The sequence below is a fragment of the Streptomyces sp. AA1529 genome (genome assembly GCF_000280905.1).
Classification (GTDB): Bacteria; Actinomycetota; Actinomycetes; order Streptomycetales; family Streptomycetaceae; genus Streptomyces.
Window position 1 is genome coordinate 114,527 of the sequence record NZ_ALAP01000032.1, and the last position, 103,657, is coordinate 218,183.

The 103,657-nt window shown below is 72.0% G+C and carries 82 protein-coding genes and 4 pseudogenes (1 of these 86 only partly in view); 66 read left to right on the top strand and 20 right to left on the bottom strand.

The features are described 5' to 3' along the window. From A949_RS0109835 to A949_RS0109885, 11 genes and pseudogenes are all read left to right on the top strand, one after another. Positions 1-85, top strand: partial view of a DUF2469 domain-containing protein gene (locus A949_RS0109835; protein WP_019355837.1) — the end only. It extends 239 nt beyond the left edge of the window; the window shows 85 of its 324 coding nt (coding positions 240-324); its start codon lies off the left edge, out of view; it ends in the stop codon at positions 83-85. A gap of 243 nt (positions 86-328) precedes the next feature. Continuing rightward, positions 329-595 (top strand): annotated as a pseudogene (locus A949_RS39735) (YraN family protein); the annotation flags it as partial. Between the two features lie 250 nt (positions 596-845). Then, positions 846-1,874, top strand: a complete 1,029-nt coding sequence (locus A949_RS0109845; RefSeq protein WP_019355839.1) for a tyrosine-type recombinase/integrase — start codon at positions 846-848, stop codon at positions 1,872-1,874. Then, the gene (locus tag A949_RS0109850) at positions 1,871-2,197 is read left to right on the top strand and encodes a helix-turn-helix domain-containing protein (RefSeq protein ID WP_019355840.1); all 327 of its coding nucleotides are present in this window, start codon (positions 1,871-1,873) and stop codon (positions 2,195-2,197) included. Before A949_RS0109845 ends, A949_RS0109850 begins: the two co-directional genes overlap by 4 nt. After that, complete coding sequence (locus tag A949_RS38735) at positions 2,194-4,482, top strand: XRE family transcriptional regulator (RefSeq protein WP_237735784.1); 2,289 nt, start codon at positions 2,194-2,196, stop codon at positions 4,480-4,482. Before A949_RS0109850 ends, A949_RS38735 begins: the two co-directional genes overlap by 4 nt. A 73-nt stretch (positions 4,483-4,555) precedes the next feature. Continuing rightward, positions 4,556-5,074: a hypothetical protein gene (locus tag A949_RS0109860; RefSeq protein ID WP_019355842.1), complete on the top strand. Its 519-nt coding sequence runs from the start codon at positions 4,556-4,558 to the stop codon at positions 5,072-5,074. A gap of 61 nt (positions 5,075-5,135) precedes the next feature. Further along, positions 5,136-5,375 (top strand): annotated as a pseudogene (locus tag A949_RS0109865) (YraN family protein); the annotation flags it as partial. Further along, entirely contained in the window at positions 5,375-6,988 is a 1,614-nt protein-coding gene (locus A949_RS0109870) for a YifB family Mg chelatase-like AAA ATPase (RefSeq protein ID WP_019355844.1), read from the top strand. The pseudogene A949_RS0109865 and the gene A949_RS0109870, both read left to right, overlap by 1 nt. Further along, positions 6,985-8,307, top strand: coding sequence for a DNA-processing protein DprA (dprA, locus tag A949_RS0109875; protein WP_019355845.1), 1,323 nt, complete (start codon positions 6,985-6,987; stop codon positions 8,305-8,307). Before A949_RS0109870 ends, dprA begins: the two co-directional genes overlap by 4 nt. Before the next feature lie 295 nt (positions 8,308-8,602). After that, positions 8,603-9,457 carry an RNA polymerase sigma factor WhiG gene (gene whiG / locus A949_RS0109880; protein ID WP_019355846.1) on the top strand — a complete coding sequence of 285 codons (855 nt, stop codon included), beginning with the start codon at positions 8,603-8,605 and terminating at the stop codon, positions 9,455-9,457. 100 nt (positions 9,458-9,557) lie between these two features. Beyond that, positions 9,558-10,097, top strand: a complete 540-nt coding sequence (locus A949_RS0109885) for a TetR/AcrR family transcriptional regulator (RefSeq protein ID WP_078534041.1) — start codon at positions 9,558-9,560, stop codon at positions 10,095-10,097. Positions 10,098-10,479: 382 nt separating this feature from the next. On the opposite strand, the pseudogene A949_RS39740 reads toward A949_RS0109885, so the two are convergent. Continuing rightward, a pseudogene (locus A949_RS39740) lies at positions 10,480-11,121 on the bottom strand (peptidoglycan DD-metalloendopeptidase family protein); the annotation flags it as partial. 514 nt (positions 11,122-11,635) lie between these two features. Here A949_RS39740 and rpsB point away from each other — a divergent pair. The 9 genes from rpsB to A949_RS0109930 all read left to right on the top strand — a co-directional run bounded on the left by rpsB (position 11,636) and on the right by A949_RS0109930 (position 21,992). Continuing rightward, positions 11,636-12,580, top strand: a complete 945-nt coding sequence (gene rpsB, locus A949_RS0109890; protein WP_019355848.1) for a 30S ribosomal protein S2 — start codon at positions 11,636-11,638, stop codon at positions 12,578-12,580. A 147-nt stretch (positions 12,581-12,727) separates the two neighbouring features. After that, the gene (gene tsf / locus A949_RS0109895) at positions 12,728-13,564 is read left to right on the top strand and encodes a translation elongation factor Ts (RefSeq protein ID WP_019355849.1); all 837 of its coding nucleotides are present in this window, start codon (positions 12,728-12,730) and stop codon (positions 13,562-13,564) included. A 197-nt stretch (positions 13,565-13,761) separates the two neighbouring features. Continuing rightward, entirely contained in the window at positions 13,762-14,517 is a 756-nt protein-coding gene (pyrH, locus tag A949_RS0109900; protein ID WP_026004505.1) for a UMP kinase, read from the top strand. Between the two features lie 271 nt (positions 14,518-14,788). Then, positions 14,789-15,346 (top strand): ribosome recycling factor, encoded by a 558-nt coding sequence (gene frr, locus A949_RS0109905; RefSeq protein WP_019355851.1) that lies wholly within the window; start codon positions 14,789-14,791, stop codon positions 15,344-15,346. A 39-nt stretch (positions 15,347-15,385) separates the two neighbouring features. After that, entirely contained in the window at positions 15,386-16,567 is a 1,182-nt protein-coding gene (locus A949_RS0109910; protein WP_026004506.1) for a phosphatidate cytidylyltransferase, read from the top strand. Between the two features lie 200 nt (positions 16,568-16,767). Further along, positions 16,768-17,874 (top strand): 23S rRNA (adenine(2503)-C(2))-methyltransferase RlmN, encoded by a 1,107-nt coding sequence (rlmN, locus tag A949_RS0109915; protein ID WP_019355853.1) that lies wholly within the window; start codon positions 16,768-16,770, stop codon positions 17,872-17,874. Between the two features lie 171 nt (positions 17,875-18,045). Further along, the gene (locus tag A949_RS0109920; RefSeq protein ID WP_019355854.1) at positions 18,046-19,122 is read left to right on the top strand and encodes a thiamine ABC transporter substrate-binding protein; all 1,077 of its coding nucleotides are present in this window, start codon (positions 18,046-18,048) and stop codon (positions 19,120-19,122) included. Between the two features lie 140 nt (positions 19,123-19,262). Further along, complete coding sequence (locus A949_RS0109925; protein ID WP_026004507.1) at positions 19,263-20,873, top strand: ABC transporter permease; 1,611 nt, start codon at positions 19,263-19,265, stop codon at positions 20,871-20,873. Continuing rightward, a complete protein-coding gene (locus A949_RS0109930) occupies positions 20,874-21,992 on the top strand; it encodes an ABC transporter ATP-binding protein (protein WP_019355856.1) in 1,119 nt (372 codons plus the stop codon). Positions 21,993-22,004: 12 nt separating this feature from the next. Here the strand turns inward: A949_RS0109930 and A949_RS0109935 are convergent, their stop codons facing one another. The 4 genes from A949_RS0109935 to A949_RS0109950 form a co-directional block, all read right to left on the bottom strand. Beyond that, entirely contained in the window at positions 22,005-23,246 is a 1,242-nt protein-coding gene (locus A949_RS0109935; RefSeq protein WP_019355857.1) for a hypothetical protein, read from the bottom strand. After that, the gene (locus A949_RS0109940) at positions 23,228-24,007 is read right to left on the bottom strand and encodes an ABC transporter ATP-binding protein (protein WP_019355858.1); all 780 of its coding nucleotides are present in this window, start codon (positions 24,005-24,007) and stop codon (positions 23,228-23,230) included. The genes A949_RS0109935 and A949_RS0109940 overlap by 19 nt, the downstream gene beginning before the upstream one ends. Before the next feature lie 139 nt (positions 24,008-24,146). Next, entirely contained in the window at positions 24,147-25,526 is a 1,380-nt protein-coding gene (locus A949_RS0109945; protein WP_078565381.1) for an aspartate aminotransferase family protein, read from the bottom strand. Beyond that, positions 25,511-25,999 (bottom strand): Lrp/AsnC family transcriptional regulator, encoded by a 489-nt coding sequence (locus A949_RS0109950; protein WP_086022648.1) that lies wholly within the window; start codon positions 25,997-25,999, stop codon positions 25,511-25,513. Before A949_RS0109950 ends, A949_RS0109945 begins: the two co-directional genes overlap by 16 nt. Positions 26,000-26,170: 171 nt before the next feature. Here A949_RS0109950 and A949_RS0109955 point away from each other — a divergent pair, with 171 nt between their 5' ends. After that, positions 26,171-27,604: a gamma-aminobutyraldehyde dehydrogenase gene (locus tag A949_RS0109955; protein ID WP_019355861.1), complete on the top strand. Its 1,434-nt coding sequence runs from the start codon at positions 26,171-26,173 to the stop codon at positions 27,602-27,604. 141 nt (positions 27,605-27,745) lie between these two features. Here the strand turns inward: A949_RS0109955 and A949_RS0109960 are convergent, their stop codons facing one another. The 3 genes from A949_RS0109960 to A949_RS0109970 all read right to left on the bottom strand — a co-directional run bounded on the left by A949_RS0109960 (position 27,746) and on the right by A949_RS0109970 (position 29,964). Next, a complete protein-coding gene (locus tag A949_RS0109960; RefSeq protein ID WP_019355862.1) occupies positions 27,746-28,102 on the bottom strand; it encodes a zinc-ribbon domain-containing protein in 357 nt (118 codons plus the stop codon). A 72-nt stretch (positions 28,103-28,174) separates the two neighbouring features. Further along, positions 28,175-28,930, bottom strand: coding sequence for a glycerophosphodiester phosphodiesterase (locus tag A949_RS0109965; RefSeq protein ID WP_019355863.1), 756 nt, complete (start codon positions 28,928-28,930; stop codon positions 28,175-28,177). Further along, entirely contained in the window at positions 28,927-29,964 is a 1,038-nt protein-coding gene (locus tag A949_RS0109970) for an adenosine deaminase (protein WP_019355864.1), read from the bottom strand. The genes A949_RS0109965 and A949_RS0109970 overlap by 4 nt, the downstream gene beginning before the upstream one ends. Positions 29,965-30,249: 285 nt before the next feature. Between A949_RS0109970 and A949_RS33020 the strand changes: the two genes are divergently transcribed. The 7 genes from A949_RS33020 to A949_RS0110005 all read left to right on the top strand — a co-directional run bounded on the left by A949_RS33020 (position 30,250) and on the right by A949_RS0110005 (position 38,579). Continuing rightward, entirely contained in the window at positions 30,250-30,747 is a 498-nt protein-coding gene (locus tag A949_RS33020) for a DUF4190 domain-containing protein (RefSeq protein ID WP_019355865.1), read from the top strand. A gap of 298 nt (positions 30,748-31,045) precedes the next feature. Beyond that, positions 31,046-32,569 (top strand): aminobutyraldehyde dehydrogenase, encoded by a 1,524-nt coding sequence (locus A949_RS0109980; RefSeq protein ID WP_019355866.1) that lies wholly within the window; start codon positions 31,046-31,048, stop codon positions 32,567-32,569. Between the two features lie 89 nt (positions 32,570-32,658). Then, complete coding sequence (locus A949_RS0109985; protein WP_019355867.1) at positions 32,659-33,900, top strand: polyamine ABC transporter substrate-binding protein; 1,242 nt, start codon at positions 32,659-32,661, stop codon at positions 33,898-33,900. A gap of 48 nt (positions 33,901-33,948) precedes the next feature. Continuing rightward, a complete protein-coding gene (locus A949_RS0109990) occupies positions 33,949-35,115 on the top strand; it encodes an ABC transporter ATP-binding protein (RefSeq protein WP_019355868.1) in 1,167 nt (388 codons plus the stop codon). Continuing rightward, positions 35,112-36,080, top strand: a complete 969-nt coding sequence (locus tag A949_RS0109995) for an ABC transporter permease (RefSeq protein ID WP_019355869.1) — start codon at positions 35,112-35,114, stop codon at positions 36,078-36,080. Before A949_RS0109990 ends, A949_RS0109995 begins: the two co-directional genes overlap by 4 nt. Further along, positions 36,080-36,946: an ABC transporter permease subunit gene (locus tag A949_RS0110000; protein WP_019355870.1), complete on the top strand. Its 867-nt coding sequence runs from the start codon at positions 36,080-36,082 to the stop codon at positions 36,944-36,946. The genes A949_RS0109995 and A949_RS0110000 overlap by 1 nt, the downstream gene beginning before the upstream one ends. Before the next feature lie 202 nt (positions 36,947-37,148). Then, on the top strand, positions 37,149-38,579 hold the full coding sequence (locus tag A949_RS0110005; RefSeq protein ID WP_019355871.1) for an NAD(P)/FAD-dependent oxidoreductase: 1,431 nt from the start codon (positions 37,149-37,151) through the stop codon (positions 38,577-38,579). A gap of 114 nt (positions 38,580-38,693) precedes the next feature. On the opposite strand, the gene A949_RS0110010 is transcribed toward A949_RS0110005, so the two are convergent. Next, positions 38,694-39,278 carry a phosphatase PAP2 family protein gene (locus tag A949_RS0110010; protein ID WP_019355872.1) on the bottom strand — a complete coding sequence of 195 codons (585 nt, stop codon included), beginning with the start codon at positions 39,276-39,278 and terminating at the stop codon, positions 38,694-38,696. A gap of 602 nt (positions 39,279-39,880) precedes the next feature. Beyond that, a complete protein-coding gene (gabT, locus tag A949_RS0110015; protein ID WP_019355873.1) occupies positions 39,881-41,239 on the bottom strand; it encodes a 4-aminobutyrate--2-oxoglutarate transaminase in 1,359 nt (452 codons plus the stop codon). Positions 41,240-41,576: 337 nt separating this feature from the next. On the opposite strand from gabT, the gene A949_RS0110020 reads away from it, so the two are divergent. The 15 genes and pseudogenes from A949_RS0110020 to A949_RS0110095 all read left to right on the top strand — a co-directional run bounded on the left by A949_RS0110020 (position 41,577) and on the right by A949_RS0110095 (position 61,512). Beyond that, entirely contained in the window at positions 41,577-43,826 is a 2,250-nt protein-coding gene (locus tag A949_RS0110020) for a hypothetical protein (RefSeq protein ID WP_026004511.1), read from the top strand. A 72-nt stretch (positions 43,827-43,898) separates the two neighbouring features. Next, positions 43,899-45,926 carry a PucR family transcriptional regulator gene (locus tag A949_RS0110025; protein ID WP_019355875.1) on the top strand — a complete coding sequence of 676 codons (2,028 nt, stop codon included), beginning with the start codon at positions 43,899-43,901 and terminating at the stop codon, positions 45,924-45,926. A gap of 346 nt (positions 45,927-46,272) precedes the next feature. After that, positions 46,273-47,727: an aldehyde dehydrogenase family protein gene (locus A949_RS0110030; RefSeq protein WP_019355876.1), complete on the top strand. Its 1,455-nt coding sequence runs from the start codon at positions 46,273-46,275 to the stop codon at positions 47,725-47,727. A 135-nt stretch (positions 47,728-47,862) separates the two neighbouring features. Further along, positions 47,863-48,468 (top strand): TetR/AcrR family transcriptional regulator, encoded by a 606-nt coding sequence (locus tag A949_RS0110035; RefSeq protein WP_019355877.1) that lies wholly within the window; start codon positions 47,863-47,865, stop codon positions 48,466-48,468. Then, positions 48,465-49,430, top strand: a complete 966-nt coding sequence (locus tag A949_RS0110040; protein WP_019355878.1) for a hypothetical protein — start codon at positions 48,465-48,467, stop codon at positions 49,428-49,430. Before A949_RS0110035 ends, A949_RS0110040 begins: the two co-directional genes overlap by 4 nt. A gap of 160 nt (positions 49,431-49,590) precedes the next feature. After that, complete coding sequence (locus A949_RS0110045) at positions 49,591-50,358, top strand: metallophosphoesterase (RefSeq protein ID WP_019355879.1); 768 nt, start codon at positions 49,591-49,593, stop codon at positions 50,356-50,358. Positions 50,359-50,510: 152 nt separating this feature from the next. Then, a complete protein-coding gene (locus A949_RS38040) occupies positions 50,511-50,657 on the top strand; it encodes a hypothetical protein (protein WP_019355880.1) in 147 nt (48 codons plus the stop codon). Between the two features lie 788 nt (positions 50,658-51,445). Next, positions 51,446-51,862: pseudogene (locus A949_RS33025) on the top strand (LuxR C-terminal-related transcriptional regulator); the annotation flags it as partial. A gap of 185 nt (positions 51,863-52,047) precedes the next feature. Next, positions 52,048-53,973: an acyl-CoA dehydrogenase family protein gene (locus A949_RS0110065; protein ID WP_019355883.1), complete on the top strand. Its 1,926-nt coding sequence runs from the start codon at positions 52,048-52,050 to the stop codon at positions 53,971-53,973. A gap of 155 nt (positions 53,974-54,128) precedes the next feature. Continuing rightward, positions 54,129-55,418, top strand: coding sequence for a 1-deoxy-D-xylulose-5-phosphate reductoisomerase (dxr, locus tag A949_RS0110070; protein WP_019355884.1), 1,290 nt, complete (start codon positions 54,129-54,131; stop codon positions 55,416-55,418). Next, on the top strand, positions 55,415-56,719 hold the full coding sequence (locus A949_RS0110075) for a M50 family metallopeptidase (protein ID WP_019355885.1): 1,305 nt from the start codon (positions 55,415-55,417) through the stop codon (positions 56,717-56,719). The genes dxr and A949_RS0110075 overlap by 4 nt, the downstream gene beginning before the upstream one ends. A gap of 167 nt (positions 56,720-56,886) precedes the next feature. Further along, on the top strand, positions 56,887-58,044 hold the full coding sequence (gene ispG / locus A949_RS0110080) for a flavodoxin-dependent (E)-4-hydroxy-3-methylbut-2-enyl-diphosphate synthase (RefSeq protein WP_026004512.1): 1,158 nt from the start codon (positions 56,887-56,889) through the stop codon (positions 58,042-58,044). A gap of 159 nt (positions 58,045-58,203) precedes the next feature. Beyond that, a complete protein-coding gene (locus A949_RS0110085; RefSeq protein ID WP_026004513.1) occupies positions 58,204-59,049 on the top strand; it encodes a GNAT family N-acetyltransferase in 846 nt (281 codons plus the stop codon). 72 nt (positions 59,050-59,121) lie between these two features. Then, positions 59,122-59,691 (top strand): GNAT family N-acetyltransferase, encoded by a 570-nt coding sequence (locus A949_RS0110090; protein WP_019355888.1) that lies wholly within the window; start codon positions 59,122-59,124, stop codon positions 59,689-59,691. A gap of 111 nt (positions 59,692-59,802) precedes the next feature. Further along, positions 59,803-61,512, top strand: a complete 1,710-nt coding sequence (locus A949_RS0110095) for a proline--tRNA ligase (protein ID WP_019355889.1) — start codon at positions 59,803-59,805, stop codon at positions 61,510-61,512. 64 nt (positions 61,513-61,576) lie between these two features. Here the strand turns inward: A949_RS0110095 and A949_RS0110100 are convergent, their stop codons facing one another. The 3 genes from A949_RS0110100 to A949_RS0110110 form a co-directional block, all read right to left on the bottom strand. Continuing rightward, entirely contained in the window at positions 61,577-62,530 is a 954-nt protein-coding gene (locus A949_RS0110100) for an aminoglycoside phosphotransferase family protein (protein ID WP_026004514.1), read from the bottom strand. A 73-nt stretch (positions 62,531-62,603) separates the two neighbouring features. Continuing rightward, positions 62,604-63,083 (bottom strand): ferritin-like domain-containing protein, encoded by a 480-nt coding sequence (locus tag A949_RS0110105; RefSeq protein WP_019355891.1) that lies wholly within the window; start codon positions 63,081-63,083, stop codon positions 62,604-62,606. After that, positions 63,080-63,808: a hypothetical protein gene (locus A949_RS0110110; protein ID WP_019355892.1), complete on the bottom strand. Its 729-nt coding sequence runs from the start codon at positions 63,806-63,808 to the stop codon at positions 63,080-63,082. Before A949_RS0110110 ends, A949_RS0110105 begins: the two co-directional genes overlap by 4 nt. A 313-nt stretch (positions 63,809-64,121) precedes the next feature. On the opposite strand from A949_RS0110110, the gene rimP reads away from it, so the two are divergent. The 8 genes from rimP to A949_RS0110150 all read left to right on the top strand — a co-directional run bounded on the left by rimP (position 64,122) and on the right by A949_RS0110150 (position 72,554). Next, positions 64,122-64,679, top strand: coding sequence for a ribosome maturation factor RimP (gene rimP / locus A949_RS0110115; protein WP_019355893.1), 558 nt, complete (start codon positions 64,122-64,124; stop codon positions 64,677-64,679). A 2-nt stretch (positions 64,680-64,681) separates the two neighbouring features. Then, positions 64,682-65,704, top strand: coding sequence for a transcription termination factor NusA (gene nusA, locus A949_RS0110120; protein WP_019355894.1), 1,023 nt, complete (start codon positions 64,682-64,684; stop codon positions 65,702-65,704). A gap of 117 nt (positions 65,705-65,821) precedes the next feature. Further along, positions 65,822-66,109 carry a YlxR family protein gene (locus A949_RS33030; RefSeq protein WP_037706078.1) on the top strand — a complete coding sequence of 96 codons (288 nt, stop codon included), beginning with the start codon at positions 65,822-65,824 and terminating at the stop codon, positions 66,107-66,109. A 152-nt stretch (positions 66,110-66,261) separates the two neighbouring features. Further along, complete coding sequence (infB, locus tag A949_RS36315; RefSeq protein WP_078565383.1) at positions 66,262-69,327, top strand: translation initiation factor IF-2; 3,066 nt, start codon at positions 66,262-66,264, stop codon at positions 69,325-69,327. Positions 69,328-69,525: 198 nt separating this feature from the next. After that, on the top strand, positions 69,526-69,819 hold the full coding sequence (locus tag A949_RS0110135; RefSeq protein WP_019355897.1) for a DUF503 domain-containing protein: 294 nt from the start codon (positions 69,526-69,528) through the stop codon (positions 69,817-69,819). 118 nt (positions 69,820-69,937) lie between these two features. Further along, a complete protein-coding gene (rbfA, locus tag A949_RS0110140) occupies positions 69,938-70,438 on the top strand; it encodes a 30S ribosome-binding factor RbfA (RefSeq protein WP_019355898.1) in 501 nt (166 codons plus the stop codon). Positions 70,439-70,441: 3 nt separating this feature from the next. Next, positions 70,442-71,365 (top strand): tRNA pseudouridine(55) synthase TruB, encoded by a 924-nt coding sequence (truB, locus tag A949_RS0110145; protein WP_019355899.1) that lies wholly within the window; start codon positions 70,442-70,444, stop codon positions 71,363-71,365. A 244-nt stretch (positions 71,366-71,609) separates the two neighbouring features. Next, the gene (locus A949_RS0110150; protein WP_019355900.1) at positions 71,610-72,554 is read left to right on the top strand and encodes a bifunctional riboflavin kinase/FAD synthetase; all 945 of its coding nucleotides are present in this window, start codon (positions 71,610-71,612) and stop codon (positions 72,552-72,554) included. Positions 72,555-72,709: 155 nt separating this feature from the next. Here A949_RS0110150 and A949_RS33035 read toward each other — a convergent pair whose 3' ends face one another. The 3 genes from A949_RS33035 to eccE all read right to left on the bottom strand — a co-directional run bounded on the left by A949_RS33035 (position 72,710) and on the right by eccE (position 78,275). Then, entirely contained in the window at positions 72,710-76,078 is a 3,369-nt protein-coding gene (locus tag A949_RS33035; protein ID WP_019355901.1) for an SCO5717 family growth-regulating ATPase, read from the bottom strand. A 113-nt stretch (positions 76,079-76,191) separates the two neighbouring features. After that, the gene (locus A949_RS0110160; RefSeq protein ID WP_019355902.1) at positions 76,192-76,896 is read right to left on the bottom strand and encodes a hypothetical protein; all 705 of its coding nucleotides are present in this window, start codon (positions 76,894-76,896) and stop codon (positions 76,192-76,194) included. Further along, the gene (gene eccE, locus A949_RS0110165; protein WP_078565384.1) at positions 76,896-78,275 is read right to left on the bottom strand and encodes a type VII secretion protein EccE; all 1,380 of its coding nucleotides are present in this window, start codon (positions 78,273-78,275) and stop codon (positions 76,896-76,898) included. Before eccE ends, A949_RS0110160 begins: the two co-directional genes overlap by 1 nt. 247 nt (positions 78,276-78,522) lie before the next feature. Between eccE and eccB the strand changes: the two genes are divergently transcribed. The 6 genes from eccB (at position 78,523) to A949_RS0110195 (ending at position 86,233) form a co-directional block, all read left to right on the top strand. Beyond that, positions 78,523-80,043, top strand: coding sequence for a type VII secretion protein EccB (gene eccB, locus A949_RS0110170; RefSeq protein WP_019355904.1), 1,521 nt, complete (start codon positions 78,523-78,525; stop codon positions 80,041-80,043). Between the two features lie 17 nt (positions 80,044-80,060). Then, positions 80,061-81,398, top strand: coding sequence for a type VII secretion-associated serine protease mycosin (gene mycP, locus A949_RS0110175; RefSeq protein ID WP_019355905.1), 1,338 nt, complete (start codon positions 80,061-80,063; stop codon positions 81,396-81,398). Positions 81,399-81,537: 139 nt separating this feature from the next. Continuing rightward, positions 81,538-82,161 (top strand): hypothetical protein, encoded by a 624-nt coding sequence (locus A949_RS35505; protein WP_158687568.1) that lies wholly within the window; start codon positions 81,538-81,540, stop codon positions 82,159-82,161. A gap of 1,924 nt (positions 82,162-84,085) precedes the next feature. Continuing rightward, complete coding sequence (locus A949_RS0110185) at positions 84,086-85,336, top strand: S8 family serine peptidase (RefSeq protein ID WP_237735785.1); 1,251 nt, start codon at positions 84,086-84,088, stop codon at positions 85,334-85,336. A gap of 72 nt (positions 85,337-85,408) precedes the next feature. After that, positions 85,409-85,801 (top strand): WXG100 family type VII secretion target, encoded by a 393-nt coding sequence (locus A949_RS0110190; protein WP_019355908.1) that lies wholly within the window; start codon positions 85,409-85,411, stop codon positions 85,799-85,801. Between the two features lie 111 nt (positions 85,802-85,912). Beyond that, complete coding sequence (locus A949_RS0110195; protein ID WP_019355909.1) at positions 85,913-86,233, top strand: WXG100 family type VII secretion target; 321 nt, start codon at positions 85,913-85,915, stop codon at positions 86,231-86,233. Between the two features lie 362 nt (positions 86,234-86,595). Here A949_RS0110195 and A949_RS0110200 read toward each other — a convergent pair whose 3' ends face one another. Both A949_RS0110200 and A949_RS0110205 read right to left on the bottom strand, forming a co-directional pair. Continuing rightward, positions 86,596-86,859 carry a DUF397 domain-containing protein gene (locus A949_RS0110200; protein ID WP_019355910.1) on the bottom strand — a complete coding sequence of 88 codons (264 nt, stop codon included), beginning with the start codon at positions 86,857-86,859 and terminating at the stop codon, positions 86,596-86,598. Between the two features lie 114 nt (positions 86,860-86,973). Further along, positions 86,974-90,948 (bottom strand): type VII secretion protein EccC, encoded by a 3,975-nt coding sequence (locus A949_RS0110205; protein ID WP_019355911.1) that lies wholly within the window; start codon positions 90,946-90,948, stop codon positions 86,974-86,976. 303 nt (positions 90,949-91,251) lie between these two features. Here A949_RS0110205 and eccD point away from each other — a divergent pair, with 303 nt between their 5' ends. The 6 genes from eccD (at position 91,252) to A949_RS0110235 (ending at position 98,415) form a co-directional block, all read left to right on the top strand. After that, positions 91,252-92,778: a type VII secretion integral membrane protein EccD gene (gene eccD, locus A949_RS0110210; protein ID WP_019355912.1), complete on the top strand. Its 1,527-nt coding sequence runs from the start codon at positions 91,252-91,254 to the stop codon at positions 92,776-92,778. Between the two features lie 94 nt (positions 92,779-92,872). Beyond that, complete coding sequence (gene rpsO / locus A949_RS0110215) at positions 92,873-93,163, top strand: 30S ribosomal protein S15 (protein WP_016470189.1); 291 nt, start codon at positions 92,873-92,875, stop codon at positions 93,161-93,163. Between the two features lie 331 nt (positions 93,164-93,494). Beyond that, positions 93,495-95,729, top strand: coding sequence for a polyribonucleotide nucleotidyltransferase (locus A949_RS0110220; protein WP_019355913.1), 2,235 nt, complete (start codon positions 93,495-93,497; stop codon positions 95,727-95,729). After that, the gene (locus A949_RS0110225) at positions 95,726-97,120 is read left to right on the top strand and encodes a M16 family metallopeptidase (protein ID WP_019355914.1); all 1,395 of its coding nucleotides are present in this window, start codon (positions 95,726-95,728) and stop codon (positions 97,118-97,120) included. The genes A949_RS0110220 and A949_RS0110225 overlap by 4 nt, the downstream gene beginning before the upstream one ends. A 70-nt stretch (positions 97,121-97,190) precedes the next feature. Then, a complete protein-coding gene (dapB, locus tag A949_RS0110230; protein WP_019355915.1) occupies positions 97,191-97,943 on the top strand; it encodes a 4-hydroxy-tetrahydrodipicolinate reductase in 753 nt (250 codons plus the stop codon). A gap of 22 nt (positions 97,944-97,965) precedes the next feature. Then, on the top strand, positions 97,966-98,415 hold the full coding sequence (locus A949_RS0110235; RefSeq protein ID WP_019355916.1) for a hypothetical protein: 450 nt from the start codon (positions 97,966-97,968) through the stop codon (positions 98,413-98,415). A gap of 51 nt (positions 98,416-98,466) precedes the next feature. Here the strand turns inward: A949_RS0110235 and A949_RS0110240 are convergent, their stop codons facing one another. Then, positions 98,467-99,039, bottom strand: coding sequence for a hypothetical protein (locus tag A949_RS0110240; protein WP_026004519.1), 573 nt, complete (start codon positions 99,037-99,039; stop codon positions 98,467-98,469). 135 nt (positions 99,040-99,174) lie between these two features. Next, on the bottom strand, positions 99,175-99,411 hold the full coding sequence (locus tag A949_RS0110245; RefSeq protein WP_019355918.1) for a hypothetical protein: 237 nt from the start codon (positions 99,409-99,411) through the stop codon (positions 99,175-99,177). 266 nt (positions 99,412-99,677) lie between these two features. Here A949_RS0110245 and thyX point away from each other — a divergent pair, with 266 nt between their 5' ends. From thyX to A949_RS0110265, 3 genes are all read left to right on the top strand, one after another. Then, positions 99,678-100,415: an FAD-dependent thymidylate synthase gene (gene thyX, locus A949_RS0110255; protein WP_019355920.1), complete on the top strand. Its 738-nt coding sequence runs from the start codon at positions 99,678-99,680 to the stop codon at positions 100,413-100,415. A gap of 279 nt (positions 100,416-100,694) precedes the next feature. Beyond that, on the top strand, positions 100,695-101,594 hold the full coding sequence (gene dapA, locus A949_RS0110260; protein ID WP_019355921.1) for a 4-hydroxy-tetrahydrodipicolinate synthase: 900 nt from the start codon (positions 100,695-100,697) through the stop codon (positions 101,592-101,594). A gap of 180 nt (positions 101,595-101,774) precedes the next feature. Beyond that, positions 101,775-103,460: a ribonuclease J gene (locus tag A949_RS0110265; RefSeq protein ID WP_026004520.1), complete on the top strand. Its 1,686-nt coding sequence runs from the start codon at positions 101,775-101,777 to the stop codon at positions 103,458-103,460. Positions 103,461-103,657: the final 197 nt, after the last annotated feature.

Sequence of the window (103,657 nt, forward strand, 5' to 3'; positions counted from 1 at the left end):
CGTCCTGACATTCAAGGACGTGAACATCGAGGAGCTCAACAAGAGCGAACTCGATCTCCCGGAGGACTCCGGCTTCAAGAGCTGAACCGCCGCGCGCCCCCGCGGCACGCGGCCCGGCGACGCGTCTGCGCGTTCCATGGCGTCCCCGTGGCACCGGGTCCGGTGCCACGGGGACGCTCTGCTGAGGGCTCGGCTGAAGACCCTGCGGAGGAGTCACTCGTGCAGGTGACGGAGATGTCCACAACCGCCGGGTTCTCCACAGAGACCGAGCAAGATCCCCGCACTGCCTCAACGGCCGTCACAGTCGGTGTCCGGAGGTGGTGCCGTGATGAACACCGGCGAGACACACAGCGGAGCTGACACCGCACATCCCCGTCCCCGGCAGACGGCCGGGGACCGCCCGGGCGGCCCGAGCGCGCGGGGAGGCCCGGAGCCCGGGCGGCGTGACACCCGGCGGAGGGCCGCCTGCGCGAGGGGCGCCCTGGGCCGGTACGGAGAGGACCTGGCAGCGCGCCGGCTGCGCGAAGCGGGCATGGCGGTCCTGGAACGCAACTGGCGCTGCGCCGAGGGCGAGATCGACATCGTCGCGCGGGATAAACAGGATTAATTGCATTAGATGCAACATTCCTCGGGGTGCCGGGATGGCTGTTCTCGCTGGTCGTGGGCCCGGGCCTGTGTCGGCGGCCGGGGGTGGCCCGGTCGCCGACCTGCACCCTAGCAGGCAGACTCAACGATGTTGCGTCTGATACAACAGGGTTGTGACCACCCCGGCCCCTGGATCAGCGCGTCTCGTCCTCGCGCGCAACGTCGTGCACCTCGACCCGGCCCCTGCCGTTTCCGGCGCGATGAAGGAGGGCTGGGCTCGGCAGCAGTCGGCCCGGTTCCTGAAGGCGTCGACGATCGATCCGAGGCTGCGGATGATCGAGCGGTTGGAGGAGTTCACGGGCCAGTACCCGTGGCAGTGGACGCCGGCCGAGGGCGAGGCGTTCATCGCTCACCTTCGGAGCGGGAAGAAGCCGATTCAGTTGTCGACGGCCCGCACCTACGAGGTGACCATTGAGCTGTTCCTGGAGTACCTGCTCGACGCCCGCTACGGCTGGGTCGACGCCTGCCAGGAGCGGTTCGGCGAGGTCCCGCAGCAGGTGTTCCATGAGGGCAACTCGGTCCTGCACACGGTTGATTACGAGGGTGATCCGCGGCGGCGTCCGCTGACCTACGACGAGGTCCAGGCCCTCTTCGACGCCGCCGATGCCCGGCCGAGCAAGATCCGTGGGCAGGGCCGCAAGGGCGCCCTGACCGCGCTGCGGGACGCTGCGATCCTCAAGACGATCTACGCCTACGGCACGCGGCGGACCGAGTCGTCGCGGGTCGACCTGACGGACCTGCGGCGGAGCCGGAAGGCTCCGCAGTTCCGTGGCTACGGCAGCATGATGGTCCGTTTCGGCAAAGCCCAGAAGGGCTCACCGCCCAAGCGCCGCACCGTGCTGATGGTCCCGGAGATGGACTGGGCTGTCGACATTCTGGACGAGTGGGTGACCGAGATCCGGCCGCACTTCTCGCCCGGTCGGCATCCCGCGCTCTGGGTGACCGAACGGATCGGACGGATATCCCCGCGGTCGATCAACGAGGCGTTTGTCACGGCCCGCGATGCCGCTGGCCTTCAGGAAGACCTCGACCTGCACTGCCTCCGGCACAGCTACATCACGCACCTGACGGAGTTCGGCTATCCCGCCCGGTTCGTCCAGGAACAGGTCGGTCACTCGCACGCGTCCACCACGGCGATCTATATGGGGGTCTCGAACGAGTACCGCAACACGCTGCTGGAAGCATCGATGAAGAACCGACTGGGCGACGACTGGGACGTGATCAAATGATCAAGAAGATGGGCTACCAGTGGCAGCTCCGCCAGCTTATGGCCGAGCGCCAGATGTTCCAAACCTCCGACCTGGTCCCGCTGCTGGCTGAACGCGGCATCACCCTGTCGAGGGAACAGGTCTACCGGCTGGTGACCCAGCCACCGCAGCGCATGAGCATGGACACCCTCGTCGCGCTCTGCGACATCCTGCAGTGCACTCCCGACGACCTGATCAAGCCCGAGGTCGTCAACGCCCAGGTCCGCAAGACCGCCGACGGGGATGCCGCCCCGCTGCCGGTCGAGCGCCGCCGCACCGTGATCCGTCGTCCAGGGCAGTCGTGAGGCAAGAGGCGATACGCCGGGAGCGCGAGCTTGCGCATGCTCGCGCCCGCCTGATCGCCTACCTCCAGCGGGTGGCCGGTCCTGCGCTGACAGCCGAGGACGCCCAGGCGGCCCTGAAGAAGGCCAAGGCATGGAAGAGCGGTCCAGCTCGGACCATGGACGACTACTTCGCCGAGCACCCCAACGCCCTCACCGAGCCCTCGCCCCACTCCCCGCTCCAGGTGGTCCGGCTCCTCCAGCACCTCGAAGCCACCGGACATGGCGACGCCGTCACCCAGCTGGCCTGTGCACGCTGCCACCGCACCGGGCTTCGCCTCACCCGGAACACCCCGGAGGGCCGCTGCTGCGACTGGTGCGTCGCCCGAACAGAACTTCGCCCCTGCGCGCGCTGCGGCCAGGACGGGCACATCGTCACCCGCCGCGAGGACGGACCGATCTGCCGCCGCTGCTACGGCAGCGACCCGCTGGTCCTTGAGGAGTGCGCCGATTGCGGACGCTCCCGGAAACCGCACCACCGCCGCGAGGACGGCGCCAGCCTGTGTCAGGCATGTGCTCCTCGGCCCGAGCACGAGTGCATCCACTGCGGGAAGCTGCGGCCGGCGCAGACCAACACCGGTGACGGCCCGGTCTGCCAGGTCTGTTACGACTCCCCGCCCCGACTCTGCGATCTCTGCCAGCAGATCAAACCGATCAGCGTCCGCAAGACCGAGGGCCAGCCCGCCATCTGCGGCGACTGCTACCGCGGCCCCAAGCGGACCTGCGTCATCTGCGGCCGGCTCCGGCACGGCTTCCGGCGCCGCGGCGGCGAATTCCACTGCGCATCCTGCCGCCCCCGCCGGTCCCTGCCCTGCACCGACTGCGGCAAGACTCTGCCAGTGCAGGCCAACTGGCCCGTCGGCCCCCTCTGCAACACGTGCTACGCCCGCCGCAGACACACCCCGGCTTCCTGCGCTCAGTGCGGCACCCTGCGCACGCTCGTCGGACGGACCAAGGACGGGAACATCTGCGGTCCGTGCTCCGGCACGGACATCGACTTCGCCTGCCGTCGCTGCGGCTTCCCCGGCGACATCTACGCCGACGGCGCCTGTTCCCGCTGCGTCGCCAAGGACCGGGTCCGCAACCTTCTCAGCGACGAGGACGGCACCGTCCACCCCCAGCTGCAGCCCCTCGCGGAACAGCTCGGCGCCGCCCAGGAACCCTGGTCCGTCATCACATGGACCCGCCGCAGCGACTCGGCGCGCATGCTGGCGGGCCTCGCCACACAGCACCAGGAGATCACTCACGAGATCCTCGACGAACTGCCCCAGGACTGGCAGACCCACTACGTCCGTGAGCTCCTCGTCGCCGCCGCCATCCTGCCCAAGCGGCAAGAAGTCTTCGCCCGCCTGCGTCTCTGGATCGACAAGGAAGTCGCGGACCTGCCCCCGCACCAAGCCTGCGTCATCCGCCCGTTCGCCGAGTGGGGCATCCTGCGCGACGCCCGCCGCCGGGCGGACAAAGGCCGCTACACCGTCGGCGCCGCCACGAATGACCGGGCGGACATCCGGACCGCGATCAGGCTCATGACATGGCTCGACAACAACTCGATCGCACTCGCCGACCTCAGCCAGGAAGTCCTCGACGTCTGGATGACCGGCAATCCCGCCAAGGTCCGCGGCCTAACGGCCTTCATCCGCTGGGCCGTTGCCCGCCGCCTGACCAGCAAGGTCACGGTTCCGACGAAGAAGTCCGGACTGCCCAGCCGATTCATACACAGCGACGAGCTCAACCAACAACTTCGCCGCTGTCTCAACGACGACAGCCTCCCGCTAGAGGCCCGCATCATCGGCGCCCTGACCAGCCTCTATGCCCTGCCCACCACCCGCATCATCGAGCTCACGACCGACCGCCTCCACCGCGACGGCGACGACGCCTACCTCACGCTCGACCAGCACCCAGTCCTCCTCCCGCCCAGGCTCGCCGTCCTCATCGAGAAGCAAATCGCCAGCCCCAACTGCCGCACCTCCGTGCTCCAGCAGCCGCACGACGGCACACCCGGCTACCTCTTCCCCGGCCGCCCGCCCAGCCGACCTCGAAGCGCCGAGGCCATCAACACCTACATGAGGAAGCACGGCCTGCCGGGCATCGGCGCCCGCAACACGGCCATGATGGAAGCGATCACCGACCTCCCGCCCATCGTTGTCAGCGACCTCTTCGGCATGCACCCCCACACCGCCTACACCTGGTCCCAGTACGCCCAGAACAGCTGGGCGGAATACCTCGAAGCTGTCCAGGCCACCGAATAGGCCCCGAGCCGGTCGTGTTGTCAGTGCGGTGCCTTACCATGACTTCTCCGTATCTGACGGTAAGGAGCTAGGCGTGCCGGTGTTTTTCGGTGATCTCCCGGACTTCTCGGACTTGGATTTCCGCAAGCTCGACCCCGACTACGACGCTCTCGCCGCTGCCCAAGATCGGATGCGCCGGGCGCGGGACCGAGACGTGTCGCCCACCATGGAAGAGGTTCAAGGGCTCATGAAGGCGTGCTGGCAGCGCATCAATGAGCTCCGGCTCCCCGAAGTGCCCGGCGGCGACCGGCTCTACGTTCTGGCCTTTGAAGGCCCCCACCCATACCTCAAGGTCGGTCGGTCGAAGGATCTTGAGCTCAAGAGTCGCATCGTGAAGCATGAACACGACGCGGCGATCCAGTTCTCCATACTCTTCGACGCATGGGTCTCCGAGTCTTGCCCTGACGCCTACCCGTGGGAACAGCGGGTCTTGGCCCGGCTTGACAAGGTTGTGGCTGCCTCCCCCTATGTCACCAAGATGTTCGAGGAGTACTACTACGGCCTGTCCTTCCACCAAGCCGTGTTGGCCGCAGAGATGGAACAGAACTTGTGAGGCAGCAGTCTCCAGGGGCTGAATAGCGCAGGGTTGGAACACCGACTCTTCCCCAGTCGCCGACGCCGTCGTGATCTGCGAGGTCAAGACCCGCAGGGCCGTCCCGTTCCAGACCCCCATGGGCAGCCTGCCACCGGCGCGCACGGCCCGGCTGCGGCGGCTGGCGGGACGCTGGCTCACCGAGCGCTGGATCGCGCGCTACGGGCGCCCGCCCACCGGCGGAGTGCGCCTCGACCTCATCGGCATCGTCCTGCCCGGCCGGGGCGCGCCCGTCGTGGAGCACGTCCGGGGGATCGGCTGATGGCCTTCGCCCGTACCTGCGCGGTCGCACTCGTGGGGGTCGAGGGGGTGCTGGTCGAGGTCCAGGCCGATCTGGAACCGGGCGTCGCGGCCTTCACCCTGGTGGGACTCCCCGACAAGAGCCTCACCGAGAGCCGGGACCGGGTCCGGGCCGCGGTGGTGAACTCCGGGGTGCCCTGGCCGCAGAAGAAGCTCACCGTCGGCCTCAGCCCCGCCTCGGTGCCCAAGGGCGGCAGCGGCTTCGACATCGCCGTCGCCTGCGCCGTCCTCGCCGCGGCCGAACGCCTCGACCCGCGCCAGACCGCCGAAGTCGTGATGATCGGGGAACTGGGCCTCGACGGCCGGGTGCTGCCGGTCCGCGGAGTCCTCCCCGCCGTGCTCGCCGCCGCCGACGCGGGGTACCGGCAGGTGGTCGTGGCCGAGCAGAACGCGGCGGAGGCCGCGCTGGTCCCCGACGTCTCCGTAGTCGGGGTGCGCAGCCTGCGCCGACTCATCGCCGTACTGGCCGACGAACCGGTCCCAGACGAACCGGAGGGCACCGACGGAGGACCGCTCGGCGCCGCTCGCGCCGGGCTCACCGGACTCCCCTCGGCGCCGGGTCTCACCGGCCTGCTCGGCGAAGAGCGGCCCGTGGACCTCGCCGACGTGGCGGGGCAGCACCGTGCCCGGCACGCACTGGAGATCTCCGCTGCGGGCCGGCACCACCTCTACTTCAAGGGCCCGCCGGGCGCCGGGAAGACGATGCTGGCAGAGCGGCTGCCCGGCCTGCTGCCTCCGCTCGGCAGAAAGGAGTCGCTGGAGGTCACCGCCGTGCACTCGGTCGCGGGCGCCCTGCCCGGTGGCCGGCCGCTGGTCGCCAGGCCGCCCTATTGCGCCCCGCACCACTCGGCCACCATGGCCGCGCTCATCGGCGGCGGCTCCGGCCTGCCCCGCCCCGGCGCGGTCTCCCTCGCTCACAATGGCGTACTTTTTCTGGACGAAGCAGCAGAATGCGGGTCACAGGTCCTGGACGCCTTGCGGCAGCCGCTGGAGTCGGGGCACGTCGTGGTGGCCCGGGCCGCCGGGATGATGCGGATGCCGGCCCGCTTCCTGCTGGCGCTGGCCGCCAACCCGTGTCCCTGCGGGCGGCACGGCAGCACCGGCGGCGGGTGCGAGTGCAGGCCCTCCGCGGTGCGCCGCTACCGGGCGCGGCTCTCCGGGCCGCTGCTGGACCGCGTCGACCTGCGGGTCGCCGTGGCGCCGCCGGCCCGCTCCGAGCTGGCCGCGGTGGACGGCCGTGCGGAGTCCACCCGCGTGGTGGCGGCCCGGGTCCAGGAAGCGCGGGAGCGCGCCGCGCTGCGGTACGCGGAGACGCCGTGGCAGACCAACAGCGAGGTCCCAGGGCACGAACTGCGCACCCGCCATCCAGCGGTCCCCGGAGCGCTCGCCGACGCCGAGGACGATCTGGAGCGCGGACTGCTCACCGCACGCGGCCTCGACCGGGTGCTGCGGGTCGCCTGGACCGTCGCCGACCTCGCGGGACACCCCCGGCCCACCCGTGACGACGTCCGCGCCGCCCTGGAGCTGAGGACCGGCATCCGCCGGGGCTCCCCGACCGCGGAGGTACCCGTATGACGGCAGAGCACCCGCGGCCGGGAGCAGAGCGTGCCACCCCCGGCGGCACCCCGCCTCCGCCCCCGCCACCGGCCGTCCCGGAGCACGGGGAGCCCGCCGGGCCGGACAGCCGCGCGGCGCCCCACACGGCCGCCGCGACCTCCCGGAGGGCCACCGGGCAGCCCGGAGCGGCCCGGCCGGGGCAAGCGCCCGAGGAGCCCGAGCGTCTCGCACGGGCGGCCCTCACCCGCATCGCGGAGCCGGGCGACGAACTCGTCGGAAGGTGGCTGGCCGCGCACGGAGCATGCGCGGTCGTGGCGGCCCTGAACGGAAGCGGGCCGGCCCTCGGCGGTACGGGGGAGCGGCGATGGGCGGGGCTGAGGCTGCGGGCCGCCCGCGCACGGCCGCACGCGGACCTGGCCGCCATCGTCGCGGGCGGCGGCCGGTTCGTCTGCCCGGGGGACTCCGAATGGCCCCGCCAGCTCGACGACTTGGGCCACAGCGCGCCGTTCGGGCTGTGGCTGAGAGGCGAGCCCTCCCTCCGGTTGTGGGCGCTGCGCTCGGTCGCCGTAGTCGGCGCCCGCGCCTGTACCGAGTACGGCGCGCACTGCGCCGCCGCGCTCGGTGCAGGACTCGCCGAACGCGGATGGACCGTGGTGTCGGGCGCCGCCTACGGCATCGACGCCGCTGCCCATCGCGGGGCTCTGGCCGTCCGGGGGCCTACCGCGGGGGTTCTGGCCTGCGGGGCCGACGTCGCCTACCCGCCGGGCAACCAGGAGTTGATCCGCGCGGTGGGTGAGCGCGGCCTGCTGATCGCGGAGCTGCCGCCCGGTGACCACCCCACCCGCAGCAGATTCGTGCTGCGGAACCGGGTGATCGCCGCGCTCACCCGCGGAACGGTCGTGGTGGAGGCGGCCCTGCGCAGCGGAGCGCTGGTCACGGCCCGACGCGCCCGGGTTCTGGGACGGCAACTGATGGGCGTGCCCGGCCCGGTCACCTCCGGGCTGTCCCAGGGTGTCCACGAACTCCTGCGCGGCGAGGCCACCGTGGTCACCGACGCCGACGAAGTGATCGAACAGGTCGGGATGGTCGGTGAGCTGGCTCCCGAGCGCCGGGCGCCGGCCGTGCCGAGGGATGCGTTGAGTCCCGGCGCGGCGCGCGTCCTGGAGGCGCTTCCCGGCCGGGGAACGGGCGAGCTCGCTCGGATCGCGTGTTCCGCGGGTGCCCCGCCGGGTGAAGTGCTCGCACGCCTCCACGAACTGCGGGCGCTGGGCTTCGTCGAACGAGACGGTGAGTGCTGGCAGTTGACCGCGCTGGGCAAGGGACACCCCATCGGGTGATGAGGCGGTCCTTGACCTGGGGCTATCGGGTGAAAGGGTGAGCTGTGCGCGCTCGCCGGGGCGGTGCGGGTCCCGCAGGGCAGGCCACCCCGGCCCCGTGCCCGGTCATCCGGGCCGCGTCCGTCTCCAGCACCGCCGGACAACCGCGGAAGGGAGCATGCCGACGCGGGGAGGAAAACAGGACGTCGCTTACCGCGACGCCGCGGTCACGCTACGCTCACATCATCTCGCAACCAGACCCACGCTTCCGGACCGACAGACCACCACTACCCAGCAGAACGGCTCAAGGCGACGTATGCCTCAGCACATCTCCGGGCCCGACCGCACCGCCGCAGCGGCCGCCGCAGCCGCACGCATCGTGGTCGACGACGATACGCCCAGGACTGCGCCCAGCTCGCTGGATGAACTCTGGCGGTCCTACAAGGCCACAGCGGACAGCGGGCTGCGCGAACAGCTCATCCTGCACTATTCGCCGCTGGTCAAGTACGTCGCGGGCAGGGTCAGCGTCGGCCTGCCGTCCAATGTCGAGCAGGCCGACTTCGTCTCCTCCGGGGTCTTCGGACTCATCGATGCCATCGAGAAGTTCGACCCCTCCCGCTCCATCAAGTTCGAGACCTACGCCATCACCCGCATCCGGGGCGCGATGATCGACGAACTGCGGGCGCTGGACTGGATCCCCCGGTCGGTGCGGCAGAAGGCCCGCGCCGTGGAGCGTGCCTACGCCACCCTCGAGGCACGGCTGCGGCGCAGCCCCTCCGAGTCGGAAGTCGCCGGGGAGATGGGCATCGAGACGGAGGAACTGCACGGCGTCTTCAGTCAGTTGTCCCTGGCCAACGTGGTGGCTCTGGAAGAGCTGCTGCACGTCGGGGGCGATGGCGGCGACCGGCTGAGTCTGGTGGACACGCTGGAGGACACCGCGGCCGACAACCCCGTCGAGGTAGCCGAGGACCGGGAGCTGCGCAGGCTGCTGGCGCGGGCCATCAACACCCTCCCCGAACGGGAGAAGACGGTCGTGACCCTCTACTACTACGAAGGTCTCACCCTCGCCGAGATCGGCCAGGTGCTCGGGGTCACGGAGAGCAGGGTCAGCCAGATCCACACCAAATCGGTTCTGCAACTCCGTGCCAAGCTCGCCGACGCGGGGCGCTGACCAAGCCGGTCGTGCGGGACCCGTGCAACTTTCGACCGTCCCTCCGTAAGCTGGGGACGTGCCCAGGATTCGAGCGGCCTCCGTGGCCGAGCACCGGACGATGCAGCGCGCGGCCCTGCTGGACGCCGCCAGGTCACTGCTGTCCGAGGGCGGTACGGAAGCCCTGACCTTCCCCGCCCTCGCGCAGCGCACCGGCTTGGCTCGCTCCTCCGTCTACGAGTACTTCCGCTCCCGCGCCGCGGTCGTCGAAGAGCTGTGCGCTGCCGACTTCCCGGTGTGGGCAGCCGAGGTCGAGTCGGCCATGCGAGCCGCACCGACGCCCGAAGGCAAGGTCGAGGCATACGTCCGCAGGCAGTTGGCCCTGGTGGGGGACCGCCGCCACCGCGCCGTCGTCGCGATCTCCGCGGGCGAACTGGACGCGGGGGCGCGCGAGCGGATCCGCGCCGCACACGGCGGGCTGATCTCGATGGTCGTCGAGGCGCTCGGCGAGCTGGGCCACGCCCAGCCCCGCCTCGTCGCCGTGCTGCTGCAGGGCGTCGTGGACGCGGGGGTGCGCCGTGTCGAACTCGGGGCGGCCGAGGATCCGGAGCAGATCGCCGAGGCCGCCGTCGCCATGGCGCTGAACGGCGTCCGGGGCTGACGGCGGACAGGCCCTCGGGGGCGGCCGGACGCTCCACTCTCCGGCGGGCCGATCGGCCGCCACCGCCCGCGGGGCGCGGCGCGGCCCGGGGGCTGCCGTTCACCCGCCGGTGCGCCCACAGCGCGCCCAGTGCGAGAGCCGAGGCGCCGAGTCCTGCCGCCGGGCCGTCTCCGCCGGCCGCGGCAGCCTGCGGCACCCGGTCCGCTCCGCTGTCCGCCGGTTCGCGCCGCTGCGGTGTGCTGTCCTCACCCGGTACCGGCACCCCGCGGACCGGCAGCAGCCGGGAGGGTCCGCCCAGGAGCGCGGAGGGCAGCAGGGAGAGCGGGTCCAGGTAGCGCTTGCCCCGCAGCAGTCCCCAGTGCAGGCAGGTGGGCGGACAGTGCGTGCCGCGCAGGAGCGTGCCGACGCGCTGGCCTGCCCGCACCCGCTCGCCCTTGCGCACGGAGGGCCGCACCGGCTGGTACGTCGTCCGCAGCGGGGGCTGTCCCGAGCCGCTGAGCCGGATGGACACCACCCACCGCCCCGCGACCCGGCCGGCGAACGACACCCGGCCCGCCGCGACCGCGCGCACCGGCCGCCCGGCGCCGGAGGCGAGGTCGACCCCGCGGTGGCCCGCCGCCCACGGTTCCGGCGGTGGATCCCAGCCGCGCAGCACCCGCGGCCGCCGGGCACCGCTTCTTCCCCGGACCGGCCAGACCCGCCCGGCCACCGGGAGATCCGTTTCCCGAACCGGGGGATCGCGGTCACCGGACGCGTGGCTCGGCCCGCTCCCCTCTCCTGCGGGCTCCCGGGGGTCCTCGGCCGCGGACTGTTCCAGCGGATGGGCTGCGGCGGATGCGGGCGCCGTGCCCACCTGGGGAAGGGGGCTCAGCCAGACCAGCAGTCCCAGCAGCACGACGACTCGCTCCGCCGCACACGTGGCGGAGCGAGCCGCTCTCCGCTGCCGCGGAGCGCGGGAACGGGAAGGCCGGGAGGCCGGGAGAGCGCGGCGCGAGCCGGCGCCCGGGGAGGGGTGCTGTTCCATGGGAGAACGGTGGCCCGGTTCGCCGTCGCGCGGGGATCATGGTCCGGAGTTGTGGACAACCGGCCGGCTGCGGACAGCTCCGTCACCCGGACGAGGGGATCCGGGCCGCACAGGAAACGGGGGGGACCCGGGCGGCACGGGAGCGGCCGCGAAGCCGTTCCACGCTCGTCACCGTGCCAGGGAGCTGGTCCGGACGGCATTCTGGCACCCGCACGGACTCCGCGCCCCGCACCCTCGCGGAGCTCCGGTGCCGGGAGCCCGCGGTGCGGCTCCCGGCTCCCGGCACCCGGCGGGCGCGGTGCCCCTCCGCGGTCCCGTACACTGCTGGTGCGGCCCGGGTGACCGGGCTGACTTCGCACGCCCCGCCACCCTCACCCGGTGGCCGCGCATCTCGGTCCCAGGAACGGTCCCGGTCTCCACGCCGGAACCCTCCGGGCGGCGCGTCGGGGGCGTCAGGCAAGCGGGGGCGTCCGGCCTCCGCTGACGACAACCGAGTACACCAAGGAGAACGGCCATGGCCGTCGTCACGATGCGGGAGCTGCTGGAGAGCGGCGTCCACTTCGGGCACCAGACCCGCCGCTGGAACCCGAAGATGAAGCGCTTCATCTTCACCGAGCGCAACGGCATCTACATCATCGACCTGCTCCAGTCGCTGTCGTACATCGACCGCGCCTACGAGTTCGTCAAGGAGACCGTCGCCCACGGCGGCTCCATCATGTTCGTCGGCACCAAGAAGCAGGCCCAGGAGGCCATCGCCGAGCAGGCCACCCGCGTGGGCATGCCCTACGTGAACCAGCGCTGGCTCGGCGGCATGCTCACCAACTTCTCGACGGTCTACAAGCGGCTGCAGCGCCTCAAGGAGCTGGAGCAGATCGACTTCGAGGACGTGGCCGCCTCCGGCCTCACCAAGAAGGAGCTGCTGGTCCTCTCCCGCGAGAAGGCCAAGCTGGAGAAGACCCTCGGTGGTATCCGCGAGATGCAGAAGGTGCCCAGCGCCGTCTGGATCGTGGACACCAAGAAGGAGCACATCGCCGTCGGCGAGGCGCGCAAGCTCAACATCCCGGTGGTGGCGATCCTCGACACCAACTGCGACCCCGACGAGGTCGACTACAAGATCCCGGGCAACGACGACGCGATCCGCTCCGTCACCCTGCTGACCCGCGTGATCGCCGACGCCGTGGCCGAGGGCCTCATCGCCCGTTCGTCCGGCGGCTCCGGCGAAGGCAAGGGCGAGAAGGCCGCCGGTGAGCCGCTGGCCGAGTGGGAGCGCGACCTCCTCGAGGGCGAGAAGGCCGCCGAGAAGCCGGCCGCCGAGGCCGAGAAGCCCGCCGAGACCGAGGCGCAGCCCGCCGCCGAGGCCGCCGGTACCGCTGACGAGGCTGCCGGTACCGCCGCCGAGGCCGCCGGCACCGCCGCCGAGGGCGAGCAGGCGGCGGCCCCCGCCGAGCAGCAGGGCTGACCCACGGCCCACGTGGATCACGTGGGCCCACAGGTCCGCGGTGGGACGGCGGGGGCTGGGTGCCCCCGCCGTCCAGCCGTGAGCTGAGCCGGTCCCGTGTGACTCCGAACCAACCTCACCGACTTTCCGAGAAGAGATTCACAGACCATGGCGAACTACACCGCCGCCGACGTCAAGAAGCTCCGGGAGCTGACCGGCGCCGGCATGATGGACTGCAAGAAGGCGCTGGACGAGGCCGAGGGCAACGTCGACAAGGCCGTCGAGGTTCTGCGCGTCAAGGGCCAGAAGGGCGTGGCCAAGCGCGAGAGCCGCACCGCCGAGAACGGCGCGGTCATCACCCGCATCGCCGCCGACAACGCCACCGGTGTGCTGGTCGAGCTCAAGTGCGAGACGGACTTCGTCGCCAAGGGTGAGAAGTTCATCGCCGCCGCCGAGGCCATCGCCGCGCACATCGAGGCCACCTCCCCGGCCGACATCGACGCGCTGCTCGCCTCCGAGATCGAGTCCGGCAAGACCGTCCAGGCGTACGTCGACGAGGCCAACGCCGGCCTCGGCGAGAAGATCGTGCTGGACCGCTTCGCGCAGTTCTCCGGCGCCTTCGTCGGCTCCTACCTGCACCGCACCAGCCCGGACCTGCCCCCGCAGGTCGGCGTGCTGGTCGAGCTGGACGCCGCGAACGAGGAGATCGCCAAGGACGTCGCGCAGCACATCGCCGCCTTCGCCCCGGCCTACCTGACCCGCGAGGACATCCCGGAGGAGACGGTCGCCAACGAGCGCCGCATCGCCGAGGAGACCGCCCGCGAGGAGGGCAAGCCCGAGGCCGCCCTGCCGAAGATCATCGAAGGCCGGGTCAACGGCTTCTTCAAGGAGAACACCCTCCTGGACCAGCCCTTCGCCAAGGACAACAAGAAGTCCGTGCAGAAGGTCCTGGAAGAGGCCGGTGTCTCGCTGAAGCGCTTCGCCCGCTTCCGCGTCGGCGCCTGAGGACCCGGTTCCCGACGCACGCCGCAGGCCGGTTCTGCTCGCTCGGGGGTGGGGCGCACCGGGTAGCGCGCACGGAACCGGCACGGGCCCGATAAGGTCGGGCACAGGGCAGTTGTGACGAGGAGGCCATTGCCGCAGAGGGAACCGCGAGGATCCATCGGCAATGGCCTCTTTCGTATGTGCACGAGGAGATCTCCATGAGCAGCAATGACACCGACAACGACAGCGACGGCCGACGGCGCTTCCTGCTGAAGCTCTCCGGCGAGGCGTTCGCCGGTGGCGGCGGACTCGGTGTCGATCCCGACGTCGTGCACAAGATGGCCCGGGAGATCGCCTCGGTGGTCCAGGACGGGGCCGAGATGGCCGTCGTCATCGGCGGCGGCAACTTCTTCCGGGGCGCCGAGCTCCAGCAGCGCGGCATGGACCGCGCGCGCTCGGACTACATGGGCATGCTCGGCACCGTGATGAACTGCCTGGCGCTCCAGGACTTCCTGGAGAAGGAGGGCATCGACTCGCGGGTGCAGACCGCCATCACGATGGGGCAGGTCGCCGAGCCCTACATCCCGCTCCGCGCCATCCGGCACCTGGAGAAGGGCCGCGTCGTCATCTTCGGCGCCGGGATGGGGATGCCCTACTTCTCCACCGACACCACGGCCGCCCAGCGTGCTCTGGAGATCAACGCCGAGGTGATGCTCATGGGCAAGAACGGCGTGGACGGCGTCTACGACTCCGACCCGGCGCGCAACCCCGCGGCGGTCAAGTTCGACGCGCTCGAGTACGGCGAGGTCATCACCCGGGATCTCAAGGTCGCCGACATGACCGCGATCACGCTCTGCCGGGACAACAAGCTGCCGATCCTCGTCTTCGAGCTGCTGGCCGAAGGCAATATCGGCCGCGCCGTCAAGGGTGAGAAGATCGGCACCCTGGTCAGCAACCAGGGCACCCGGCCCTGACCGGCCCCGACTCCGGCTCCGACCCCGGGCCCGGCACCGGCCCGGCCGGTGGAGCCGCGGATCCGGCCGGCCGTCCGGCCACCGGTCGGCCGGCGCCGACGGCAACACCGTCGCGCCGGAACGGCACGGTACGGGGATGGACAACAGCCTGCCGGTCGGACACCGTGCAGGCAGCAGGGCATCGCGGGGGCCGGGGCGGCCCGCGGGGCGGCCGTCAGCTCACAGCCCCGGATGAAGCAGTCAGGCTCATTCATCGAACCAGGAGCACGTGGTGATCGAAGAGACCCTCCTCGAAGCCGAGGAAAAGATGGAGAAGGCGGTCGTCGTCGCCAAGGAGGACTTCGCCGCTATCCGAACCGGCCGTGCGCACCCGGCGATGTTCAACAAGATCGTGGCCGAGTACTACGGCACGATGACGCCGATCAACCAGCTCGCGTCGTTCTCCGTACCGGAGCCCCGGATGGCGGTGGTCACCCCGTTCGACAAGAGCTCGCTGCGCAACATCGAACAGGCCATCCGCGACTCGGACCTGGGCGTCAACCCGTCGAATGACGGCCATATCATCCGGGTGACATTCCCCGAGCTCACCGAAGAACGCCGTCGGGAGTACATCAAGGTCGCCAAGGCCAAGGGCGAGGACGCCAAGATCTCCATCCGGAGCATCCGGCGCAAGGCCAAGGAGGCCATGGACAAGGCCATCAAGGACGGCGAGGTCGGTGAGGACGAGGGCCGCAGGGGCGAGAAGGAACTCGACGACACCACCTCCAAGTACGTCGCACAGGTGGACGAGCTGCTCAAGCACAAGGAGTCCGAGCTGCTCGAAGTCTGAGCCCACCGTCCCAAGGTCCGAGGTCGAAGGCTGCTATCTGTGAACGACTCATCCTGGGGAGCGCCGCAACCGGACGCGGGCTACTGGGGCCCTCCCGAGCAGGGCTCCGCCGCGCCCGCGGCGATGCCCCGCCCGGGCGATGGTCCGGTGTCCGCCCACGACGTGAGCGTCCCCGTGCACGATGTGGGCGGCGACGCGTCGCAGACTCGGCGTATGCCCATTGCACCCGACCCCGGGAGCCCCGGTGACGCCGGAGACGGCCGTGCCGGCCGGCCCGGCCCCGACGGCTCCGGACCCACAGATCCCGCCGGTCCCTCCGGCGGCGCGCGGCACGGCCAGGACGGGCCGGAACCGCCGCACACCCCCAGGCAGCCCGAAGCGCCCGCGGCCGCGGAAGTGGGCAGGAAGCGCGCCGGGCGGGACCTGCCCGCGGCGATAGGGGTCGGCCTGGGCCTCGGCGTCGTCATCCTCGCCGCGCTGTTCCTCTACAAACCGGCCTTCCTCGGCGTCATCGTGCTGGCGGTCGTCGTCGGGCTCTGGGAACTGACCTCGCGGCTGCGGGAGCGCAAGGAGATCCAGGTCCCGCTGGTGCCGCTGGCGCTCGGCGGTGCGGCCATGACGGTCGCCGGCTATCTGCGGGGCGCGGAGGGCGCCTGGATCGCCATGGCCCTCACGGCGCTGGCCGTGCTGGCCTGGCGCATGACGCAGCCCGCGGCCGACTACCTGCGGGATGTGACGGCGTCCCTCTTCGCCGCCTTCTACGTGCCCTTCCTCGCGACTTTCGTCGCCCTGATGCTGGCGGCGGACGACGGACCCTGGCGGGTGCTGACGTTCCTGATCCTGACCGTGGTCAGCGACACCGGCGCCTACGCGGTGGGCTGGCGGTTCGGGCGGCACAAGCTGGCCCCGCGGATCAGCCCCGGGAAGACCCGGGAGGGACTGGTCGGCGCGGTGGCCTTCGCCATGGCGGCGGGCGCCCTGTGCACGCAGTTCCTGATCGACGACGGGCGCTGGTGGCAGGGTCTGCTGCTGGGGCTCGCGGTCGCGGTCAGCGCCACTCTGGGCGATCTGGGCGAGTCGATGATGAAGCGCGACCTGGGCATCAAGGACATGGGAACCCTGTTGCCCGGGCACGGCGGCATCATGGACCGGCTCGACTCGCTGCTGCCGACCGCGCCGGTGGTCTGGCTGCTGCTGGTGGTCTTCGTCGGCGCCGGCTGAGCCCACCCCGTCCGACTCATCCGACCGCGCGGCAGCGGGACCCAGGGGCCCTCGGCTCCTTCCGCGACCCGTCCGGCCCCCACCGCCTCCGCATCCTGCGGGGGCGGTTTCCGGGCCGGGCGGGGCCGGCGGCCGGGGGACCACCGCCCTGTCCCGCTGACCAGCGGCACGCCAAAATGATCTGCGACACTGGTACGGCTATGCCTGCACCCGGAGAACTCACGTTCGTCGCCCCGCGCGGCGCCAAGAAGCCGCCCCGTCACCTTGCCGATCTCGCTCCCGAGGAGCGCCGTGCGGCGGTCGAGGAGCTCGGCGAGAAGCCCTTCCGCGCCAAGCAGCTCTCGCAGCATTACTTCGCGCGGCTGGCCCACGATCCGCAGCAGTGGACCGACATCCCGGCCGCTGCCCGCGAGAAGCTGGCGTCCGGGCTGCTGCCCGACCTGATGAGTGTGGTGCGGCACATCAGCTGCGACGACGACGCCACCCGCAAGACGCTGTGGCGGCTGCACGACGGGACGCTCGTGGAGTCCGTCCTGATGCGGTACCCGGACCGGGTCACCATGTGCATCAGCTCGCAGGCGGGCTGCGGGATGAACTGCCCGTTCTGTGCCACGGGCCAGGCCGGTCTGGACCGGAATCTGAGCACCGCGGAGATCGTCCACCAGATCGTGGACGGGATGCGGGCCCTGCGGGACGGCGAGGTGCCCGGCGGGCCGGCGCGGCTGTCGAACATCGTCTTCATGGGGATGGGCGAGCCGCTGGCCAACTACAAGCGGGTGGTCGGCGCCATCCGGCGGCTGACCGATCCCGAGCCGGACGGCCTCGGGCTGTCCCAGCGGGGTATCACCGTCTCCACGGTCGGGCTCGTGCCCGCGATGCTGCGCTTCGCCGACGAGGGTTTCAAATGCCGGCTGGCGCTCTCCCTGCACGCGCCCGACGACGAACTGCGGGACACCCTGGTGCCGGTCAACACCCGGTGGAAGGTGCGCGAGGTACTCGACGCCGCCTGGGAGTACGCGGCCAGGTCCGGGCGCCGGGTCTCCATCGAGTACGCGTTGATCAAGGACATCAACGACCAGGCGTGGCGTGCCGATCTGCTGGGCCGGCTGCTCAAGGGCAAGCGGGTGCACGTCAACCTCATCCCGCTGAATCCGACGCCCGGCTCCAAGTGGACCGCCTCCCGGCCCGAGGACGAGGCCGAGTTCGTACGGACGCTGGAGTCGCACGGTGTACCCGTGACCGTTCGGGACACCCGGGGTCAGGAGATCGACGGTGCGTGCGGCCAGCTCGCGGCGACCGAACGCTGACGCCTGACTGGTAGTGTTCGAACGGGCCGCCCGGTGCGGCCCGCACAACCGAACAGCCGAACAGCCGACAGGGGAGCGCTCACAGCGCTGAGAGTGCGGCCGTACGCCCCGTACGTGCCGCAGACCCTCGAACCTCGCCCGGGTCATGCCGGGTAGGAAGTCGATGCACTGATGAAGAAGCACGCACGGCGGGCTGCCGCCGCAACCACCGCTGTCCTCACTCTCGCAGTTCTGGCCACCGCCTGCGGCGGCTCGGACGACAGCGCGGACTCCAAGACGGTCACTCTCGTCACCCACGACTCGTTCGCCGTCTCGAAGTCCGTGCTGAAGGACTTCGAGAAGCGCAGCGGCTACAAGGTCGAGGTGCTGCGCGGCGGCGACGCGGGTGCCGCCGTGAACCAGGCGGTGCTCAACAAGGGCAACCCGCAGGGCGATGTCTTCTTCGGCGTCGACAACACGCTCCTCTCCCGCCCGCTCGACAAGGGCGTCTTCGCCCCCTACGAGGCCGAAGGCCTGGCGAAGGTGCCCGGGCGGCTGCAGGCCGACCCGGAGAAGCACCGGGTCACCCCGGTGGACACGGGTGACGTGTGCGTCAACTACGACCGCCGGTGGTTCGCCGACAAGAAGCTCGACCCGCCGCGTACCCTGCAGGACCTGGCGAAGCCCCGCTACAAGGACCTGCTGGTGACCGAGGACGCCGCCAACTCCTCTCCCGGACTGGCGTTCCTGCTGGCGAGCGTCGCCGAGTTCGGCGAGGACGGCTGGCAGGACTACTGGAAGAAGCTGCGCGCCAACGGGGCCGAGGTCGCCGGGAGCTGGGAGCAGGCCTACAACGACCGCTTCAGCGGCTCCCGCGAGGGCAAGGGCAAGGGCGACAAGCCGCTGGTCGTCTCCTACGCCTCCAGCCCGCCCGCCGAGGTCATGGGCGAGAAGAACCCGCCCGAACAGGCGCCGACCGGCGTGGCCAAGGGAACCTGCTTCCGGCAGACCGAGTACGCCGGGCTGCTCCGCGGCGCGAAGAACACCGAGGGCGGGCAGGCGCTGCTGGACTTCCTGCTCAGCAAGCGGTTCCAGGAGGACCTGCCGCTGAAGATGTTCGTCAACCCGGTCCGCGAGGACGCCCGGCTGCCGGAGCTGTTCACCAAGTACGGCGAGACCGTGGACGACCCCGCCACCGTCGCCCCGCGGAAGATCGCGGAACACCGGGAGCAGTGGATCAAGACGTGGACGTCGCTCGCCGTGAAGTAGCCGCCCGCGACGCCGCGGCCCGGGCCCTCCCGGACTCTCCGGAAGGGCCGGTGCCTCCCGGCGCCCCGGACGGCCCCACCGTGCGACCGTCCGCCGCCGCGAACCACCGCGGCGGCGGCTCCGGCGCGCGGCTCGCGCTGATGGCCGTCCCGGCGGCGTTCTTCGTGCTCTTCTTCGGCTACCCGGTGGCCGCGATCGTCCTCCGCGGGCTGCACGAGGGCGGCAGCTGGCGGACCGGCCGGATCGCCCGGGTGCTCGGCGATCCCGACATCCTCCAGGTGCTCTGGTTCACGCTGTGGCAGGCCGCGGCCTCCACCGCGCTCACTCTGGCGCTGGCCCTTCCCGGCGCCTACGTGTTCGCACGGTTCGACTTTCCGGGCAAGCAGCTGCTGCGCGCCGTGGTGACGGTGCCGTTCGTGCTGCCGACCGTCGTCGTCGGCTCCGCCTTCCTCGCGCTGGCCGGGCGCGGGGGAGCGCTGGACGTCTGGTTCGGGGTACGGCTGGACACCAGCGTGTGGGCGATCCTGCTGGCGCACGTCTTCTTCAACTACGCGGTTGTCGTGCGCACCGTCGGCAGCCTGTGGTCCCAGCTCGACCCGCGCCAGGAGGAAGCCGCACGCGTCCTGGGCGCCGGCCGGTTCACCGCCTGGCGGCGAGTCACCCTGCCCGCGCTGGCGCCGTCCGTGGCGGCGGCCGCACTGATCGTCTTTCTGTTCACCTTCACCAGCTTCGGCGTCATCCAGGTCCTGGGCGGGCCGCGGTACGCCACGCTGGAGGTCGAGATCTACCGGCAGACAGCCACCCTGCTGGACCTGCCGACCGCCGCCGTGCTGACGCTCACCCAACTCGCGGCCGTCGCCGCGCTGCTGGCCGTGCACGCCTGGGCACTGCGCAAGCGGGAGAGCGCGCTCAGCCTGGTGCCCGCTGAGCAGACCGCCCGCCGTCCGGCAGGGCCCGGCCAGTGGACGACGATCGGCGCCGTGCTGGGGGTGATGCTCGTGCTGACGGCCGCACCGCTGCTCGTACTGGTCCAGCGGGCACTCGACGGACCCGACGGATACGGTCTCGCCTTCTTCCGCGCGCTGGGCGCCCGCTCCGACAGCGCGACCTTCGTCGTCGCGCCCGTCGAGGCCATCGGCAACTCACTGGCCTACGCCGCCGTGGCGACGGCCATCGCCCTGGTGGTGGGCGGGCTGGCCGCCGCCGCCCTGACCCGGCGGGCCGGTCGGCTGGTGCGGGGTTTCGACGCGCTGCTGATGCTCCCGCTCGGCACCTCCGCCGTCACCGTCGGTTTCGGCTTCCTCGTCGCGCTGGACGAGCCGCCACTGGATCTGCGGTCGAGCTGGATCCTGGTACCGCTGGCCCAGGCGCTGGTCGGCGTGCCGTTCGTCATCCGCACCATGCTGCCGGTGCTGCGCGCCGTGGACGTGAGGCTGCGGGAGACCGCGGCCGTGCTGGGCGCCTCCCCGCTGCGGGCCTGGCGGGAGGTCGATTTCCCGCTGGTGCGCCGCGCGCTGCTGGTGGCCGCCGGGTTCGCCTTCACCGTCTCGCTGGGCGAGTTCGGCGCGACCGTGTTCATCGCCCGGCCCGACGCGCCCACCCTGCCGGTCGCGGTGGCCCGGCTGCTGGGGCGGGCCGGGGAGGCACACTACGGGCAGGCCATGGCCCTGAGCACGCTCCTCATGCTCGTCTGCGCGGGGGTACTGCTCGCGCTGGAGCGGGTGCGGACCGACGGCCGGAGGGAGTTGTAGATGCTGCGGTTGGACGGAGTGACCGTGAGCTTCGGCGAGCGGACCGCGTTGGACGCGGTCGGCCTCGAGGTGGCCGCGCACGAGACGGTGTGTGTCCTGGGGCCCAGCGGCAGCGGCAAGTCCACCCTGCTGCGCGTCGTCGCGGGGCTGCAGGAGGTCAGCAGCGGCCGGGTGCTGCTGTCGGGGCAGGACCAGACCGGTGTGCCGCCGCACCGGCGGGGCGTCGGCCTGATGTTCCAGGACCACCAGCTCTTCCCGCAGCGCGACGTCGCCGGAAACGTCGGCTTCGGACCGCGGATGCACGGCATGGGGCGGGCCGAGGCCGACCGCCGGGTCGCCGAGCTGCTGGACCTGGTGGGGCTGCCGGGGGCGGGACGGCGGGCGGTGACCGCGCTGTCCGGCGGCGAGCAGCAGCGGGTCGCGCTGGCCCGCGCGCTGGCCCCGGAGCCGAGGCTGCTGATGCTGGACGAGCCGCTGGGCCAGCTCGACCGCGGACTGCGCGAGCGCCTCGTCGTCGAGCTGCGCAGCCTGTTCCGCAGGCTGGGTACGACGGTGCTCGCGGTCACCCACGACCACGGGGAGGCGTTCGCGCTCGCCGACCGGGTCGTGGTGATGGAGCGCGGCCGCATCGCCCAGGCGGGCACCCCGCTGGAGGTCTGGCAGCGCCCCGCCTCCGAGTTCGTCGCCCGCTTCCTGGGATTCGACAACATCACCCCGGCCAGCGTCGACGACGGGACCGCGGACACCGTCTGGGGGAGGCTACCCGTGCCCGACGGCACCCCGCGGGGCGACGGCCAGGTGCTCGTGCGGCCCGGCGGTGTGCTGCTGCGCGAGCCCGGGGAGGGGCTGCGCTGCACGGTGGAGGCGCGCACGTTCCGCGGCGGGGACGCCTCCATGGTCACCGTGCTGCTGCGTCCGGACGCGGGACCGCCTCTGGAGGCGGCCTGCACGCTGCGGGACGCGCCGCGGGAGGGCGCCGAGGTGGGGGTCGTCTTCGACCCGCGGGAGGTGGTCGCCCTGGCTGCCCCGCACGGCGCACCGGAAGCACCCCGCACCCCCGCGCCGCGGAAGGCGGACCCGGGTCATGGCTCTCCGTCCGGCTCGGGCCGGATCCGGTAGCCGCAGGAGCGGTCAGCCCGTGGGCAGTGCCGTCAACAGCCCGCCGGCCGCCACGAGCGGCGCGCACACCGCCGCGGTGGCGGCGGCTCGCAGCAGTGCCACACCCCGGCCCAGCTGTCGCGGCGCCCCGAGGCGGTCCAGCAGCTCCCGGACGGGGGCACGGCCGCGCCGGACCCGGGCGAGCGCGGCCAGCCCGGCCGCGGCAGTACAGCATCCGGTCAGGGCAGCGGCGAGTACCAGCAGCGGGCCGGGAGCGGGCAGCCCGGCTCCGGTCAGGTGGGCCCGGACGACCGCGACCAGTGCCGCCGCCACCGCGCTCAGCGCACCCAGCGGACGACCGGCGACGGCCGCTTCGCGGACGAGTGAGCGGCCGGCCAGCAGCCGCACCGGGCCCGGTCGGGCGACCCCCAGCAGATGCCCGCTCAGGGCCACCAGTCCGGGGCCGGCCACCACCAGGCCCACTCCGATGAGCGTCCATCCGGCGGCGAACGGCCAGCCCGCCACGGCACCGGGAAGTTCCGCCGGGACCCGGGCGCCGCGGCCGGTGCCGCGCGCCGCATGCGCCGCCAGCAGCAGGCCCGCCGTTCCGGTCAGCAGGCCGGAGACCGCTTGCAGGGCGCTGCGCAGCAGTCCGGCGCGGTACGGGGTGCCCGTACCGTCCCGCCGGGCCGATTCCGCAGCGCGGCGGCTGTCCGTGACCCGCCCGGAACCCGACGGCTCGGGGGCCGCGGCGCCGGGCCGGGCACCCCAGGCGGCTGCGAGGGCGGCCACCGCCGGGAGCACGCTCAGCAGCGTCACGGCGGCGGGGACGGGGAGCGGGGGGCCCTGCAGCGGCAGCAGGGCCGACGGGCGGGGCAGGTTCAGTACCGACAGCGAGCCGCCCGCGCTCTCGACGCCTCCCCGTACGGTCAGCAGGAGCGTCAGCGCGCTGCCCGCCAGGCCGGGTACCGCGGCGGTGCGTGCGGCCAGCAGCGGCAGCCTGGCCGGTCCCAGCCCGGCGGCGTGCAGGCCGAGCCGGGTCCCGGCCCGGGGTTCGGTGCGCCCGAGGACCGCGGCCGGCTGCGCGGTGGCGGCGAGGGGGATCAGGCACCACAGCAGCCGGGTCAGGACGGCCACCCGGTGCCCGGGGTGTTCCAGGGCGTAGGAGAGCGCGGCGAGCAGCAGCAGGCCGCCGCCGGCGGAGGCGCACAGCAGCAGCAGGCGGAGCAGCAGCGCCGCGGGCGTCGCGGTGAGCGTCAGACGGAGAGTGAGCACGCAGCCGCGCCTTCCGGTCCTGCGGACACCGCGGCCGGGGCGCCGGGCGCGGGGGTGCGCGCCCGGCGGCCGTCGGTGAGGGCGACGATGCGGTCGGCGAGCGCGGCGCCGGTCGCCTCCGCGGTGCGTGCCGCCTGGTCGAGTGCGAAGTCGTGCCCGGCGAGGAGGACGGTGATGCCCTGCGAGCGGGCCGCGGCGCTGAGCGCCCGCAGTACTTGGGCGCGGTCGGTCTGGTGCAGGGGTGCCGTGGGCTCGTCGGCGAAGAGCACCGTGGGGGAGTGGACCAGTGCCCGGGCCACGGCGACGCGCTGGCGCTGGGCCTGCCGGAGCGCGGGCGGCCGCTTGCCGGCGCAGTCCGCGACGTCCAGCCGCTCCAGCCAGGAGCACGCCGTGCTGCGGGCCGTGCGGTATCCGTCCCCCTGCAGCAGGAGGGGGAGCGCGGCGTTCTCCCAGGCGGTCAGTTCGGGGACGAGACGCGGGGTGCTGTCGATCCAGCCGAAGCGGTGCAGCCGCAGCCGCTCCCGCGCTGCCCGGCCGAGGGTGTGCACGGGGGCGCTGTTGAACCACACCTCGCCCTGGTCCGGCAGCAGCTGCCCGGACATGCAGCGCAGCAGTGTGGTCTTCCCGCTGCCCCGCGGCCCTGTGACGGCGAGGATCTCGCCTTCCCGGACGCCGAGCGAGACGCCTTGCAGCGCGGGTGAGCCGTCGTGGGCGTAGTGCAGTCCTCGCGCCCAGAGCACGTCGTCCGGCGGGGCGGCCATGGGGCACCTCCACTCAACATCGCGAGCCGTCATTCCCTCTGGAGGGTGAAACGAGGGGCGGGGGCATCGGTCACTGGATCGATGCCCCCGCCCCTCGTGCGGCCCTGTGCGGGTCGGGTGTCGTGCTCCGCGGTACGGCTCAGAGCTTCGTCCACGCCTCCGTGAGGACGGAGCGGAGGATCTGCTCGGCCTCGTCGAAGACCTTCTGGTCGGAGATCAGCGGCGGGGCGAGCTGGACGACCGGGTCGCCCCGGTCGTCGGCGCGGCAGTAGAGGCCGTTCTCGAAGAGCGCCTTGGACAGGAAGCCGTACAGGACGCGCTCGGACTCCTCTTCGGTGAACGTCTCCTTGGTGGCCTTGTCCTTGACGAGTTCGATGCCGTAGAAGAACCCGTTGCCGCGCACGTCGCCGACTATGGGCAGGTCGTGCAGCTTCTGCAGGGTGCTGAAGAAGCCGGCCTCGTTGTCGAGCACGTGCTGGTTGAGGCCCTCGCGCTCGAAGATGTCGAGGTTGGCCAGCGCGACGGCGGCCGAGACGGGGTGGCCGCCGAAGGTGTACCCGTGCAGGAACGTGCTGTCACCGTGGTAGAAGGGCTCGGCGATCCGGTCGGAGATGACCGCGGCCCCTATCGGCGAGTAGCCGGAGGTCATGCCCTTGGCGCAGGTGATGATGTCGGGCACGTAGCCGAACTTGTCGCAGGCGAAGACGGTGCCCAGCCGCCCGAAGGCGCAGATCACCTCGTCCGACACGAGCAGCACGTCGTACTGGTCGCAGATCTCCCGGACCCGCTGGAAGTAGCCGGGCGGCGGCGGGAAGCAGCCGCCCGCGTTCTGCACCGGTTCCAGGAAGACCGCGGCCACGGTCTCCGGGCCCTCGAAGAGGATCTGCTGCTCGATCTGGTCGGCGGCCCAGCGGCCGAACGCCTCGGGGTCGTCGCCGTGGATCGGGGCGCGGTAGATGTTGGTGTTGGGCACCTTGTGCGCGCCGGGGACCAGCGGCTCGTAGGGGGCCTTGAGCGCGGGCAGCCCGGTGATGGCCAGGGCGCCCTGCGGGGTGCCGTGGTAGGCGACGGCGCGGGAGATGACCTTGTGCTTGAGCGGGTTGCCGGTCAGCTTGTGATAGTGCTTCGCCAGCTTCCACGCCGTCTCGACGGCCTCGCCGCCGCCGGTGGTGAAGAAGACCTTGTTCAGGTCGCCCGGGGCGTGCTGCGCGAGGCGCTCGGCCAGCTCGACGGCCTTGGGATGCGCATAGGACCAGATGGGGAAGAAGGCGAGGTCCTGGGCCTGCTTGTTGGCGGCCTCGGCCAGCTCGGCGCGGCCGTGCCCCGCCTGGACGACGAACAGGCCCGCCAGACCGTCGAGGTAGCGCTTGCCGTCGGTGTCGTAGATGTAGACGCCCTCGCCGCGGGCGATCGTCGGAACCGGCGCGTTCTGGTACGACGACATGCGGGTGAAGTGCATCCACAGGTGGTCGTTGGCGGTGCGGGAGAGGTCCTTGCTCACTGTTATCGCGTTCCCCATGTGTAGGTCTGCTTGCGCAGCTTGAGGTAGACGAAGCTCTCCGTCGAGCGCACGCCCGGCAGGGTCCGGATGCGTTTGTTGATCAGTTCGAGGAGATGGTCGTCGTCGTGGCACACGATCTCGACGAGCAGATCGAACGAGCCCGCCGCGATGACGACGTAGTCGACCTCGTCGAGCCCGGCGAGCGCGTCGGCGACCGGTTCGACGTCCCCGTCGACCGTGACGCCGAGCATCGCCTGGCGCATGAAGCCGACGGTGAGCGGATCGGTCACGGCGACGATCTGCATGACGCCCTGCTCCTGGAGCTTCTGGACGCGCTGCCGCACGGCCGCCTCGGAAAGCCCGACGGCTTTGCCGATGGCGGCGTACGGGCGCCGTCCGTCCTCCTGGAGCTGTTCGATGATTGCCAGGGACACGGCATCCAGGGACGAGGAGCCTGCTGTCTTCTTCGAGTCGCGAGCCACGGGTGCCACTGTGCATGAGACATCCGCCGTCCCGCAACCCTTGAGCGATGTAATCCGCAGCCAATCGACTGACTCGGCACTGATTCCGTTGTTCAGCGGCGGTGGGCGTATCGAAAACGTTGCTCGGCCGGTTAGGGTGGCGGTCTCACCCATTGGACAACGGAGCAGGAGGGGTGCGAAGTGACCACCGAGCTGCGTCGACTGCGCAACTACATCGACGGGGAGTTCAGGGACGCCGCGGACGGCCGGACCACCGAGGTGGTCAACCCGGCGACGGGTGCGGCGTACGCCACGGCGCCGCTGTCCGGCGCCGCCGACGTCGACGCCGCGATGGCCGCCGCCGAAGCCGCCTTCCCCGCCTGGCGGGACGCCACGCCCGGCACCCGCCAGCAGGCCATCCTCAAGATCGCCGACGCGCTGGAGGCGCGCGCCGACGAGTTCCTCGCCGTCGAGTGCGAGAACTGCGGCAAGCCGCTGGAGCTGACCCGGCAGGAGGAACTGCCGATGATGCTCGACCAGATCCGCTTCTTCGCTGGTGCCGCCCGGATGCTCGACGGCAAGGCGGCGGGCGAGTACATGGAGGGCCTGACCTCGTTCGTGCGGCGCGAGCCGATCGGCGTGTGCGCCCAGGTCGCCCCGTGGAACTACCCGGCGATGATGGCCGTGTGGAAGTTCGCCCCGGCTCTCGCGGCGGGCAACACGGTCGTGCTCAAGCCCTCCGACACCACCCCGGCCTCCACGGTCTTCCTGGCCGAGCTGATGGGCGCGATCCTGCCCAAGGGCGTCTTCAACGTCGTGTGCGGCGACCGGGACACCGGGCGGCTGCTCGTCGAGCACAAGACCCCGGCGATGGCCTCCATCACCGGCTCGGTACGGGCCGGCATGGAGGTCGCCGCCAGCGGCGCCAAGGACCTCAAGCGCGTCCACCTGGAGCTGGGCGGCAAGGCCCCCTGCGTCGTCTTCGACGACGCGGACATCCCGGCGGCCGTCGAGGGCATCCGGGACGGCGGCTTCTTCAACGCCGGCCAGGACTGCACGGCGGCCACCCGGGTGCTCGTCCAGGAAGGCGTCCACGACGAGTTCGTGCAGGCCCTGGCCAAGGCCGCGGCCGAGGTCAGGACCGGCGACCTGAGCGACGAGGACTGCTTCTACGGCCCGCTGAACAACCCGACCCACCTGGAGAAGGTGGCGGGCTTCATCGACCGCCTCCCCGCGCACGCCAAGGTCGAGGCGGGCGGCGAGCGGGTCGGCGACCAGGGCTACTTCTACGCACCCACCGTCGTCTCCGGCCTCAAGCAGGACGACGAGATCATCCAGAACGAGGTCTTCGGACCGGTGATCACCGTCCAGAAGTTCACCGACGAGGCGCAGGCCGTCGAGTGGGCCAACGACGTGGAGTACGCGCTGGCCTCCTCGGTGTGGACCACCGACCACGGCACCGCCATGCGGATGTCCAGGGTCCTGGACTTCGGCTGCGTGTGGATCAACACCCACATCCCGCTCGTCGCCGAGATGCCGCACGGAGGCTTCAAGAAGTCCGGCTACGGCAAGGACCTGTCGATGTACGGCCTGGAGGACTACACGCGGGTCAAGCACGTCATGACGGCACTGTGAGCCGACCCTGCGGCGGGGGCGGCGCCCCCGCCGCAGGGCCGCGGCCACACCCGCGACAGGCCCGCACCCCGACCGGGGGCGGGCCTGTCCGCCGGGCACGGGCGGCTCCCGCCGGAGCGGCCCGTGCCCGGACTCAGGACTTCAGGACTGGTAAGGGTTCTGCGGCCCGCGGTCGGCGAAGGGGTTCTGGCCCTGCGCGCCCGGCTGCTGCGGAACACCGGCCACCGCCTGCCCAGCCGCACCCGCGGCCGGAGCCCCGCCCTGCCCCTGGCCGAGCAGCTGCTCGGCGCTCTCCTTGGAGATCTCGGTGTGCGCGCCGCAGAAGGTGCACTGGAGAGAGTGCTTCGCGGGTGCGATCGGGAACAGCGGGATGAAGAAGAGCGAGAACTTCGTCACCCGCTTGCGCAGCGCGTGCGCCGCCGGGTTGCCGCAGAACCCGCAGAGCAGGTTGAGCATGGCGAGCTGCATCAGCTTGCTGCTGGTACCGAAGATGATCACGCTGGTTCCATTCACGAGTGCGTAGCGAGCGGATATGAGCCAATCACCCGCCGACGTCCTCCGGAAGCCGGTTCATGTAACAGGCGTGCGCCAACTCCGTGTGTGCCGCGGCCTGTCCAGCGCGCGCACCAGTCGCGCGACATGGTTGCTGGTGATCCCGTCCACCCCCAGCGCGGCGAGCCTGCGCATGGTGCGTACCCGGTCGGCCGTCCACGCGGAGACCAGCCGCCCGTCCGCGTGCGCACGGGCGACCAGTTCCGGGGTGAGCAGTCCGAAGCGGTAGTTGAGCCAGCGCGGCCGCAGCTCCGCGAGCAGCGTCGGCCGCACCGGCGCCGCGCGCTCCCAGGTGAGGGCCAGTTCGGCACCCGGCGACACGGCGCGCACCCGCCGCATCGCCTCCGGGCCGCCGCAGTAGTAGACGCGGTCGGCCGCGTCCGCGGCCCGCACGGCCGCGACCGCGGCCGCCACCGCGCCGGGATCGGGCAGATCGACCAGGGTGCGGACCCCGCGGGTGGCCGCGAGCGCGTCGGTGAGCGCGGGCACGCCGGGAGCCAGCTCGGTCAGCCGTTCACGGCTGACCGTCCCCACGGCGGCATCGTGCCCCCACAGCCGCTCCAGGGTGCGGTCGTGCAGCACCACGGGCACCCCGTCCCGGGTGAGCCGCACATCCAGTTCCACGGCGTCGGCCCCCGCGGCCACGGCGGCGCGGAAGGACGGCAGGGTGTTCTCGCGTGCGGCCCAGGGCGCGCCCCGGTGCGCCACCGCGGCCGGCCGGCGGCCCGGGGGAGCCGCCGCGGGCCGGTCCGCTCCGGCCGGTTCTCCGGTCATCCCGTACGCTGCCAGGCTGCCAGGTGGGCGTCGATCTCCTCGCACAGCCGGGCCTTGCCGCCCTCGTCCAGGAAGGACACCCGCACCGCGTTCCTGGCCAGCGCGGCCACTTCCGCCGCGTCCAGGCCCAGCAGCTTCGCCGCGATGCCGTACTCGGTGTTGAGGTCGGTGCCGAACATCGGCGGGTCGTCGCTGTTGATGGTGACCAGCACCCCCGCCTTGACCATCTCGGCGACGGGATGGTCGGCGAGGGACTCCACCGCGCGGGTCGCGATGTTCGAGGTAGGACAGACCTCCAGCGGAATCCCGCGCTCGGCCAGGTGCTCCAGCAGCCGCGGGTCCTGGACGGCGCTCGTGCCGTGGCCGATGCGTTCGGCCCGCAGCGAGGTGAGCGCGTCCCAGATCGTGCCCGGACCCGTCGTCTCCCCCGCGTGCGGGACGCTGTGCAGCCCGGTGGCCAGCGCCCGGTCGAAGTAGGGCTTGAACTGCGGGCGGGGCACCCCGATCTCCGGACCGCCGAGCCCGAAGGAGACCAGCCCGTCCGGGGCCAGCGCGGTGGCGATCCGCGTCGTCTCCTCGGCCGCCTCCAGTCCCGCCTCGCCCGGGATGTCGAAGGTCCAGCGCAGCACCACGCCCAGTTCCCGCTCGGCGGAGCGGCGGGCGTCCTCGATGGCCTCCAGGAAGGCGCCGTCGGGGATGCCGCGGCTCACCGAGCTGTAGGGCGTCACGGTCAGTTCCGCGTACCGGATCGACTGCCGCGCCATGTCGCGGGCGATCTCGTAGGTCAGCAGGCGCACGTCCTCGGCGTCCCGGACCAGGTCCACGACCGAGAGGTAGACCTGGATGAAGTGCGCGAAGTCGGTGAACGTGAAGTAGTCGGCGAGGGCCTCGGGGTCCGTCGGCACGCCCGCCTCCGGATGGCGGGCCGCGAGTTCGGCCACGATCCGCGGCGAGGCGGAGCCGACATGGTGCACATGCAGCTCCGCCTTGGGCAGCCCTGCGATGAAGGCGGCCAGATCTGAGGATTCGGACAAGGGATGCCTCCGGCTCCGTTGCGGGTCCGGTCATCGTAGGCGCCCCGGTGCCGGACGTGTGTCCGAGCAGCCGCATAGCATGAGGTGAAGGGACCATGTGGAGGGAGAGGGGACGCGATGGACAAGGGGGCGGGACCGCTGCCGCCTGCCGGAGCGCCCGGGCAGCCGAGCGGGGGGAGCGACGACGGTCAGGGGAGCGGTAAGCCGCCTCCGATACCCCCGGCGCCGGACGGCCCGGGCCGCTCCTACGGCGTACCAACCGCGGCGGGGTACCCACCGCAGGGCGTGCCCGCGGCACCGGGGCCGCACGGCTACGGCGGCGGGCCGCCGGGGTACGGGGCGGCGGGCGGATACCCGGGCCACGGCGCCCGGCCCGGCGCGGGCGGCGGCTACGGCGCGGGAGCCTACGCGCCGTACGGCTGGTACGGACCGCCGCCGCCGGTCGGCAAGTCGGTGGCCGCCATGGTGGTCGGTATCGGCAGCGTGGTGCTGGTTCTGACCTGCTGGGGGAGTTTCCTCGCCGTCCTCTCCTCCCCCGTCGCGCTGGTCCTGGGCGTCAGCGCGCGGCGCGCGGTGGCCAGGGGGGAGCAGGGCGGCAGCGGGCAGGCGACGGCGGGGTTCGTCCTCGGCATCGTCGGACTGGCGCTGGCGGTGCTCGTCAGCACGCTCCTGATCCTCGGCCTGACGGTCTGGTCGGACGATTCCGGCGGCGGGCCGGGGGGTGGCGACGGCGACTCCTTCGACGCCCGGGGCACCCGTGCGCCGGTCGCGGCGGTGCGCTGAGCGGACTTCCCGAGCAGCACGGCGAGGGGCGGCCTTCCACGGAGTGCGGAGGGCCGCCCCTCGCCGTGCCCTGCCCTTTCCCGCCGTCCGGCCGCCGGCGGCGCCGTGGGAGGCGGAAGCCCGATGCGGGTATCGATTCCGTGGCGTAATCAAAAGATAACTACGGAATCCCTTGTTGGATGCGCGGAGCCCTGCCAGGATCTGCTGCCAACAGCGGTCTGGGCCACGGTGCCGCTTGATGCGAACCGTGCCGCGGAGCCGCCGGAGCACGCCGCACCCCGCAGTGTCAGGAGTCCCGATGGTCCAGCGCTTCGATGTGTCCGAACGGTTCGCCGCGGGCGCCCAGTACGTCGCCGGCCGGCTCGGCCCCGGCACCTCCGGCCGCTCGCACGCCGTCGTCGACCCCGCGACCGGTGCGGAGGTGCACCGGTTCGAGCTGGCCGGCGCGGCCGACATCGACGCCGCGGTCGGCGCCGCCCGTGCGGCCCTGCCCGGCTGGGCCGGCGCCACGCCCGCCGAGCGCTCGGAGGCCATGCACCGCTGGGCCGCCCGGCTCGCCACGCTGACCGACGAGTTCGTGTACGCCGAGTCGCTGCAGTGCGGCAAACCGCTCAAGCTCTCCGCCGAGTTCGACATCCCGGGCTCGTTCGACAACGTCGCCTTCTTCGCGGGATCAGCCCGGCACCTCGCCGGTGCGGCGGCCGCCGAGTACAGCGGGGAGCACACCTCCTCCGTCCGGCGGGAGCCGCTGGGTGTCATCGGATCCATCGCGCCGTGGAACTACCCGCTGCAGATGGCGGCCTGGAAGATCCTCCCGGCCGTCGCGGCGGGCAACACCATCGTCCTCAAGCCTTCCGAGCTCACGCCGCTCACCTCCGTGATGTTCGCGCAGGCCGCGGAGGAGGCGGGGGTCCCGGCCGGGGTGATCAACATCGTCACCGGCGCCGGGCCGGACGCGGGCGAGGCGCTCGTCGCCCACCCCGGGGTGGCCATGACCTCCTTCACCGGCTCCACGGCCGTCGGCAGGCGGGTGGCCGAGATCGCCACCACGGCCTCCCGTCCCGCCAAGCGCCTGCACCTCGAACTCGGCGGCAAGGCGCCGTTCCTGGTGTTCGACGACGCGGACCTGGCCGCGGCGGCACACGGCGCGGTCGCGGGCGCTCTGATCAACAGCGGTCAGGACTGCACGGCGGCGACCCGCGCCTACGTCCAGCGCCCGCTCTACGACGCCTTCGTGGAGGCTGTCGCCGAACTGATGAACGGGGTTCGTGTCGGTGACCCGTTCGCGGCCGACACGGACCTGGGTCCGCTGATCTCCCATGCGCAACGCGACCGGGTGGCCGGCTTCGTCGACCGGGCCCGCTCCTACGCCACCGTCGTCACCGGGGGCGAGGCGCCGGGCGGGGAACTCGCCCGCGGCGCCTACTACCGTCCGACGCTCCTCACCGACGCTCCGCAGGACAGCGAGGCCGTCCAGCAGGAGATCTTCGGCCCGGTGCTCGTCGTCCTGCCCTTCGACACCGACGACGAGGGGATCGCGCTGGCCAACGACACGCCCTACGGGCTCGCCGCCTCCGCCTGGAGCCGGTCGGTCTTCCGCACCGGGCGCGCCGCGCGAGAGCTCCAGGCCGGCTGCGTGTGGCTCAACGACCACATCCCGATCATCAGCGAGATGCCGCACGGCGGATACAAGGCCTCCGGCTACGGCAAGGACATGTCCGCCTTCTCGTTCGAGGAATACACCCAGATCAAGCACGTGATGGCCGAGACGACCGGCACCGTGCGCAAGGACTGGCACCGAACGGTCTTCGGCGACCGCTGACGACCCCGGGCCCGAGCTGACACCCCCTGCCGCCCCCGGGGTGCCCGACCCCGATCCCGCCCCGCCCCCTTCCAGGAAGGCGGTCCCCCATGGACCTGTTCGAAGGACTGCCGGAGCCCGTCGCCAAGGCGTGGGAACGCAGTCTGACCGGTGGCCGCGCCGCGATGTCCCGGCGCCGGCTGCTGCGCGCCGCCTCCCTCGCCGCGGCCGGCTCCACCCTCGCCGCGTGCGGAATCCCGCCGGCGGTCGGCGACAAGAGCGGCAACGCGCCCGAGGACGCCCCCGACCACTCCCGCGAGGAGAAGGTCCTCAACTTCGCCAACTGGCCCCTCTACATCGATGTCGACGAGAAGAACAAGAAGAAGCGTCCCACTCTCGACCGCTTCCAGCGCGAGAGCGGGATCAAGGTGAAATACATCGAGGACATCAACGACAACAACGAGTTCTACGGCAAGATCAAGCCGCAGCTCGCCGCAGGCCAGGACACCGGCCGCGACCTGGTGTGCCTCACCGACTGGATGGCTGGCCGCATCATCCGGCAGGGCTGGGCGCAGCGCCTGGACCCGGCGAACCTGCCGCACGCCGTCACCAACCTGGAGGACCGATTCCGCGCGGCCGCCCACGATCCCGGACGGCAGTACAGCTACCCCTGGGCGGGCACGGCCTGCGTCGTCGCGTACAACAAGAAGGCCACCAAGGGGAAGAGGGTCACCAGCGTCACCCAACTGCTGGAGGACGATTCCCTCAAGGGCCGGATATCCATGCTGACGGAGATGACCGACACCATCGGGCTGACCATGCTCGACATGGGGGTCGACTCCGAGCACTTCTCGGCGGACGACTTCGACGCCGCCGTCGCCCGGATCCAGAAGGCCGTCGACCGCAGGCAGCTGCGGCGCTTCAGCGGCAACGACTACATGGACGAGCTCAACTCCGGTGACATCGCCGCCTGCCTGGCATGGGCCGGGGACGTCGTACAGCTCCAGCTCGACAACCCGGACGTGGAGTTCGCCGTCCCCGACAAGGGATACCTCTTCGGCACGGACGACCTGCTCGTTCCCGCCAAGGCCCGGCACCGCGGCAACGCCGAGGCACTGATCGACTACTACTACCAGCCCAGGGAGGCCGCCGAGCTGGCTGCCTGGGTCAACTACATCTGCCCGGTCACCGGTGCCCAGGCCGAGATGGAGAAGATCGACAAAGAGCTGGCCGACGCTCCGCTGATCTTCCCCGACGCGCGCATGATCGCCAAGGGGAAGAACTTCCGGCCGATGAGCGCCAAGGAAGAAGCCCGCTACGAGGAGAAGTTCTCCAAGCTCATCGGGGCCTGAGCCGCCCGCGTCCCTGTCCGCGCCAGCCCGCATCCCCGAGGACCGGCCATGACCATCACCCTTTCCGGTATCAGCAAGACCTTCGGCGACGTCACCGCCGTCCAGCCGCTCGACCTCACGGTTCCCGAGGGGACGTTCTTCGCCCTGCTGGGCGCCTCCGGCTGCGGCAAGACCACCACACTGCGCATGATCGCGGGCCTGGAGGAGCCGACCTCCGGCAGCATCCTGCTGGGCGACGAGGACATCACCCACCTCCCGCCCCACAAACGCCCCGTCAACACCGTCTTCCAGAACTACGCGCTCTTCCCGCACCTGGACGTCGCGGAGAACGTCGCCTTCGGACTGCGCCGCCGCGGGGTGAAGTCGGTCCGCAAGCAGGTCGCGGAGATGCTCGACCTCGTCCAGCTCGGCGACATGGCCCGCCGCAGACCCCGGCAGCTCTCCGGCGGACAGCAGCAGCGCGTCGCCCTCGCCCGGGCCCTGATCAACCGCCCCCAGGTCCTGCTCCTGGACGAGCCGCTGGGCGCCCTGGACCTCAAGCTGCGCCGCCAGATGCAGCTCGAGCTCAAGCGCATCCAGACCGAGGTCGGCATCACCTTCGTGCACGTCACCCACGACCAGGAAGAGGCCATGACCATGGCCGACGGCGTGGCCGTGATGCACGGCGGGCGTGTCGTCCAACTCGGACCGCCCGCCGATCTGTACGAGAACCCGCGCTCCACCTTCGTCGCCAACTTCCTGGGCACCTCCAACCTGATCGAGGCCGAACTGCTCTCCGACGCCGGGAACGCTTCCCCGGACGGTGCCGGAGACGGCACCGAGATGCGGGTCAAGGTGGTGGAGACCGGCGACCCGCTCCGGCTGCCCGCGGCCCGCTGTTCGGCCGAGGGGCTGCCCCCGGGCGGCAGAGTGCTGGTCGGCGTGCGGCCGGAGAAGATCTCCCTCGCCTGTACCGACGAGGCGGGCACGGTCCCCCCTGAGGTCCCCGACGGCCGCAACCGGCTCACCGGCCGGATCCGGGAAGCCGGCTATCTGGGCGTCTCCTGGCAGTACCTCGTCGAAACCCCGGCCTGCGAACTCACCGTCTACGAGCAGAACGTGGAGCGCGACAGCCGGCTCGCGCCGGGCGCGCACGTCGTCCTGCACTGGCGGCCCGCGCACACCTTCGCACTCGACGCGGACCAGGACGCACGTGCGGGGGAGGAGGCCCTGTGACCGCCGTGGCCACACCCCCGCCCGCCGGCCCCGCGCCCGGTGCGGCGCCGGGCACCGGCCAGGAGCCCGGCACCGCGGACTCCGCGGCCGGCGGACGACGGCCGCGGCGCGGACTGACCCCCTACTGGCTGCTGCTGCCCGCCGGGCTCTGGCTCGCGGTCTTCTTCGTCGCCCCGCTCTTCTACCAGGCGTCCACCTCGGTGCAGAGCGGCTCGCTGGAGGAGGGCTTCCGCGTCACCTGGCAGTTCTCGAACTACACCGACGCGCTGGGCACCTACGGCGAACACTTCCTCCGCTCGTTCGGCTACGCGGCCGTCGCGACGGCACTGTGCCTGCTCATCGGCTATCCGCTGGCGTACATGATCGCCCTCCGGGCCGGGCGCTGGCGCAACCTGCTGCTGGTCCTGGTGATCGCCCCGTTCTTCACCAGCTTCCTCATCCGCACCCTGGCCTGGAAGACGATCCTCTCCGACGGCGGCCCCGTCGTGTCCGTCCTGAGCTCCCTGCACATCCTGGACGTGACCGGCTGGCTGGGACTGACCGGTGCCGACCGCGTCCTGGCCACCCCGCTGGCCGTGGTCTGCGGACTGACGTACAACTTCCTGCCCTTCATGATCCTGCCGCTCTACAGCTCCCTGGAGCGGATGGACACCTCGCTGCTCGAAGCGGCCCGGGACCTGTACGCCACACCGTCGACGACGTTCCGGAAGGTGACCTTCCCGCTCTCTCTTCCCGGGGTGGTCGCGGGCACGCTGCTCACCTTCATCCCGGCGTCCGGCGACTACATCAACGCCCAGCTCCTCGGCTCGCCCAACGAGCAGATGGTGGGCAACGCCATCCAGAAGCAGTTCCTGAACGTTCTCGACTACCCGACGGCGGCAGCGATGTCCTTCATCCTGATGGCGCTCATCCTGATCATGGTCAGCGGCTATCTGCGCAAGGCGGGGACGGAGGAACTGGTCTGATGACCCCGACTCCGCCCCCGACCGCCCCGACCGCGGCTGCGCGTGCCGCGGCCCGTCCCGGGCCGTTCGCGGCAGCACTGCGGCTGCTGCGCCGGAACGCCGTCGTCCTGGTGGGATGCGCGGCCCTGGCCTGTCTGCTGGTGCCCAACCTGGTCGTCCTGCTGTTCTCCTTCAACAAGCCGGCCGGCCGCTTCAACTACACCTGGCGCACCTTCTCCACCGATGCCTGGACCGACCCGTGCAGCGTCGCCGGGATGTGCGACGCGCTCGGACTCAGCCTGCAGATCGCGGCGCTGGCCACCCTGATCGCCACGGCCTTCGGCACGTTCGCCGCCTTCGCGCTGGCGCGCTACCGCTTCCGGGGCAAGAGCACCACCAACGCACTGATCTTCCTGCCGATGGCCATGCCCGAAGTCGTGATGGGCGCCTCCCTCGGCACCCTCTTCCTCAACACCCGCGTCGAGTTCGGGTTCATGACGATTCTGATCGCGCATGTCATGTTCTGCCTGAGCTTCGTCGTGGTCGCCGTCAAGGCCCGGGTGATGAGCATGGATCCCCGCCTGGAGGAGGCCGCCCGCGACCTCTACGCGGGCCCCTTCCAGACGTTCTGGCGCGTCACCCTGCCGCTCGCCGCACCGGGAATCGCCTCCGGCGCCATGCTCAGCTTCGCCCTCTCGTTCGACGACTTCATCATCACCCAGTTCAACGCGGGTCCCTCGACGGTCACTTTCCCCATGTTCGTCTGGGGCGCGGCACAGCGCGGCGTCCCCGTGCAGGTCAACGTGATCGGCTCGGCGATGTTCGGGCTGGCGCTGGTGATCGTGCTGGCAGGGCAGCTCGCGGCCAACCGCCGCGGGAAGCCGTGAGGATCGCCTCCCGGTGCACCGCGCGCAGCCGGCCCCGGCACCCCGGTCGGCACCCTGTCCGGCGGCGCCGGACCTACGACGCGGCACCGCCCCCGGGCGTACGACGCGGCGCCGCCCCTGGCGCGCGCCGCGCGGAGCCGCCAGGAAGAAGGACGACCATGAACGACCCCGGGACCGCACACCTGAGTACGACGAGGAGTCGATGACCGTGAGTGACGCCGTGGCCTCTTCTACTGCTCTCCGCTCCCTCGCCGACGCCCTGCCCACCCCCTTCTGGCTGGACGACCCGGCCCACCGCCCCGAGCGCCGCCCGGCACTCGTCGGCGACGAGCACTGCGACCTGCTGGTGGTCGGAGGCGGCTACAGCGGCCTGTGGACCGCGCTGCTCGCCAAGGAACGGAACCCCGCCCGCGACGTGGTGCTCGTGGAGAGCGAGGAGGTCGGCTGGGCCGCCTCCGGACGCAACGGCGGCTTCTGCGCCGCCTCGCTCACCCACGGTTTCGGCAACGGCCTCGCCCGCTGGCCCGAGGAGATCGCCGAACTCGAACGGCTGGGCCGGCGCAACCTGGACGCCATCCAGGAAGCCGTCTCCCGCTACGCCATCGACTGCGACTTCGAGCGCACCGGCGAAATCGCCCTGGCCACCGAGCCCCACCAGGTCGCCGAACTGGAGGAATGGGCGCAGCAGGCCGAGGCGCTCGGCGTGGGCGACGGGCTGACCCTGCTCGGCCGGGACGCGGTGCGCGCCGAAGCCGACTCGCCGACCTTCCTGGCCGGACTCTGGGACCGCACCGGAGTCGCCATGGTCAACCCCGCCCGCCTCGCCTGGGGCCTCAAGCGCGCCTGCGAACAGGCCGGCGTCCGCATCCACGAGCACACCCCCGCGACCCGGCTGGACACCCGCGGCGCCGAGATCGCCGTCGGCACTCCCTACGGCCGGGTGCACGCCCGCAGCGTCGCCCTGGGCACCAACGCCTTCCCCTCGCTGCTGCGCCGGGTGCGGCCCTACATCGCCCCCGTCTACGACTACGCGCTGATGACCGAACCGCTTGACGAGGAGCAGCGGGCGGCGGTCAACTGGCACAACCGCCAGGGCCTCAGCGACAGCGCCAACCACTTCCACTACTTCCGCATCACCACGGACCACCGCATCCTGTGGGGCGGCTACGACGTCCTCTACCACTACGGCAGCCGGATCTCCCGCGACTACCACCAGCGCCCCGAGACCTTCGCCAAGCTCGCCCGGCACTTCTTCCGCTGCTTCCCGCAGCTCGAGGGACTGCGCTTCACCCACAGCTGGGGCGGCGTCATCGACACCTGCTCGCGCTTCTCCCCGTTCTTCGGCACCGCCGCCGACGGCCGCGTCGGCTACGCCGCGGGCTTCACCGGGCTCGGCGTCGGTGCCACCCGGTTCGGTGCCGAGGTCGTGCTCGACCTGCTCGCGGGCGAGCCCACCGAGCGCACCGCGCTGCGGATGGTGCGCAAGAAGCCGCTCCCGTTCCCGCCGGAGCCGGTCCGCTGGGCCGGGATCGGCCTCACCCAGTGGTCGCTGGCCCGCTCCGACGCGCAGGCCGGACGCCGCAACCTGTGGCTGAAGGCCCTGGACAAGGTGGGCATGGGTTTCGACAGCTGACGGTACCGCCGGCGTCTCCGGCGGGAGGGCGCCCGCCGTGCCTCAGCCCCCGGCCGGCGGCGCCCGGCGGGCCCGTGGCGGGTTCCGGCCGCACGGCACCCTGCTGCCGTGCGGTCACGGCCCGCCGGAGCGTGGCAGGCGGGCGCCGAGCCCCGGCCGGTGTGCGGCCACGAAGGCCCCACACAGCAGCAACACGCTCAGACACCAGCCCGCCAGCACGTCCAGCGGCCAGTGGTACCCCCGCCACACCAGCCCGAGCCCGTTCCCGACCACCAGGGCGACGACCAGCGTCCCCGCCGCTCGGCGCGCCGCGGGGGAGAGTCCGCCGCTCAGCACGAGCAGCGCGCCGCCGCACACCGCCGCCGTGGTGGCGGCGTGCCCGGACGGATAGAAGCCCCCACCGCCGGACGGGCCGGCGCGGTCCGTCCACATCTTCAGGCCCAGCACCAGGGGAACCATCAGCGCCACGGCTGCCCCGTAGCACACCACCGGCCACCACCGGCGACCCCTCGAACGCAGCAGCGACAGCACCATCGCGGCGGCGAGCAGCGGCAACGCCACCTCCGGATTGCCCAGATCCGCGAGCGCCTCGGCCGGCATCCGCGGGGGCGCCGCCCGGCGCACGGCCGCGCCCAGCTCCTCGTCCCGGCCGACCAGCGCACCCTTCACCAACACCTGCCAGGTGCCCAGAAGCAGCACGAGAGCGCACAGGCCGCAGGCGGATACCAGCAGCGGCCGACGGCGGTGCGATGCTCCGGAGCCCGGAGGAGGCGTGAGCGTGGCCGGCCGCCCGGGAACCGGGGGGACAGCTCCAGGGCGGCCGTGTCGACCGGGTTCCCGCCGGTCCCGGGGGGTGTGGGACAAGCGGCTATCCGATCGGTGAGGAACGTGCGCGAGGGCACGACCGGGCCTGTCTTGGGGAGCGCCCGGCTCGGACCGGGGGCCCGGAGGTGGCCCTCCGCGCCGCCCGGCGACTCAAGAAACCGTACGGCAGCGGCCCGGGCCCCGACAGGCGCATTACGCACCGGACATCGGCCCCGCACACATTCTTCACCGCTGCTGCTCCCCTGCTGGTCACCGCCCGCTGGGGCGGTACGCGGCGCCGGTGAGCGCGCGTCCCGACCACGCTACCGGCCCCGGACGCGGCCGGAGGGAGGACCGGCCGCCCGGACGACCGGTCCTCCCGTCCCCCTGCGCGGCCGCGCGCCGCGCACCACCCCGCCGAACCGCCGCGAGCCGTCGGCCGGGGGGGAAGACCGGCCGACGGCTCGCTCGACAGGGCTCGGCGAGCCCCCGGGCCCTCACAGCCCGGCGACCGCCTCCTCCAGGACGTCGAGACCCTCGTTGAGCAGGTCCTCGCCGATGACCAGCGGCGGCAGGAAGCGCACGACGTTGCCGTAGGTGCCGGTCGTCAGGACGAGCAGGCCCTGCTGGTGGCATGCCTTCGCGAGCGCCGCGGTGGCCTCCGGGTTGGGCTCCTTGCCGCCCGGCTTCACCAGCTCGAGGGCGAGCATGGCGCCCCGGCCGCGGACATCGCCGATGATCCCGGAACTCTCCGCCAGCTTCTCCAGCCGCGGCTTCATGATCTCCTCGATGCGCCGCGCCTTGGCGGGGAGGTCGAGCTCGCGCATCGTCTCGATGGATCCGAGCGCGGCCGCGCACGCCACCGGGTTGCCGCCGTAGGTGCCGCCCAGCCCGCCGCTGTGCGCGGCGTCCATGATGTCGGCCCGGCCGGTGACCGCGGCCAGCGGCATACCGCCCGCGATGCCCTTCGCGGTGGTGATCAGGTCCGGCACGAGGCCCTCGTCCTCGCAGGCGAACCACTGGCCGGTGCGACAGAAGCCGGACTGGATCTCGTCCGCGACGAAGACGATGCCGTTGTCCCGCGCGAACTGCTGGATGCGCGGCAGGAAGCCCTTCGCCGGGACGATGAAGCCGCCCTCGCCCAGCACCGGTTCGATGATGATCGCGGCGACGTTGTCGGGGCCGATCTGCTTGGTGATCTGGTCGATCGCCTGGGCCGCGGCCTCCTCGGCGCAGTTCTCCGGGCCGGTCAGCCAGCGGTAGGGGTAGGCGACCGGGACGCGGTAGACCTCGGGCGCGAACGGGCCGAAGCTGTGCTTGTACGGCATGTTCTTCGAGGTGAGCGCCATCGTCAGGTTGGTGCGGCCGTGGTAGCCGTGGTCGAACACCACGACGGCCTGGCGGCCGGTGTGCGCGCGGGCGATCTTGACAGCGTTCTCCACCGCCTCGGCGCCGGAGTTGAACAGCGCGCTCTTCTTGGCGTGGTCGCCCGGGGTGACCGCGGCCAGCTCCTCGCAGACCCGCACATAGGGCTCGTAGGGAACGACCATCGCGCAGGTGTGGGTGAAGTCGTTGAGCTGCTCCGTCGCCCGGCGCACGACCGCCTCGGCGCTGTTGCCGACCGAGGTCACGGCGATACCGGAGCCGAAGTCGATGAAGGAGTTGCCGTCCACGTCCTCCAGGACGCCACCGCCGGCGCGGCGCGCGAAGACCGGCAGCACCGTCCCGATGCCGTTGGCGACCGAGGCCTGCTTGCGGGCCATCAGCTCCTGCGACACGGGCCCGGGGACAGCGGTGACCACACGCCGCTCCTGGGGGAGGGAAGGCCCTCCGGACAGTTCCGTCTTTCCGGTCATAGCGCACTCCTCGGGAGGAACGGGTGTCTGGCACTTCGCAGGCTAGGGGCACGCGGACGGAGGACACATGCACCGCTCCGGAGAAGTGCGGACCGCGTGTTGGCCACGACGGACATAGGTGCGCGGGTGGCGGCACGCCCGCCCGCGCTCGGCCCCCTCCGCCGGGTGCCGGCGCCCGCCCTGCCCGGCCGCCCGCGGCCAGGTGTGGGCCCCGGCCCCGGCGATCCCGCCGACAGGCCGGGCCAACTGACATGGTCAGCCGCTAGATTGGGGGGCAGGAGGGCGCCGGTCGCGTACCGGACCGGCGCGTCGGGGCGTCAGGGAGCTGAGGCAGCACATGGACATGGGGCTTCCCCACCGGAAGCAGGGCACGGGCAGCACACACCACACTGCCCCCACCCCCACCGGCCACCCCGCGGTCCCACCCCAACCGTCCGCGCCCCCCGCGGCCCCGGACCCGAGCGCCGCCCCCCTGGCCTCCGGAGTGGAGGCGGGCCCGCCACCCATGCCCTCCGGCGCCCCCCAGGGCGGCCCCCCGCTCGCCGACTGGCTGCGCCTGCCCCGCCCCCAGGCCGCCCCCGGCGTATGGCGCTGCGGCTACGAACAGCGCCCACCGGAAGACCCCGACCGCACCCCCGCCCGCCAACTCGTCAGCGGCGCCCTCATCTCCTTCCTCATGGGATGGCTGCTGTGGTCGCTGCTGTGGAACGGGTATCTGGGCAGCTACTGGCAGTGGCCGCTGGTCGCTCTCACTCCTGACTCGTGGCGGGAGGCCGGTGGCAACCAGGTCCTCTTCGTATGGGCTTCCTGGATCTACAACGGAGGCGTCTTCATCGGCCTCGCCTTCTTCTTCGGCCGTGTGGGCCGCTGGGACGAGTTGGCGCGGCGTGTGTGGGCGCGGCTCACCGGGCAGGGAGCACGGCGCCACGGCGGATTCGTCCCCGACACGGCAGCGGCGCCGGGGTCTGCGCACGCCCCCGTCCCCCCACCGCACCTCGACCCCGTCCAGTGGCCGGAGCTGCGGGCCGGGGGGGCCGGGCGGGCGGCCGAGGTGCTGGCCGGGGAGCTGGACGCCGGCCGGATGACGGATGTCGACCATGCCCGGCTGGAGCGCGCGTGGCAGACCGTACGGGCGCGGCCGCAGCGGCTGGAGGCGTTCGTCGAGAGTGTGCTGGCCCAGGGCGCGGAGGCCTGCGCGCACCCGTCGGGGGCCCGGGACCTGTCGGTGCGGGCGGCCCGGCACGATCTGTCACTGCGCCAGGTCCGCATCGGGCGGGCCGCCGACTCCGAGCGCAATCCGCACGAGTACCGCGGGGCCGGTATCGCGCTGGACCCCTCGTTGCTGGGCACGTCGGCGCTGGCCGTCGGTCCGCCCGGTACCGGCAAGACGAGCAGGCTGGCCCGCCCGGTGGTGGAGTCGCTCTGTCTGCAGGCGCTGGCCGGGCAGGCGGCGGTGATCGCGGTGAGTCCGGCGGGTTCGCAGTTCGTGCGCGACGACTCCTTCGACCTCGTCATCCGGCTCGGGCACCCGGGCTCGACGCACGATCTGGATCTGTACGGCGGGACGACGGATCCGGACGAGGCCGCGGGGATGCTCGCCGAGGGCCTGGTGGGGGATCTGGCCGCCACGCTGCCGGGGGGCGACAGCCGCCGCGCCGCGACGTCGCTGGCCCAGCTCATCGGCCCGTTCGCCGCGGTGCACGGCCGGTTCCCCACCGTCCCCGAGCTGCGCGAACTGCTGGACGGCGGTCCGGGCGCGCTCGATGCGCTGCGGGAGGCGCTGCGGGCCGGGGGACAGGGCGGGCAGCTTCGGGAGCTGGACGCCTTCGAGCGGCAGTCCGGGCGCGCGGGGGACATCGCCGCGCTGCTGGCGGACCGGATCGCGCTGCTGGACCGGCCCGCCTTCGCCGACTTCTTCCTGCCCGAGGGCAGCCCGAAGGCGGTGGGCCGGCGCCCGTTCTCGCTGCGTGCGCTGGAGCATCCATTGCGGGTCCGGGTGGACCTGCCCGAGCGGGGGCACGCGGAGGCGTCGCGGATCCTGGCCCGGCTGCTCCTCGCGCAGTTCACGGAGTGCGCGGTGGCCCGGGGTGACCAGTCGCTCTTCGCCTGCCTGGTGCTGGACGACGCGGCGCAGACCGTCACCCCGCAGGCGCTGCGGGGCCTGCAGCGGCTGCGCTCGGTGCACGCGGGCGTGCTGCTGACGCTGCGGGCGCTGGACGATGTGCCCGAGCCGCTCCGCGGGCCGCTGCTCGGGGCCGTGGGGTGCCGGATGGTGTGCGCGGGGGTCACACCGTGGGACGCGGAGCGGTTCGCCGAGGTGTGGGGTACCGAGTGGGTGCAGACCCGTACGGTCACCAATCGGCAGCTGGTCTCGGACGAGCCCGTCACCCGGGTCCTGCACGCGGTGCGGCGGCTGGCGACCGGCAAGCACGTGACGGCCGAGTCGGTGACCGTGCGCAGTGAGCAGCGGGAGCGCTGGTCCGCCTCCGACCTGGCCAACGAGCTGCAGCCGGAGCACGCGGTGCTCTCGGTGACCACGGTCCGCGGGGAACGTACGCCGCCGATCCTGACGAAGCTGGGGGAGTGATGCGCGTCCCGTTCCCGGGCCCCGCATCCGGGGGCCCGAATGGGGGCCGGCGGCTGTACCGTGAAGTGCGTTATGCCACCGACTCTTGCCGCGCTCGTCCAGAACTCCGCGCTCCGCCTCTCCGTGCTCGCAGGGCACGGCGGGCTGGACGCCACCGTGCGGTGGGCGCACTCCAGCGAGCTGGCCGATCCGACTCCGTACATGGACGGCGGGGAACTCATCCTCTTCACGGGGCTCAAGCTCGACGCGGACGACCGCGACGCGATGCGCGCCTATGTGGACAAGCTGGTGGGCAAGGGCGTGGTCGGGCTCGGCTTCGCGGCGGGTGTCAACTACGAGGGGGTGCCGCAGGCCCTGGTCGACGCCTGCCGCGGTGCGGACCTCCCGCTGCTGGAGGTGCCCCGGCGCACCCCGTTCATCGCGATCAGCAAAGCGGTGTCGGCGGACATCGCCGCAGAGCAGTACCGCGCGGTGAGTGCCGGGTTCGACGCGCAGCGGGAGATGACCCGCGCCGCGCTCTCCCGGGAGGGCCCCTCGGCGCTGCTCGCGCGGCTGGCCTCGCAGGTCGACGGGTGGGCGGCGCTCTACGACGCCTCCGGGTCGGTCGTCGCCACGGCTCCGGCCTGGGCGGTGCGCCGGGCGACCCGCTTCGTCGGCGACGCCGAGCGGCTGCGGGACCGGCCGGCTCCCGCCAGCGCGGTGGTCAGCGAGGGGGACGGCGGGGACGACCGGGTCGAACTCCAGTCGATCGGCAGCGGGCGCCGTGCCAAGGCGGTGCTGGCCGTCGGGACGGCGGCGCCGCTGGGCACGGCCGAGCGCTATGCCGTGAACTCGGCCATCGCGCTGCTGACCCTGACCATGGAGCGCTCCCGGGCGCTGCAGGAGGCGGAACAGCGGCTGGGTGCCGCGGTGCTCAAGATGCTGCTCGTCGGCGAGGGCGAGCACGCCCGTGCGGTGGCCGGGCAGCTCTACGGCGGTCTGCTGGACGCCCCGATGCGGGTGATCGTCGCGGAGCCGGCGTCGGCCGCTGCCGCGAGGTTCGCGCAGGAGGGCATCGCGGCGGTGCAGTCGGCCCAGTCCGCCGGGCCGCCTCCGGTGCCCACCGCGTCCGCGGTCCGGCCGTCGTCTCCCGTCCCCGCCGGGTATCTGGCGCGCGCGGGTGAGCTGTGCGGGCTGGCCGATCTGGCAGCCGCGGCGGGCACCGCCGCGGTGGTGCCCGCGTCGTCCGAGCCGGCGCGGCCCGGCGGCGTGCGGGCGTCGGCCAGGGCGTCCGCGAGGTCTTCCGCCAAGCAGTCGGCCCGGCCGTCCGCGACGGGGCCGGCAGCCTCGCAGCAGGCCGCCGGGAAGCCGCCGGCCGCCGGCGGATGGGACGGCCCGACCGGGGCGGCCACCGGGGCGGGGGCTTCCGCGGCCTCCGGTGTGGTGGTCGGCTCGGGCGGCCCGCAGGCCGACGCGTCGGACACGGGGCGGCTGAGCCGCATCGTCTGGCCGCTCGAGGAACTCGCGGACGCGGTCGAGACCGCGGCGGCGCGCAACGGCGAGGCGGTGCTGGTGGTGCCGGACGGGGCGCGACTGGTGGTGCTGGCGTCGGACGGCGGCGCGGCGGTTGCCGGGTGCGCGGAGTTCGCCGGTACGGCGTCAGCGGCGCGGCCCGGTCGGCGGTCCGGCGGGGGCGGCGAGGAGGGGCTGGCCATCGGTGTCTCGGCCCCGGTCGGTCTGGCCGCGGCCGCGGTGGCCTTCAAACAGGCGGATCAGGCGCTGTCGGTCGCCCGGCGGCGCGGGGTGGCGCTGGTGGAACACGAGGACGTCGCCGCGGGGTCGGTGCTGCCGCTGCTGGCCGACGACGCCGTCCGGGCCTTCGCGGACGGGCTGCTGCGCGCGCTGCGGGAACACGACGCGAACGGCAGGGGTGATCTGGTGGCGTCGCTGCGCGCCTGGCTGTCCCGGCACGGGCAGTGGGACGCGGCGGCGGCGGAGCTCGGGGTGCACCGCCACACGCTGCGGTACCGCATGCGCCGGGTGGAGGAGATCCTGGGCCGCTCTCTCGACGACCCGGACGTGCGGATGGAGCTCTGGCTGGCCCTGAAGGCCACCGGCTGACCCGCGCGCCGGCTGCTCCGTCCCGCGCGGCGTGCGCCGAGGGGGAGCCGAAGGGGGAGTCGACGGGCACTTCGCGGGCCGGTCGTCGATCCCGTCGCCGGGTGGTCGCCGGTCCGTCGCCGCGGGCCGTCCGGTGGAGCCGCGGGGTGGTCGCTCCCGCGGACCGGGTCGGGTACCGGGGCGTACGGGGACAACCCACGCGGAGCGCAGTGCGCCGCGTACAGTGCCAATCCGTATGACGGCACAGCCGAAGCACTCCACCCCGGCGAAGAAGCGGACGGGCCGCGACGCCCTACCGTGGACGCTGGAACCGAGGCACTCTCCCGCATCCGGAAGGCGATCCGCAGTGACGACAGCGACTTCCCCGCACGCATTCTGGCTCGCCGGCCGCAAGGCCACCGGCGACACCACGCTCGACGTCACCTCGCCCTGGGACGGCAGGCACGTCGGCAGCGTCAGCATCCCCACCTCCGCGCAGGTGGAGGAGGCCGTGGCCGCTGCCGCCGCGGTGGCCGGCGAGTTCTCCGCCACCCCCGCGCACGTCCGTGCCGCCGCGCTGGACCACCTCACCCGCCGTCTCGTGGAGCGCACGGACGAGATCGCCGAGCTGATCTCCGCGGAGAACGGCAAGCCGATGAAGTGGGCGCGCGGTGAGGTGGGCCGCTGCATCTCCGTCTTCCGCTGGGCGGCGGAGGAGGCCCGCCGCTTCAACGGGGGCGAGGCGCAGCGCCTGGACTCGGACGCGGGCGGCACGGGCCGGCTGGCCTTCACCCGCCGCTTCCCCTACGGCCCGGTCCTGGGGATCGCGCCGTTCAACTTCCCGCTCAACCTGTGCGCCCACAAGGTCGCCCCGGCGCTCGCGGTGGGCACCCCGATCATCCTCAAGCCGGCGCCCGCCACCCCGCTGTCCGGGCTGATCCTCGGCGAGCTGCTGGCCGAGACGGACCTGCCCGCGGGTTCCTGGTCGGTGCTGCCGGTGCCGAACGACCAGATGCCGGGCCTGGTGCAGGACGAGCGGCTGCCGATCATCTCCTTCACGGGCTCGGCGCCGGTCGGCTGGTCGATCCTGGACTCCGCACCGCGCAAGCGGGTCACCCTGGAGCTGGGCGGCAACGGTGCGGCGGTCGTGCTGGCCGACTACGCCTCCGAGGCGGACCTGGACTGGGCGGCCCGGCGCATCGCGACGTTCTCCAACTACCAGGCGGGCCAGTCCTGCATCTCGGTCCAGCGGGTCGTCGCCGACGCCTCGGTCTACGACCGGCTGGTTCCCAAGGTCGTGGCGGCCGTCGAGGCGCTCACCACCGGTGACCCCGCGGACGAGGCGACCGATGTGGGCCCGCTGGTGAGCGAGGACGCCGCACGCCGGGTCGAGTCGTGGATCGGCGAGGCCGTCTCGCGCGGCGCCAAGGTGCTCACGGGCGGCAAGCGGGACGGTGCGTCCGTGGAGCCGACGGTGCTGGAGAACGTGCCCGCCGACACGCAGATCGGCTGCGAGGAGGTCTTCGGGCCCGTCATGTCGTTCGTGAAGGTGAACGGCGAGCAGGAGGCCTTCGAGACCGTCAACGACTCCAGGTACGGCCTGCAGGCCGGGCTGTTCACCCACGACGTGCAGGCCGCCTTCCGTGCGCACCGCGCGCTGGAGGTCGGCGGGGTCGTCGTCGGCGACGTGCCGTCCTACCGGGCCGACCAGATGCCCTACGGCGGCGTCAAGGACTCCGGTGTGGGCCGTGAGGGCGTGCGGTTCGCGATGGAGGACTACACCTACGAGCGCGTCATGGTGCTCACCGGTCTCGACCTCTGACCCGTCCCTGTCCGGCGACGCGTGCTGCCGGGCGCTGCTGCGGAATCGCGGCGGCGCCCGGCAGGGGTGCGTCAGGGCGGGCACCGCCGTCCCGGTGGGGTGCCCGGAGGCCACCGGCTCTCTGTACCTACTGGTATGTACACTTCGGGTGTGGACGGTGGAGACACGGCGGACAGGCTGATCGAGGCCACCCAGGAACTCCTGTGGGAGCGCGGCTACGTGGGCACGAGCCCGCGGGCCATCCAGCGGCGTGCCGGAGCGGGCCAGGGCAGCATGTACCACCACTTCGGCGGCAAGCCCGATCTGGCCCGGGCCGCGGTGCACAGGAGCGCAGAGGAGCTGCGGACCCGGGCCGAGGCGGACCTCTCCGGCGCCGGAAGTGCGCTGGAGAGAGTGCGTACCTACCTCACCCGCGAGCGCGCGGTGCTGCGCGGCTGCCGGATCGGCGGACTCGCCCAGGATCCGGACGTGGTCGCCGATCCGGGACTGCGGGCCCCGCTGCGGGAGACCTTCGACCGGCTCCGCGCCCGCCTGGCGGAAGTGTTCGAAGAAGGCCGCACCGACGGGGAGTTCCGGCCGGACCTCGACCCGGCGGGAACAGCGGCCACCGTCGTCGCCGTCGTCCAGGGCGGCTATGTGCTCGCCCGTTCCGCCGGGCACCCCGGACCGTTCCACGAGGCCGTCGACGGTCTGCTGCGGCTCCTGGAGGCACACACCGCCGAGCCGGACGCCCGCGCATGACCGGCGAGGACACCGGGGCCGCTGCCGCCCCGCACGCCGCGAGCGGTCCGCCCGGGCCCGGTCCGGCGGTCCGCACCGTCGAAGGCGATCTCCCCGGAACCGAGCTGGGCGTCTGCGACGCCCACGACCACCTCTTCCTGCGCAGTCCGCGGCTGCCGGGGCAGGAACTGACCGACGTGGACGCCGCGGAGCGGCAGTTGCGGGCCTTCGCCGAGCACGGTGGTCGCAGCCTCGTGCAGTGGACGCCCCACGGGATGGGCCGTCACTCCGGTGCGCTGGCCGACCTCGCCCGGCGCACCGGAGTGCGGCTCGTCGCCGCGACCGGACTGCACCAGGCCCAGCACCACACCGGGGAGCTGCCGTCCGATCCGGCGGCCCTGTTCGTGCAGGAGCTGACCCGCGGGATGCGCGGCGGGGTGTGCGGCGAAGCGCCGCGGGCCGGTCTGATCAAGGTCGCCGGCGACTTCCACGGGCTCGGCCGGCACGCACGGTGGACGATGGCGGCCGCGGCCGAGGCGCACCGGGCGACGGGGGCGCCGATCGCGGTGCACCTGGAGTCGGGCACCGGCGCAGCCGAGGTGCTGGACCACCTGTGCGGGCGGCAGGGGGTGCCGCCCTCCGGCGTGCTGCTGGGCCACGTGGGGCGGTGCCCGGACCCGCGCATGCAGCGGGCGGCTGCCGCCTCGGGTGCCTGGCTGGTCTTCGACGGGCCGTCGCGCACCCATCACGCGACGGACTGGCGCCTGTTCGACAGCCTCGTCGAGCTGTTCGAGCACGGGTACGGAGACCGGCTGCTGATGGGCGGGGACACCGTCACGGCGACAGCCCGCGCGGAGACGGGGGTGCCGTATGTGGCGCGCGCACTGCGCCCCCGTGTCGCCGACGAGTTGGGCGCCGCCGCGGCGCGGCAGATCTTCGAGGTCAACCCTCGGCGGGCTCTCGCCGTCCATTGGAAGGGCTGAGCGGCCGTACCCGGCCCGATCCGACGGCAAGGACCGGGGGCGGCCCGGACCGAGCCGAGTACGACCCGAACCGAACCGAATCCGGCCTGAGCCGAGGGCAGTACGAGCCCTGGACCGGGCCGATCACGAAACCTGGACCGAGCCGAGTGAGGATCCACGCATGTTCACCTTCGCGCAGTTCAGCGACATCCATCTCGGCCAGGACCGGGGCGACGGCGGCGCACGCGCCCGTGAACGCACCGAGCGCGTGCTGGCCTGCCTCTCGGGGGTGCTCGACGGACTCGACGCCGTCCTGCTCACGGGGGACATCGCCGACCACGGCCGGGAGGACGAGTACACGCTGGCGGCGAAGCTCTTCGCCGACCACGGCGTGCAGCCGCTGATCTGCCCCGGCAACCACGATGCGCGCGGCGCCTACCGCGCGGTGCTGCGGCACGGCGACGCCGCCGACACCTCGCCCGTCGACGAGGTGCACCGGCTGCCCGGCGCCACCTTCCTGATGTGCGACTCCAGCGTGCCCGGGAAGGGGCACGGCCGCCTCGACGACGCCACGCTCGGCTGGGTCGACCGGGAACTCGCCCGGACCCCGGACGACGCGCCCGCGTTCGTGTGCTTCCACCATCCGCCCGTACCGCTGTACGGCCAGTACGTCGATCCGATCCGGCAGTTCGGGGAGGAACGGCTGGCCGAGGTCCTCGGCAGGCACGGCACGGTGGCGGGGCTGCTGTGCGGGCACAGCCACACCCCGGCCGTGACCAGCTTCGCGGGGGTGCCGCTGGTCGCCGCACCCGGTGTGGTCTCCACGCTGAAGATGCCCTGGGAGGGCGAGGAGGGCGGGCCGGTCGACTACACGCTGCCCCCGGTGATCGCCTTCCACGTCCTCGCCGACGAGGGCAGGTTGACCACCCACTTCCGGGTCGTGCCCTGAGCCGCGGCCGGTCCCGGAACCGGGAGGGCGGGCGACTGCCGCAACCCGCCGCTGCACGTCGGCCGGCCGCACTACAGTGCTGCGGGGAACGTGATTCCGGGACACTCATGTGCGAAGCGCGGAGCGGGGAGTCCGCAGGAGGGGTGGGGGCCATGCGTCCGGGCAAGGAGTGGCGGCACCGGCGGATCTGCCGCGTCCTGACCGTCGCCGTGGCGGCTGTGGCGCTGCTGCTGCTGATCGTCACCGTCGTACTGACGCTCGGCGGCCATCCGGCCGCCGGGAGCAGCGCCGCGCCCTGAGGCCCTCGGCGGCCGCGGATTCCCCCCGGCCCGTGGCCCGCCCCCCGTTCCCGGGGCGCGGCGCTCTCCCTGGCATCCGACAGTACGCACGGCGCCGGTGCCGGTCGTCACCGTTCGGCGGTAATCGCGGATGACGGGAGTTCGGCCCGCTGCGGTAGCCCGGGCCCGGCCTCGTACCAGGGCGGTGGTGCGCGACTGCCGCGGACGGCGCGCCCGGTGGACGAGCATCCCGCCGGGCTGTCGCTACGCTGCGGCGATGCGGAGTGCGACGGTCCGGGCCCGGGCGCGTCTCGGGGTCGAGCGGGTGCCGGCGGGGGTGTACGACGGTGTGATCGCGCTCGCCATCACGGCGGTCAGCCTGCTGCTGGGCAACGACCGCGTCCCGGCGGGCTGGTCGGGCCTCGACCCGCCGGGCGTCGCGCTGACCTGTGCGGTGAACCTGCCGCTCGCCGCCCGCCGCCGGTTTCCGAGCACGCTGTGCCTGCTGGTCCTGGCCCTCTGGGCGGTGTACGTGGCGCTGGACTACTGGCCGGTCGTCAACTCCCTGGGGCCGCTCCTCGCGCTCTGCACCGTCGCGGTCCTGCGCCCGATGCGCCAGGCGGTGCTGTGCGCCCTGCTGCTCGCGGCGGTGTGGAACCTCGCCGGTACGACGGGTGCGGAGAGCTCCTGGGCCACCGTCCCGGGGCAGAGCCTGCTCTGCCCCGGTGTCCTGTGCGGATTCGGTCACCTCGCCCGCAAGGCGGCCCGGCGCAACGTGGAACTGGACCGGCTGACCGACCAGTTGCGGAGCGAGCGGGCGGGGGCCGGTGCTCAAGGACACCGGGCCGCAGCGGCTGCTGGCCGCCGTCGCCGCCGTCGCGGAGGGCGACACCCTCTTCGCGCCGAGCGTCACCCGGCGGCTCGTGGAGGCATACGCGCCGCGGGCGGAACGGCCGGCCGCACCGGCCGGGACCCTCGACCAGCTCACCGGGCGGGAGCTGGACGTCCTCCGGCTGGTGGCGGGGGGACTGTCCGATCCCGGGATCGCCCAGGCCCTGGTGATCAGCGAGTCGACCGTCAAGACGCACCTCAACCGGACGATGGCCGAGCTGGGCATCGGCTCCCGTGCCCAGGCCGTCGTGCTCGCCTACGAGACCGGACTGGTCGTCCCGGGCGGCGGCGGGCCGCGGGAGCCGGGCGGACAGTGCCCCCGGTCCGGTCGGTGAACAGCCCGGCGCGCGGTGCGGAGGAGCTTCTGCTGCGCGGCGTCTGGCAGGCCCGGGGCGAATCGGGTACATACGACCGAGTGGTACCCGGCGGTGGTCGGGGCGGTTCCCGCTCCGCGGCCGGCTCCCGTCGGTACCGTTCCCGCACCGCGTGTCCGCCTCCACACCGTTTCGAGGTGAGTGAGATGACCGTCTCCGAGCGTGCAGCACGCGAAGTCGCCGAGGCTGCCCGGGAGAAGGACTGGCGCAAGCCCAGCTTCGCCAAGGAGCTGTTCCTCGGCCGCTTCCGCCTCGACCTCATCCACCCGCACCCGGAACCGGCGGCCGAGGACGCCGCACGGGGCGAGGAATTCCTGGCCCGGCTGCGCGAGTTCGCCACCACCGGAATCGACGGGGCGCTGATCGAGCGGGAGTCCCGGATCCCGGACGAGGTGCTCGGCGGCCTCAAGGAACTCGGCGCGCTCGGCATGAAGATCGGCACCGAGTACGGCGGCCTCGGGCTCACCCAGGTGTACTACAACAAGGCGCTCGCGCTGGTCAGCTCCGCCAGTCCCGCGGTCGGGGCCCTGCTCTCGGCACACCAGTCCATCGGTGTGCCGCAGCCGGTCAAGCTGTTCGGCAGCCGGCAGCAGAAGGACGCCTACCTGCCGCGCTGCGCGCGCACCGACATCTCCGCCTTCCTGCTGACCGAGCCCGACGTGGGCTCCGATCCGGCCCGGCTGGCGACGACGGCCGTGCCGGACGGCGACGACTACGTCCTCGACGGTGTGAAGCTGTGGACGACCAACGGGGTGATCGCCGACCTGCTGGTGGTCATGGCACGGGTCCCCGAACCGGATCCCGACGACCCGCGGCGCGCCGAAGGGCACCGGGGCGGCATCTCGGCCTTCGTCGTCGAGGCCGGCTCGGAGGGCATCACCGTGGAGAACCGCAACGCCTTCATGGGGCTGCGCGGCATCGAGAACGGCGTGACCCGCTTCCACCGGGTGCGGGTTCCGGCCGCCGACCGGATCGGTCCCGAGGGCGCCGGGCTCAGGATCGCGCTGACCACCCTGAACACGGGCCGGCTGTCGCTGCCGGCCACCTGTGCGGGCAGCGGGAAATGGTGTCTGAAAATCGCCCGCGAGTGGTCCCGGGAACGGGTCCAGTGGGGGAGGCCGGTCGCCGAGCACGAGGCCGTCGGCAGCAAGATCTCCTTCATCGCGGCGACCACCTTCGCCCTCGAAGCGGTCCTGGACCTGTCCTCGCAGATGGCCGACGAGGACCGCAACGACATCCGGATCGAGGCCGCCCTCGCCAAGCTCTACGGCAGTGAGATGGCCTGGCGGATGGCGGACGAGCTGGTGCAGATCCGCGGCGGCCGGGGCTACGAGACCGCCGAGTCGCTGGCGGCCCGCGGCGAACGCGGCGTTCCGGCCGAGCAACTGCTGCGCGACCTGCGGATCAACCGGATCTTCGAGGGCTCGACCGAGGTCATGCACCTGCTGATCGCCCGGGAGGCCGTGGACGCGCATCTGTCGGTGGCCGGGGACCTGATCGACCCGGACAAGACGCTCGCCGACAAGGGCAGGGCGGCGGTCGGCGCCGGCGCGTTCTACGCGAAATGGCTGCCCGGGCTGGTCGCCGGTCCCGGCCGGATGCCGGGCGCCTACGGTGAGTTCGCCGCCCTGGCGGGGCATCTGCGCTACGTCGAGCGCGCCGCCCGCAAGCTGGCCCGCGCCACCTTCTACGCCATGTCCAGGTGGCAGGGCCGGATGGAGACGAAACAGGGGTTCCTCGGCCGCGTCGTCGACATCGGCGCCGAACTGTTCGCGATGAGCGCCGCCTGCGTGCGGGCCGAGAAGCTGCGGCGCGACGGCACCGACGGGCAGGCCGCGCACCAACTGGCCGACGCCTTCTGCCGGCAGTCCCGCCTCCGGGTCGAGGAGCTCTTCGGACGCCTGTGGCACAACACCGATGACCTGGACGGCACGGTCGTCCGCCAGGTCCTGGCCGGGGCCTACAGCTGGCTGGAGGACGGCGTCGTCGACGCGTCCACCGAGGGCCCCTGGATCGCCGACGCCGCGCCCGGGCCCACGGAGAGGGAGAACGTGCACCGCCGCGTCCCGTGACCGGTCGACTTCCGGCCACCCCGGGGCGTGGGGACGGCGGGGCCCGGGCGTCCCGGGGCGCCCGGGCCCCGGCGCGCATACCGGATTCCCGCGCGCCCCCTGCTCCGCGCCGGTGCGCTGTCCGGTCCCGTCCGGAGAGCGGACACAATAGGGGCATGACCGACTCCCTCGCTGACCCGCATCTGCGCCATCCCGGCACCGGGCCGTCCGGCAACGGCCCGGCGGCAGCGTCGCCGGCGGGCGCACCGCGCGACATCGTGATCCTCGGCTCGACGGGTTCGATCGGCACGCAGGCCGTCGACGTCGTGCTGAAGAACCCCGGCCGGTTCCGGGTGACCGCCTTGGCGGCCTCGGGCGGCCGCGTGGACCTGCTCGCCGAGCAGGCGCGGCTGCTGCGGGTGGGCACGGTCGCCGTGGCCCGTACGGAGGCGGTGCCCGATCTGCGCGCGGCGCTGCGCGCGGCCTACGGCAGCAAGGAGCCGCTGCCCGAGGTGCTGGCCGGGCCGGACGCGGCGACGGAGCTGGCCGGCTCGCCGTGCCACACGGTGCTCAACGGCATCACCGGTTCCATCGGCCTGGCGCCCACCCTGGCGGCGCTGGAGGCCGGCCGGGTCCTGGCGCTGGCCAACAAGGAATCCCTCATCGTCGGCGGGCCGCTGGTCAAGGCGCTGGCGCGGCCGGGCCAGATCGTGCCCGTCGACTCGGAGCACTCCGCGCTGTTCCAGGCGCTGCTCGGCGGTACCCGTGCCGAGGTGCGGAAGCTCCTGGTCACCGCCTCGGGCGGGCCGTTCCGGGGACGCAGCAGGTCCGAGCTGGCCGAGGTGACCCCGCGCGAGGCGATGGCGCACCCGACCTGGGAGATGGGCCCGGTCATCACCGTGAACTCGGCCACCCTGGTCAACAAGGGCCTGGAGGTGATCGAGGCCCACCTGCTGTACGACATCCCGTTCGAGCGCATCCAGGTGGTGGTCCATCCGCAGTCCGCGGTCCACTCGATGGTGGAGTTCACGGACGGCTCCACTCTCGCCCAGTGCGGACCTCCCGACATGCGGCTGCCGATCGCACTCGGCCTCGGCTGGCCCGAGCGGGTCCCGGACGCCGGACCGGTCTTCTCCTGGACGGAGGCGATGTCCTGGGACTTCTACCCGCTGGACGAGGAGGCGTTCCCCGCCGTGCCGCTGGCGTGCCGGGTGGGTGCGCTGGGCGGAACGGCCCCCGCGGTGTTCAACGCCGCGAACGAGGAGTGCGTCGAGGCGTTTCTGGCCGGAAGGCTGCCGTTCACGGGCATCGTGGATACGGTGGCCGCTGTGGTCGAGGAGCACGGCACGCCGGGCGGAACCGGGCTGACCCTCTCCGATGTCCTCGCCGCAGAGAAGTGGGCGCGTGCCCGCGCCCGTGACCTGGCGGCACGTTCCGCCACAGCAACAGCGGAGGCCCGCGCATGACGGCGCTCATGACCATCCTCGGCATAGTCGTCTTCGTCGTCGGCCTGCTGTTCTCCATCGCCTGGCACGAGTTGGGCCACTTCTCCACGGCCAAGATGTTCGGTGTCCGGGTTCCGCAGTTCATGGTCGGCTTCGGCCCCACTCTGTGGTCCAAGCACAAGGGCGAGACCGAGTACGGGATCAAGGCCGTGCCGCTCGGCGGCTACATCCGCATGATCGGCATGTTCCCACCGGGGGACGACGGGGCCGTGCGGCAGCGCTCCTCCTCGCCGTTCCGCGGCATGATCGAGGACGCCCGTTCGGCCGCGTACGAGGAGCTCAAGCCGGGGGACGAGCAGCGGATGCTCTACACCCGCAAGCCGTGGAAGCGCGTCGTCGTGATGTTCGCCGGGCCGTTCATGAACCTGGTGCTGGCCGTGGTGATCTTCCTGCTGGTGCTGATGACCTTCGGCGTCAACACCCAGACCACCACCGTCTCCACGGTCTCGGAGTGCGTGATCCCGGCCTCGGCGCAGAGCGACAAGTGTCCCGGGGGCGCCAAGGACTCCCCGGCCAAGGCCGCCGGACTGCAGCCGGGTGACAAGATCGTCTCCTTCGACGGGAAGCGCGTCGAGGACTGGGGGGCACTCCAGCGGAGCATCCGCGACACCACCGGACCCGCGACCCTGACCGTCGAGCGGGACGGCGCACGGCGGACACTGCACGCCGACCTGATCGAGAACAAGGTCGCCAAGTCCGACGGCCACGGCAGCTATGTGCCCGACGAGTACGTCTCCGCCGGGTTCCTCGGCTTCACCCCGGCCAGCGGGATCGTGCAGCAGTCGTTCCCGCAGGCCGTGGACCGGATGGGCGACATGATGGCCAACGGCGTGGAAGCGCTGATCGCCCTGCCGGGCAAGGTGCCCGACCTGTGGAACGCGGCCTTCGACGGTGCCGAGCGCAAGCAGGACTCGCCGATGGGCGTGGTGGGCGCGGCGCGGGTCGGCGGTGAGGTCTTCTCGCTCGACATCCCGCCGAGCCAGCGGGTGGCGACGATGCTCTTCCTGGTGGCCGGGTTCAATCTGAGCCTGTTCCTGTTCAACATGCTGCCGCTGCTGCCGCTGGACGGCGGACACATCGCGGGAGCGGTGTGGGAGTCGCTCCGGCGGAATCTGGCCAAGGTCTTCCGGCGGCCCGACCCCGGCCCCTTCGACGTCGCCAAGCTGATGCCCATCGCCTACGTGGTGGCCGGGATCTTCCTGTGCTTCACCCTTCTGGTGCTGGTGGCGGACGTGGTCAATCCGGTCAGACTCACCGGCTGACCGGACCCCGGTCCGACACGCGGACGCCCATGCGATTCCTGCATGGGCGTCATGGAATGCGGCATATTTCCCCGACGATGTGCCCGGTGCGACGGCAGTGCCGTAATCTCGGGGGCCGGAGCCCGCTGAACCCGGGACTTGAACGACACCGTTGGGGTTGCACGCTGATGACAGCGATTTCGCTCGGAATGCCGGACGTCCCGGCCAAGCTCGCCGACCGCAGGGTGAGCCGGAAGATCCAGGTAGGACCGGTCGCGGTGGGTGGGGACGCGCCCGTGTCCGTGCAGTCCATGACCACGACCCGCACCGCGGACATCGGCCCGACGCTGCAGCAGATCGCGGAGCTGACGGCGTCCGGCTGCCAGATCGTCCGCGTGGCGTGCCCCACCCAGGACGACGCCGACGCGCTCGCCACGATCGCCCGCAAGTCGCAGATCCCGGTGATCGCCGACATCCACTTCCAGCCGAAGTACGTCTTCCAGGCCATCGACGCCGGCTGTGCGGCCGTCCGGGTGAACCCCGGCAACATCAAGCAGTTCGACGACAAGGTCAAGGAGATCGCCACCGCGGCCTCCGCCGCCGGCACCCCCATCCGGATCGGCGTCAACGCGGGCTCCCTGGACAAGCGGCAACTGGAGAAGTACGGCAAGGCCACCCCCGAGGCGCTGGTCGAGTCCGCGCTGTGGGAGTGCTCGCTCTTCGAGGAGCACGGCTTCCGCGACATCAAGATCTCGGTCAAGCACAACGACCCCGTCGTGATGGTCAACGCCTACCGGCTGCTGGCCGAGCGCTGCGACTACCCGCTGCACCTCGGCGTCACCGAGGCCGGCCCCGCCTTCCAGGGCACCATCAAGTCGGCCGTCGCCTTCGGCGCCCTGCTCAGCGAGGGCATCGGCGACACGATCCGGGTCTCCCTCTCGGCGCCGCCCGCCGAGGAGGTCAAGGTCGGCATCCAGATCCTGGAGTCCCTCGGGCTGCGCCAGCGCGGCCTGGAGATCGTCTCCTGCCCCTCCTGCGGCCGCGCCCAGGTGGACGTCTACAAGCTCGCCGACGAGGTCACCGCGGGCCTGGAGGGCATGGACGTGCCGCTCCGCGTCGCCGTCATGGGCTGCGTCGTCAACGGTCCCGGTGAGGCCCGGGAGGCCGACCTCGGCGTCGCCTCCGGCAACGGCAAGGGGCAGATCTTCGTCAAGGGCGAGGTCATCAAGACCGTCCCCGAATCCAAGATCGTCGAGACGCTCATCGACGAGGCCATGAAGATCGCCGAGCAGATGGAGAAGGACGGCGTCATCTCCGGCGAGCCCGTGGTCACCACGGCGGGCTGAGCCCGGCCCCGGCGCTCCGCCGGCTCCGGACCCTCCTGCGACGCCGCAGCCGCCGCGCGGCCGAGACGGTCGTGCGGCGGCGCGCTGCTGGGCGCCCGGGTACAGTGCCAGCAGATCGTCCTTCACGCCCGCGGGCCGCACGGTGAGGCATCGAGACCGTTGTTGACCACCACCTCCACCAAGGTCGTCGAACCGGCCGAACTGCAGGAAGCGCTCGCCGTCCTGCGCCGGGAGCCGGTCAATAACGCGTTCGTCGCCGCCCGCGTGCAGACCGCCGGGCTCGACCCCTGGCGGCTGGGCGGCGAGATGTGGGGCTGGTACCGGGACGGCACCCTGGAGGCCCTCTGCTACAACGGCGCCAACCTGGTCCCGCTGTGCGCCGGACCCGAGGCCGTCCGCGCGTTCGCCGAGCGGGCGCGCCGCCAGGGCCGCCGCTGCTCGTCCATCGTCGGCCCCGCCGGCCCGACCGCCGCGCTGTGGTCCTGGCTGGAGCCGCACTGGGGGCCGGCCCGCGAGGTGCGGGCCAACCAGCCGCTGCTGGTCACCGACCGGGTACCGTCCGGCACTCCGCCCGACCCGCTGGTGCGCCGCGTCGCCAAGGACGAGATGGACCTGGTGCTGCCCGCCTGCGTGGCCATGTTCACCGAGGAGGTCGGCGTCTCCCCGCTCGCCGGCGACGGCGGACTCGTCTACCAGGCGCGGGTCGCCGAGCTCGTCGGCACCGGACGTTCCTTCGCCCGCATCGAGGACGGCCGGGTCGTCTTCAAGGCGGAGATCGGCGCCGTCACCCCCTACGCCTGCCAGATCCAGGGCGTCTGGGTGGCACCGGACCGGCGCGGCGAGGGCCTCTCGGAGACCGGCATGGCCGCCGTGGTCGAACACGCGCTGCGCGACGTCGCCCCGCTCGTGAGCCTGTACGTCAACGACTTCAACACGCCCGCCCGCGCCGCCTACCGCCGCGTCGGCTTCCGCGAGGTCGGCGCGTTCATGAGCGTCCTGTTCTGAGCCCGCGCCCCGGTGGGGCCGCGCTGCGCGGCCTCTTCGCGCGGGACCTGCCGAGGAAGTAGCCTCCCGGCCATGCCGCACACAGCCGGGAGATCGCTCCCGGACCCCCGGAGCGTGGTCACCGGCCCGCTCGACCTCGCCGTCCGCGTCGACGAGGCGCTGGCCGTCCAGGCCGTCGCCTTCGGACTGACCGACGACGAGATCGGCGTCCGCAGGCACATCGTGGTGCGGCACATGACCTCGCCGGGTGCGCGGGCGCTGGGCGCCGCCACCGAGGAAGGCCGGCTGGTCGGCTTCGTCTACGGCATGCCGAACGACCGCTCCCAGTGGTGGTCGACGGTGGTGGAGCCCTATCTGGCCCGGCACGGCTGCCAGGACTGGCTGGACGACACCTTCGTGATCACGGAGCTGCATGTGCACCCCGCCTTCCAGCACCGCGGGATCGGGCGCGAGCTGATCACCCGGCTCACCGACGCGGCCACCGAACCGCGGTCCCTGCTGTCGGCCCTCGACCTCGACAGCCCGGCCCGCGCCCTCTACCGCAACCTGGGATACCGCGACCTGGCCCGCCGGGTGCAGTTCCCCAGCGCTCCGCAGCCGTACGCGGTGATGGGCGCGTGGCTGCCGCTGGCGCGGGACTGAGCGCGGCCGCCGGACCGGCATCTCGTTTCCGTGCTGCCGGTCCGGGCCGATAGGCTCCGCACCGACGTGTTCCGTCACTCATCGCGAGTACAGCCCCGAGCAGGAGTCCCCATGGCAGCCCGTGTCCAGCGTTTGTCCAGGTCGATGCTGAAGACGCTGCGTGACGACCCGGCCGACGCGGAGACACTCAGCCACAAGCTGCTGGTCCGCGCCGGGTTCGTACGCCGCACCGCAGCCGGGATCTGGACGTGGCTCCCGCTGGGCAAGCAGGTGCTGGAGAACGTCACCCGCGTCGTCCGCGAGGAGATGGACGCCATCGGCGGCCAGGAGGTGCTGCTCCCGGCGCTGCTGCCCAAGGAGCCCTACGAGGTCTCCGGCCGCTACGAGGAGTACGGCGACCTGCTCTTCCGCCTCAAGGACCGGAAGGGGGGCGACTATCTGCTCGGCCCCACGCACGAGGAGATCTTCACCCAGGTCGTCAAGGACCAGTGCACCTCGTACAAGGACCTGCCGGTCACGGTCTACCAGATCCAGACCAAATACCGTGACGAGGCCCGCCCCCGCTCGGGCATCCTGCGCGGGCGCGAGTTCACCATGAAGGACTCCTACTCCTTCGACGTCTCCGACGAGGGCCTGGCCGAGTCCTACGCCGCGCACCGCGTCGCCTACCGGCGCATCTTCGAGCGCCTGGGCCTGGACTACCGCATCGTCTCGGCGGTCTCCGGGGCCATGGGCGGCTCCGCCTCGGAGGAGTTCCTGGCGCCCGCCGCGGCTGGCGAGGACACCTTCGTGCAGTGCCCGCAGTGCGGCTACGCGGCCAACACCGAGGCCGTCTCCGTCACGCTCCAGCCCGCCACGACCGAGGGCCACGACCCGGTCGAGAAGCTGGACACCCCCGACACGCCCACCATCGAGACGCTCGCCGGGCACCTGGGCGTGCCCGCCTCGGCGACGCTGAAGAACCTGCTGGTCAAGGTGGACGGCGAGATCACCGCGGTCGGCGTCCCCGGCGACCGCGAGGTGGACCTGGGCAAGCTCGGCGAGCAGCTCGCGCCCGCCACCGTCGAGCTGGTCACCGCGGAGGACTTCGAGGGCCGCCAGGACCTGGTCCGCGGCTACGTGGGACCGCAGGGCGGCATGGCAGGCAAGGCGTTCCGCTACCTCGCCGACCCGCGGATCGCGCCCGGCACCGCCTGGATCACGGGTGCCAACGAGGAGGGCAAGCACGCCCGCAACGTGGTCTGCGGACGGGACTTCGAGGTCGACCAGTACCTCGACGTCGTCGTCGTCGAGCCGGGCGACCCCTGCCCGAACTGCGGAGCCGGCATCGAGCTGGACCGCGCCATCGAGATCGGCCACATCTTCCAGCTCGGCCGCAAGTACGCCGACGCGTTCGAGCTCGACGTACTCGGCCAGGACGGCAAGCCGGTCCGGGTGACGATGGGCTCCTACGGCATCGGCGTCTCGCGCGCCGTGGCCGCGCTGGCCGAGCAGCACGCCGACGAGCACGGCCTGTACTGGCCGCGCGAGGTGGCGCCCGCCGATGTGCATGTGGTCGCGGCGGGCAAGGCCCAGCAGACCGAGGCCGCGCTGGAGATCGCCGACCGGCTCGGCGCGGCGGGCGTGCGGGTGCTGGTGGACGACCGCACGAGCGTCTCCCCGGGGGTGAAGTTCACCGACGCGGAGCTGATCGGGGTGCCGACCATCCTGATCGCCGGGCGGGGCATCAAGGACGGCCGTGTCGAGCTCAAGGACCGGCGCACCGGCGAGCGCGAGGAGCTCCCCGTCGAGGAGGCTCTCGCGCGGCTCACCCGGGGCTGACCTCGCTCCTCCGGCACTGACCGGTTCCGGCCCGGTGCGGGATCCCCGCACCGGGCCGGCCGCGTCACAGCCAGGCCGCGAACTCCAGCAGCATCTCCGCGTCCGCGGTGCCGCCGCCCGCGTACTGCCGGCACGCGGACTCGACCGCGCGGTAGAGCGTCCAGTGCCGCACCCGTTCGCGCGGGACGTCCAGCGAGTCGGCGAGCTTGTTGACCCGGCGCCGGGTGGCGGCCGGGGCCCCGCTGGAGGCCATCAGGTCGTGCAGCCGGTCCCGCACCAGCCGCGCCAGGTCGTAGGCCGGCTCCCCGACCAGGGGATCGGGTCCCACCGTCAGCCAGTGCGCCCGCTCGCCCGAACCGGCGGAGGCCAGCACGGCGCCCTGGCGGAAGTCCCCGTGCAGCATCACCTGCTCGCCCTCGGCGGGTTCGGCCAGCATCGCCGCGCGCGCCTCCAGCGCGGCGGCCACCAGCGGTTCCGCGTCCGGGGGCACCCAGGAGCGCATCTGCGCCGCCTCCAGCGCGGTGTGCTCGGCGACCGTCTCCAGGCCGTGCCCAGCGGCCGGCGGCACCCACAGCCGCCGCACCACCGAGACGGCCTCCAGCGTCGCCTTGGCCTCCGCCAGCGACCGCAGCGACACCTCGCAGCGCAGTCGCTCCAGCAGCAGGACGCCCTCCTCGGGCGCGGCCCGCAGCACCCGTACGGCACCGAGCCCGTGCCACGCGGTCAGCGCCGCGTACTCGCGCGCGGTCCGCACCGGCGCCGGCGCACCGTCCGGCGCCGGCAGCTTGAGGGCCGCCGGGGTGCCGTCGGCCTGCCGCACCAGCACCACCACGCTGCTGCGCCCGCCCGGAGTCACCACCCGTTCGGCCTCCAGCTCCCACTCCCGGAGCCACCGCTCCAGCAGCGCGGGCAGCTCCCGCAGCCAGTTCTGCGCCGCGGCAGCCGCCGGCGCGCCCTGTTGGGCGGCCAGCGCGCGCGACAGCCGCTGCGGGGGTTCGAGGGGCAGCACGGAAGCCATTCCGGACGGGCCTTTCGTCAGGACTCTCGGGAGCATTCTCGGGGAGCGCGCACGGGCCGCGTGCACGGCCGGATCACAGCGCGCCGGGCACGGCGGAGCGGTCCGGCGCCCCCGAGGGGGAGGCCGGTGAGTCCCCGGCGCCCAGTTCGGTCAGGCCCGGGAAGGCCACCCCGCCGCCCTTCCAGCGGACCGAGCGGACCGCGGCCTCGCGCAGTGCGTCGGCGGCCGTGCGCCGCCGTGCCCCCTCGCTTGCCCGCACCAGGTCCGCGTACACCCCGGCGACCCGGTCCTCCAACTGGGCGGCGAGCCGCACGGCCGCCGCGCTGTCGGGGACGGCGAAGGGCAGCGCGTAGGCGGCGGCGGCCGGTTCCGGATCGCCGCCCAGGGCGCGGACGGTGCGGCGCAGCGCGTCCCGGCGCGCCCGGTGCGCCTCGTAGCACTCCCGGGCCTCGCCCTCGCGGTCCTCGTCGATCCGGCCGCCGACGACCCCGTAGCCGTAGACGGCGGCGTGTTCGGCGCGCAACGCCGCCTGCGCTGCGGTCAGTTCCGTCATCCTTCGGCCGCCCCTTCCCGGCGCGGCCCGGCCTCGTCCGCCATGCCGTCGTCCGCGCTCCCGCCGTCGTCCGCCGTGCTCTTCCCGTCGTCGCCGCTGCCGGCGTCCTTGCCCCGCTGGTCGAGGAGGTATCCGTGCGCCGAGCCGCAGGCGGCCACCGAGGCGAGCAGCCGGGCCAGCTCGGGTGGTGCGCCGTCCAGCGCCCTGGTGCGGGTGTCGGCCAGCTCCCGCTCCGCCCTGGCCAGCGCCGCGAGCGCTGCTGTGGGGCTCTTCGGCACGGAGGCGGTGTCCGGGCTGGGCGGGCGTTCGGAGGTGCTCTCCCGCCCGCCGGGCTGTGCCGAGCGGTCGGTGCCGGGCGCGTCGGAGGGGCGGCGCGTGCCGCGCCCGCCGGGGGAGGGGGACCGGGTGCCGGACTCCCCGCCGCGCAGTACCCGCACATGGCGGACGATCTCCTCGCGCAGCGGGCGCAGCGGGGCGGCCAGTGCCGGGTGCACCTCTGCCGTGCCGTCGTAGCGGGCCAGCAGGTGTTCGCTGTCGCGTGCCGCGCCGCTGCGCAGCCGCCGCGCAGCCTCGGCACCCGCGCCGTCGGCGTCCTGCGCGGCCTCCCCGCCCGTGCAGGCCGCGAGGAGCGGCACTCCGAACGCCGTTCCGGTGGCGCCCAGCACGCCGGCCAGCAGCGCTCTGCGGCGCGGCCGCGCCGCCGTCGGTGACGGCATCAGCGACATGTGCACTCCCTGGATGTGGGCGAACGGACGGCCAGACGGACTGCGGCCTCGCCCGGGCCCGTGACCGCGGTGGGGCGCCGGTCACGCCCCGCGAGGGTACCCGGGGTCCTTCCCGCGGCTGTCCGCGGCCACCCCTGCCGGGCCGGGGCTGTACCCGGACGCCGCACACGGCGGCGGGACGGTGCGGCCGCGCACAGCCGAGCGTTGTGGCACCGGGTCGGCGCAGCGCGCCACAGGCGATAGGCTTGGGCGGCGACACGCCCTTGTCACAAGGCCCCCCTACAACAGCACACGCGGCCGAGGAGTCACCCGGATGAGCACCACCCAGAGCGAGAGGCTGCGCGGACTGCTGGAACCGCTTGTCAGCAAGAGGGGGTTGGATCTCGAGGAGATCGATGTGACCCCGGCCGGAAAGCGGCGCGTCCTGCGTGTCGTGGTGGACGCTGACGACGGGGTCCAGCTGGACACCTGCGCGGAACTGAGCCGCGCCTGCTCCGAAGTGCTCGACGAGAGCGACGCGATGGGCGGCGCCCCGTATGTGCTGGAGGTCACCTCTCCCGGGGCCGACCGGCCGCTGAGCGAGCTGCGGCACTACCGCCGCGCCGTCGGGCGGCTGATCAAGGCGCAGCTCACCGAGGCCGCCGGCGGAGGGGAGCTGACCGCCCGCCTCACCGCTGTCGACGACGAGGGCCTCGACCTGGAGGTGCCCGGGGTCAAGGGGCGCAAGCCCACCGCCCGCAGGCTCGCCTTCGAGGAGATCGCCAAGGCGCGGGTCGAGATCGAGTTCAACCCCAAGGCCGCGCAGCAGCGGCGCATGTCCGCGGACGGCGACGCCGAAGCCGCCGGGAACGAGAACGAGGAGGAGGCGTAGCCGTGGACATCGACATGAGTGCCCTGCGCGGGCTGGTCCGGGAGAAGGAGATCTCGCTGGACCTGCTGGTCGAGGCGATCGAGTCGGCCCTCCTCATCGCGTACCACCGCACGGAGGGCAGCAGGCGCGACGCGCGCGTCGAGCTGAACCGCAAGACGGGCCACGTCACGGTGTGGGCCAAGGAGAGTGCCGAGGAGCTCGAAGAGGGCGCGGAGCCGCGGGAGTTCGACGACACCCCCACCGGATTCGGCCGGATCGCCGCGACGACGGCCAAGCAGGTCATCCTGCAGCGGCTGCGGGACGCCGAGGAGGAGGTCACCTTCGGCGAGTACGCGGGCCGCGAGGGCGATGTCGTGGCGGGCGTCGTCCAGCAGGGCAAGGACCCCAAGAGCGTGCTGGTGGACATCGGCAAGCTGGAGGCCATCCTGCCGCCGCAGGAGCAGGTGCCCGGCGAGGAGTACGGGCACGGCACCCGGCTGCGGACCTATGTGGTCCGGGTGGTCAAGGGTGTGCGCGGTCCTTCGGTGACGCTGTCGCGCACCCATCCCAATCTGGTCAAGAAGCTCTTCGAGCTGGAGGTCCCGGAGATCGCGGACGGCTCGGTGGAGATCTCGGCCATCGCCCGCGAGGCGGGCCACCGCACCAAGATCGCCGTACGGTCGGCCCGCTCGGGGCTCAACGCCAAGGGCGCCTGCATCGGTCCGATGGGTGGCCGGGTGCGCAACGTGATGGCGGAGCTGCACGGCGAGAAGATCGACATCGTGGACTGGTCCGAGGACCCGGCCGAACTGGTCGCCAACGCCCTTTCCCCGGCGCGGGTGAGCAAGGTCGAGATCCTCGACCTCGCGGCGCGGTCCGCCCGCGTCACGGTGCCCGACTACCAGCTCTCGCTGGCGATCGGCAAGGAAGGGCAGAACGCCCGGCTCGCCGCGCGCCTCACGGGCTGGCGCATCGACATCCGCCCGGACACCGCCGACGCGGCGGAGGGCGAACCGGCTCCGGAGCGTCCGGCCGGACACGGCTGAACCACGACGGGACCGGTCACCCCGCGCGGTCGGGTGTGTACGACGCGGATGGCCGACGAGTAACGGCGCCCTTACCCCCCAACGGGATTCGGGGCTTCGGGGAGGTAGACTTAAGCAGTGTCTGGCCGGACGCGTGGTCGGGCGTGCCCTCAGCGGACCTGTGTCGGCTGCCGGGAGCGCACCGACAAGCAAGGTCTGCTGCGGCTGGTGCTGATCGGGGGAAGCCTGATCCCCGATCTTCGCGGTAGGCTGCCCGGTCGGGGTGCGTATGTGCACTCTGTGCCGTCCTGCCTCGAGCAGGCGGTCCGGCGCCGGGCATTCAACCGGGCCTTCCGGGGTCCGGGTCCGTTCGACCTCGCAGAGCTGCGGGAGCACGTGGAGCGGAACGCACAGCACGCACCGTAGGAGCCCGTACGGAACCTCCGTACCGGGAGAGGTACCTCGCGAGTGGGAAGTAGGTCGAGATTGCGATGAGCACTCGATGAGTACGCGATGAGTACGCCCATGCATCAGTAGCGAAGGTCCGGCGGACGACCCCCCGGGCCGTAAGGAGCGAAGTGGCTAAGGTCCGGGTATACGAACTCGCCAAGGAACTTGGAGTCGAGAGCAAGGTCGTCATGGCCAAACTCCAGGAACTCGGTGAATTCGTCCGTTCGGCGTCCTCGACGATCGAGGCGCCGGTAGTCCGCAAATTGACAGACGCGTTCGACGCGGGTTCTGGCTCAGGTGCCAAGAAGTCCGCGGCGAAGCCTGCGGCGCCGAAGAAGGCCGCCGCCCCGACCCCCGCGCCCAAGCCGGGCGCACCCAAGCCGGGCGGTCCGAAGCCCGGCGCCCCCAAGCCGGGCCCCGCGGCTCCGGCGACCCCTGCGCCGAGCGCCCCGAGCGCCCCGAGCCCCGCACAGGGCGAGACGGGCGCTGCCGAGGCACCCAAGCCGGGCGCCCCGAAGCCCGGTGGGCCCAAGCCGGGGCCCGCACAGCCGGCCGCGCCGGCGAAGCCGGACTTCCAGGCACCGCCCGCCGCGCCGGGAGCTCCCAAGCCGGGCCAGGCCCCGAAGCCCGGCCAGGCACCCAAGCCGGGTCAGGCTCCCAAGCCCGGCGGGCAGGGCCGTCCGCAGGGTGGGCAGGCGCCGAAGCCGGGTCAGGCTCCCAAGCCCGGCGGGCGCACCTCCGGCCCGCGCCCGGGCAACAACCCCTTCACCTCCGGTGGCTCCACCGGTATGGCGCGTCCCCAGTCGCCGCGCTCCGGCGGTGCTCCCAAGCCGGGTGCTCCGAAGCCCGGCGCCCCCAAGCCCGGTCAGGGCCAGGGACAGGGCCAGGGCGGAGCCGGCCAGTCCGGTCCGCGTCCGCAGGCTCCGGGTGGCGGTCGCGCCACGCCGGGCAACATGCCGCGTCCGCAGGCCCCGCAGGGCGGCGGCCCGCGTCCCGGCGGTGCCGGTGCCGGTGGCAACCGTCCGAACCCGGGCATGATGCCGCAGCGTCCCGCTGCGGGTCCGCGTCCCGGCCCCGGCCGTGGCGGCCCCGGCGGCGGTGGCCGTCCGGGTGGCGGCGGTCGTCCGGGTGGCGGCGGCGGTTTCGCCGGTCGTCCCGGTGGCGGCGGTGGCCGTCCGGGCGGTGGCGGCGGTTTCGCCGGTCGTCCCGGTGGCGGCGGCCGCCCCGGTTTCGGTGGCCGTCCCGGCGGTCCCGGCGGTCGTGGTGGCACCCAGGGCGCGTTCGGCCGTCCCGGCGGTCCGGCCCGTCGCGGTCGCAAGTCGAAGCGGCAGCGGCGCCAGGAGTACGAGCAGATGCAGGCGCCGTCGGTCGGCGGCGTGATGCTGCCGCGCGGCAAGGGCGAGGTCGTCCGGCTGTCGCGCGGTGCCTCGCTCACGGACTTCGCGGAGAAGATCAACGCCAACCCGGCGTCGCTGGTCCAGGTGATGTTCAACCTGGGTGAGATGGTCACCGCGACCCAGTCCGTCTCCGACGAGACGCTGAACCTCCTCGGCGAGGAGATGAACTACGTCGTCCAGATCGTCAGCCCGGAGGAGGAGGACCGCGAGCTTCTCGAGTCCTTCGACATCGAGTTCGGCGAGGACGAGGGCGGCGAGACGGCACTCGTGGCGCGTCCCCCGGTGGTGACCGTCATGGGTCACGTCGACCACGGCAAGACGCGGCTGCTGGACGCGATCCGGAAGACCAACGTCATCGAGGGCGAGGCCGGCGGCATCACCCAGCACATCGGTGCCTACCAGGCGTCGACCGAGGTGAACGACGAAGAGCGCAAGATCACCTTCATCGACACCCCCGGTCACGAGGCGTTCACCGCCATGCGTGCCCGCGGTGCCAAGTCGACCGACATCGCGATCCTCGTGGTCGCGGCCAACGACGGCGTGATGCCGCAGACGATCGAGGCGCTCAACCACGCCAAGGCGGCCGAGGTGCCGATCGTCGTCGCGGTCAACAAGATCGACGTCGAGGGCGCCGACCCCACCAAGGTCCGCGGCCAGCTGACCGAGTACGGGCTGGTGGCCGAGGAGTACGGCGGCGACACGATGTTCGTCGACATCTCCGCGCGCCAGGGGCTGAACATCGAGGAGCTCCTCGAGGCCGTGGTCCTGACCGCGGATGCCTCGCTGGACCTGCGGGCCAACCCCGACCAGGACGCGCAGGGTCTCGCCATCGAGGCCCACCTCGACCGCGGCCGTGGCGCCGTGGCCACCGTCCTGGTCCAGCGCGGCACGCTGCGGGTCGGCGAGACCATGGTCGTGGGCGACGCCTACGGCCGGGTGCGCGCGATGCTCGACGACAAGGGCGAGAACATCAAGGAAGCGGGTCCCTCGACCCCCGTCCTGGTGCTCGGTCTCACCAATGTCCCGGGCGCCGGCGACAACTTCCTGGTGGTGGACGAGGACCGCACGGCACGGCAGATCGCCGAGAAGCGCGCGGCGCGCGAGCGCAACGCGGCCTTCGCCAAGCGGACCCGCCGCGTCTCCCTGGAGGACCTGGACAAGGTGCTCAAGGCGGGCGAGGTGCAGCAGCTCAACCTCATCATCAAGGGCGACGCGTCCGGTTCGGTGGAGGCCCTGGAGTCCTCGCTGCTCCAGCTCGACGTCGGCGAAGAGGTGGACCTGCGCATCCTGCACCGCGGGGTGGGTGCGGTCACCGAGACCGACATCGACCTGGCGACCGGCTCCGACGCCATCGTGATCGGCTTCAACGTCCGCGCCGAGGGGCGTGCGACCCAGCTGGCCGAGCGCGAGGGTGTGGACGTCCGCTACTACTCGGTGATCTACCAGGTCATCGAGGAGATCGAAGCGGCGCTCAAGGGCATGCTCAAGCCCGAGTACGAAGAGGTCGAGCTGGGCACGGCGGAGATCCGCGAGGTCTTCCGTTCGTCCAAGCTGGGCAACATCGCCGGTGTCCTCATCCGCTCCGGCGAGGTGCGCAGGAACACCAAGGCCCGCGTCATCCGGGATGGCAAGGTCGTGGCGGAGAACCTCAACATCGAGGGCCTGCGCCGCTTCAAGGACGATGTCACCGAGATCCGCGAAGGCTTCGAGGGCGGTATCAACCTCGGGAACTTCAACGACATCAAGGTCGACGACGTCATCGCGACGTACGAGATGCGGGAGAAGCCGCGCGGCTGATCCCTTGCGCAGGGCAACCCGCGCATCGCCCGGTCACCGCGAGTGGTGATCGGGCGAGGTACGGGACCGGGGCCGACCGGCGGAGTATTTCCGTCGATCGGCCCCGGCCGTTGCGTGTACGGTGCCAGTGCATTCCAGGCCCCCAGCCCCCGCTGGGCGGCACCCCCAAGGCCCCACGGGTGGCTTGACCCGGACTGTATGTACGTAGGGACGCTGTCCTTCGACCTGCTTCTCGGCGATGTGCGGTCGCTCAAGGAGAAGCGCTCCGTCGTCCGCCCCATCGTCGCCGAGTTGCAGCGCAAGCACGCGGTCAGTGTCGCCGAGACGGGCGAGCAGGACCTCTACCGCAGAGCCCGCATCGGACTGGCGGCGGTGTCCGGCGACGCCGGACACCTCAGCGACCTGCTGGACCGCTGCGAGCGGCTGGTCGCCGGGCGCCCCGAGGTGGAACTGCTCTCCGTGCGGCGGCAGTTCCACGGCGACGACGCATAGCACCACAGCCGCCGCGGCAGGCGCCGCGGCGGAGCACGCAGAACGTCAGCAGACGCAGCAGACGCAGAGAGAACGCAGCAGCGCGTGAGCGCGAGGCGCAGAGCAAGGAGACGGACCAGTGGCCGACAATGCGCGGGCGAAGAGGCTGGCGGACCTCATCCGTGAGGTGGTCGCCGAGAAGCTGCACCGCGGTATCAAAGACCCCCGGCTCGGCACCCAGGTGACCGTCACGGACACCCGGGTCACCGGGGACCTGAGGGAGGCGACGGTCTTCTACACCGTGTACGGCGACGAGGAGGACCGCAAGGCGGCCGCAGCCGGGCTGGAGAGCGCCAAGGGCGTGCTCCGCTCCGCCGTCGGCTCGGCGGCGGGCATCAAGCACACCCCGAGTCTGACGTTCGTCGCGGACGCGCTCCCGGAGAACGCCAAGACGATCGACGAGGCGCTCGCCCGCGCGCGGGCCGCCGACGAAGAGGTCCGCAAGGCCTCCTCCGGAGCCTCCTACGCCGGTGAGGCCGACCCCTACCGCAAGCCGGGCGAGTCCGACCTGGACGCCGGGGACGGCGAGGGCGGCGAGGCCGGCGAGGCCGGCGAGGCCGGCGAGGACGAGAGCGCCTGATCCGTGGCACGCAGGAGAGACAACGGCCCCGGCGGGCTGCTCGTCGTCGACAAGCCCGCCGGGTTCACCTCGCACGACGTCGTGGCCAAGGTGCGCGGCATGGCCCGCACCCGGCGGGTCGGCCACGCGGGAACACTCGACCCGATGGCCACCGGCGTGCTGGTCGTCGGCACCGAGCGGGCCACCCGGCTGCTCGGCCACCTGGCCCTGACGGAGAAGGAGTACGTCGCGACCCTCCGGCTCGGGCAGGAGACCGTGACGGAGGACGCCGAGGGGGAGATCACCGCCGCGCGGGGAGCCGGGGACGTCGACCGGCAGCGGCTCGACGCGGCCGTCGGCGCCCAGACCGGCGCCATCTCGCAGGTGCCCTCCGCGGTCAGCGCCGTGAAGGTGGACGGCAAGCGCGCCTACGCCCGGGTCCGTGAGGGCGAGGAGGTGCAACTGGCCGCCCGCCCGGTCACCGTCTCCTCGTTCCAGGTGCACGATGTGCGCCCGGACACCGCCGAGGACGGCACACCCGTCACCGACGTACTCGTGTCGGTCGTGTGCTCCTCCGGCACCTATGTGCGCGCACTCGCCCGCGACGTGGGCGCGGAACTGGGCACGGGCGGCCATCTGACCGCGCTGCGGCGCACCAGGGTCGGGCCCTACGGTCTGGACGGCGCGCACACCATGGAGCAGTTGCAGCAGTTCGTGGACGCCGAGCAGTCGCTGCCGGTGGTGCCGCTGGGTGACGCCGCCGCGGCGGCGTTCGCCCGCTGGGACATCGACGAGGAGCAGGCGCGCCGTATCGGCAACGGCGTGCAGTTGCGGATGCCCAGCGGCAGCGGACCGGGCCCCGTCGCGGTGTTCGGCCCGGGCGGGCAGTTCGTCGCACTGGTGGAGGAGCGCGAGGGCAGGGCCAGGAGCCTGGCCGTCTTCGTGTGAGGCCCGCCCGGCGGCCGCCGGGGCGGATCTCCGTGCGGCAGCCGCGACACGCAGGGCGGAGCGTGCCGTGCAGCCCTCCGGCGCCGGGTCCGGAGCGGCCGGGTGTCACGCCACCGGGCATGTCCCGAGGTGGGTCCCTGCGGGTCGCGCCGGTGGGGCATGGCACCCTTGGACCGGCGGCGGAACCCGCCGTCAGCACCAACGGCACAGGCACTGGCGAACTAGGTAGCGACGAGGAGCAGACGTGCAGCGCTGGCGTGGCTTGGAGGACATCCCCGAGGGCTGGGGGCGCAGCGTCGTCACCATCGGCTCGTACGACGGGGTGCACCGGGGGCACCAGCTCATCATCGGCAGGACCGTGGAGCGTGCCCGGGAACTGGGCGTCCCCGCCGTGGTCGTCACGTTCGACCCGCACCCCAGCGAGGTCGTCCGGCCGGGCAGCCACCCCCCGCTGCTCGCCCCGCATCACCGGCGGGCCGAACTCATGGGCGAACTGGGGGTGGACGCCGTTCTCGTGCTTCCTTTCACCTCCGAGTTCTCCAAACTGTCGCCCGCCGACTTCGTGGTCAAGGTCCTCGTGGACAAGCTGCACGCGCGCAGCGTCGTGGAGGGCCCGAACTTCCGCTTCGGACACAAGGCGGCCGGCACCGTCGCCTCGCTGGCCGAACTCGGCGGCACCTACGACTACGACGTGATCGTCGTCGACCTCTTCGAGCGCACGGACGGCGGCGAGGCGTTCTCCTCCACGATGGCGCGCCGGCTGGTGGCCGAAGGAGAGGTGCGCGGCGCGGCGCAGGTGCTGGGCCGCCCGCACCGCGTCGAGGGTGTGGTGGTGCGCGGTGCGCAGCGGGGCCGCGAACTCGGCTATCCCACGGCGAACGTGGAGACCCTTCCGCACACGGCCGTCCCGGCCGACGGTGTGTACGCCGGCTGGCTGACGGTGAACGGCGAGGCGATGCCCGCCGCGCTCTCGGTCGGCACGAACCCCCAGTTCGACGGCGTCGAGCGCACGGTGGAGGCGTACGCCATCGACCGGGTGGACCTGGACCTGTACGAGTTGCACGCGGCGGTGGACTTCCTGGAGTACATCCGGGGCCAGGAGAAGTTCGAGACGCTCGAGGCGCTGAAGGAACGGATGGCGCAGGACGTCGAGGAGTCCCGGCGGCTGGTGGCCGCTGCGGAGGACTGAGCCGCACCCCGGACCTCCCGGTCCCGCCGGCGGCCTCGTCCGCATCGGTCGGGTGGGTCGAATCCGGCGGATCGGCCGGGCGGAAGCAGGTGAGGGGCGGTCGGACCAGGTCCGACCGCCCCTCACCTGCTTTCCGGTTCCGGGGGAGGCCCCCGCTACTGCTGCTGCGGCCAGCCGCCGCCGGGCTGGGGCTGCCCCGGCTGTCCGGGACCGCCCGGGTGGCCCTGCTGCTGCGCGGGTCCGGGATAGCCGTAGCCGCTGCCGCCCGCCCCGTACGGCGGCTGCTGTGCGGGCGGTGGGCCGCCGGGCACGCCGCCCCCCGGATGCCCCGGCTGAGCGCCGTGCCCCGGTACCCCGCCCTGGCCCGGCATCGGGGGAGCGAGCTGCGGCGGCGGGTTGCCGTCCGCCGTCCACAGACCCTGCTGCTGCTGGGCCCGCGCGAAGTCCTCGGCCACCATGGCGGACAGGTTGAAATACGCCTCGCGTGTCCTCGGCCGCATCATCGTCAGATCCAGTTCGGCTCCGGCGGAGAGATGCTCGTCGAACGGGACGGTGACCACACCGCGGCACCGGGTCTCGAAGTGCGCCACGATGTCCTCGACCCGGATCATCTTCCCCACCTCGCGGACCCCGGAGATGACCGTGATGCTCCGCTGCACCAGCTCCGAGTAGCCGTGCGCGGCCAGCCAGTCGAGCGTCGTGCTCGCGCTGCTCGCGCCGTCCACCGACGGCGTGGAGATGATGATGAGCTGGTCGGCCAGGTCCAGCACGCCCCGCATGGCGGAGTACAGCAGACCCGTGCCCGAGTCGGTCAGGATGATCGGGTACTGCCTGCCCAGCACGTCGATGACGCGCCGGTAGTCGTCGTCGTTGAACGTGGTCGAGATGGCCGGATCGACGTCGTTGGCCAGGATCTCCAGCCCGGACGACGCCTGGGAGGTGAACCGGCGGATGTCCATGTAGCTGTTCAGATACGGGATCGCGGTGACCAGGTCGCGGATGGTGGCACCGGTCTCGCGCCGCACCCGGCGGCCGAGCGTGCCCGCGTCCGGGTTGGCGTCGATGGCGATCACCTTGTCCTGGCGCTCGGTGGCCAGTGTCGAGCCCAGCGCCGTGGTGGTGGTCGTCTTGCCGACGCCGCCCTTGAGGCTGATGACGGCGATCCGGTAGCAGGACAGCACCGGCGTACGGATCACATCCAGCTTGCGCTGCCGCTCGGCCTCCTCCTTCTTGCCGCCGAGCCTGAACCGTGGACTCTTGCCCGACTGGGGACGCGGCTTCTTCTTGTTGTTGATCAGCCGGTCCGAGGACAGCTCGACCGCCGCCGTGTAGCCCAGCGGCGAGCCGGACTGGTCCACCCGGCGCGGATCGACGGCGCCGGGATGCGGCTGGAGCGGCGGCTGCCCCTGCACGGGCGGCTGCCCCTGTCCCGGCGGTGGCACCTGGCCGGGATGCGGTGCCTGCGGAGGCGGCTGCCGGCCCGGTGCGGGCTGCGGCGCTGGTGCCTGCTGCGGTGCCGGGGCGGGTGGGTACTCGGGTGTATGGCCGGCCGGACCGGGCCGGTCCGTCTCCGGCCGTGCCGGGAACCGCTCCTGACCGGGCTGCGGCTGACCGGGCTGTGCCTGGCCCGGGGGGAGCCGGTCGGGCTGGAACTGGTCGGGCTGCGGGGGGGCCTGCGGCGGCACCGGCCGGCCCGGCCCGGACCCGTACGGCTGGCCGGGCTGCACCTGCCCCGGAACCGGCTGCCCCGTCTGCTGCCGAACGGGCGGCACCGGGGCGCCGCCGGGCTGCTGCCCCGCCTGCGGGTAGCCGTAGTGACTCCCCGGCGCCTGCTCCGGCTGCCGGCCCGGTGCCTGCTGCGGCTGCTGCGGGAGTTGCGGATTCCGCGGCGTATGCGGCTGCGCCGCTGCCTGCGGTGCGCCGAGCGGTGCCTGCGGATCCGGGACCCACGGCGCCTGTCCCTGAGGTGCGCCGAGCGGCTGATCAGGGCTCGGCGCACCACCCGTCTGCTGTGCCGGTACGGAGGCCTCACCGCCGTGGTGCCAACCCTCCGGCGCACCACCGGCGTCGTCGTCCCGCGCCGCACCTGCCTCGGGTGCTCCGCCACCGCTGCCCGGCCAACCGGTGCCGGCCGCCGGTGCGGCCGCGGCGGGCTGGAAGTCCGGCGGCAGCGGGGGGAGTCCCTGCCCGTCCCCCAGCGTGCTCCCGCTGCCCTCGACGGGCGGGCCGTTCTCCCGCCGCAGCGGGTGCGGCGGCATCGCGTCGCGCGGCTCGTCGCCCTGCGGCTGCGGCGCCGTCCGCGGAGGCGGGGCGTCCACCAGCCGTTCGCTGGAGGGCGCCTCCAAATCGAAGTCGTAGGAGGCCGGGATCGCGTCCTCCGGCTCCGCCGCTCCCGCCTCGTCGACCGCATGGCCTTCCCCCGCGGCCTCCGGCGCCGGAACGGTGCCGCTGTGTGCGGCAGGCCCCGCATCGGTCCGCAGGTGCGTCGCGTGGCCCGTCGTGGCGTCGCCGTCGTCGCTCTGCGGTGTGTCGGCGCCGGCCGCATCGCCGGCCTGCTCCTCCTGGGCGTGCGCGGCGATCTCGCGGCGCAGCGCCGCGGCGGAGAACCGCATGGTGGCACCGTCCTCGATCGCGCCGGGGACCTCCGGCACCGCCGAGGCGACCGGCGCCTGCTGGGCTTCCCCGGGCTCGGGTGCCGGCTCGGGGGCGGGCCACGGCTCGGACTCGGGTCCGTCCCCGGCCAACTCCTCGGGCGCCGGCGCGGTGTCCGGTGCGGGCGCGGCCGCGGAGGGCGCGCGCCAACTCGGTGTGGCGGTGTCCGGCGGTGCGTTCTCCGCGTCCGGCTCCGCCCGGTCGGTCTCGGCGCCGAAGGAGTCGGGCCCGAGCACATCGGCTGCTGCGTCCGTGTACCGCGCCTCGGGGCCCGCGTCCGGTTCGGCGACCGCGAGGTCCGCTCCGCTGTCCTGGCCGCCCGTGTCGGTCGGAGCGGGCGCGTAGGGCTGCTCCGACTGCTCCTCCGGGACGTGTGCTCCGTCCGCGGCGCCCGGTTCCGCCTCGGCCGGGGGCGTCGCCGCACCCGGGCCCTGCTCGCTCAACGGCGTCAGCGAGGGGAAGGCGGGCAAGTCCGCCGCGGGCTCGGCAGCGGAACCGCCGTACGGTCCGGTGACATCGGCTCCCCCGGGAGGAACGGCGCCACCCGGATCCCGGTGGTCCGGCTGCGGCGGTACCTCGGGCGGGGCGGGGGCCGCGGCGTCCGGCGAACCCGTCCACCAGTCCCGGTCGTACCGCGCATCGCCGTGACCCGCGCCGGCCGCATCGGCCGGCGGTGCGGGCGGTGCGGCCGGCGCCGCCTGCGGGGGCTCCGGCCTGCTCGCCGCGTCCTGCGTATACCAGGCAGGCGGCGTGTAGTCGATGGTGAACTGGCCCGTCGACTCCGTATCGCCCTCGGCATCCGCTTCCGCGTCGAGCTGGTCGGAGCCGGGCATGGTCCCGCGGACGCGGATCTCGTCCCGGTCGCTGCTCACAATGCCTCCTGCTGTGGTCATTCACCCCGGTTTTGCCGCGCGTCCGCCCACGCGCGCAAGTCCAGCCTAATCATCGCAACTGTCGTTCGGGCACCACGGTCGTGCGCCCTGCGTCAGTCCAGTCGGCGCGGAGACCCCAGCAGCCCCGACTCCGCGTCGGTCGGCTGCGTCAGCGCGTACTGCCTCTCCCGCCGCGTGCACCACAGGGTGACACCGTCGCCCAGCGTGGAGAGCGCCTGCACCTCCTGCGGGGGCAGTTGCATGAGGCGCCCGATCTGCCGCGCCTCGTCCGGCGAGACGCGCTGGACACCGACCAGCGACGCGCTCCGCAGCAACCTCGGCGCCACCGGGCTCAGATAGGGCAGCAGCGTCAGCACCGACTGCCACGGCATCGACGCCACCCGGCCCCGCGGAGGCCGCATCCCGCAGTCCCGGACGACCAGCACCGGGCTGCTCACCGTCGGCCCCATGGGCGGCACCCGGCCCACGTCGTAGAGCGAGATGCACTCCTGGCCCGCGCCCGCCGCCTGCACCAGGTTGGTCCACACCGGGGCCCGGCCCGTCTCCACCGCGACCCGGGCGCCCGCCCCGGCCAGGCGCAGCGCCAGCACCTGCGCCGTCCACAGACCGCCGATGAGCACCACGTCGTAGGGGGAAGGGTGGTGGAAGCCGACGACCTGGGGCCGCCCTTCCGCGTCGTTGCCGACCAGCACGCCGTCGTCCCCGATGGGGAGGGACAGCGCGGCCAACTGCTCGGCGGGCACCCCGTGCTCCGTGCGGCGCGGCCCCATCAGCCCCCGTGTCCAGCGGCCGGCCATCAGTGCACACCTCCCAGCGGCAGCGTCGCGAAGACGCCCGGGAGCTGCTCTCGGTCCAGCCGCACCAGCCCGACCCGCGCCGAACGCGCGCCGCGCTCCAGATGCTGCCGGGCAGCCGCCAGTTCGTTGTCCGAACGTGCGGTCACCCGTACGTGCCCGCTCACCGTGACCGCGCCGCGGCGCACCGAGCGGCCCAGCGTCAGGCTGAACGTCGTCGTCAGTGTCGGTGCCGAGGTCAGCAGCGCGACCAGCCGGGGGAGCGGGGTGGCGGCCCGGCCCAACTCGGGCCAGCGGCCGATCCCGTAGGTGGTGTGCCACCGGTCGTCGCACCGCCAGGCCCGCGTCGACTCGCTGGTGCGCCGGGTGGGAGCCGCGTCCGGCCGGCTCGCCCTGGCCGTCGCCGCCGGGCTCACACACGCGGAGGTCGCCACCGCTGCCGTCAGATCCTGCTCGTTGAGCACCGTGGCGACGAACCCGGCCCCCGTCACCCGGCTGGCCAGATGGTCCGCGGCGCGTATCAGGCAGCGCTGAGCACCCTCCAGTCCACCGCCGCGCGCCTCGACCGCGTCGGGGGACAGTTCCGGATCGAATTTCAGCGCCACCCAGGTCAGCCGTACCGCGGGCGAGCCCGTCTGCTCCTGCAGCGGCCCGTAACTGCGCCGGGCGACCGACTGCTCCGGCAGGTGCGGGGCCGGTGCCGGCTGGACGTGCTGCACGATCTGCACGGAATCCAGCGAGATCCCGTCCACCTCGAGGGCGTCCTGCATCAGCTCCAGCGGCAGGGCGCGGGCCCCGAACGCCGGGCGCAGCGCGCTGGGCGCGGCCTCGATCCGCACCAGCGCGGTGAGGAACGTCCCGTCGCCCAGCATCCCGGTGGTGCGGCGCTTCCTGTCGACATACGCGTAGGTGCGCAGTGCCGGAGCGCACTCCACCAGAGGAAGGAAACTGGCGTCGATCCGCTCGCCCCCCTCGTCCAGCACCATCGCGGGCGTCAGCGGCTGCGCCGCAGCCCGCCGCCGGGCCCGCAGCGCCAGCAGCGTGCCGACCCAGTCGTGCACCGAGCGCTGGTGCCTGCGCATCACCGCCAGCGCCACCAGCACGGCGGCGACCACCACGGCCGGGACCAGCAGCAGACGGTCGACGGCCGCCGCGACCAGCAGCACCGCCACGGCCAGCTCCAGCAGCACAAGTTGTTGCAACTGAAACGGTCCGAGGCGACGGGTGCGCGACTCGGTGCGCAGGGCCGTCGAGGCGGGCACCCGGGAGCCGGGCCGCGGCGTCCGGGAGGCGGACGCGGTGCCCTCCGGGCGCCGGGGGGCACCCGGCCCCGAGCGGCTCGCGGTGCCTGCCGCACCCCGCGCCCGCGTCGCAGATCCCATCCGAGAAGGCCCCCTCATGTCCGAATTCGCCCCCCTCGTCCGGGGTGTTGGGCGGGCGATCACGATACCGGAGCGGCACAAGGCAATCCCCAACCGGCATAGTAGGGGCCCGGCCCGACAATCGGCAGCGCCCGCGGGCGCCCGCCGGGCCGGTGGGCGGTACCGTTCCGGACCGGCCACCGCCGTTCGGGCCCGGGCCCGGCGGCTGCGGGGGACAGCAGGGACTTCAGGGGAGCGTCTTTCACTCATGGCATCACGGCGCGACGAGCTCAATGCCTACACCTTCGCGAAAAAGCGGTTGGTGGCGGCGTTCCTCCAACCGTCACCCACAGGCACCGAGGAAGGCGCCCCCCGCCCGCTGCGCGGGATTCTCCCCGGATTCGTCGTCGGCGCGCTGATCCTCGCCGGATTCGGGGCCTGGGGGATGTTCAAGCCGAAGGCGCCCGAGGGCTGGGACACTCCGAAGGAGAAAGTCATCATCGGCTCGGAGTCGACCACCCGCTACGTCGTCCTCGAGACCGACGGCAAGGCGCAACTCCACCCGGTGCTCAACCTGGCATCGGCCAAACTGCTGCTCGACCCGGGCAAAGGCGAGGTCGTCAAGGTCGACGAGAAGGTCCTCGACAAGGGCGACATCCCGCACGGCGCCACCCTCGGCATCCCCTACGCACCCGACCGGCTCCCCGAGGGCAAGGAGGCGGGTGAGAAGAAGCGCTGGGCGGTCTGCGAGCGGCCCAGCCAGGGAGAGCGGGCCGTGCAGAAGGCGGCCTTCGTGCTGGCCGACCGTGACAAGGACGCGGTCGAGGGCGACGACCGGCTGCACGGCGGCGAACTCATCTACGTCCAGGGGCCGGACGACCGGCTCTACGTCGTGGACCGGTCAGGCAACAAGTACCGTGTCGCCCGCGACGAGACCCTGCTGCGCGTCCTCGTCGGGGACCGCCGTCCCCAGCGGGTCTCCCGGGAGTGGCTGGCCACCCTGCACACCGGCGACAACATCTCCTTCCCCCAGATCCGCGGCCGGGTCGGTGAGGAGGCCGGTGTCTCCGGCCTCGACCCGAACACCAACCGGGTGGGCACCGTCATCCGGTCGACCTCCGGCAACCACATGCAGCAGTACCTCGTGCTGTCCGGCAAGGTGCTGAGGATCAGCGACTTCATGGCGCAGCTCCTGCTCGCCTCCGAGCAACTGCTGCCCCTCAAGCAGAACGGCGCGGCCACCACGGTCAGCGCCAGCGCCTTCTCGCCCTCCGGCAGCTACGGCGACAAACTCCGCTGGCCCGAGGAGAAGAGCTACGCCGTCAACTCCGCCGGCACGCGTTCCGGCAACCGCAACGTGGCCTGCAACGTGCTGCGCAAGGTCGACGGCAAGAGCGGCGCCACCACGCTCTCCACCTGGCTCGGCAAGGAGTTCCCCGAGCAGCTCCCCACCGGCACCTCCAGCGCCTACGTCACGCCCGGAACGGGTCAGCTGCTGCGCCAGTTCAAGGGCCGCAGCCCGGACGTCGGCGGGATCTTCCTCGTCACCGACACCGGGCTGCGCTACGCGATGCAGAACAACACCGACAGCGAGCAGGGCGACTCGGGCATCGGTGAGGACAGCAGGAAGTCCAAGCAGCAGAAACAGCAGGCGGAGAGCCAGAACGCCCAGCGCAGGCTCGGGTACGAGAAGGTCAAGCCCGCGCCCGTGCCCGCCGAATGGGCCGCCTTCCTGCCCATGGGCCCGCGCCTGTCCACCGGTGACGCACAACAGCCGCAGGGCTCCTGAGCGGGGTGACGAGGACGATGCACAGCAGCGAGACGACGCCCCCGGCACACGGCGCCCGGCGCGGTGTCCGCCCGACCCCGCTGCGGCGGCAGACCCGGCGGGCCCTGCGCCGCGCCGCGGCGACAGCTGCTGCCGTGGCGGTCACGGCCTCCACGCTGGTGGTCACCGCGGCGCCTCCGGCCGCCGCGGACGTCAGCACCCAGTGCACCTTCCCCGCGAAGCCGTTCAAGGGCCGCCCCTGGTCGCTGCAGCGGGTCCTCCTCAACGAGCTGTGGCGGGACACCGACAAGGGCGCCGGTGTCCGGGTCGCGGTCATCGACACGGGCGTCGACATCGAGAACAAGCAGCTCACGGATGCCGTCGATGCCGACGCGGGGAAGAACCTGCTCCCCAAGAAGCCGAAGAAGGACAAGGAGACCGGCCGCGCCACCCCGCGCGGCAAGGCCGACGGCACCTCGGACGAGGTCGGCCACGGCACCAAGGTCGCGGGCATCATCGCCGCGCGCCCGGACGACGACACCGGCTTCGTCGGCCTCGCCCCCAAGGCGACGATCATCCCGATCAAGCAGAACGACGCCAACGGCAGCGGCACCGCCCTCTCCCTCGCCGACTCGATCGACTACGCGGTGAAGGCCGGCGCCGACGTCATCAACATCTCCCAGGACACCGCCGAGGCCCTGAAACCGGACTCCTCGCTCGAGCGCGCCGTGCAGCGCGCCGTCCGCGCGGACATCGTCGTCGTGGCCTCCGCCGGCAACGACGGACTGGGCGGCAAGGACAAGGCCACCTATCCGGCCTCCTACCCCGGCGTCCTCGCCGTCGCCTCCTCGGACCGCAACAACGAGCGCGCCCCCTTCTCGCAGGCCGGTGACTTCGTGGACGTGGCGGCCCCCGGTGTCGACATGGTCTCGACCGTCCCCAAGGGCGGCCACTGCATCGACAACGGCACCAGCTTCTCCGCGCCCTATGTGGCCGGCGTCGCCGCCCTGCTGCGCGCGAAGCACGACAAGGGCGCCGACAAGTGGTCCCAGCAGAACATCGTCGCGCAGATCGAGCAGACCGCCGAGCGCTCCGTCCCGGGCCACGACCGCCTCGTCGGCTGGGGTGTCGTCGACCCGGTGGCCGCCCTGACCGAGGACGGCAAGCGTCTCGAGCGCCCCGAGGCCGAAGAGGGCGTCGAAACGGGCAAGAAGCCGACACCCGCCAAGCTCCAGCTCGGAGAGACGGAGCAGGAACGGAACGAGAGGCTGGGAACCTACGTCCTTGTCGGCGGCGGCACCCTCGTCGCCGTGGTCGTGGGCACCTCGGTCGTCCTCCGCGACCGCCGCCGCAAGGGCACCCCGGCGGGACGCTGACAGCTGCCCGCACTGTCGGAGGTGGTTGCGAGAATATGAGCAGTGTGCCGCTCGCGTGCCACACGTCACGGTCCTGCTACACCAACTGCTGGTCCTTCATTTGCAGTTGGAACGTGCTGGACTCGCCTACTACAGTGATGTGAACGCCGTTCCCACGGGGCCGCCGAGCGCCGGAACCGTGGAGAACGAGCAGAGGACCTGGCAGAAGGGGGGAGCCATGGGGGAGTTGGGTCCGGACGGCAGGGAGAGGCGACCGCCGGTGCTGCCGCCGGTGAAGGCGTCGTCCCCCACGCAGGGGGGCCAGGATCTGGAACGACGCGCCGAAGCGCTGAAGAAGCTGAAGAAGCGGATCGACGGTGTCATCGCGGAGCTGGACACCTCACCTGCCGCGAAGCACAAAGTCTCCAGCAGGCGAGTCACCCGGAAATCGCTCAGTGGGGAGAGCATCCACTACGTCGAAGCGGACGACCTCTTCGCCAAGTGCGGCGAGGTACACGAAACCCTCACGCTCCTCTCCTCCACCCTCCGGGACCAGATCGACGCGACGGGTATCGCCATCAAAGGCTGTGATCAAGGCTTCGACGCCCTGGACGAGGAGGAGAAGCGTCGCTTCTGGCGGATCCAGGCTCGCGCGCAGGCCGCGGAGAAGAAGCTGAAGCACCCGGACGGTGAGGGGGGCCGGGGAGAAAGAGAGCAGGAAAAGGACGCCGGGGCGCCTACGGAAGACCAGCACAGAGGGGACTCAGGCGGGACCGAATGGTGATCGGCAGGCTCACTCCCGGGAACAGGAGGACGCATGGGCGACAAGGGGAACAGTGAATCGGTTGACCCTTTTACGGGGAAGGGATACACGGCCGCTGAGATGCCGGAGGACCCTGTGCTCCCGGCAGAATTCAGCCCTTTTCTCAACCCGCCGAAGATGCGGAAGCCGTCGGCCACGCAGAAGCCTGAGCTCTTTCGCGCTCCTGGCGCCGGCCCCCTGGCCCCACCGGTTGTCGGTTCGGGCGGAGGCACGGACTTCGAGCCCTACCGCCTCAACCAGATCGTGGACCTCGTCCAGGACGCCGTCCCCGAGGAACTGGAGGACGTCGGGGACGCTCTCTGGGACGCTGCCCGCGCCATTAGGAAGGCCGCGGAGGAGCTGAAGACCTACTTCGACGGGGTGGATTCCGGGTGGAAGGGAGAGGCGAAGGAACACTTCTCCACGTGGGCCACGGGCCTGCACCGGGACACCCTCAAGCTCAGCGAATACGCGGGTGCTGCCGGTACGCAACTCAAAGCGGCCGGCTTCGGCCTGTCCATGGTCCAGTCGTCGATGCCGGACCGGGACCCGAAGGAGGACAAGATCTACGGGCCCTACGTTCCTCCCAAGATCACCGGCAAGTCCACGCCTGAGCTGCGCGAGCGGGAGAAGAACCGCCAAGAGGCAATCCAACTGGCGGGCAAGCTGAGTTCGTACTACACGGTGGCGCTCACGAACATCAAGGTTGCGGAACGGAGCAAGCCAACGTTCGGGGCGATGCCGGATGTGGGAGTGCCGCCGGTGTCTCCGGGCTTCGACCAGGACCACACGGGCGGTCCTGGCGGGGGAGGCGGTCAGGGGCCGGTAGCAGCGGCGCCCTATGTTGCTGGAAGCTCTTCAGGGACGACGGATCACGTGGCCGCGGCTTATGTACCTCGCGGTGAGGAGGGAATCAGCAGGACTGACCCTCTTGCTCCCGGCCATCGTCTCGAAGAGCCGGTGCGCCCGGAGATGTCCGTAGCCACGGACATCGACAGTGCTCCTCCCGCGCCCGTCGTGAAGCCGATGGAGCCTGGCGCCCCGCCCCACTTTCCTCCGACAACCGGCCAGCCCGGCATGCCGTCCGGTGGGCCTCCGAGCCCCGGCCCTGTCGTCGTTCCGCCAGGTAGTCCGCCGTCCGTAGGGCGGATGGTTCCGCCGACCGGCCGGATTACACCTCAGCCCCCTGGCCGAATGGGCCCCGGCGCGTCCGGGCCCCAGCGGCCCTACATGCCGCCGCCGACCAACGCCGGACGGACCGGGCAGACGGGTCCCACCGGTCCTGGACGCCAGGCTCCGATGCGGCCGGGGCCTATGAGCCCGGGCACTTCAGCGACGACAAATCGGGACGCCGGCCGAACGGGACCCCGGGCGCCCGGACGTCCCGGACCGATGGGTGTTCCGCCGGGCACGACGGGCCCGAACGGTGGCCGTGGAACGGACCCCGGCTCCGCTCGCGCATCCCAGCGGGGCGGGGTTGTGGGTGGTACACCGAGCCGTTCCGGGAGCGGTGAGACTCCCGCAAGCTCGTCGAGGCAGCGTGGAACGGTCATCGACGGGCAGGGCGGGGCGGCTGCACGGCGGCCCATGGGGGCCACCCCGCCCGTCAACACCGTGGGCTCGGGTGGAGCGTCCGGTGCGACCGGTGGGCGGAGTGGGTCCGGCAGGAAGAAAGCGACCGGTCGTGAAGGCGTAGTCGGAGAGCCCCGCGATGACGAATCCGGGCAGCGGCTGGACGCGCGGATTGCCATGCCCGGAGGCGCTGGTCTGGTGGTGGGAGCCGCGCAGCCATCGTCGAGTGATGAGCGGCGTCGGCAGAAGCGGCGCCCGGACAAGTCGACGGAAGAGGAACAGGAGAAGCCGACCGGGCGGCGCGGGAGCGTACCGCCGGTTGTCGAGTGACCCGGTGAGAGCGTTCATGGCAGCAGGAACACGAGAGCATCGAAAAGGGCGCCGCCTTCTTGCCGGAATCCCCCTAATCGGGGCGTGGGCGGCCTGCCTGGTCGGGCTTGCCCCGGTTGCGAATGCGGAGGGTGTCCAGGCCCAGGAATGGCACCTCAAAGCCATGCAGGCCGAGAAGATATGGAAGGTCAGCACCGGTGAAGGGATCAAGGTGGCCGTCATCGACACCGGTGTCGATGCGACCACTGAGTCCCTTCAAAGCCGAGTACTTCCAGGCAGAGATGTTTCCGGCGCTCCGGGTGACGAGACACGAGATGACGAGGGCCACGGTACGACCATGGCCGAACTCATTGCAGGCTCCGGGAAGGGCGGAACCCTGAAAGGGCTTGCGCCGGGCGCCAAGATTATCCCGATCCGCACCAATCTCAATGGCATGAAGGGCGCTGACAAAAAGAAGGAGCACCTCGGGGAAGCCATCAGGGCGGCGGCCGACAGTGACGCCCGCGTCATCAATATGTCTCTCGGGGGGACGGCTCCTCATCCTTCCATTCAGGAAGCGGTGGAGTATGCGGCCAAGAAGGGTAAGCTTCTGTTCGCGAGTGCCGGAAACGACGCCCAGAAAGGCAATGAGGAGCACTGGCCTGCGGCGTATCCCAACGTGGTAGCTGTGGCGTCGATCAACAAGGCAGGAAAAGTCGCCGACTATTCCAACTACGGCCAGCATACGACTCTATCCGGGGCGGGTGATGACCTTCCCGAATGGTGTGACGGTAAGAAGCAGAGGTACTGTCCCGGAGGGGGTACCAGTTCTGCCACCGCCATTGTCTCGGCCTCCGCGGCCCTGATCTGGTCCCACCACCCGAACTGGACGTCGAATCAGGTCCTCCGAGTCATGATCAAAACCGCGGGCCTGAAGGGCGATAAGCCCAGCAAGTACGTGGGGTTCGGCGGAGTTCGCCCTCGCATGAACCTCCTGGAAGGTGAGGGCGATCCCGGCGATCCGGATATCAGTCCCCTTACCGGTGAGCGGACGTTGCACACGAAGCCGAAGGACTCCGGCCAGAACTCGGACGCCAAGGGCTCCGGCAAGGAAGACTCGGACAAAGGGGCTGCCCCTGACAAGGTCGAGGTGGCAGACTCAGAGCGCGAAGACAGTGGCAACGCGCAGCTCTGGTGGGCTGTTGGGGCCGGCGCAGCGGTGCTTGTCATCGGCGGGGGAGCTGTTCTCTCGATCAGGCGGGCTCGCCGCGGATGACTGACTATGACCGACCATCACATCACCGTTCAACCGATGCGCCGAAGGCGCAACGATCCGTAGGGAGGCGCAATGGGTGACAAGCAGAATGTAGATGACAAGACTCTCAAGTCGCTGGCGAATGAGCTCGAGGAAATGATGGGAGCCATCTCCGGGCGAGTCACGCGTCTGAACCAGCTCATCGACAACCTTGAGGGCGCTTGGCAGGGTGTCGCCAAGGGGGCCTTCGACCGGGTCCAGCGGGGTATGAATGACGACCTCCGGGTTCAGCGAAGGATCATGGAAGGCTTCGTCGGGTCGATCCACGGGAACCTCGGCATCAAGGACTCGAACGAGGACGACATCGTCCAGAGCATGAACAAGCTCGGGAGTGGCGAGAACCCTCAGCATTTCTCGGCGACCGGGCCCGACACCACGCAGGGTTCCCTGGCCGGGGCCTACTCCTCCAAGCTCAGCCAGATGTGACGGTCGCGCCGCGCCGACCGTTCAGAAGCGAGCCCGTGTAACACAAGTAGCGCAGCGCGGCGGCAAGGCCGCGCTCTTTTCAGGCCGTGAGCCGAGATGTAGGGGAATCACATGGGGTACAACAACGGCGATCACCTCAAGGTCACATACAGCAGTCTGGACGCTGCCGCCGACGCCATCATGAAGGAAGCGAAGCACCTTCGTGCCGACATGGAACGGGTGCAGCAGAAGGTTCGCTCCGTCTCCGAGATCTGGGAAGGCGAGGGACAGCGGGCCTACCAGCAGGCTCAGCACGGCTGGGACCAGAAGGCCGACGACATCCAGAACCGCCTCCTGGCGATCGCGGCTGAAGTCCGGCAGGCCAGTGGCACATACCTCGCGGGCGACAAGCGCGCAGCGGCGATGTTCGACCAGTTCAACAGCCGCGGGTAACTGTCCCGGCGGGATCCCGGCTTGGACGGGCAGAAGGTGGGTGCGTGCGGGAGGCGCCCACCTTCTGCGTCACGGTTCAACCCGGCGCACACCTCATGCCCACCTTCAGCGGGCCATGTGTCCTCGACTTGGCATGGCTCACCCCGCATACGGACTCGCCTCGGCTGGACGGACACCGGTAGCGCCGGGATGCGGCTCGGAGACAGATGATCAGAGGCCGCTCAACTGATCAGAGGCCGTTCAACGGCGCAGATCTTGCGGGAAGCCGCCACTGACGGTCACGGACGAGCGGGTCTCCGTTCGGCGCCGAAACGAGAAGACCGCGGTGCCCGCCTTCTGACGCACACCGCGCACGTTCGCCGCTAAGCCCCCGGCCTCCCGCCCTCGGTCGCCCCCGGCTCCAGATCGAACTCCCCGTCCCGCGCCCCCAGCACGAACGCCTCCCACTCCGCGGCCGTGTAGCGCAGCACCACGTCCGGCTCCTTGGAGTTGCGCATGGCGACGGCGCCGCCGGCCAGGTGGGCGATCTCCACGCGCTCCTCCTCCGGACTGCCCGGGGCGCTCTCCCAGACCGCGTCGGAGATGTCCATCGCGTACAGCTCGTCCTTCTCCTGCTGAGTCCCCACCTGTGGCTCTCCCTTCGGGGCGTGCGTGCGGGCTCCAGCGTACGTCTGCCGGAGCCCGCCAACAGCGCTTTCCTGTCACCCGTCAGGCCCTTCCCGCGGGCCGCGGGGACGCGCTCACGTCTCGTCCGGCAGCCAGCCCAGCTGCACCAGCGGGGTGCCCCGCTTGCGGGAGACGAAGAAGCCGCGGCCGGGGGGCATCGGGCGGGGGCGGACATTGCCCAGGAGGTCGCCCTCGCTCGGATCGCCGGAGAGCAGGACTCCCTGGGCGCCCAGTTCCTTGATGCGGGTCATGAACGACTCGAACATGGAGCGGGAGGCGCCCGCGGCGCTGCGGGCGATGATGAAACGGACGCCGACGTCCCGGGAGAAGGGCAGGTGCTCGGTGAGGACGGCCAGCGGGTTGCCGCTGGAGGTGGCGACCAGTTCGTAGTCGTCGACCACGATGAAGATCTGCGGGCCGGTCCACCAGCTCCGGTCGCGCAGCTGCTGCGGCGTGACGTCGGAGGAGGGTGCGCGCCGGTCCATCAGATCGCGGAGCGCGTTCATGTGCGTCTCCATCGTGTTGGACATCGGCGCATACTCCAGCAGATGGCTGTCCGGGATGGTGCCGAGCAGCGCGCGCCGGTAGTCGCCCACGACGATCTTCGCCTCGTCGCCGGAGTACCGCTCGCTGATCTGCTTGACGAGCAGCCGCAGCAGGGCCGTCTTGCCGGACTCGCTCTCGCCGAAGACGAGGAAGAAGGGGTCGGTGTCGAAGTCGACGAAGACCGGTTCCAGGTTGTTCTCGTCGATGGCGAAGGCGACTCCGCGTTCGGGGTGCTCCGCGCCGCCGGGCAGCCGCCCGGCCGGCAGTTCCCGGGGGAGCAGCCGTACCTGCGGTGCGGGCTCGCCCGGCCACTGGGAGGCGACCGCGGTGCACATCTCGGCGCTGGCGTCGGCGAGCTCTTCGTCGGAGCCGACGCCGTCGATGCGGGGGACACCCGCCATGAAGTGCAGCGCGTCCATGGTCTGGCCGCGGCCCGGGACGCCGGGCGGGACGTTGGCGGCGACCTTGCGGTTGAACTCGGAGTCCATGGTGTCGCCGAGCCGCAGCTCCAGCCGGTTCATCAGCAGGTCCTTCAGGGCCGCCCGCACCTCCATGTTGCGGGAGGCGGTGATGACCAGGTGGACGCCGTAGCCGAGACCGCGGCCCGCGATGTCGCTGACGACTTCGGTGAGGCCCTCGTAGTCGTTGCGGAAGTTTCCCCAGCCGTCGATGACCAGGAAGACGTCGCCCCACGGCTGGTCGGTGATCTGGCCGCGCGCCCGGCGCCTGCGGTAGGTCGAGATGGAGTCGATGCTGTTCGCCCGGAAGTACTCCTCGCGGCGGTTGAGGATGCCGTACACCTCGGCGACGGTGCGGCGCACCCGTTCGGGGTCGAGGCGGGAGGCGATACCGCCCACGTGCGGGAGGCCGGAGACGGCCGACATGCCGCCGCCACCGAAGTCGAGTCCGTAGAACTGCACTTCGGCGGGGGTGTGGGTGAGCGCGAACGACGAGACCAGGGTCCGCATCAGGGTGGACTTGCCCGACTGCGGGCCGCCCACGACCAGCATGTGCCCGGCGGCTCCGGAGAAGTCCAGATACAGCGGGTCGCGGCGCTGCTCGAACGGCTTGTCGACCAGGCCGACCGGCACCACGAGCTGGCCCTGCCGTTGATAGTCGGTGGCGGCCAGTCCGCGCCCCTCCACCGGGGCGAGGGAGGGCAGCAGTTCGTCCAGCGGTGAGGCGTTGTCCAGCGGCGGCAGCCACACCTGGTGGGCCGGGGTGCCCTGGCCTTCCAGGCGCCGTACGACCACGTCCAGCACGGTGTCGGCGAGCGCGTCGTCGTCCGCCGCTGCGGGGGCGGGTTGCGTGGGTACCGGCACGGTGTCCGGGTCGGGGTGCTGCACGGCGACCTCGGCAGCGGTGAACAGGACGGGCCGCCGGTTCGGTGCCAGCGGACCGGCGGGGAGCTCGTCCCCTCCGGTGCGGTGGACGCCCGAGACGTAGGCGGCCTTGAAGCGGGTCATCTCGTCGGTGCCGAACTTCAGATAGCCCGAGCCGGGCACCGAGGGGAGGTGGTAGGCGTCGGGGACGCCGAGCGCGGCGCGGGACTCGGCGGAGGAGAAGGTCCGCAGCCCGATCCGGTACGAGAGGTAGGTCTCCAGTCCGCGCAGCCGGCCTTCTTCGAGGCGCTGTGAGGCCAGCAGCAGGTGCACGCCCAGCGACCGGCCGATCCGGCCGATCTGGATGAACATGTCGATGAAGTCCGGCTTCGCGGTGAGCAGCTCGCTGAACTCGTCGATGACCAGCACCAGCGAGGGGATGGCGGAGAGCGGGGCGCCGGCCGCGCGGGCCTTCTCGTAGTCGTGGATGTTCGCGTAGTTCCCCGCGTCGCGCAGCATCTCCTGGCGCCGGTTGAGTTCGCCGCGGATGGAGTCGCCCATCCGGTCGACGAGGGTCAGGTCGTCGGCGAGGTTGGTGATCACGGCGGCGACGTGCGGCATGTGCGCCATTCCGGCGAAGGTGGCGCCGCCCTTGAAGTCCGCGAGGACGAAGTTGAGGGTCTCGGAGGAGTGTGTGACGGCCAGTCCGAGCACCAGGGTGCGCAGCAGTTCCGACTTGCCGGAACCGGTCGCGCCCACGCACAGCCCGTGCGGGCCCATACCGTCCTGTGCCGCTTCCTTCAGGTCGAGCATCACCGGCTGGCCGTCCTCCCCCACGCCGATGGGCACCCGCAGCCGTTCGGCCTGCGAGCGGGGCCGCCAGGTGCGGGAGACGTCGACGGACGCGGCGTCTCCCAGGTTGAGCAGGTCGGTGAACTCCAGCTTGGCCAGCAGCGGCTCGTCCCCGTCGTCCCCGGAGCCCACCCGCAGCGGTGCGAGCTGCCGCGCCACGGCCTCGGCGGCCGGGTAGGAGAGGGCGTCCGGCGTCCCTTCGTAGACCAGGCCGTGCCCCGACTCCAGGCGCAGGCTGCGCGGGCCCACCACCACGGACAGGGTGCCGCGTGCCACGTCGATGTCGCCGGGGACGACCTCGACGATGGTGACGCCCTGCAGGCCCTCGGGCGCGGACAGCAGCGAGTTGGGCAGTAGCGAGGTGCCGTCCAGCACGACGACGAGGTGGGGCTGGTCCGGTGCCGGTTCGGCCGTGCCGTTGAACCGGGGGCGTCCCTCCAGCCGGGCGGCGAGCAGCTCCTCCAGTTCGAGGGTGTCGCCCACGATCAGCCGCCGCGAGCCGGCGCCGTCGGTCTCGCCCCTGGCCTGGGCGTGGGGCAGCCACTTGGCCCAGTCCCAGCCGGCATAGGTCTCCCGGCCCGCCGCGACCGCGACCACCAGGTCCTCGGGGGAGTGCATCGCGCACAGCGAGCAGAGCAGTGCGCGTGCCGAGGCGTACACGGCATCGGGGTCGCCGCTGACGGTCATGTGGTAGAAGGCCCGCAGCGAGATGGCCATGGGCAGCCCGTCGAGGGTGGCGTGAGTGTTGATGAACTGGTGCATGGCGCCGGCCGTCAGCGGCTCCAGCTCGTCCACCGGCGCCGTGTCCGGGCTGACCAGCGGCGTGGCCAGTTGCTGCACACCCAGGCCGACGCGGACCTGGCCGAAGTCCAGATCCGAGGGCCGCCGCTCCCACACCCTGCTGCCCTCGGCCACCAGGGACCACAACTGCTCCGGCGCGGGGTGCAGATAGAACTGGGCATCCCGCTGCTTGACCGCCGTCCTGCGCACCGTGCGCCGCGTCTGCGCCAGGTACTTGAGGTAGTCGCGGCGCGTCTGCGCCATCTCGCCCTGGGTGCCCCGGCGCATCCGGACCACCATGGCGATGACCATGGTGAGCGTCGAGAACAGCATCAGAACGCCCATGATCTTCATCATCGGGTGGGAGTTCATGCCGGGCATGAGGAAATACACGCTGGACCCGCCCATGCCGAGCATGGGCAGGAGCTGCATCCACATGCCCTCCTGCTTGTTCTTGGGCAGTTCGGGCGGCGGCTGCAGCTGCAGCTCCTCGGCGGGCACATCGGGAGGCAACGCCCGAGGCGGTCGCTTGACGACGATCTGGGTCACTCGCGCACCAATTTCCCTTGCGTTCCCTTGCGTTCCCTTGTGCTTCCTTGGGGTTCCTGCGTCCCCTGGTACGGAAAGGGCGGTGCGGTGCCGGCACCCCGTGGTGACGTTCGCTCCTGACGGTCCCCCTCCGCGGCTGGCGATCCTAGTGGCACAGTGAGTTGACCGGGAGCGGTAGGGTGTCGCGCGCTGCCGCGGTGCCGTGACGGCACGTCGGCGGATGACGCGGCCGACGCCCGGCAGACCGTTGCACAGCCCATTGTCGAGCAGGCGCTCCGCAGGATCTTCGAGGGGGACACACAGGTGAGTACGACGGCTTCCGCCGCGGCCACCGGATCCGGCGGGCAGCCGGGATCCGCCGGGGCCCGGGGCGCGGCCGGTGGGTCCGGCCGGGCGGCCGGATCGGCACTGGACACCGGATTCAGCCGGGTGACCATCGTCGCCCCCGACAGCCGGATCGACGTCGCACTGCCCGAGGACATCCCGGTCGCCGACCTCTACCCCGAGATCCTGCGGCTCTCCGGCCAGACCCCCGCCGAGGGCGCTCCCGTCGGCTACCACCTGGTGCGCCGCGACGGCACGGTCCTGGACAGCTCCCGGTCGTTCGCCGCCCAGCGCATCCTGGACGGCGACGTGCTGAGCCTGCGCCCGTTCGCGGAGTCGCTGCCGCCCGCCGTCTTCGACGACGTCTCCGACGCCGTCGCCTCGGCCGTCACCCGCGACCGGCGGCTGTGGGGCGACGACATGATGCGTGCCGCCGGACTGATCGGCGCCGGAGTGCTGCTGTCGCTGATGGCGGTCGTGCTGTGGTTCTCCGACCCGGCCGGCCACGACATGCACGGACTCGCCGGCGTCCTGGCCGCCGTCACCGGAGTGCTCCTGGTGGCGCTGTCCGCAGTACGTGCCCGCGTCTACGAGGACCGCCCCACCTCGGTCACCCTGGGCCTGACGGCCATGCCGCACCTCATGGTGGCGGGCAGCGGCCTGCTGCCCCTGGAGGACGGGCTCGGCATCGGCAAGCTGCAGTTCCTCCTCGGCTGTGTGACCGTCCTGCTGGCCGCCACCCTGCTGATCGCGCTCACCCCCGACGGGGACGGCCCGTTCGTCGCCGCCGCCTTCACCGCGACCATCGGCACCCTGATCACCTTCATCGCGATCGTCGCCGACCTGCCTCCGACCGAGACGGCCGCCGTCTGCGCGCCGGTCGCCGTCGGTGTCCTCGCCTTCCTGCCGAGCCTCTCGACCCGTTTCGCCCGGCTGCCCATCGGCTTCGAGGCCACCCGCACCCGGATGAGCGACTACGACGCCGACCCGGACGCCGCCCCCGAGACCCAGGGTCCGATCGACGGCGAGCGGATCGCGGCACAGGCACGGCGCGGCCACGAACTGCTGGTCGGCCTGGTCGGCGGCTGCGCGGCCGTGGTCGTCGTCTCCACCGCCGTACTCAGTTTCTCCGCCTCGGGCTGGGGACAGCTGCTCGCCCTCGCCACGGGGCTCGCGATGCTGCTGCGGGCCCGCCTCTTCCGCTACACCTCCCAGGTCAGCAGCGCGCTGGCGGCCGGACTGGCGGCCCTGCTGCTGCTCGGTGCCGGGCTGGCGGGAGACTTCCCCGCCGACGGCGACGCGCTGCGCACCGTGTGGCTGAGCGCCGCGCTCGCCATGGCGGCCGTGCTGGCCGTCGCCGTCGGCCTGGCCGTCCCCCGCAAGGGTGTGACACCGTTCTGGGGCCGGTTCGTGGAGATCCTGGAGACGTTCGTCCTGCTCACCCTGATTCCGCTGTGTCTGGCCGTGATGCAGGTCTACTCGGCGGCCCGCAGTCTCACCAGCTAGCCACTGGTACCCTGTACCGGCCTCCCGAGTATCGAAGTCTCCCCTGTGAAGCAGACCAGGGGCGCTCGGCGGCTGGAATCCCTGAGGAGTACGAGTGTCGTCTCTCGACGCCGCGACGAAGAAGCAGATCATCTCCGAGTTCGCCACCAAGGAGGGTGACACCGGCTCCCCCGAGGTCCAGGTGGCGCTGCTCTCCCGTCGCATCAGCGACCTGACCGAGCACCTGAAGACCCACAAGCACGACCACCACTCGCGCCGTGGTCTGCTGCTGCTGGTCGGCCAGCGTCGCCGCCTGCTGCAGTACCTGGCCAAGAAGGACATCCAGCGCTTCCGCGCGCTGGTCGAGCGCCTCGGCATCCGCCGCGGCGCGGCGGGCGCCCGCTAGCACATGACGAAGGGAGCGGTTCCCGGACCCGGGAGCCGCTCCCTTTGCCGTATCGCAGTACGGCAGCTCGCCGTAACGCAGTACGACGGCCTCTCGCGGAGCGTGGAAGCTTTGTAGTCTTGTCCACGCGAGACGAAGCCGACAGACATCACTGACAGCATGGACAAGGAGCGCACCCGAGACGCCGGTCCTCGGTAGTGGCCCCCGGGACCCGCGGCGAATCCGCGGGACCGCCGGGAGCTTCGATCGAAGACCGGCCCGCACCGGGAGCGCTCCTGAGTACACAGTCCGCCGCGGACGAGCGGCGGACGCAGACGAGGAGATATTCCTGGTGGAGAACGAGACCCACTACGCCGAGGCCGTCATCGACAACGGCTCCTTCGGCACCCGCACGATCCGTTTCGAGACCGGCCGGCTGGCCAAGCAGGCCGCCGGCTCGGCCGTGGCCTACCTGGACGACGACACCATGGTGCTGTCGGCGACCACCGCCTCGAAGCAGCCCAAGGACCAGCTCGACTTCTTCCCCCTGACGGTCGACGTCGAGGAGCGGATGTACTCGGCCGGCAAGATCCCCGGCTCCTTCTTCCGCCGTGAGGGCCGCCCGTCCGAGGACGCGATCCTCACCTGCCGGCTGATCGACCGCCCGCTGCGCCCCTCGTTCAAGAAGGGCCTGCGCAACGAGATCCAGATCGTCGAGACGATCATGGCGCTCAACCCCGAGCACCTCTACGACGTGGTCGCCATCAACGCCGCCTCCTGCTCCACGCAGCTCGCGGGGCTTCCCTTCTCCGGCCCGATCGGCGGCACCCGTGTCGCCCTGATCAACGGCCAGTGGGTGGCCTTCCCGACCCACTCCGAGCTGGAGGACGCCGTCTTCGACATGGTCGTCGCGGGCCGGGTGCTGCCCGACGGCGACGTGGCCGTGATGATGGTCGAGGCCGAGGCCACCGAGAAGACCATCGAGCTGGTCAAGGGCGGCGCCGAGGCGCCGACCGAGGAGGTCGTGGCCGCCGGTCTGGAGGCCGCGAAGCCGTTCATCAAGGTGCTGTGCAAGGCGCAGGCCGACCTCGCCGCGAAGGCCGCCAAGCCCACCGGCGAGTTCCCGATCTTCCTGGACCACCAGGACGACGTGCTGGAGGCCCTCACCGCGGCCGTCCGCGACGAGCTCGCCCAGGCGCTGACCATCGCGGGCAAGCAGGAGCGCGAGAGCGAGCTGGACCGCGTCAAGGCGCTGGCCGCCGAGAAGCTGCTCCCGCAGTTCGAGGGGCGCGAGAAGGAGATCTCCGCGGCCTACCGGTCGCTGACCAAGACCCTGGTGCGCGAGCGCGTCATCAAGGAGAAGAAGCGCATCGACGGCCGCGGCGTCACGGACATCCGTACGCTGGCCGCCGAGGTCGAGGCCATCCCGCGGGTGCACGGCTCGGCGCTCTTCGAGCGCGGCGAGACGCAGATCCTGGGCGTCACCACGCTGAACATGCTCCGTATGGAGCAGCAGCTGGACACCCTCTCGCCGGTGACGCGCAAGCGCTACATGCACAACTACAACTTCCCGCCCTACTCCACGGGCGAGACGGGCCGCGTCGGCTCCCCCAAGCGCCGCGAGATCGGCCACGGCGCGCTCGCCGAGCGTGCGCTGGTGCCGGTGCTGCCGACCCGCGAGGAGTTCCCGTACGCGATCCGGCAGGTCTCCGAGGCGCTGGGCTCCAACGGCTCGACGTCCATGGGCTCGGTCTGCGCCTCCACGATGTCCCTGCTGAACGCCGGTGTGCCGCTCAAGGCCCCGGTCGCCGGCATCGCCATGGGTCTGATCTCGCAGGACGTCGAGGGGGAGACGCACTACGTCACCCTCACCGACATCCTCGGCGCCGAGGACGCCTTCGGTGACATGGACTTCAAGGTCGCCGGCACCAAGCAGTTCGTGACCGCCCTCCAGCTCGACACCAAGCTGGACGGCATCCCGGCGTCCGTGCTGGCCGCGGCGCTCAAGCAGGCCCGCGACGCGCGGATGCACATCCTCGACGTGATGACCGAGGCGATCGACGTTCCGGACGAGATGTCCCCGAACGCGCCGCGGATCATCACCGTGAAGATCCCGGTGGACAAGATCGGTGAGGTCATCGGCCCGAAGGGCAAGATGATCAACCAGATCCAGGAGGACACCGGCGCCGACATCACGATCGAGGACGACGGCACCATCTACATCGGTGCCGCCGACGGTCCCGCTGCCGAGGCGGCCCGCTCGACCATCAACGGCATCGCCAACCCGACGATGCCCGAGGTCGGCGAGCGCTACCTGGGCACCGTCGTCAAGACGACCACCTTCGGCGCCTTCGTCTCGCTGCTTCCCGGCAAGGACGGTCTGCTGCACATCTCGCAGATCCGCAAGCTGGCCGGCGGCAAGCGGGTGGAGAACGTCGAGGACGTCGTCGGCGTGGGCCAGAAGGTCCAGGTCGAGATCGCCGAGATCGACCAGCGCGGCAAGCTGTCCCTGATCCCCGTCCTGGACGAGGAGGAGGGCGGCGAGTCCGAGGGCTCCACCGGCTCCGAGGACGAGACCGCGAAGTGACGCGTACGTTCCGTACGACGGCCCGCCCCGCCGCTTCGGCGGGGCGGGCCGTCGCCCGTCCCAAGACCCGTACCCGGACCCTGATCCCGGGGCAGAACGGCGCGGGCACCGTCCGCAGGAGCGTGCTGCCGGGCGGACTCCGGGTGATCACCGAGACGCTGCCGACGGTACGCTCCGCGACCTTCGGCATCTGGGCGCACGTCGGCTCCCGCGACGAGACCCCGGCGCTGAGCGGCGCCACCCACTACCTGGAGCATCTGCTCTTCAAGGGCACCGAGCGGCGCAGCGCACTGGAGATCTCCGCGGCGGTCGACGAGGTGGGCGGTGAGATGAACGCGTTCACCACCAAGGAGTTCACCTGCTACTACGCGCGGGTCCTGGACGCGGACCTGCCGCTGGCCATCGATGTCGTCTCCGACATGCTCACCGGCTCCGTCATCGACCCGGCGGAGGTCGAGGCCGAGCGCGGCGTCATCCTCGAAGAGATCGCCATGACCGAGGACGACGCGGGTGACTGCGTGCACGACCTGTTCGCGCACACCATGTTCGGCGACACCCCCCTGGGGCGTCCCGTGCTGGGCACCGTGGACACCGTCAACGCGCTCACCAGGGACCAGGTGGCCCGCTTCTACAAGAAGCACTACGACCCCACCCGGCTGGTGGTCGCCGCCGCCGGAAACCTCTCGCACACCGAGGTCGTCAACCGGGTGCGGGCCGCGTTCGACCGGGCCGGCGCACTGCGGCGCACCGAGGGCGCCGACCCGGTCGCGCCCCGCTCGGGCACCCGCACCCTGCGTGCCGGGGGCCGGGTCGACTTCCTGGACCGGCCGACCGAGCAGGCGCATCTGGTCCTCGGGATGCCCGGCGTCTCCCGGCACGACGAGCGCCGCTGGCCGCTCGCGGTACTCAGCACGGCCCTCGGCGGCGGTATGAGCTCCCGCCTCTTCCAGGAGATCCGCGAACGGAGGGGCCTGGCGTACAGCACCTACGCCTACACCTCCGGATACGCCGACTGCGGCCTTTTCGGCGTCTACGTGGGCTGCCGCCCCGGCCAGGTGCCCGACGTGCTCAAGATCTGCCGCGAGGAGCTGGAGAACGTCGCCCGGCACGGACTGGACGACGACGAGGTGCGGCGCGCCGTCGGGCAGCTCGCCGGCTCCACGGTGCTCGGGCTGGAGGACACCGGGGCACTGATGCACCGGGCCGGCAAGAGCGAGCTGTGCTGGGGGGAGCAGATGTCCACCGACGCGATGCTCGCCAGGATCACCGCGGTCACTCCCGACGACATCCGCGCGGTCGCCCGCGAGGTACTGGACCGCCGCCCCTCGGTGTCCGCCATCGGGCGGCTCACCGACCGCCAGGCCGCCCATCTGCACGAGGCCGTGGCCTGAGCCGGTCCGCCGTGGCCCGAGGCCGGCCAGGCCGTCCCACCGTCCCTTTCACACGTAAGGAAGCAGAACGATGAGCAAGCTGCGGGTCGCCGTCCTCGGCGCCAGGGGCCGGATGGGCTCCGAGGCCGTACGGGCCGTCGAGGGTGCCGAGGACATGGAGCTGGTCGCGGCTCTGGGCAGCGGCGATCCGCTCCGGACGCTGACCGACGCGGGCGCCGAGGTCGCCGTCGACCTCACCCGTCCGGACGCCGTCCTGGGCAACCTGGAGTTCTGCCTCGCCCACGGCATCCACGCCGTCGTCGGTACCACCGGCTGGACGGACGACCGGCTGGCGACCGTACGCGCCCAGCTCGCCGCCGCCCCCGGCACCGGTGTGCTCATCGCCCCGAACTTCGGTATCGGGGCCGTGCTCACGATGCGCTTCGCCCAGCAGGCGGCCCGCTTCTTCGAGTCCGTCGAGGTCGTCGAGCTGCACCATCCCGGCAAGGTCGACGCCCCCAGCGGCACCGCCGTGCGCACCGCACAGCTCGTCGCCGAGGCCCGCGGCGCCGCCGGGCTTCCCGCCCAGCCCGACGCCACCACCACCGCTCTGGAGGGAGCCCGCGGCGCCGACGTGGACGGTGTGCCCGTGCACGCGGTGCGGCTGCGGGGTCTGGTCGCGCACCAGGAGGTCCTCTTCGGCGACGAGGCCGAGACTCTCACCATCCGGCACGACTCCCTGCACCGCAGCTCCTTCATGCCGGGCGTGCTGCTGGGCGTCCGCAAGGTCCCCGCTTCCCCGGGGCTCACCTTCGGGCTCGAGCACTACCTCGACCTGGACTGACCGGACCACGGAGCTCAGCAGCATGCGCGCGAAGATCACCTACTTCCTCCTGGCCGCCGTCCTGGTCGTCTACTTCGTCCTGGTCGGCAGCCGGGGTGTGCTGCTGATCCAGCAGGGCACGGCCGTCACCGTCGCCTTCGGCGCCGCCGTCCTGGTGCTGCCCTTCATCGGCGCGTGGTTCCTGTGGCACACCACCCGGTTCGCGCGGCGTGCCGGACGGCTGGCGCGACTGCTGGAGGCCGAGGGCGGTCTCCCGGTCGACGAACTCGCGCGCACGCCCTCGGGGCGGATCGACCGCGCCTCGGCGGACGAGGTCTTCACGCGGCGCCGGGTCGAGACGGAGGAACAGCCGGACGACTGGCGCTCCTGGTTCCGGCTCGCCGTCGCCTATCACGACGCCCGGGACACCCCCCGTGCCCGCAAGGCGATGCAGCACGCCATCGCGCTGCACGAGGCGGCCCCCCGGGACTGAACGGGCTCCGGCTGACGGGCTCGGGCTGACGGGCTCCGGCTGTGCCGGGTGCTAACGGGACTCGGCGGCCCAGCTCTCTATGACGTCGGCAGCCCGGTCGAAGGCCCGCGGCCGGGTGACGAAGTCGGCGTTACGGCTGGTGAGCAGCGTCCTGTCGTCCTGTTCCGAGTCCGCGGACCGGGAGGAGGGGGTGCGGGCCAGCACCAGGGCCTCGCCCTGCACCGTGCGCGGCATCCCCAGCCACCGCACGGGGCGCTGCACGGTGCGCAGCCTGCCCGCCTCCGACCAGCGCAGTGTGGTGGTCCGCAGCAGCCCGACATGGCGCAGCCCGTGGGAGCTCACCCACACGCCCGCGCGCAGCAGCCGCACCGCGAGGACGACCAGCAGCAGCCCGCAGCCCGCGCATATCGCGCCGCTGGGCAGCAGCCCCTCGGTCAGCGAGATGATCAGGGCGGAGAACAGGACGTAGGAGGCGAGCAGCAGCAGCAGTGCGCCGCCGCCGACGCGGCAGGGGCCGGGACGGTAGGGACGCCGCCACAGATCGCGGTCGGCCTCGGCGAGGGTCACCGACTGGGCCGCGAGTAGGTGATCCTCGCGGTCGGCTGTCACAAAGGGCAGGGGCACGGCACAGTCCTCGCTCGCTCACGACAGGGTCTTGTCCAGCGGCTGCTCGCCGCAGCGGTATGAGCGGTGACATTAGCGAGACCCGGTCGGTGCGGTCACCCCCGGGTGGTGTTCCCGGGGGTGACCGCACCGCGGTCAGCGGCCCTCGGCCGCAGCCGGCGGCTTGTTCGAGGGGCTCTGGTCCTCGCTGAGGGCCGGAAGGCCGAGCAGGACCGAGCCCACGAGCCCGGCGACGACGGTCAGCCCCACCAGGGCGCCGCCGGCGGCCTCCCGGAAGGTGCGCCGTGCTGCGGGCGGGGGAGTGACATTGCTGCGGAACCGGTCTGCCTCGGCTATGAAGGCGAACGGGACGGACTCTCCGCGGCGGGACATGACGGTGTGCTCCTGCGTGATCGTTCTGGTCGGTTACGAGGACAACGTCCGGGCGGGCTCGGAAGTGCCCTCCGCCGCCGAACGCATGTGAAAAATATCAACCGGCACGGCGAGGTATGTCGCCGGGGTCGCGTTTCTTCGGCATGGCAGCTGTTTGTCCCGCTAATAGCGGTCAAACCGGACCGCCGGGTCCGTCGTGACCCGGCTGTCGGCCCCTCCCCTTAGGCTGGCCCCGCTCTGGCATACGTACGTGGAAGGACCAGCCGGTGACCGAAACCCCCGCCCCGCCCGCCCCGAGTTTCCGCAGCGACATGACGGTCGAGCTGGTGAAGCACAGCGCGTCCGACACCGATGTCCTCTGGGCGGCCCGGGTCTCCACCGCGGGCGAGCAGTCCCTGGACGAGCTGAACAAGGACCCGGAGCGCTCCAAGGGGCTGATCAACTTCCTGATGCGGGACCGCCACGGCAGCCCTTTCGAGCACAACTCCCTGACCTTCTTCATCAGTGCCCCGCTCTTCGTCTTCCGGGAGTTCCACCGGCACCGCGTCGGCTGGTCCTACAACGAGGAATCCGGCCGCTACCGCCGGCTCCAGCCGGTCTTCTACGTCCCCGACACCGACCGCAAGCTCGTCCAGCAGGGCCGTCCGGGCAAGTACGAGTTCGTCCCCGGGTCCGAGGAACAGCACGAGCTCACGAGCCGCTCCATGGCGGACGTCTACCGGAAGGCGTATGAGACCTACGAGGAGATGCTGGCGGCCGGTGTCGCCCGCGAGGTCGCCCGCGCGGTCCTGCCGGTGGGTCTCTACTCGTCGATGTACGCCACCTGCAACGCCCGGTCCCTGATGCACTTCCTCGGTCTGCGCACCCAGCACGAGCAGGCCAAGGTGCCCAGCTTCCCGCAGCGCGAGATCGAGATGGTGGGTGAGCTGATGGAGGAGCAGTGGGCCAAGCTGATGCCACTGACGCACGCCGCCTTCAACGCCAACGGCCGAGTCGCCCCCTGACGCCGACCACGCCCGGCCGGGGTCTTCCGGGGCGGCCCCGCCCCGAGCGGCCTACCGCCGGTCGGCGGGGTCCGGCAGGTGTCCGTATTGCGGCGTTTGAAGAAATTCATCTAGGGTGATTGTGCGGTCCCGGCACTGCCTGAACCCCCGAGCAGGCAGTGCCGGGGCCCCCTTTCGCCCGCCCCCGCGCCGGACCCCCACCGATTCTCCGCCGGACTGCCGCCGCATCGACCGCCCCGAGGGAGCATCGCGGGGTGCGCTGCGAGTAGCGTGGACCCTATGGCTCCGACCTCCACACCGCAGACGCCCTTCGGGCGGGTCCTGACCGCGATGGTCACGCCGTTCACCGCGGACGGCGCGCTCGACCTCGACGGCGCGCAGCAGCTCGCCGCCCACCTGGTGGACGCCGGCAACGACGGCCTCGTCGTGAACGGCACCACCGGAGAGTCCCCGACCACGACCGATGCGGAGAAAGCCCAGCTCGTCCAGGCGGTCGTGGAGGCCGTGGGAGAGCGCGCACACGTGGTCGCCGGAGCCGGCACCAACGACACCGCGCACAGCCTCGCGCTGGCCCGCGCTGCCGAGAAGGCGGGCGCACACGGCCTCCTGGCCGTGACGCCCTACTACAGCAAGCCCCCGCAGGAGGGCCTCTACCGGCACTTTACGGCGATCGCCGACGCCACGGACCTCCCCGTGATGCTCTACGACATCCCGGGCCGCAGCGGTGTGCCGATCAACACCGAGACCATCGTCCGGCTCGCCGAGCACCCCCGCATCGTGGCCAACAAGGACGCCAAGGGCGACCTCGGCCGCGCGAGCTGGGCCGTCGCCACCAGCGGACTGGCCTGGTACAGCGGGGACGACATGCTCAACCTGCCGCTGCTGTCCGTGGGCGCCGTCGGATTCGTCTCCGTGGTCGGCCACGTCGTCACGCCCGAGCTGCGTGCCCTGCTGGACGCGCACCTCAGCGGCGACGTCGCCAAGGCCACCGAGATCCACCAGAAGCTGCTCCCCGTCTTCACCGGCATGTTCCGCACCCAGGGTGTGATCACGACAAAGGCCGCGCTCGACCGGCTGGGCCTCCCGGCCGGACCGCTGCGCCTTCCGCTGGTCGAGCTGTCCCCGGAGGAGCTGGAGCAGCTCAAGCACGATCTCGCCCACGGCGGGGTACACCTGTAGATCTCAGACTTCAACAACTGCATACCGCCGGACACCGGCTGCCGTGCACGACGAACCGTGCCGCAGCCTCACCGAACAAGCACGACACGCACGAACGACACGTGCCGCTGCGTGCGCATCATGAATATCGCGCGCCACGTACCCAGGCGGGTGCGTGGCGCGCGTGGTAAGGAGAGTCTTTTGAGTCATCCGCACCCTGAGCTGGGCCCGCCGCCGAAGCTCCCCAAGGGGGGCCTGCGCGTCACCCCATTGGGTGGGCTCGGCGAGATCGGCCGCAACATGACCGTCTTCGAATACGGCGGCAGGCTTCTGATCGTCGACTGCGGCGTCCTCTTCCCGGAGGAGGAGCAGCCGGGCATCGATCTGATCCTCCCGGACTTCACCTCCCTGCGGGACCGGCTCGACGACATCGACGGCATCGTCCTCACCCACGGCCACGAGGACCACATCGGCGGCGTCCCCTACCTCCTGCGGGAGAAGGCGGACATCCCGCTGATCGGCTCCAAGCTGACCCTCGCCCTGATCGAGGCCAAGCTCCAGGAGCACCGGATCCGCCCCTACACCCTCGAGGTCGAGGAGGGTCACCGCGAGCGCGTCGGCCCCTTCGACTGCGAGTTCCTCCCGGTCAACCACTCCATCCCCGACGCGCTGGCCGTCGCGATCCGCACCCCCGCGGGCATGGTCGTCCACACGGGCGACTTCAAGATGGACCAGCTGCCGATGGACGGGCGCCTCACCGACCTGCGAGCCTTCGCCCGTCTCGGCGAAGAGGGCATCGACCTGCTGCTGAGCGACTCGACCAACGCCGAGGTCCCCGGCTTCGTGCCGCCGGAGCGCGACATCTCCTCGGTGCTGCGGCAGGTCTTCTCCAGCGCCCAGAAGCGGATCATCGTGGCCAGCTTCGCCAGCCACGTCCACCGCATCCAGCAGATCCTGGACGCCGCGCACGAGCACGGCCGCCGGGTCGCGTTCGTAGGCCGCTCCATGGTGCGCAACATGGGCATCGCCCGGGACCTGGGCTATCTGCGGGTTCCCGCCGGTCTCGTCGTCGACGTCAAGACCCTCGACGACCTGCCGGACGACGAGGTCGTACTGGTCTGCACCGGATCCCAGGGCGAGCCGATGGCGGCCCTGTCCCGGATGGCCAACCGCGATCACCAGATCCGCATCGTCCAGGGAGACACGGTCATCCTGGCCTCGTCCCTCATCCCGGGGAACGAGAACGCCGTCTACCGAGTGATCAACGGGTTGACCCGCTGGGGCGCCAACGTCGTCCACAAGGGCAATGCGAAGGTCCACGTCTCCGGGCACGCCTCCGCGGGTGAGCTGCTGTACTTCTACAACATCTGCCAGCCCAAGAACCTGATGCCCGTGCACGGCGAGTGGCGGCATCTGCGTGCCAACGCCGAGCTGGGTGCGGCGACCGGGGTGCCCCACGACCGCATCGTGATCGCCGAGGACGGGGTCGTGGTCGATCTGCTCGACGGCAAGGCGAAGATCACCGGCAAGGTGCAGGCCGGCTACGTCTATGTCGACGGCCTCACCGTCGGCGACGTCACCGAGTCCTCTCTGAAGGACCGGCGCATCCTCGGTGACGAGGGCATCATCTCGATCTTCGTCGTGGTCGACAGCACCACAGGCAAGACCGTGGGCGGCCCCCAACTGCAATCACGCGGCTCCGGTATCGACGACGCCGACTTCGCCGCGGTCATCCCGAAGATCGACGAGGCGCTCGCCAAGTCCGCCCAGGACGGCGTGGCGGAGACGCATCAGATCCAGCAGCTCGTGCGGCGCACGGTCGGCAAGTGGGTCTCGGACACTTACCGCCGGCGTCCGATGATCCTGCCTGTCGTCGTCGAGGTCTGACGCCCCGTCGGGCCGCAGCACAGGCCCACGGGAGGGCGGGGCGCCTCGATTTGCTTCCAGGCGCCCCGCTCCAGTACGTTTACATCTCCACCGCAACGGGAAGCCGGGCGCACTACGGCCCGGAAACGTCCCGATGCCAGGAATCCGAAATCAGCTCGGAAACGAGCAGGGTCAAGATTCTGGTAAGGTCGGAGACA

Excerpts from the sequence above, each read along its gene's own strand:
- A949_RS0110020 (WP_026004511.1), top strand. The coding sequence starts at position 41,577 with ATGGACATGGGGCTTCCCCACCGGAAGCAGGGCACGGGCAGCACACAC.
- A949_RS0109920 (WP_019355854.1), top strand. The coding sequence starts at position 18,046 with ATGAAGAAGCACGCACGGCGGGCTGCCGCCGCAACCACCGCTGTCCTC.
- A949_RS0109980 (WP_019355866.1), top strand. The coding sequence starts at position 31,046 with ATGGTCCAGCGCTTCGATGTGTCCGAACGGTTCGCCGCGGGCGCCCAG.
- A949_RS0109990 (WP_019355868.1), top strand. The coding sequence starts at position 33,949 with ATGACCATCACCCTTTCCGGTATCAGCAAGACCTTCGGCGACGTCACC.
- A949_RS0110100 (WP_026004514.1), bottom strand. The coding sequence starts at position 62,530 with ATGGCTTCCGTGCTGCCCCTCGAACCCCCGCAGCGGCTGTCGCGCGCG.
- A949_RS0110160 (WP_019355902.1), bottom strand. The coding sequence starts at position 76,896 with ATGGCCGGCCGCTGGACACGGGGGCTGATGGGGCCGCGCCGCACGGAG.
- eccE (WP_078565384.1), bottom strand. The coding sequence starts at position 78,275 with ATGGGATCTGCGACGCGGGCGCGGGGTGCGGCAGGCACCGCGAGCCGC.
- dxr (WP_019355884.1), top strand. The coding sequence starts at position 54,129 with ATGACCGACTCCCTCGCTGACCCGCATCTGCGCCATCCCGGCACCGGG.
- A949_RS0110045 (WP_019355879.1), top strand. The coding sequence starts at position 49,591 with ATGTTCACCTTCGCGCAGTTCAGCGACATCCATCTCGGCCAGGACCGG.
- A949_RS0110245 (WP_019355918.1), bottom strand. The coding sequence starts at position 99,411 with ATGTCCCGCCGCGGAGAGTCCGTCCCGTTCGCCTTCATAGCCGAGGCA.
- A949_RS0109985 (WP_019355867.1), top strand. The coding sequence starts at position 32,659 with ATGGACCTGTTCGAAGGACTGCCGGAGCCCGTCGCCAAGGCGTGGGAA.
- A949_RS0110035 (WP_019355877.1), top strand. The coding sequence starts at position 47,863 with ATGTACACTTCGGGTGTGGACGGTGGAGACACGGCGGACAGGCTGATC.
- ispG (WP_026004512.1), top strand. The coding sequence starts at position 56,887 with ATGACAGCGATTTCGCTCGGAATGCCGGACGTCCCGGCCAAGCTCGCC.
- A949_RS0110025 (WP_019355875.1), top strand. The coding sequence starts at position 43,899 with ATGCCACCGACTCTTGCCGCGCTCGTCCAGAACTCCGCGCTCCGCCTC.
- A949_RS0109945 (WP_078565381.1), bottom strand. The coding sequence starts at position 25,526 with ATGGGGAACGCGATAACAGTGAGCAAGGACCTCTCCCGCACCGCCAAC.
- dapB (WP_019355915.1), top strand. The coding sequence starts at position 97,191 with ATGAGCAAGCTGCGGGTCGCCGTCCTCGGCGCCAGGGGCCGGATGGGC.
- rimP (WP_019355893.1), top strand. The coding sequence starts at position 64,122 with ATGAGCACCACCCAGAGCGAGAGGCTGCGCGGACTGCTGGAACCGCTT.
- A949_RS0110005 (WP_019355871.1), top strand. The coding sequence starts at position 37,149 with ATGACCGTGAGTGACGCCGTGGCCTCTTCTACTGCTCTCCGCTCCCTC.
- A949_RS0110235 (WP_019355916.1), top strand. The coding sequence starts at position 97,966 with ATGCGCGCGAAGATCACCTACTTCCTCCTGGCCGCCGTCCTGGTCGTC.
- A949_RS0110065 (WP_019355883.1), top strand. The coding sequence starts at position 52,048 with ATGACCGTCTCCGAGCGTGCAGCACGCGAAGTCGCCGAGGCTGCCCGG.
- A949_RS0109870 (WP_019355844.1), top strand. The coding sequence starts at position 5,375 with ATGGCCTTCGCCCGTACCTGCGCGGTCGCACTCGTGGGGGTCGAGGGG.
- A949_RS38040 (WP_019355880.1), top strand. The coding sequence starts at position 50,511 with ATGCGTCCGGGCAAGGAGTGGCGGCACCGGCGGATCTGCCGCGTCCTG.
- A949_RS0110195 (WP_019355909.1), top strand. The coding sequence starts at position 85,913 with ATGGGGTACAACAACGGCGATCACCTCAAGGTCACATACAGCAGTCTG.
- rpsB (WP_019355848.1), top strand. The coding sequence starts at position 11,636 with ATGGCCGTCGTCACGATGCGGGAGCTGCTGGAGAGCGGCGTCCACTTC.
- rlmN (WP_019355853.1), top strand. The coding sequence starts at position 16,768 with ATGCCTGCACCCGGAGAACTCACGTTCGTCGCCCCGCGCGGCGCCAAG.
- A949_RS0109940 (WP_019355858.1), bottom strand. The coding sequence starts at position 24,007 with ATGGCCGCCCCGCCGGACGACGTGCTCTGGGCGCGAGGACTGCACTAC.
- whiG (WP_019355846.1), top strand. The coding sequence starts at position 8,603 with ATGCCTCAGCACATCTCCGGGCCCGACCGCACCGCCGCAGCGGCCGCC.
- A949_RS0110090 (WP_019355888.1), top strand. The coding sequence starts at position 59,122 with ATGCCGCACACAGCCGGGAGATCGCTCCCGGACCCCCGGAGCGTGGTC.
- A949_RS0110075 (WP_019355885.1), top strand. The coding sequence starts at position 55,415 with ATGACGGCGCTCATGACCATCCTCGGCATAGTCGTCTTCGTCGTCGGC.
- A949_RS0109885 (WP_078534041.1), top strand. The coding sequence starts at position 9,558 with ATGCAGCGCGCGGCCCTGCTGGACGCCGCCAGGTCACTGCTGTCCGAG.
- tsf (WP_019355849.1), top strand. The coding sequence starts at position 12,728 with ATGGCGAACTACACCGCCGCCGACGTCAAGAAGCTCCGGGAGCTGACC.
- dapA (WP_019355921.1), top strand. The coding sequence starts at position 100,695 with ATGGCTCCGACCTCCACACCGCAGACGCCCTTCGGGCGGGTCCTGACC.
- pyrH (WP_026004505.1), top strand. The coding sequence starts at position 13,762 with ATGAGCAGCAATGACACCGACAACGACAGCGACGGCCGACGGCGCTTC.
- A949_RS0109850 (WP_019355840.1), top strand. The coding sequence starts at position 1,871 with ATGATCAAGAAGATGGGCTACCAGTGGCAGCTCCGCCAGCTTATGGCC.
- A949_RS0109925 (WP_026004507.1), top strand. The coding sequence starts at position 19,263 with ATGGCCGTCCCGGCGGCGTTCTTCGTGCTCTTCTTCGGCTACCCGGTG.
- A949_RS0110190 (WP_019355908.1), top strand. The coding sequence starts at position 85,409 with ATGGGTGACAAGCAGAATGTAGATGACAAGACTCTCAAGTCGCTGGCG.
- A949_RS0110110 (WP_019355892.1), bottom strand. The coding sequence starts at position 63,808 with ATGTCGCTGATGCCGTCACCGACGGCGGCGCGGCCGCGCCGCAGAGCG.
- eccB (WP_019355904.1), top strand. The coding sequence starts at position 78,523 with ATGGCATCACGGCGCGACGAGCTCAATGCCTACACCTTCGCGAAAAAG.
- A949_RS0110105 (WP_019355891.1), bottom strand. The coding sequence starts at position 63,083 with ATGACGGAACTGACCGCAGCGCAGGCGGCGTTGCGCGCCGAACACGCC.
- A949_RS0110000 (WP_019355870.1), top strand. The coding sequence starts at position 36,080 with ATGACCCCGACTCCGCCCCCGACCGCCCCGACCGCGGCTGCGCGTGCC.
- A949_RS0109845 (WP_019355839.1), top strand. The coding sequence starts at position 846 with ATGAAGGAGGGCTGGGCTCGGCAGCAGTCGGCCCGGTTCCTGAAGGCG.
- mycP (WP_019355905.1), top strand. The coding sequence starts at position 80,061 with ATGCACAGCAGCGAGACGACGCCCCCGGCACACGGCGCCCGGCGCGGT.
- A949_RS0110095 (WP_019355889.1), top strand. The coding sequence starts at position 59,803 with ATGGCAGCCCGTGTCCAGCGTTTGTCCAGGTCGATGCTGAAGACGCTG.
- A949_RS0109965 (WP_019355863.1), bottom strand. The coding sequence starts at position 28,930 with ATGACCGGAGAACCGGCCGGAGCGGACCGGCCCGCGGCGGCTCCCCCG.
- A949_RS0110135 (WP_019355897.1), top strand. The coding sequence starts at position 69,526 with ATGTACGTAGGGACGCTGTCCTTCGACCTGCTTCTCGGCGATGTGCGG.
- gabT (WP_019355873.1), bottom strand. The coding sequence starts at position 41,239 with ATGACCGGAAAGACGGAACTGTCCGGAGGGCCTTCCCTCCCCCAGGAG.
- A949_RS0110040 (WP_019355878.1), top strand. The coding sequence starts at position 48,465 with ATGACCGGCGAGGACACCGGGGCCGCTGCCGCCCCGCACGCCGCGAGC.
- dprA (WP_019355845.1), top strand. The coding sequence starts at position 6,985 with ATGACGGCAGAGCACCCGCGGCCGGGAGCAGAGCGTGCCACCCCCGGC.
- A949_RS0109930 (WP_019355856.1), top strand. The coding sequence starts at position 20,874 with ATGCTGCGGTTGGACGGAGTGACCGTGAGCTTCGGCGAGCGGACCGCG.